The following is a 115,343-nucleotide window of genomic DNA, read 5'->3' as shown; positions in this document are numbered from 1 at the left end:
AGGCTTTCCGACTCATTGTGAGCCGCAAACCCAGTGAAAAAGAAGTGTCGATATTGGCCGCTTATTACGACAAAGAGCTTAAAAAAATCACCAAGCCGAGCGCTGAAAAGTTGCTGGCCGTGGGTGAATACCCCATTCCTGCCCAAGTAGATAAGACACAATTGGCCGCGTTGATGCGAATTGTCAATACGATTTACAACTTGGAAGAAGCGATTACGAAATCCTAAGTTTTGTTACCCAAACATCAATGGAAAAAGAATTTTTAGAACACGGTCTGACCTTTAACCGACGTCGTTTCCTGTCCACGATGAGTTTGGGATTGGGAAGCGTGGCGTTGGGGTCGTTGATGATACCCAATTTACTGAATGGCGGCGAGGTAGACGAGGCTGGTTTTGTGCCGGGTATTCCTCATTTTGCCCCCAAGGCCAAACGCGTCATTTATTTGTTCCAAAACGGCGCTCCGTCGCAATTTGAAACGTTTGATTACAAACCCAAACTCTGCGAAATGGTGGGTCAGGAGCTGCCGCCTTCGGTGCGCGGTATGCAGCGACTCACGGGCATGACGGCCAATCAGGCGTCGTTTCCGTTGGCGGCTTCGTTTGTGGATTTTAAACAATACGGCCAATCGGGCGCTTGGGTGAGCGATTTGATGCCTTATACGTCCAAAATCGTGGATGATTTGTGTATCGTAAAATCCATGTACACCGAGGCCATCAACCACGACCCCGCCCTCACTTTTTTCCAAACAGGCTCCCAACAAGGCAATCGCCCCAGCATGGGCGCGTGGCTGAGTTACGGGTTAGGAAATGAAAACAAAAACCTGCCAGATTTTACGGTTTTGCTGTCGCGCGGCATCGGCAACGGTCAGGGAGTTTATTCTAAACTTTGGTCCAACGGCTTTTTGGATTCCATTCATCAGGGCGTACAGTTTAGCAAAGGTGAAGACCCCGTACTGTACCTGCGCGACCCCGAAGGCATGGACCGCGCTGCCCGTCGCGAGATGTTGGACAATTTGTCCGAACTGAATCAGCTTTCGTACAGTGAATTTGGTGACCCCGAAATTGCCGCCAAAGTGAAGCAATACGAAATGGCTTATCGAATGCAAACGGCCGTGCCGGAGGTAATGGATTTGTCGAAAGAACCCGACGATATTGTAAAATTATACGGCCCCGATTGCTTGGTGCCAGGTACTTATGCCGCTAACTGCTTGCTGGCGCGTAAACTTTCCGAAAACGGGGTTCGATTTGTGCAATTGTACCACCAAGGCTGGGACCAACACGGCAATCTTCCGTTTGAAATCACCAGTCAGGCCAAAGACGTTGACCAAGCGTCGGCAGCGTTGGTGACGGATTTGAAACAACGCGGTTTGTTGGATGAAACATTGGTCATTTGGGGAGGAGAATTTGGCCGTACGAGTTATAGCCAAGGAAAACTGACGGCCGACAATTACGGTCGCGACCACCATCCGCGCTGCTTTACCATCTGGATGGCGGGCGGTGGTATCAAGCCCGGCATGGTTTACGGTGATACGGATGAGGTGGGTTATAACGTCAGTCGAAACCCTGTCCATGTACATGATTTTCAGGCGACCGTTTTGCATTTGTTGGGCCTAAATCACGAGAAGCTGATTTTTAAACACTTAGGCCGTCGCTATCGGTTGACCGACGTATCAGGAAAAGTAGTGCGTGATATTATTAGTTGAGGGAGCATACCCTCGTGGCGACTTGTAGATTTTAGGATTAGATGAATAAAAAGTTCAAAGACATAGCCGAGCAGGCCTTAATCGTTTCCACGATTTTTATCCTTTTTTTATTGCTGTTTGAAAGCAAATTGGTGGTGCCCGTTTGGCTGCAACCCGTCGGAAGAATGCACCCGCTTTTTCTTCATTTTCCGATTGTGCTCTTGCTTTTGGCGTTGGGAATGGAATTTTTTCGATTCAACCCAGCCAATACCGCCAATACCTTTTACCGTATCTTTTTAACCAATTTTTGGTTGATTGGGGCTTTGTCGGCAGCCGTTACGGTCATCATGGGGATATTTTTGTCCAAAGAAACGGGCTACGAAGGAGAGACCTTGCCATGGCATAAATGGACGGGAATCGCGGTTTTTTTTCTGGCCGCAATCGGTTATTGGTGTCGAACCATGACGTGGTACCAAGCTCCCGTGGCCAAAGGTTTGGCATTGGTCACTACTTTGTGCGTGGTTTTGGCGGGGCATTATGGATCGGTTTTGACCCACGGCGACAATTTTATCACGGGTCCGATACTCAAATCTGCACCTGTTCCGTTGGAGGAGGCCATTGTCTTTAATGACGTAATTCAACCCATTTTTGAACAGAAATGCGTCAGCTGCCATAATCCCGACAAACTCAAAGGAGAGCTGATGCTTACCGATGCCAAGTCCATCTTGAAAGGAGGAAAAACGGGGAAATTGTTTGTGGCGGGCCAACCCGAAATCAGCCTATTATTGCAACGTATCCATTTGCCGTCGGAAGATAAAAAACACATGCCGCCGATAGGTAAGTCGCAACTGAATCCGCAAGAAATTGCGCTGCTTTCGTTGTGGATAAAGGCCAAAGCTGATTTTACAAAAAAAGTGATTGATTTACCCCTCAATGATTCACTAAGACTCATTGCCAGTACGTTTTTGTCACCCGTTGAGCGAGAAGAAGAAACGTTTGATTTTGCGGCTGCTGATGAAGAGACCATTCAAAAGCTGACAACGGAGTTTCGGAGTATTGCCCCTCTCGCGCGAGAATCACCGGCATTGGCGGTCAATTTCTTTAACAAAACAGCCTTCACTACCGAGAAAATCAAAGAGTTAAAAGAAATAAAGGAACAGGTGGTATTTTTGAATCTGGCCAAAATGCCCGTCAAAGATGGGGATATTTCGCAAATCACCGCCTTTGAAAATCTGCAAAAACTAGACCTGAACTTTACGGATATTACGGGCAAGGGCCTGAAAGAGTTAACTTCTTTGAAACAGCTCAAAAACCTGTCGATTTCGGGGACAAAAGTAACGGCGAAGGATTTGCTGGCTGTTGTTCCGAATTTTAAAAGCCTGAATACCATCGTGGTATGGAATACCGGGCTGACGATTGAGGAGATTCGACAGTTGCAAAAAGCCCATCCGCGTATACGTTTCATTGAGGGCTTTAAAGACGATGGCAAAAATCCGATTAAGTTGAACCCGCCGCAGGTCAAAAATAAATCTACCGTTTTTAATGAGCCAGTATTGGTGCAGTTGGCCCACCCCGTCAAGGGTGTTCAGATTCGCTTTACGACGGATGGAACGGAACCCGATAGCATAAAATCTGCCCTTTTTACGAACCAAACTGTTATTAAGGCAAGTACAAATATTCGCGCGAAGGCCTACAAAGAAGGCTGGTTTGGGAGCGACGAAGTGGCGTTTGACTTTTTCAAAAGAACCTACGTGCCTGATAGCGTACGTTTGCTGTTGCCGCTTAACCGCGTCCACCAAGCAGAGGGTGCTAAGTCCTTTTTTGACGAAAAATTAGGCACATTTAACGCCAATAGCCCCGCGTGGGCCAACAATTGGGCGGGGGTAAGAAACAATGATTTGGCGTTGATGGCGGAATTTAAAAAGCCCATCCTGCTATCGTCGGTAGAATTGCGCATCATGGAAGAAACCGAAACGGGGATTTTTCCGCCAGAAGCCATTGAAGTATGGGGTGGAAATTCGCCCGACCAACTGAAGAAAATCGCGGTAATCAAGCCATCCATTCCGACCAAGCATCGGACGCACTTGTTGCAAGCGGTGGGAGGGAAGTTCAAACCGCAAACTGTTTCTTACCTGAAAATTGTGGCTAAACCATTGTCGAAAATGCCCGAATGGCACGGAGGCAAGGGAAAACCTGCGTTACTGTTGGTCGATGAAATGTTTTTTAACTAAAACCTATTTGTGAGGCGTCACCTTGTATGAGGTGAAAAATACTGTCAGTTTGGGCACATCAAAGGGGCGCGTAGTTGCGCCCTTTACTTTTTAGGTTGGGCGGGTTTAAGATGTTCAAAATCTTCTTTTTGTGTAAAATACTCCAGACCCAAAACCAAAATAACTGTACTGCCAAAGGTAACTTTTTGCATAATGGGCAAAAAGGCATAACTACCTGAACCATAAAGGTATAGTGTATAATAAAAAATAAGCAGACAGATAATGCACAAGAATTTGAACAAGTGTAGCTTTGACTTTAAAATAAAAACGGTAATGTAAAATAGGCTTAACAGAAACAGGGTGCTGGCGAGCGTAACCATACTGTCATGCAGCGGGGTTACGATTAAAAAAGTAAAAAACATGCCTCCCGCTCCCACATATTGTATGATGTTGGCGGCACTTCTTACGGGTATTTTCTTTGAAAATTTAATGAAGAAGATGGCAAAACTCACCGAAAGGAAAATCATTCCGGCATTAGCCCAGATTTGCGCAGGATTGTCGGCACCATTGATGGCTTTTGGGGCAAACAAATTGCTAATAAAGTTTTTTGACCAGTCAAAACCCACTGAATTTTTATCAAACAGCGAGCCTCCTGGATAAACCCTCGTGGCAATGAAAAGCAGCGATACTGAAATAAATATCCCTAGTAAAACGGAATGTCTTTTTAGTGTTTCTATGCTTTTTACATACATATTTAAGAGTCGTTTTGGGAGGGGGAATAACGAATCGGGCTTTTTGCAGGGGCATTATGAATCAGTCCGCTGGGTTTCTACGCGTTATTGTCAACCCTGCTTTCTAAGTATGCAATGTCGTTTCTTAACAAAGCGCTTAAGCAGTCAATCGCATCGTTTTTGGTTGTTGCTTGAATGACTGTTGAGTAATTGTCGGAAATCTGGTCGTTGAGCCCTAAAAATGATTTTACTTTTTGGGGGCTTTTATACGTAACTTTAAATTTATAATTATCGGGCTCACCAATGACCGAAATAGTAAGTCCGTTTCCACTTTTCTTGTTCTCAATGCCAAATGTTGGGTGGAAATATATTTCGTCGAGCTTGGCATTGCTGCTTTTTTGCAAATAATCATTCCAATCAATCTTTTCAAAAGTATCCATGATTGTGTCTTGTGCCATATCGCCAAGCTCAATGATGTCGGCTTCTACGGGATCGCAAAAAAATGCTTTAAATTCCATCATTTTCTGTTTGGGTTAGTGAGTAGCCGATAAAGTAAATTATATGCTAGGTTGTTTAGGTGCGTATCTTAAAAAATGTGTCTTTTGAAATCAGTAACGTTGAAGCATTGGCGTTGTGGCGGATATAGAATTCCGTCAGACGAGTATAGTACAAAAGCTAAATAGCACCACAACTGTTGAGCCTATATTCGTCAGCCGCCATAACGCCAATGCAATGTTACCTGCTGGCTTGGTCGTCAGTTTTGGTCGGCGGTGTCATTTAGTCCTTGATTTCAGTCGGATTGAAGTCGAAAGTTTTAAATATTTCATCTAAGTTAAGTTCACAATTTTTGGGCAAATTGATTGTAGCAATATTTCCGAAGTCTGTCTGCCAAAATCCACCTTGCTTCATTATTTTGTCTCCCAAAAGCCTGTATTCTGATTCTTTAAATTGTGATGTCAAGAAAAATCGTCTCGTAACAAATTCAGAGTCTTTCGTGATTTTTACAATTTCGTGTATGCCTTCCTTGTTAAGTCTGGTTTCAAATTCAGTCCCGAATGTCAGTCTGCAATTAAATATTTCATTTTCAACAGTTCTAAATATGTTGTCAGAAAGTTGCTCCACATACATTGATGTAGTCATTTTTTCTCTCTTGTCGTAAATTTTTATTTCAATCGGGTCTTGTTGCATAATGTCGGTATAAGCTTGCAGGTAACTCGCTAATTGACGCATGTTTTACGCAAAGTAAATGCTTCCGTTGCAAAAAGCAAGTATTAAAGGCTTTGTTTATTAATATCCTATTAGTCAGTAGATTATGAGTTGTTTGATAACCTTGTCGATGTCCTCACTCAAAAAACTGCGCATGAAAATTCATCATAAATACCTCGTCGGTGGCGCGGGTCATGGCGGTGTAGAGCCACCGCACAAACTCCCGATTTACCTGCTCTTCGGGCAGATACCCTTGGTTTACAAACACTGATTTCCACTGCCCACCCTGCGATTTGTGGCAGGTGAGGGCGTAGGCAAATTTGACCTGCAAGGCGTTCAAGTACACATCTTGTCGGATGGCTTCGGTGCGGGCTTTTTTGGATTTTAGGTAGATATAATCCTGCAAAACGGCCTCGTATAAACGCTTGTTTTCGTCCTGACTCAGCGACGGGGCGGGGGAGTGGAGCGTGTCCAGAAAAATCTTGGCTTCAAACGGCGGCTGCTCTTCATAATCCAACAATTGAAGCTCAACGGTGGCAAACCGAAAGCCGTGCATTTCTTCCTCTTTACGGATGCGCTTTACTTCCACAAAATCGCCGTTAGCCAAAAAGCCAGCAGGCGACTCTTCGTCGAGCACGGTATAATTGTTCCGGACAATCATCAGCAAATCGCCCGCTTCAATTTCTTCTTCGGAGCCGTTGATTTGGCGGCGCACAAACTCATTGAGCTGAACGGCCTCGCGGTTGGAGCGCGTAATGATGGTCACGTTTTCGCGGCCGTGCTTGTCGTAGGCGTAGCGGAGGCCGTCTTCGAGGCGGTCGCCGGGCATTTTATAAAAATCGCGCAGGCCGCGCGTGCGGAGTTGGATAGAAAGTTTTTCGAGCGGCAGGGCATCGCGAAGGCGGGTGGCATTTTGCAAAATCCCCGAGTTTTGCCCTTGACGCGTCACTTCCGTCAGTTCTTGCTCGTACACGCTCATGTAATAGGTGCTTTCGAGGAGCGCCTTGTCGAGCGCGGGGCTGAGGTCTTTGTTGATGGGCGGCAGCTGGGCCACGTCACCCACGATGAGGAGTTTGTTGCCGATGCCCTCAAAAACGTACTCAATCAAGTCGTACAACAACCCGCGCGAGCCAAATTCGGCCTCGTCCGAAATCATCGAGGCTTCGTCCACGATAAAAAGCGTGTCGCGGTGTTTGTTGGCCTGACGCTCAAAGTGCAGCGAGCCGGTGTAGGCATCGGCCACCTGACGGTATATTTTTTTGTGAATCGTAAATGATTTTTTCTTGGAATAGTTGCTCATCACCTTGGCGGCGCGGCCCGTAGGGGCCAAAAGCACGGTTTTGAAGCCAAACTTACTGACCACTTTGATGACGGTGCTGATGAGGGTGGTTTTTCCCGTTCCGGCGTAGCCTTTCAACAAAAAACAGTCGCGCAGGTTATCATCTTCCAGAAATTCGGCTATTTTTATAAAAAAATGCTGTTGACCTGCGGTAGGCTCATGCGGAAAGCTCTTCAGTAGTAAATCCGAGACGGTTGGGGGCGGTGTTTCTTTCATGTATCCAAAACTACGGCAGGAACGCAAATTTCACAACCCTCCTAAATTATTCCTTGTCGAAAGTTTTCATTTTTTTGGATTAAATTGTATTTTCATCACCTTTTTCACCTAACTCTTCAAAATTAAAGCAATTAAACATGAAAATTAAGAACGTATTACGCGATAAGTCCCGCAATGCTATCTATTCGGTTACGCCGGAAACTACCGTGCTGGATGCGCTGAAACAAATGGCCGAAAAAAACATCGGGGCGGTGTTGGTTTTGGAAGAGGGACGTTTGGCGGGGATTTTCTCGGAGCGTGACTATGCCCGCAAAGGGATTCTGCAAGGGCGTGCGTCCAATCAAACGTTGATCAAAGAAGTAATGACCTCCAAGCTCATTACCGTAACTTCAGAGCAAAAACTAGAAGAAGCCATGGTCATCATGTCGGAAAAACACATCCGTCACTTGCCCGTGGTCGACGAGGGCGAACTCATCGGTATCATCTCCATCAACGACGTGGTAACCAGTATTATTAAAGACCAAAAAGTACGCATTGAATCGCTGGAGAGCTACATTTCGGGCAATCCTTACGCATAATCACTATCTTTGTAGTCTTGAAAAAGTTCAAGGTTGGTCGTCAATAGGCAGTAGCTTGATTTTCAGGGTACTGTCAATTCTTGCCGATTAACTTATAACGTTAACCAATATCTGTCCATTGGAAAAGGCAAGACAAGAAGTGGCCCGGTTGTATGGCAATCGATTGCGGCTGAGAGTATGCGGAATTTGCATTGAAAACAATAAAATTTTGATGCTGAGCCATCGCGGCATTGGCAATACCGACGTTTTTTGGTGTCCTCCTGGCGGGGGAATTCAGTTTGGTGAATCAACGCATGAGGCCCTCAAACGTGAGTTTGAAGAAGAGACAGGTCTGTTTATTGAAATTGGAAACCTGCTGTTTGTCAACGAGTTTATGCAGCCACCCCTCCACGCCCTAGAATTATTTTTTGAGGTCAAACGAAAAGGCGGTGACCTGCACCTGGGCACCGACCCTGAAATGACCACCGATAATCAGATTATTCAGGAAATGCGTTGGATGAGTATCGAAGAAATCAAAGCTTATCCCGCGCACGAAGTGCATACGCTATTTAGGCACTGCGAAAGCCTGTCGGATATTTATCAATTGCGGGGGTATCTGAACGATGAATCTGCGCAATTGGCCGATGTCGAAAACAATTGATACATTTAGCAAAGTATTCGTGATTTAGCTGGTTAATTATCAAAACGATTAACTTTTACAATTAACACTGGATTATAGAAAGAGGGATGGTTGATACACAAAACGTGATAGCTCCTTTGTTGGAGATAAAAGACGAACGCTTCGACCCCACCAAATGCGCGGAGTATGAATTGCTGATGGAGTTGGGGGCCGAACGATTGCGCTTTTTGGTGCTTGACAGCAAAAAAAAGCGCGTGTTGTATCTGGAAGACTATTTGATAGGCGGGCTGCCGAGCGAAAAAAAATGGGCGAATTGGTTGGCAAAACTGTCAGCACTGCACCCGTTTTGGGGTAGTAATCTTTGGAAAAGCGTGACGGTTTCCTTCAATACGCCGTATTTTACCTTGGTGCCAGAAGTTTATTTTCGCAAAGAATACGTCAATAGCTACCTGAGTTTGGTGCAGGGAGATTTATTTGAAACCGATCAGATTTTGCACCGCGAAGTAAAGCGCATCGAAGCCCGAAACGTGTTTACGGTCAATAAAGAACTTTGGGAGTGGGTGTTGAATACGTATACTTTGCAATTGCCCGCTTTTATTCACCAAACCAATGCCCTGATTGAAGGTGCATTGGCACTTTCGGTGCTGGATAAAGAAGTGGTTTTGATGAACCTGCACTTTGAAGATGACTTCGTGACGTTGGTGATTGTCAAGAACGATTCGCTCCTGATGTGCAACAAATTTGCCTACAAAGCCGCTGCCGATATGGCGTATTTTATCATGTTTGTACTGGATTCACTCCAACTCAAACCCGTTGAGGTGAAGTGCCGTTTTTATGGTGAAACAACCCCTTATTCCGAAGATTATCAATTGCTTCAGAAATTTTTACCGAATCTTTCGTTTGGCAAAACCCCCGAAACTTTGGTTTTGGGCGAGGCCTTTGAAGATGTGCCCGAGCACCGGTATTATAGTCTATATACGATTCCCTTCGCTTCCTGAAACCGCTAACGCATTTTACGCATGAAACGCATTGCTCTTTTTCCCGGCTCGTTTGATCCTTTTACCAAAGGCCATGAAGACATCGTCCTGAGAGGTTTGCATCTTTTTGACGAAATCATCGTCGGAATTGGGCACAATACGGCCAAAAAGCGTTATTTTCCGGTGGAGGTAATGCAACGAATGATTGAGGAGACTTTTGAGAAATACCCGCAGATACAGACCGTCACCTACGACGACCTCACGGCCAACATGGCGCGTCAGTTGGGCGCGCGGTTTTTGTTGAGAGGATTGCGAAATACGACCGATTTTGAGTACGAAAACAGTATCTCTCAGGTAAACCGCCACGTGTACAGCGACGTAGAAACGGTGTTTTTGATTACTTCGCCGCATTTGGCTCCCATCAGTTCAACGATTATTCGCGAGCTGCACAAGTACGGCCACAATGTGGATGAGTTTCTACCTTATAAACTTTCAGAGCTTACCATTTCGGCGTAATTTTCTTTTCGCCTTTGGCGGCTTCTGGGTCGTAGCTCACAAAAACATTGATCCATAGCAACCTACCCCAACGAAAAAAGACGGGTTGGGAAATAATAAGGACGGGTATAAGAATGGCCAATACGTAAAAAATATTGATTCCTAGAAGCACCACGCAACTCACAAATACCACGGCAATCAACGCCGTGTAGAGTGCGTAGCTACCGTACATGCCACCGAAATAGAAGCCGGGCTCTCGCTCAAACGACTCGCCGCATACTTCGCATTGGGGATGCATTTTATCGAATTTCTTTAAATTGAAAGGATTGTTGTGGACAAAAAATGACCCTTGATGACACCGTGGACATTTATTGTTGAGAATACTGTAAACTTTGGTTCCTTTAAGCATGACTTCTTGAAATTTTGCTAAAGGTACAACAATCGTTCAATTGCTTTGGTGCAAAAATGCTAAAGCAGATGTTGATTAAGCAATCCTTTTTCCACCAACTTAGCGAAGGTAACGCTGCGAAGGGCCTCATGTGCCTGATTCCACTCGCGGAGATTATGTGCATTACTGCCCACAAACGAAACTAAACCTTCAAAAACCAAACGCTCGGCCAACATACGGGTGCCCTGATGACTGCTCGCCCAAGAGCCCAGGTTTACCTGAAACAAAACGCCTTGCCGGTGCAAATCCATCACGAGATTGAAATTTTGTTGTAGATAATGATACCGCTCAGGATGTGCCAGTACAACGACGAGGTTTCGTTGGCGGGCCAATCGGATGGCTTCGCCCAAAAATGAGGGCATTCCTACAATATTTGTTTCTAAGAGTAGATAGGTATCTGCGATAGTGAGTAAGGGTTGATTGTTTTCAAGCAATGAGATAAGGGATATATCGAGGTAGTATTCGGCGGCGGCTTCCAGCTCAACGGAGATGCATTTACGCTGAAGTTCCGAACGAATGCGGGCAATACAAGACTCGATTGTTGCGGCGGTATTGCGATAATAGTCCCCCATGATATGTGGGGTAGCAATTATTTTACGAACTCCTGCGGCCGCCATTTCTTGGAGGAGCAAAATGCTCTCTTCAATGCTCTCAGGCCCGTTGTCCAATCCCGGTAAAATATGCGCGTGAACGTCTACCGTAAAGGGAGAGGAGGGGGCAAATCCTGCAACAGTTCGTTTTCGTTTTAAGAATGAAAAAGGCATGAGATTTTTCAATTCGTGACAAGGGTAAACAAGCTTTTAATTGACCTAATGGTCACGAATTGTGCCAAAGTAGAAGGGGGAAAAAAATAAATCCTAATACCTTGATAATTGGTTCATTATGGCATATAATATCTGAATGGGATATAAAATAAGTGAACTTGTTGGGTTGAAATAGTCTTATTGGTACATAAATTGCTATGGATGAATCTGCTCAAAAAGGGCTTTAAACGAAGGTAAAAGCACATCTTTTTCGGATACGATTGGGTCAGAAACCTGCCAATCAATGTTGAGGTCTGCATCATTCCAGAGGATGCCCCCCTCCGAAGTTTTATGATAAAGATTGGTGCATTTATAACTAAAAATGGAGTCTTCCAGCGCGGCAAACCCGTGGGCAAAACCTTCGGGAATGTAGAACATATTATTTCGTTCTCCATCCAGTTCGACGGCTTCGTACTGCCCGAAAGTCGGAGAATCGGGGCGAATGTCAACGGCGATATCCAGTACCCGTCCTACAATCACGCGGACCAATTTTCCCTGCGCGTGAGGGGCACGTTGAAAATGTAGCCCGCGAACAACTCCCTTTTTAGAAAACGATTGATTATCCTGAACAAAATGGGTGGGTAGGCCATTGGCTTCGAAGAGTTGACGATTGTAATTCTCGAAAAAAGACCCTCTTTCATCTTTATAAACCGTTGGTAAAATTTCCAACAGTCCGTCGATGGATTTTTTGATAACTTGCATGGGTGAGTATATAAATGAATATCCAGTACAAAATTAGCTAATTTGCTCGAATGTCGAAAAAAAGAATCTATTGGGCTTGTCAAGTAGGCAGTTGGACAGCACTCATGTTTTATGAACTTTGGGTTTATAGCCTCGAAGACGAATTTACGTGGGAGATGTTCTACTTTGCAATTGCCAATATTTTGGTCTGTATTTTACTCACCCATTTTTATCGTTTGGTGGTTCGAGAACGTAACTGGGTTGCGCAACCATTGTATAGATTGGTTCCCCGAGTGATATTTTCTGGGCTACTTTTGGGCTTGATTATGACACTCATGAACTTCCCGATTGATATTCATACCTTGAAGGAAGTGGTTAGAAGTCAGCCTTTTATATTTTTTACGGCCTGGCTTTCGTGGAGTAAGAGTATGTTTATGTGGGTGTTGAGCTACACCATTTATCATTACGTAGAAAGCATGAGAGATACCGAAATTGAGAAAATTCTGCTCAAAACATCGGTAAAAGAAACAGAGGCCAAAATCCTGCGTTCGCAATTAAATCCCCATTTTGTATTCAATGCGCTCAATTCTATTCGGGCATTGGTGTCGGAAGACCCTTCTAAAGCGCAGCAAAGTGTTACTCAATTATCCAATATTTTACGTAATTCGCTACTGGCCGACCGCCGAAAAACGGTTGAATTACGCGAAGAATTAAAAACCGTCGAAGATTATTTAGCCCTTGAAAAGGTCCGTTATGAAGACCGGTTAATGGCGGATTTTCACATTGACCCCAAAACCCTCTATCTACAAGTGCCGCCAATGATGCTCCAGACGCTGGTCGAAAACGCCATCAAACACGGAGTTCAGAAAGCGGTCAGTGGCGGATTTGTGCAGGTGACCTCATTTTTGGAGGGCAATTATGTGCATATTCACATTCGCAATACGGGAACATTGGTTAAAAAAGACAACGATTTGGAAAAACACAAAGAGGCCAGCGGGTTTGGTTTGGCCAATACCGAGCGTCGTCTGCAATTAATTTACGGGGACGAGTCAGCAAGGTTCAGAATATTTCAGGAGTCAGAAGATGTCGTTAGGGCGGAAGTTATTTTGCCCACTCAGACTGAAGGCGTCTTTCGGAACAGTCCGGCAGCGGCCAATAAAAAAAACACAATTCAGAGTTAATAATTCATAATTATTGGGACGAATCACCAATCACTAACCACCAATCACTAACTTAATGAAAGCCCTTATTATTGACGATGAAAGGCTCGCCCGCAATGAGCTACGCCGGTTGCTCGAAAATTTCCCCAAAATTGAAGTCGTTGGTGAAGCAGCCAATGCCGATGAGGCCATCAAAATGGTGAATGAACTCCGTCCTGACCTATTGTTTTTGGATATTCAAATGCCGGGCAAAAACGGTTTTGAACTCTTGGAAGCACTGGAAGATGATACCATTCCAGAAGTTATTTTTACCACTGCTTACGACGAATACGCCCTCAAAGCTTTCGAATACAATGCGCTCGATTATATCCTCAAACCCATTGACCTTCCCAGACTGAGTGAAGCTGTTCACCGGGTGTTTGAAGAATTGGACCGTAAACACGACCATGATACAATTTCTGAGCGTAAAATGTTGGGTGAAAATGATCAGGTTTTTATCAAAGACGGTGAAAAATGCTGGTTTGTCAAACTCGGGAAAGTTCGTCTTTTTGAATCCATGGGCAATTATGTTCGACTGCATTTTGACGATCAAAAGCCGTTGGTTCTCAAGTCATTGAACGCACTTGAAGAACGTTTAGACCCGATTTCTTTTTTCAGGGCCAACCGTAAGCACATCATCAACTTGCAGTGGATTGACAAAATCGAACCTTGGTTTTCGGGAGGATTATTGGTGACATTGCGTGGAAGCGGCGAAAAGATCGAAATATCACGTCGTCAAGCCATTAGATTTAAAGATATGCTGAGCCTTTGATGAAGTAGGCAGTACTCAGTAGGCAGTGAATAAATACTTTTTTCTCGTGTAAACTGCCGACTGAATACTGTCAACTCTTATTTCAATTTTATATCCATCGACTTGCCGCTTTTGCGACTGGCTTCAGCCATAAAACCCATGACATGACTTTCAATGGAGGCGTCGATGGTTGAGGTCAGTAAGGCACGATTATTCTGCGCCACGGCTTGCACAAAGTTTTGCATTAGCCCGTGGTCGCCGCCACCGTGGCCCGAATTGTTGAATTCTTTCTGGGCACTGGCTTTCCAAATGGTGACTTCTTTGGTACGAAAATCCGTTACTTTGATTAAATCATTATCGCCCTCGATTTCCCCCATGCTAAACATCACCCGGGTTTTGCGTGATTCCCAAGCCGTAAAGGCTTCCAGTCCGAAAGTAGCTAAAATGCCGTTGCCAAACTGAAAAATACTGGTGTAATGGTCAGGTTGGTCGTTGTTCATGCGGTACACACAGCGGCCGTAGTTGGAGGTTTTGAGCCGTTCCAAAATGGCGGGGCCTTGCAGGGCTGGGTCTTCGGGAACGTCGAGTACATGAATGCGTTTTTTCTGTTCGTAATAGACTTTAATGGCCGAAAATGGACATTCCCGCTCCACTTTGCAGCCTTCCACACAGCGCTCGGTGCTACCAGCGGGGGCGTTTTCGAGTTTAAACCATTTAAGATTTCCGTAGGCCGACACGGTTTTGGCGGGCGTGTTGGCAATCCAACGCATGATGTCTAAATCATGACTTGATTTTGCCAAGATGATGGGGTTCGTCTTTTCGGATTCGTGCCAATTGCCCCGCACGTATGAGTGCGCCATGTGAACGTGCTCGATGCCTTCCAAGTGGTTGATACTGATCATTTCGCCCAAAGTGCCCGAAGCGCAAAGTTCTTTCAGCTTACGAAAATACGCCGTATAGCGCAGTACGTGACAAACCGCAATGATGCTTTTTGATTTCTTTGTGGCCGCCAAAATATCCAGACACTCCTGCATGGAGGGTGAAATGGGCTTTTCGAGCAATATATTATACCCCATTTCCAGCGCTTTTATGGCTGGGCCATAGTGGAGGGTGTCGGGTGTAGAAATGATGACGGCATCGGCAAATTTGGGGACATTAAACACATCTTCCCACGTTTTGAAGCGATGCCCAGATTCAATGCCGTGCGTTTTGGCAAAGCGCTCATTCCGAAATTCGTTCGGCTCGGCCACGCCCACCATTTTTACGTCGCTGGGGTAGGCCACGGCGTAGCGTCCATACACATTACCGCGATTTCCTGCCCCCAACACAATGGCCGTAATGGGCTGAGCAAGTGGAATATAATCAGGGTTTTCGGGGAAAGTGATTTCCCTAATCTCGTTGGCTTGGGCGGTCGGGGTCAGGGCGGCGGCCCCGGCGGTCAGACCAAGGGTTTTGAGTACGTCGCGGCGGTTAAGGGTTGGCATTCTATTAATAGCGTAATACGAATGTAATATTGATTTGAATTATCGTAAAAGAGGTGGTTTTTTATTTCCAATACCAAGATAACGGTTAATTGATAACTCTCTTTCGAGTAGGTGAAAAATAAAAGTGAATCTAGGCAGAGACAAGTAAATTTAAGGTTTATCGGCATTGAAAACACTCATTTACTATATTCCAATATATCGGCGGGTTGGTAGTCCAGTACTTCGTAACTGTGTTTGAAAATAATTTCACTCCCTCAACCACAAAATATAATCCGTTGCGGGCAGTGGGCTGAGTACGGGTTTCAGGGCGTCGATAATTTGCCCTCGGTGGTAGGCTGCGTGGTGACTCAAATGCGTCAGAATCTCACCGAGGGGCGTTTCGAAGTATTCTCCTTTAGTGTTTTGATATTTAATGATTTTGCCAAATTCAGCTTCATCGAGGTCTCTGACGTAGCTGTCCCATTTTTGATAACTGTGGTCGGAGGTTTCTTTGAGCCACGAAACGGGCAATAAATCCCAAATCCCCACCACCAAATGGTCGTTGGTAATCCGAGTAAACCACACCATTTGGGCGTTAAGGATATGACTCGTGAGCAGAACCGCTCTTTCGGGAGGTTTGTCAAGTTTTTCGAGCGCTTCGATAATGCGTGAATTGGCCCAATATTCGTATTGGAGCAGGCGGATATGGTAGGCTTTCATGGTACAAGACGTTAAGTCACGACAAGTTGGTGAAAACCTTTCAAACTGTCAAGGACTTCGCGTTTGGTTGTGCCATTTAAACCAGAAGAATTTATAACTGTCGGTCGGCTAGTATTAACCGACCGACAGTTTACTACCATTTTATCAATGCGGATGCCCACGTAAAACCGCTACCGAAAGCGGCGAGGCAAATAAGGTCACCGTCTTTTACGCGGCCTTCTTCCCAGGCTTCGGTGAGTGCAATGGGAATAGAGGCGGCCGTGGTGTTGCCGTATTTATGAATGTTGCTGATAACTTGGTCTTCCCGCAGTTTCATTTGGTCGCGCACGTATTCGCTGATGCGAATATTGGCCTGATGCGGCACCAACAGTGAAATATCTTCGGGTTGGTAGCCGTTGGCATCCAATGCTTCTCTGATAGCTTCAGCAAAGCGAACCACGGCATGTTTGAACACCGCATTGCCGTTCATCACTACTTCAAAACCACCTTCGTCAATCATCTCTTTGGTGGCTGAGCGCGTAGGCCGGCTACTGCCGGGGTCTTTTACGTAAAGGTCTTCGGCAAAACGGCCGTCGGCATGGAGGTGCGTAGAAAGAATGCGATGCGTGGGGTCTTCGGTGGCTTGTAATACCGCCGCTCCCGCACCGTCGCCAAAAATAACCGCTACGTTACGGCCTTTGGTGCTTTTGTCGGTCCAAGTGGATTGGATTTCGGCACCTACCACCAAGATGGTTTTGTACATGCCCGTTTTGATAAACTGGTCGGCAATGGAAAGGGCATAAACGAAGCCCGAACATTGCTCCCGAATGTCAATGACGGGAATTCCGATTAAATCCAATTCTCGCTGCATCAAAAATGCCGAACCCGGAAAGAAATAGTCGGGCGTAATGGTGGCGTAGACAATCATCTCTACGTCAGTGGGTTGCAAGCCTGCCCGTTCGAGGGCCTGCCGCGACGCGGCGGTGGCCATGCTCGAATTGGTTTCTTTGCCGTAGGTAAAATACCGCCGCTCACGGATTCCGGTGCGTTCCTGAATCCATTGGTCGGAAGTCTCCATCAATTGGGTCAAATCATCGTTGGTTACTACCTTTTCAGGGACGTAATAACCTAAACCTGTAATTTTGGAATAAGGCATTTTTGTGGAAAGTTAAAGGTTCTTCAGTTAAGAGTTAAAAAACGAGAGGAGTACTTAACCCCTTAACAGACAGCCCCTTCTAGCCTTCTTTCAACGTGTATGTATAATCTTCCATAATCATATTGGCCAATAATTTGCTGCAGGCAGTTTCGACGCGTTGTTGCGCATCCGCTTCTGAGTCGGCATCGAGGGCCATGGTGATGTGTTTGCCAATGCGTACGTCTGACACGTCGTCAATGCCCAAATTGTGAAGACCCAATTTGACGGCTTTGCCTTGAGGGTCCAAAATCTCTTTTTGTGGCATGACGTTGATTTCAGCGATGAATTTCATGAGGGAATTTGTGATTTAAAATGGATTGAGAGGCCGCTTTATTGAGGCAAATCGGCAGGATTTTAGTCAATAAGCAAAGTCCTCGTTAGTGAAATCTAAAAATTCGTTGAAACACTGACAGTAGGATATACAGCGCTACTATCAGCGGAATGGCTGCAAATTTCAGCAAAAACAGTAAAATCACCGCCAAAAGGATAAAAATATATTTGATTTGATTGTCTTTCCAGCCAAATGTCTTGAATTTGAACGCCAAAAGCGGCAGCTCACAGATTAATAAATACGACATTAAGAGGGTATAACCTACCAAAACGGATTGATTGATAATCCACGATTCGTATTCGGGGTGATTGCGCAGAATAAATGGCAACGACGCTACCAAAATAGCATTGGCGGGCGTTGGCACCCCAATAAATGAATCCGATTGGCGGGTATCAATGTTGAATTTTGCCAATCGTAAACCCGAAAATACCGCCAAAATAAATGCACTAAACGAAAGCATCATGGCTCCGATGTCAATGGAGGTGGTGGTACGTTCCAATAACTGAAAGATAATCATGGAAGGCAACACGCCAAACGTAACCATATCAGCCAATGAATCAAGTTCTTTGCCGATGGGGGAGGATTGATTCAGCAACCGTGCGACAAAACCATCCAAAAAGTCAAGTACGCCCGCAAACAGAATCAAATACCCCGAAAGCAATAAATCTCCGCGAAAACTAAACACAATCCCCACACACCCACAGAGAAGGTTGCCGCAGGTCATTAGGTTTGGAATGGTAAAAAGACGCATAGTGATGGTATGGATAGCCGTGATGAAATAGGAATTTGTAAAATAGATAGGCCCGAAAAATCAGTTAAGAAAGGGATTTGTACGGCGCTCGCGACCGATGGTGGTAGGCTCCATGTGCCCCGCAAATACCTGATAATCATCTTCCAAGGTCATAAATTTTGTTTTTATGCTTCGCAAGAGAGCCGCAGGGTCGCAGAGTGGAAAATCAGTACGCCCAACGCTTCCTTTAAATAAGACATCGCCCCCAATGATGAAACGTTGGTCGTGGTTGACAAACGCCAAATGCCCGGGTGCGTGGCCGGGCACAAACAGAATTTCAAGGATTGAATGACCGAATTTTACCACATCTCCTTCGTCCAAAAAAGCATCGGCTTCGACGGGTTCGTAGCCTCGGATTCCCCATAAATGGCAACGACTTTCGACAGACGCCAGAATTGGAAGTTCATTTTTGTGCATGTACATTTTTACGCCATATTTGCGCTTTACATACGCACTGCCAAATACATGGTCTAAATGCGCATGTGTTTGGAGGAGCATCGTTATTTTTAGGCCTTTTTGTTCGATAAAATGCCCTAACGTTTCTTTTTCTGATTGCGTCAGGCAGCCCGGGTCAATAATGACGCCCTCGTTGGTTTCGTCATAAAGAACGTAGGTATTCTCTTCAAAAGGGGAGAAAACAAAAGATTGTATTTGAATCATACTTACTTCATCATATTCGACCGTAAAATTACTAAACTATTCTGTAAACACTACCGACAATGACCGATAAGCAACCCCAAAGCCCTTTTATTGATCAACGCAAAGGATATTATTTTTTAGAAGGCCCCAAAAGCCGACGTTCTGAGTTTGTGTTTTTGTTGGAGGTAGTGTGGGAGTTTTTTAAGGGAATTCGGGCACTGCATTTTGTGGGGCCGTGTGTAACGGTGTTTGGCTCGGCACGATTCAAAGAAGGAAGTATTTATTATGAGCAAGCCCGCGTATTGGGGAGGCGGATTTCGCAGGAATTGGGACTGACCATCATGACGGGTGGTGGCCCGGGCATCATGGAGGCGGCCAACCGAGGGGCATTTGAAAGCGGTGGGCGCTCGGTTGGCTGCAATATACAGCTTCCTTTTGAACAAAAAGAAAACCCGTATATGGAAAAATGGGTAAAAATAAAGTACTTTTTTATTCGTAAAGTGCTCTTAGTCAAGTACTCTTATGCTTTTGTAATTATGCCGGGCGGGGTAGGCACGATGGACGAACTGTTTGAAACACTCACGCTCATTCAAACGGGGGTAATTCATAACTTTCCGATGGTTGTCATTGGCAAAGAATACTATACTCCGATGATTTCGATGTTACAAAAGATGGCTGACCAAGGTACTATCTCGCCCAAAGATTTAGATTTGCTCAAAGTGACCGACGATATGGACGAGGCCATTGAGCACATTCGGGTGTATCTTACTGCCAATTTTCAAATCCAGAAGCGTCGTCGGCCTATCTGGTGGCTTTTAGAAAAGAGATAATGACTATCTCTTTTCTACCAAATATTCTCGATGTCTTTTTTGACATAGGTATGATTACGCTCAACATATACGCTGTTGCCAGTTGGGCGTTTGATACCCATTGGATTCTTGGTAGAAAGGCGATACAACATGGCGATGGGCCACAAAAACACGTAAAACACAATCGACAGGATGACGCGAGAGTTAAACCAACCCAGACCTTCGGCTATTTTGAACCAAATTTTGACGATAAAATCGCCGACAACTGGAACAAAAATACTCAACGCGCCCACGATTCCAGCGGCATATAACAAATAAAGGGCGGCAGATTTGAAAATAAACGAAAAGATAACCAGCCCGGTAACGATTACTAACTGGGCTTTACTTTTTTCAGCTTCAGACATTTTTTGAGGGGTGAGGGGTGAGGAGTCAGAAGCGGGAATTACAGTTCTTAAACTGCTCAATTCTCGTTTCTGACTCCTTAATACTTAAAATAATGTATAAATAAACGGTGCTACGGCTGAGCCTCCGCCAATGACAATGATGACGCCGATAAGCAATAAAAGAATAATCATTGGAGCTAACCACCACTTCTTCCGCTCACTCAGGAAAGCAAATAAGTCTTTTAAGAAATCCATCTTCGGTAAGTTTGTAGTTATTTATATACGTATTCGGTCTAAAAAACAACCAAAACGAATGGTTTATAACAGTTATAGAATGTAATTAAGCACAAATTTACACATTTTCGCATTAAGACAAAGTGAACATTTGTGGGATTTATTTTATGGAAACCTTCATCTGTTCATACAGCTTGTCGGCAATAACGGCATTTACTTTGGCGCTGGCATGACCGTCATTCTTCCCCACAATCCGCTCTTTGGGTGGAATCGGCCCCAAGTGCTCACTAAGGCGAACGACCGGAATTTGCTGATTGGTGAAGAAATCTTCGATGGGTTTGGTGTAGCCATTGCTCTTCTCTACATTTTGTAAAAACGGAACCATCACCACGTACATCGGCGCTTTGTGCGCACGGGCGTAGTCCACGATTTTCTGTAAATCACGCAAGTGAGGATTCAGAATGGTGGTGTCGGTGTATGATTTCTGAACAAAGTCCGTAATCGACGCGGGCGGCATGTGCGGGAATTGCCAATAAATGTAATTGGGCAGATAAAAGCGCATCACCAACGACCCTACGCCCGGGAGCTTGATGTCGTCGTAAGGCTTGAACTCGGCCAACGTCAGTTTGGCGTCGCGGGCGGCTCTTTCGATGTCGTTCGGAAAATATTCCAACACCAACACATCGGGCTTGACGGGAAATTTCTGTAAACGCTGAAATTCATCGCGTGTATCAGAACCCGACACCCCTAAATTGTACACTGCGTACTTATCAGCGCCCAGTTTTTGCTCCAATTGATCCGAAAAACGCTCTTCCGTTTTGTCTAAACCGTGTCCTGCCGCGAAGGAATCGCCCAAAACCAACACTTTTTTCTTTTTCTCGGCGCTCGTTTTCGGAAAATCGCGGTAGCCTTCGGCCGTAATCGGTTTCCAGTACTTGGCAAACCAAATCTGCGAAGCCTTGCTCAAATCGCCTTCGTGGCTTTGGGAAACAAACATAAACGCGATTTCTAATAAACCCGCCAACCACACCACCATGATCCCAAGCGTAGCGATATTTGCCACAATTTTATTGCCTTTAGGATTTTTGATAATTCCGTAATAAAACATCCGCAACAGTTCTATTAGCACAAAAAATAGCACCATTGCCTTGGCCAATCGGATGTAAAAATTATCCATAAGGCCCGCGTAAGGGTAGTCAAACTTGATGTTTATTTTGTCTGGAAAAAACAAAAGAAACGCCGGAATACTCAAAACAGCAAGGCGGATGAGTGAGGTGATTAGTTTTGAAATCATATAAAAAATGTAGGAATAAGTCCCTGAATCATTGGTATTTGTTGGTAAATGGACCGAAATTTAATCCAGCACAAACTCCTCTTTCCAGTTATCGGTATCCTGCCATTCGGGTTGTTGACGTTTGTCAAACAGATAATTTCCTACGACCAAATAATCCATTTCGGTGCGCATAAAGCAGCGATACGCATCATTGGGGGTACTTACGATGGGTTCGCCGCGTACGTTGAAGCTGGTATTGACAATCACACCGTAACCGGTCAATTTTTCAAAATCCTGAATCAATTGATAATAACGCGGGTTGGTCTGCTTATGGACCGTCTGAATACGGGCCGAAAAGTCGATGTGCGTAATGGACGGTAAGTCTGAACGCAAATAATAGAGCTTGTCGCGCAAATCAAACGAGTCAAACTCGGCGGGCAGTTTTTTGCGGCGGGTCTCTTTGACCGGATGAACCAACAGCATATAGGGTGATATTCCGTCAAAATCAAAGTATTCGCCCACTTTTTCGGCCAATACCGAAGGCGCAAACGGACGGAAAGACTCTCGATATTTGATTTTGACGTTGAGTTTTTTCTGCATTTCTGCGTTGCGGGGGTCGCCCAAAATACTGCGCGCTCCCAGGGCCCGGGGCCCGAATTCCATCCGCCCCTGTACCCAGCCTACCACGTTGCCGTCGGCCAAAATTTGGGATACTTCCTTGGTCAACTCGTCGAAGTTGTCAAATTTTTTGAACGCAGCTTTGTATTTTTTGGAGACCAACTCCACGTCCAAATCCGAGAATGTTGGCCCTAAATAAGAGCCGCTCATCGCATCCTGCGTGTAGTTGATGGTGCGTTTTTGGTCGAAATAAATGTAGTAGGCAGTCAAGGCCGCGCCCAGCGCTCCGCCTGCATCACCAGCGGCGGGTTGGATAAATACCTCCTTGAATACGCCTGATTTTTGGAGTTTTCCGTTGGAAACGCAATTGAGCGCCACCCCACCAGCCAAACATAAATAGTCGGCTCCCGTGAGACGCTTGGCTTCCTGCGCCATTTTTACCACTACTTCTTCAGTAACGCGCTGAATGGCCAATCCGAGGTTACAGTGATGGGCTTCGAGCGGGTCTTCTGGCTTGCGGGTTTTCATCCCGAAGAGGCGTTCCCAGTCGGCTTCGCGCACCATTTTGAGGCCCGTGGCGTAATCAAAATAGTTTTGGTCCAACCAGATGGAGCCGTCTTCTTTAATGACCACAAGGTCTTTTTTGATGGTTTCTACGTACTTGTCAACCTCGGGCGAGGAAGGATTACCGTAGGGAGCAAGGCCCATCAATTTATATTCTCCCGAATTGACTTTAAAGCCTAGAAAATAAGTAAATGCCGAATATAAAAGCCCCAATGAGTGAGGAAAACGAAGTTCTTTCAGAATAGAAATTTTGTTGCCTTCGCCCGAGCAAATCGAAGCGGTAGCCCATTCACCCACGCCATCGATGGTCAGAATCGCTGCTTTTTCGTAAGGAGAAGGATAGAATGCACTGGCGGCGTGCGATAAGTGGTGTTCTGGAAAAAGAAGTTTAACGGGGTTCTTTTTGTCGTACCCAATTTTCTCTAATTCTTCATTGATGAGTCGTTTGAGAAACATTTTCTCTTTAATCCACACTGGAATGGCGGTGATAAACGACTTGATACCCTTGGGAGCAAAGGTGTAATAGGTTTCCAGCAAACGTTCGAACTTGAGTAAAGGCTTGTCATAAAAAACAATGGCATCCAGTTCATTAAGGGTAGTTCCGCCGTATTCTAAACAATAGTTGATGGCATTGGAAGGGAAGTTTGGATCGTGTTTTTTACGGGTAAAACGCTCTTCCTGGGCGGCGGCGACAATTTCGCCATTGTCAATCAGAGCGGCAGCTGAATCGTGGTAAAATGCGGAAATTCCAAGTATCTTCATTCTAAGATGGGATAAAATAGGGGGTATTTGTGATGATTTTTGTTGAAAATCTTGACAATGTTACTACAACTTTGCCGGTTTTTGGTTTTTAAACTTCTATATAATGCAGACAAAACTAAGGAGGATTATGAGAAATTTCAAAAATTAACGAATTAGGTTATTAAAAGGTACGCCGCTAGGTTTTACATTTGCACAAACTAAATGACAAAAATTCATTGAAAATCGCGGCAATTGATATTGGCTCCAACGCAGCGCGTCTACAGATTTCATCCGTTCTGCACGATGGTGGTTATACCAGTTTCAAAAAAGTGGAATACGTCCGTTTTCCGCTACGTCTTGGACATGACGTTTTTAATTTCGGCAGCATTACGCCCGAGAGCGAAGCTCGTACGGTCAAACTGATGCAGTGTTACAAACTGTTGCTGGAACTGCACGAAGTGGAGGGTTATATGGCCTGCGCCACTTCGGCCATGCGCGAATGTACCAATGGCCCAGAGATTGTAGAGCGGATTGCGGCAAGCACGGGCATTCAGATTCACATCATTGACGGCACCCGTGAAGCGCAGCTCATCAACAATGTGGTAGTACAGGCATTGGAAGACGGGCAGTACCTTCACATTGACGTTGGTGGTGGAAGTACAGAACTGAACATCTATTTTAATCGGCAAAAAATTGCTACTAAATCGTTTAAAATTGGCTCGGTGCGTTTGCTGGAAGGCAAAGAAAGCAAAGGCGCTTGGGGGAAAATGGAACAATGGATTGAGGATAATGTAGATTCGCTCGAACCCATCGTGGCCGTCGGAACGGGCGGTAATATTTCCAAGCTTTTTAACTTAGTCTCCAAAACCGCCGACAACGCGACTTCTTTGTCGGAACTAAAACGAATGCGTGACTACATCGCCTCCTTTAGTCAGGAAGAACGCGTCAATAAATTACGACTCAATGCCGACCGTGCCGACGTCATCATTCCGGCGGCGGATATTTATACCTCAGTCATGAGATGGGCGGGTGCTGATAAGATACTGGTACCTGACTTAGGATTGAAAGACGGAATTATTCAGTTGGTGTATGAAAAACTGAAAAAGTAGGAGTATTGTACGTTGTTATGCTTAACCCCTTCGAACCTTAAAAGCCGAAGGGGTTTTGTATTTACAGATAAGAAAGCCACTTCAGACTCCGGTGCGTGGCTTTGTAGTTTGCGTACCAACGGCACAATGGATACAAAAATAAAACCACGGCTATCCATACGCCATAAACTGCACCAAGCTCAATGCCAGAGTTGGGCGGTCGCCCAAAGCTAAACGTGCCAATGGGAATATCTTCCCAGCCAAAACCCTGCAAAAACAGCATCCCAAACATGACACTGTGAATCAAATACCAGTGAATCAAGTAATAAAACATCGGAACTTTGCCATAAGTAGCCACAACCTTGGTAAAAGCATTGGCTTGAATATCTCCCAGAGCCAACAATCCAAACATGAGTCCGAGCATAACCAACGTATAAAGCAGGGAAGGTGGGTATTTGGATACGTTTATAAAGGACAGAAAGGTAAAGAGACTTGATTTTTGCGCAGCCCATTGCGTAGGGTTGCCGTAAAAATTGAGGAGTCGAATCATCACAAACAGACTTATTGCCAATAGAGCGGAGCGCCAAAGTATGTTTCTGCGAATTGGCGCGGCTTTTTCAAAAACGCTACCGAAGCCAAACCCCGCCAGCATGATACCAAGCCACGGAATAAAAGGATACAACGTTCCCAATGTGAAGTTCGGAGAAAGCGTAAATACATTGGTGACAAACAAAAATGACCAGCCCACGGCTAGTCCTGGATTTTGAGGAATGGGAATCAAGGTGGTAAGGCCATGCAACACGACAATGCTCCACCCGATAATGCCTAATACCTTCGCGGGTACTTTTAACAAAAAGGATAACGCCACAAAACCCAACCCGATGGCAAAAATAACTTGCAGAATAATGGTTCGGAAATGAATATCGAACCAAAACGCAAAATTGATGACCGTGATTTCCAACAACATCAACCAGAGCCCTCTGGTCAGCAGGAAGCGTTTGGTTTGAGCTGGATTGTGTTGGCTTTTAAAAGTTAAGTACGCCGAGGCTCCCGACAAAAAAACGAAACTGGGTGCGCAAAGATGCGTTACCCAGCGGGTCATAAACAGGGCGGCGGTAGTGGTTTGTAAATTGGTAGGGTCTTGGGTCAATGCGGTAGTGTGCATCAAATCCCTGACGTGATCTAATGCCATGATAATCATAACAATACCCCGGGTAACATCAATCGTGTGAATTCGTTTCATGAATTTATCTTTTGGCTTAGGGGCCTAAAGATAAATAGAAACCCACAGAAATAAAGGCGATTTACTTCCGTGGGAATGGATTTTAGTTGTTCAAATAATCCGCTTCAAGGCAAAATTGGCCGAAACCAGCCGCCCGTTTCGGCGTACCACCACGTGCATTTCTTTGCCTTCGCGGCGTTGAAACATTCGGTAAATATCAGGCAGTCCCATGGTTTCGACCGATTGGCTATTGATCAGAAGCACTTCGTCTCCTTCTTGCAGCCCTGCCTGAAATGCGGGGGAGCCTTCGATGACGTTTTCAACAAAGAATTGCCGAAAGCCTTTTCCTTTGGCCCGTACATCCATGCCGCTCATGTCGTGTTCAAAGCGCTCTTTGAAGCGTTTTTTGTTGGGTTTCAGCACAATGTATCCTGCTTCATAATTAAACGTCACCTTAAAGCGACTTAACAATTCTCCGCCTAGGTTTCCGTCGCGGTAGGGAGACTGGTCGGTGAGTTTCATGCCAAAGGCTGAGCTATCTGGAAAAGTGGTCAATACATCCGTTAGTTCAAACTGCCCGATACGCACCTTGGGAATCCGACCGATGTGGCCGTTGATAACCCCCGCCAAGCCAACGCCTAGCTGCGATTTAACCACTTTTTGGGGCAATTGAATATTATTGACCGAAGTATTGAGCATTAAAGCGTGCCCTGCACCCGTATCCAACACCACCCGAATCGGCAATTCACGATCATTGGATACTACCGTTACGGCGTCCAGATAGGGTTTGGTTTTTTCAATCACAATGGGAAATCGGTCGCCTTGTTTGGCCATATATTTGTATTTGGTAGGCGTGGTGAGCGTGAGTTCCTGTCGCTGAAAATCAATCGTGACCACAAATTTATTGAAGATTTCGTATCCAAAAATGCCGTGAATGGGCGTTCCTACCACCTCCGATAGCCGCAATATTTCGCTGTCCATCACCACGATGTTATGTTTGAAACCCTGCATTTTGCCCATTTTGAGGGTATTTCCCACGGTGACATCAGCCGCAATGGATTTGCCGTCGCCCATACCTTCGATTTTCATTTTGCGTACCGATTTCATGCCCAGTTTTTGCGCCACGGAAGCATCGGTCAAAATCGTTGAACCCACGCCCGTATCAAGCACAAACCGGAGGGTATCCGATTTATTGATGCGCACCGGCACAATGATGAGATTGGAGTGTAATTCAAATGCAATCCGAGTCGATTGGCGACCGTTGGCCAAGTGTAGCCCGTGGATTTGTTCCTGTTCTTTTTGCTCAATGGTTCGGCCACTGAAGCCTACAAAAAGAGTAGCGAGGCAAAATACTAAGTATTTCATTTTCATGGCTTTGTAAGGGTTATTTGAAGCCATGAAGTAAAGGTATTTATCAATGCGGCGCATCACCCCAAAATAGGGGTTTTTGCGCCAATGAATTGTTTATCAGCTGATTTCGGAGAGCTACCCCGTCTGACTGACTGTGTGTCTCAGTTCAAAACCGTCTGACGGGGTAACGGGGTAGTAGCTATCCCCCAAAAATAGTTAGGTTAGATAAGTTTGTCTTTTACCGCTTTTTTGAGGGCTTCGGTCTTATTGGTTACGTGTAGTTTTTGGTAAATATTCCGAATGTGCGTCTTAACAGTCTCAACACTGATAAACAGTTCGTCGGCAATCGAATGATACGTTTTTCCCCTAGAAAGAAGAGTCAAAACGTCCGTTTCTCGGTCAGAGAGGGGAGTGTTGAGGTTGCGTTGAAATGACTTTACCACCAGCGACGCAATCTTTGAGCTCATGGGCGCACCACCGCTCAATACTTCATCAATGGCATTCAGCAGACGGATGTGGTCGGTATCTTTGGTCAGATACCCCGAAGCACCCGCACAAAGCGCTTCAAAGACCAGTTTGCCATCTTCGTGTACGCTGATGACCAGAATCGTGGTATGGGGTCGTTCGCGCAAAATGCGTTTGATGCCTTCAATGCCGTGCATCCCCGGAAGCTCAAGGTCAATCAATACGAGGTCTGGAGCGTCTTTTTTTAAGTTTTTGAGGGCATCAATACAGTTCGTGTACGTGTTCACGACGTGAAAACGTTGCTGACTTCCAATGATGAGTGCCAAGCCATCTTTGACGGCTTCGTTGTCTTCAATGACGGTGATTTTTGTAACGTTAATCATTATACGTTTATAGGTTTACCCCAAAAGCTAACTACTTTTGGGGGAGGCTGTTTTAGTTGGAATGCTCCCTCTTAGCAAAACGATTGTTCCTTTGGGAGGGGTAGGCGCAATCGATAAATAACAATGGATTCGTTCGGCGCGTAAGCGCATGTTATTCAGTCCTTTATGATAGCCTTCGGTGGGGAATACGATTCCCGTACCATCGTCAATCAGGGCAAAAGACATCATTTGATTTTCGATGGTTGCCCGAAAAATGATGTTTTGACACTGAGCATGCTTGACGCAGTTGGTTAAGGCTTCTTTGAAAATCATAATCACCTGAATGCTTCGGCCCGGTGGCAGATGCACGTTTTCGTACTCGTTTGGAAAACGAATATCGGTATGAAAATGAATGGGGGTATCTTGCAATAAATTTTCGCCTAAATCCTTGATATACAGGGATAGTTCGTTGATTTGGTTGCTTTCGGGGTCAATCGACCAGATGAAATCTTTGGTGTCTCGGAAGAGCTTAACAACGTTTTTTTCAATTTCTCCCACAATGCGCTTTTCCTCACTTTCGTGCCCATTGTAGCGAAGTTTGAGCACGTTGGACTGCATTCGAATGGCGGCCAAACGATTGCCTAATTCGTCATGAAAATCCTGCGCTATTTGTACCCTTACGGCGGCCTCGGCTTCCTGTTTTAGCTTTTCATACGCCAATACCCGCCGTGTACGGTATTGAATATAAAGCTTTTGCGATAAAATCCCGAGTGATGCCAAAGCGGTGACAATGAGCAATATAAACCACCAACGTTGATAAAAAGGTGGAATAATCTCAAAAGTATAGGTCGAAATATCTCCCCATTGATTGTCGCCGTAGGAAGCGCGTACTTTGAAGTGATAGCAGCCCGGCGTGAGATGGGAGTACACAACGGCCGTTTGGTCGGTCGGGCCTAGCCAGCCTTCATCCGCTCCTGCCAATTGGTACTGGTACCTAACGTGGTCTGGACGGGTGTGATTGATGGCTATAAAGCTGATTCTCAGTTGATTTTTGGTGTTTGGTAATGATAAACCGTCGTACACTTGGTTCCACTTGCTTTGGCTTTGGGCGTAGTGGGCGAGGTCGGTTGTGTCAAAAGGAATTCTGACATCCGTAAAATGGACTTTTAATGCTTCTGGGCGGGACTTAACGTTGCTCTCGCGGTGCCTAAAGAGCCCTTTGATGGTTCCAATCCAAAATTCCCCGTTGGGGGCCACAAAGGCCGTATTGGCGTTGGTTTCGCGGGCGGTAAAGCCGTCAGTTTCGTTGTAATGTCTAATATTGCTGATTTTCAGGTTTTTATCAATCGTGATTAAATCAATGCCGCGCTCGGTACCGACCCATAATCGGCCTTGCTTGTCAAAAATAGTGTTGTAAATCAGGTTGGAACAAAGCCCATTTTTGACGGTGTAATACTCCTTTTTGCGCGTTTTTGGGTCAAACACCGCAATACCGTCTTCAAAACTTCCCAAGGCCAGCAGACCGTCGTGGCGTTTGGCCATGCTCAGGGCGGGAAAAGAGGCGAGGTCACGGTCGTAAATAAAATCGTAGATAGTACCGTTTTTTAGAATATTCAATCCCCCTGGGCCAGAAGCAATCAGTTCATTGTCATTGAGTTGGAGTGTTCTTCGTACAAATCGACCTTTTAATCCCTGCTTAGAAGTATAGTGGTGGAGTTGGGTTCCATCGTGCAAAATTAACCCATTAGAAGTGCTAATCCACATCTCTTTTCCCTTTCCTGCTTCCATAAAAAGCGCGACTCCGTGCGAAGATAAGTATGTATCAAGCGGGATATATTCTATGGCTGTTTTTGAAATTTTATAAACTCCCGCCCCCGCCAGTCCAACCCAGGTATTGCCTTCATTATCAACGGCTAGGCAATTGACTCGCTTGCCAAGAAGCGGCTTGGGGAGCGGCAGGATTTTGTTGGTTTTGGTATCCCAAATATCCATTCCATGATCAAAATAGCTAATCCATAATTTTCCGTCGGGGGAAAGGGCAAAACAGGAGATGGTATTGCTGCTTAAACCTGACGTAGCATTCAAACCCGTGAAGGCAGGGTTGGTGAATTTATAGACGCCGTCGCCGTCGGTGGTAAACCAGATATTTCCTTCGCGGTCTTCCAACATTCCTTTGACCATGAAGTTTGTAAAACCATTTTGGACGCCAAATTTTAAGAGGTTCCCTTTTTGGTAACGCATCGCTCCCGTGGTCAGCCCCATCCAGATACTGCCGTCGGAGGTTTCGGTCATTTCTTGCGCGAGCTCTTTGCTAATAAACTGTAAATCAATGGTTTTGATGTCATAGTTATGGGCAGAGGTTCGAAAAACTCCCTTTTCGGTTCCCAGCCAAAGGCTGTCTTTGGTGTCAAATAAAATACACCGCAAGACCATGCCGTCGGGCGTATGATACCGAGACTGAAGTCCTTTGGGGGTTACCTCAAAAATTTCTCCGCTGTAGGTCGAAACCATCAACTTTTTATCGCGCGTGCCCGACATATCACTGTAAAAGGAGGGGCGAACTGCGCCGCTTTTCTTCAAAAAAACAAGGCTGTCGTTGACTATTTTTCCCAGTTGACTCGCATTACAAATGGCGTACACATTGCCTTTTTGGTCACCAATAACGGAGGACACTGTGTAGGGTTCGCGGTTGGGGGAGTAAACGGGGCGGGTATTTTTGCCGTCGTAGATGGAAAGACCAAAAGGCGTACCGATGTACATCAGGCCTTTGGCGTCAATTTCGAGTGATAAAATATTATTGGCGGGCAGATTATCCTCTTTTCGGTAGGTGGTAAAATGCAGCCCGTCGAAGCGAGAAAGCCCGCCGCCGCGCGTAGAAAGCCAAATGTACCCAAAGCGGTCCTGCTCGATGTCGGAAACCTGCGATTGGCCCAACCCCGAAAAAATATCATAGTGCCGGAAATAATACACCTGCGCCACTGATACTCGCAGCACCAGTGAGAACAGCAAAAGGGCAACCCATCTGCTGGCGGTTAAAATGTTGATTGACTTCACATTGCTAAATCTGTTTTAGAGAATATTCTATATGGCTGAAATGATGAATATTCACGACAGGAAGTAAGTGTACAAATGTAAAACAAATCTTTATATCTGCTTAAAAATAGGGTAGTTAATATTTCATCAAAATTCATCAATTTCTGGCTATGAAAACTCCTCGGGGGCATCGTACCTTTGGCCTGAAGAATGTAAATTTCAAACGATGAATTCAGTAACGATTATCGGGGGAGGGGTAAGCGGCCTTTTTTCGGCGTATTATCTTCAAAAAGCGGGCCATTCGGTCACCATCATTGAGCAAGGGGCGTTTCTTGACGGGTGCTCTTTTGGCAATGCAGGCATGATTGTCCCGAGTCATATTGTGCCGTTGGCCCAGCCGGGCATGATTGCCAAAGGCTTGCGCTGGATGCTCAAATCCACCAGTCCGTTTTATGTAAAGCCACGGTTGAGTTGGGATTTGATGAAATGGGGGCTGCTGTTTTATAAATATTCCACCGAACAACACGTCCAACGTTCCATTCCTATTTTGCGGGATATAAGTTTGCTTTCCAAAAAACTCTTTCAAGACTTGGCCGCTTCTGGCGACATAGATTTTGGATGGCACGAGCGCGGATTGTTGATGCTCTACAAAAACGCCGATACCGAGCACGAAATGGCCGAAGAAGCGCACTTGGCCAATCAGGCGGGCATCGTGGCTGAGATGCTGAACGGCGCTCAAGTGCAGGCGCTTGAGCCTGAGGTACGGGTAGATGTGCGCGGCGCAGTCTATTACCCAGGTGATGCTCACATAACGCCCAACTTGCTTATTAAGAATTTATTAGCCTTTCTTAAAAAACAGGGAGTGCAGATTTTGGAGAACGAAGAGGTGCTTGGTTTTGAGAAAAAAGGAACAAAAATAACGGCGGTACAAACGGCCAAAGGAAGCCATAAAACCGAAGAACTAATCATTGCAGCGGGTGCTTGGTCGCCTGTTTTGACGGAGAAGTTGGGTATTTCGTTGCCTTTACAGGGCGGGAAAGGCTACAGTTTTATGCTTAAAAATGTGAAAAATAATATCCACGTACCCGCCATCATGCTTGAAGCGCGCGCCACGGCGACTCCTATGGGTGGGGACTTACGCTTTGCAGGTACTTTGGAAGTGGCAGGAACGGATATGACGGTCAATATGAACCGCGTGCGGGGAATTGTGCAGGGAATTACGAATTATTACCCCGAATTGGAAGTACAGTTGCCCGAAGTAGACAAGGTATGGCGTGGCTTGCGGCCTTGTTCGCCCGACGGATTGCCTTACATCGGACGGGTAAAAGGACTGGATAATGTTACACTCGCCACGGGGCATGGAATGATGGGCGTGAGTTTGGGCCCTGCTACGGGAAAATTAGTCGCTGAAATTGTGACGGGCAAGGCAGAATCTATGCAGGTGCAGGCCTTTAATCCTTTGCGTTTTAGCTAGTTAGCAGCTTTTGGTCAGGAGTTGGCTTATCACAACTCCTGACCAAAAAATTAATTTTTGGAAGTTTGGGTATACGGCATTCCTTTTTTCTTCTTTTCGTAGATTGCCCACTGCTCAGGCGTGAGAATCCCTTTGAATTTTTCGTCTTTTTCCGTTTGCCATTTGTCCACCGTTTCCCTGATTTGTTGGATTTCCTGCGGAGAAGGGCGTGAATTGGCGTGGATTTTCATAAACGCCTCCTGATAATCGCTTAATTTCAGGGCATGGTCCAAATTGAGTGTTTCAATAGAGATTGATTGATCTTCGGTAAGTTTTACTTTTTTTGACAACCATTTGGTTTGCTCTTCGGCAATTTGGTCGGGTGTAAGTGGTTTTTTGGGCGTTGAAGGAAGTTGATTCATGCTGCGGGAACCGTATCCACGGCCATAGCCGCCGCCGTATCCTCCACCGTAGCCACCATATTGCGCCATTGTTTGAAAACTTATAAAAAGGGTAGCTACTAGGCAAAATTGTAGGAATCCTATTTTCATCGTGTGTCTTTTTTAGAAAATTGGTCGAAATGTAGTTATTTTCGATGCACTTTCAAAAATACTGTCCCCGTATTCTTTCCGTTTATGACTCCTTTTTATCAACGCCTCCGTGCCCTTAATGCCTGGAAACCGCCCCAAGATTGGCTTCAATTGACCGCCATCGACGCCCATACCGGCGGAGAACCGTTGCGAATTATCACCGATGGATTACCCGAAATCAGGGGGAATACAATTCTGGAACGACGGGCTTATTTAAAAACAAACCTTGACCATTTGCGCAAAGCCTTGATGTGGGAGCCGCGTGGTCATGCGGATATGTACGGGTGTATCGTCACCGAACCAGTAACAGAAGAGGCTGATTTTGGAGTGATTTTTTTGCACAATGAAGGCTACAGTTCCATGTGTGGGCACGGCATTATTGCGGTGACCAAGGTGGCGGTTGAATTAGGATTGATTGAGGCAAAAGAACCCGTTACAACGGTCAGAATTGATGCGCCAGCGGGCTTGATTACGGCCTTTGCCAACGTGCGAAATGGCCAGATAACGTCGGTAAAATTTCAAAATGTACCTTCTTTTGTCTTGTACCGCGACCACTCTTTGATGATTAAAGGATTGGGCGAAGTGCGATTTGATGTGGTCTACGGAGGGGCTTTTTATGCTTATGTAGACGCAGACGCACTGGGCATGGAAATGACGACTGAAGATTATCGTTTGTTGATTGAAAAAGGAATGACCATCAAAAAGGCCGTGATGGATTCACTTTCAATTGTGCATCCTTTTGAGGAAGATTTAAGCTTTTTATACGGGACCATTTTATACGGAAAAGGCCATGCCGAAGGCGTTGACAGCCGAAACGTATGCATTTTTGCCGATGGCGAAGTGGATCGCAGTCCTACCGGAACGGGGGTGAGCGGGCGCGTGGCGTTGCAACACGCGCGTGGGGAGCTGGCCATCAACCAACCGATGGTGATTGAGAGCATCGTAGGGAGTCGCTTTACGGCTTCTGTTCAATCCATCACGACCTTTGGCCCACACGCGGCAGTCATCCCTGAAGTGGAAGGAACCGCTCATATTTGCGGTAAAAACACCTTTTTGATTGACCCAAAAGATGAATTGGGGAAAGGATTCTTTTTACGGTAAATTTAATTCTAACAACCAATGACTGAGTTACAAAAAAACTCAAGAAACCATATCATGGATTTTTTCTACACATTAGCCTCAAATGAAAGGCAAATTGGTTATAAAAGATCTGTGCCTTTTGTTCATATTCCATACGAGTTAATTGCTCAATGGGATGGGTTTTACAAATATCATCAAAATCAAAAATGGTTTAGAGAGATTTGGAATGAAAATGAATTGAAATGGCTCAGAGACTTCGATAACAAGTTCAACGTGTCATTAGATATATTATCAAAAGACATTCCTGACATCCCCGAAATACTTGAAAATATTCATTGGTTACAGATTGTGCAATTAGCCAAAGAGACATTGGATAAATTTACTAACCAATAGAAATTAAAATATATTTTTCTGAAAATGTTTCAACTTCGTTATTTTTCCCGTCAGGCCGTCGAAGAAGGAGTAACCATGACCGAGGCCATCGAATTGATGAAAGAAGCCTTTCGTAGCCTCTCAGCGGGAGAGGCAGTGGTACCTTTGAGGGTAAACCTGCCGCAGCCCGCACAAAACGCCCAAACGCTCTTTATGCCCGTGTATCTGCCATCGGCCGAAGCTTTGGGTCTGAAAGTGGTCACGATTTTTAGGGACAATCCAGCGAAAAATCTGCCTTTGATTCACGGACTGATGCTTGTGATGGATGGCGCCAACGGACAGCCGCTGGCGCTGTTGGATGCCGAATACCTGACCGCCTTACGAACGGCAGCGGCGTCTGGCTTGGCAACAGATTTATTGGCCCGCAAAAACGCGACTGTGTTGGCGGTTTTTGGTACTGGAGCGCAGGCACGTACGCAGGTTGAGGGAGTTGCTGCCGTACGGGCGCTGCAAAAAGTGCTAGTTTTTGGGCGAAATCCTGAAAATACAGAAGTTTTTTGTAAAGAAATGCAGGCTAGAATGGGGCTGAAAATGGAAATAGCACACGCCCCTGAGCAGTTGTTAGAGGCAGATATTATATGCGCTGCCACTACGTCAAACGTGCCTGTTTTTGAACACTTACACCTCAAGAAAGGTGTCCACATCAACGGCGTAGGTTCGTACCGCCCCGATGCCCGCGAAATTCCCGGGCAGACCATGCAGGCGGCGGCCATCGTAGTAGACCAACGAACGGCGGCCGTTGCCGAAGCGGGAGATATTGTCTTGCCTATGAAGGAGGGATTGCTCAGAGATACTTCAAATTTTGTGGAGCTAGGTGAGATTATTTTGGGAGCAAGACCAGGACGCATTTCGGAGGATGAAATCACGGTTTTTAAGTCCGTAGGCAATGCTGTACAGGATTTAGCCGTGGCGAGTTACTTAGTTCGTAAAGCCCAAGAAGGCAATTTAGGCGTTGTTTTGGGCTAATATTCTTATTTTTTGTACAAATCCTTGACAATCCTGCGCGCCTACCCTACATTTGCAGCATCAATTTGTACAATTCTTCGTGAAAACACGCAATTACGCTTTTTTTCGACATCACCACCACCACGCCTGCGGGCGAGCGTAGATACCATTCCATGCGCAGGACTTCAGGATATAAGTCATGTGTTTTCATTAACTTTGTCTCCCTATTTAGTGTTAGAATGACTTTTGCTCAGGCAATCGTACGCGCACAGGTAGTGAACCCCACTCAATCATTTGCTCATCTATTCTTTTCGTTATTCAAAAATGTTACGCATTGCCATTCAAAAATCCGGACGTCTCAGCGACGATTCCATCAAATTATTCAAAGAATGCGGTATTCAGTTCGATAGCAGTTCATCCGGAAAGTTAAAGTCTATTTCTGCCAATTTTCCCGCCGAATTTTTATTCCTACGCGACGATGATATTCCAGGTTACGTCGAAGACGGCGTGGCTGATTTGGGCATTGTTGGTGAAAATGTATATACCGAAACGGGCCGTCAGGTGACCGTAGTGCATAAATTAGGATTCTCGAAGTGCCGTTTGTCGTTGGCTATTCCGCGCGGTACACAATGGAACGGCGTTGAAGACCTTCAAGGTCGGGGCATTGCTACGTCGTATCCGCGTATTTTGGGCAATTACCTGAAAGAAAATGGCGTAGAAGCCGATATTCACGAAATTAGTGGTTCGGTTGAAATTGCGCCAAGCATTGGTCTTGCCGATGCCGTGTGTGACATCGTAAGCTCTGGAAGTACCCTGTTGAGCAACGGCCTTAAAGAAGTAGAGGTTATTTACCGTTCGGAAGCAATTTTGATTGCAGCCCCCAATCTGAGTGAAGAAAAAGCCTTGTTGCTAGACAAAATCATGTTTAGGATTAAGGCGGTACAAGCGGCGCAAAATCACAAATACATTCTGCTCAATTGTCCTGCCGAGGCCGTCGACAAAATCATGCAATACATTCCGGGCATGAAAGCACCGACCGTATTGCCGCTGGTGACCGAAGGCTGGGTGTCACTTCATTCGGTTATCAATGAAAATGATTTTTGGACCAATATCGAAAAAATACGCGAAGCTGGTGCCGAAGGGATCTTAGTCATTCCTATTGAAAAAATGATTCGATAACAGTGTAGTCATTGCTTGGCACGACATTTCTTACAGAACTATGCAAATTATCCCTTATCCCAACCGCAGTGAGTGGCCTGCGCTTTTAGCTCGACCGACGCAAAGCATGGCCAATATCGAAAAAGCCGTAGCGCCGATTCTGGAACAGGTTCAGAAAGAAGGTGATGCCGCCTTGCGCGCTTTGGCCCTCAAATTTGATAAAATTGACCTTACGGAGATTGCCATGCCGCCAGCAACAGTGGCGGCAGCGGAGGCAAGCCTTACCGAAGAACTCAAAGCCGCCATCCGACAGGCGTATGCTAACATTCGGAAATTTCACGAAACGCAGTATCAGCCCGTTCAGAAAATTGAAACCATGTTGGGCGTTACTTGCTGGCGGCGCAGCGTGGGTATTGAGAAAGTGGGTTTGTACATTCCGGGAGGCTCGGCTCCACTTTTTAGTACGGTGCTGATGCTTGGTGTGCCTGCACAACTGGCTGGTTGTAAGGAGATTGTTCTCTGTACTCCTAGCGACCACCCCGCCATTTTGTACGCGGCGCAATTGGTGGGCGTGACTAAAATTTTCAGAATAGGCGGAGCGCAGGCCATTGCGGCGATGGCCTACGGAACGGAATCAGTTCCCAAAGTTTATAAGATTTTTGGGCCGGGAAACCAATACGTAACGGCCGCAAAAATGCTATTGGCCAAAGAAGGCGTGGCCATTGACATGCCCGCTGGCCCGTCCGAAGTGGCGGTGTACGCCGATGGGTCGGCGGTGCCGGCGTTTGTGGCGGCCGATTTATTGTCGCAGGCAGAGCATGGTGCAGACAGTCAAGTGTTGCTGGTATCGACTGATAAGAAATTCTTAGCGTCGGTTAATATTACGCTTTCTACGCAGTTGGAAGCGTTGCCCCGTAAGGAGTTGGCGCGAAAAGCGATTGAAAACAGCAAGGCAATTTTGGTCGAAGATGAGGCCGAAGCCATTGATTTGCTCAATGAATACGCCGCCGAACACTTGATTTTGAGCGTAAGCAACGCCGAGGAAATTTGCGAGAAAATCATCAATGCGGGTTCTATTTTCTTAGGGAATTATACCCCTGAATCCTGCGGTGACTATGCATCGGGCACAAATCATACCCTGCCAACCAACGGCCACGCCCGGGCGTACAGTGGGGTGTCGTTGGATAGTTTCGTGAAAAAAATCACCGTTCAGCACATCACTCCCGAAGGCCTCAAAGCCCTCGGACCGACCGTTGAAGCCATGGCCGAAGCCGAATCGCTCCACGCCCACAAGCGCGCCGTGAGCCTTCGATTGAGCAGTTTGAAATAACGTAGGGGCAGGCCTTGCGTCTGCCCGAAAGCGTCTGCCCAATAGTAAACGAGCACCATAAACACCATCCTCGTCCCGTTTGCATTGCAAATGCAGACGCGCGTAGTAAATTGCATTACACTTGAAAAAAGCGCAAACATGGAAGAAATATTTGTGACCAAACTTCGCATCAATAAGGTTCGCCATCTGGAGAACCTCGAAATTCCATTGTCCGAAACCGAGCGTAAGCACTTGATTTTGACGGGGAAAAATGGGAGCGGCAAGACGAGTGTGTTGGAAGGGGTTAATGTTTTTTTGAATTGGGTATTGTCAAAGCCAAACGATGAAGATGAAATTATTGATAGAAAAGTAAGTGAGTATTTTTTGTTAAAATTAAAGCAAAAAGAGTTATATGATATAATAAACGAAGCAGATTACAACGAGCATAACTTTCAGCGTGATTATACACATATAAATAATATGAAATTGCGTATGAATAGTATTTTGTCTGTTATAAATGATAAAGTGCCGATAAAACTCATTTTAAATACAGGATTTAACTTTAATAGTATAGAGTTTTATGATATTCTTTGGCTAAATGGAGACTTTATTATTAAATATTTTCCTTCAAAAAGAATTTTTAACCCAAAGGAATCAAGAGGGCCACAAAAAATAGAGCAAAAAAAAAATCACCCTATAAACGAAAATTTAGGAGAAAACTTTGTTCGCCAATTAGTAAATTTAAGAATGGATTTATTGGATGCAAAGGATACTGGTAGAGTTTCGGAAGTAGCCAAAGTTAAAACTTGGTTTGAAAGATTTGAAAGTATACTGAAAGATATTTATGATGATGAGACACTTACCCTAGAGTTTGATCGCCCTAACTTTAATTATTTGATTAAGATTAAAGAAAGAGAACCTTTTAGTCTTAATCAACTATCTGATGGCTATGGGGCGATTTTGTCTATAATAACAGAGCTTACTATGAGGATGGATAGTAAGTATGCAGAATATAAATTTGCTTTTGATAAACCTTACGACCTCCAGGGTATTGTCCTTATTGATGAAATTGAAACTCATTTGCACATAGATTTACAAAAGAAAATTCTTCCTTTTTTAACTTCTTTCTTTCCCAAAATTCAATTCATCGTCACTACGCACTCGCCTTTTGTGCTTAGTTCGGTAGATAATGCGGTGATTTATGATTTGGAAAAGCAGCAAGTAGTAGAAGATTTGAGTGATTATTCTTACCAAGAGTTGGTGGAGACTTATTTTGGAACTGATCAATATTCCGATGTCGTCAAGCAAAAACTAAATGAATATGAGCTTCTTATAAAGAAACAAGGGCGTACGGAAGAAGAAGAGGATAAATTATATGAAATCAGAAGATATTTTAGAAAACTACCTTTCTTTCTTTCGCAGGAACTGCAACTCAAAATTCAGGAATTAGAACTCTATAAATTACCAGAGCAAGCAATATGATTAATTTCGTTAAAACCGACGAAGCTCCAGCTTGTTTGGCCATTGAAAAAGCAAAGCCCAAAAGCGAAAACTATCGGTGTAAAGATGTAGTAAAACAGGTGAGTGATGATTTTTTTGATAAATGTTATTTATGTGAAGATAAACATGTAAAAGATATTAATGTAGAACATTTTGAGCCTCATAGGGGAAACCGAGATAAAATGTTTGATTGGAAAAACCTCTTTTTCGCGTGTTCGTACTGTAATAATATTAAGTTGGGAGATGAAGCGCCTTTGCTGAATTGTACTGATGCTTCGCTACGCCTTGTTAATATCATTAAACTGGAAATAGATACTTCAAGACTTCCTGATCGACATTTTTTTATCACTCCTTTAATACATGATCAACCAACATTGAACACTGCGTTACTACTCCATAAAATTTATAATGGAAAAGAGAAGCCGACTCCTTTAAAAGAGCGGGGTGCGCTGAATTTGCGAAAGCGAATAGTTGGCCATTTAAGTGAGTTTAATGATTTAATTGAAGAGTATCGTTTGGGAGTTCTTTCAAAAGAAAGAATGAAAAAAAAGATTATAAATGAATTACGTATTGATTCTGCTTTTACAGCTTTCAAAGTATGGCTTGTTAGAGACGAAGCAGAATTATTTCAAGAATTTGCAGAATACCTACCACAATGAAATTTGACTTAACAAAAATCCTCCGTCCGCACATCCTCAACTTGGTGCCGTACTCGTCGGCGCGGGATGAATATACGGGCAAAGAAGGTATCTTTTTGGATGCCAATGAAAACCCCTATCAGTCGGTAAACGGGCAGCACTGGAACCGCTATCCCGACCCGTACCAGTGGGCTATCAAACAAAAATTGGCACCCATCAAAGGCGTGCGACCTACCCAAATTTTTCTGGGCAATGGCTCCGACGAACCCATTGACCTGTTGGTGCGGGCCACTTGCACGCCCCGTGAGGACAATATGCTGCTCATGCCGCCTACCTATGGCATGTATCAGGTAAGCGCCGACATCAACGACGTGCCCGTTATCAAGGTGCCATTGACGGCTGATTTCCAGATTGATACCCCTAAAGTATTGGTGGCAATAACGCCAAAAACCAAAATTGTGTGGATATGCTCGCCCAATAATCCCAGCGGAAATTTGGTACAGCGCGAAGCAATTTTAGAAATCCTGAACCACTTTCAGGGATTGGTGGTCGTCGATGAAGCCTACATTGATTTTGCGAGTGAGCCGTCGTTTACGCAGGAATTGGATAATTATCCCAATCTGATTGTATTACAGACTTTTTCTAAGGCGTGGGGGTTGGCTTCGCTGCGTTTGGGAATGTGTTTTGCCTCCGAAGAAATTATTAAGGTATTAAACAAAATCAAACCTCCTTATAACCTCAGCGGTGCTACGCAACAGCTGTTACTTGAAGCGCTGGACTACGTCGAAACCAAAAACCAATTGGTCAATGATATTTTGGCGGAGCGGGAGCATTTACGCACGAATTTGGCCGCCTTGCCGTTAGTTAAAAGGATATATCCCACAGATTCCAACTTTTTACTCGTCGAATTTGACGATGCTTCGGCCGTGATGCAGTACTTGATAGACCAAAAAATCATCGTGCGCGACCGTTCAAAAGTGATTCTGTGTGATGGATGCCTACGGATTACGGTCGGTACGGCGGAGGAAAACAAAACGCTGTTAGACACGCTGAAAGCATTTGCCATCATGGCATAACCGATAAGGGTTTTGAGGCTGCCGATTGTCATTATTAAAATTAACACTACAGTAGATGAAAAAGAAGCTTTTATTCACTTTGTTGCTTACCGCCTTTGGTATTTTACCCTCAATGGCGCAGTACAATAATTGGGCGGTTGGATTTCAATTGGTAGAGCCTTCTGGGCTAAATGTTCGAAAATATTTTGGCGATAACAAAGCTTTGGATATATCCGCAGGAACGTATGGCCTGTTTTATGGCCGCGACCGCAAGTACCGCAAAGGCACCTATCAAAATGCGGGATTTTCGGTGCGGGCGGCGTATCTGTGGCACCGGGGGCTGTTTAAAGCCGAAAAACTGCACGTTTATTACGGCTTCGGCGGCCAAATCAACTCACGACGCTATTATTTTGACCCCAGCAATGTACCTGGTGTCAAAGTATTTACCAACAATATCTCTATCGGAGGTGCGGGTTTAGCAGGGGCTGAATATTTTGTGCCAAACAGTCCTTTATCCCTGTTTTTGGAAGGGGGACTTTACATTGAATTGATTCCTGACATTTTTTATCTCCACCCGCAGGCCAGCATCGGCGTTCGTTTTAATTTTTAGCATTGTTATCGTCGGTGGGGGTATAACCTCATCGACGATATTTTTTAAAACACTGCTTTTTTTATCACTTCAGCATTTACTTTTACCGTTTCAGCACGAATGCCCCTTTGCTTGAGGGCTAGGCCAATTACTTTTGAGCGTTCAAAAATTCAAACAGTAATTTAAGCCATGAAACAAAAAAATGTACTTCAGAACCTCCGGGTTCAGGCAATACCTTTTGCCAAAAATGCTACTATCGCCTCTCTATTTGTGCCTTTGATGACGCTCATGTTGATAATGACGGGGTGTAAGAAGGAAGAAATTGTTGATCCAACGTTTACCGTAACGGCAAAAGCGGGTGCGGACCAATCCGTACAGGTAGGGCAACAGGTCAGCTTGGATGCCTCTGAGTCAAGCGACGCGCAGGGTAAGCCACTCACGGTAGAGTGGAAGCTATTGCGGAAGCCCGCAAAAAGCACCGTAACACTCTCAAACGCGGCGTCGTTTAAGCCTACGTTTACGCCTGATGAAGTAGGCGAATACGAGCTTGAATTGACCGTTAGTAGTGCCAATGGCAAAAGTACCGACAAAGTGTTGGTAACCGCCTCGGTGGCCGAGCCTTTGGCCATCACCGCAAACATCACCGTAAAGACCAACCTTACCGACCGCGTAGCCAATCCCGATTTACCAGACTACATCGTAACCAAATCCATTGACGTCAACAACGAACTGACCATCGCTCCGGGCGTAGTCATTGCGTTTGAGCGGGATGTTCGGATGAACATCAACGACAACGGCGGACTTATCATCGCTAAGGGCGAAGCAGGGCGCAAAATCAAATTTGTGGGCGTTCAGAAAACCAAGGGGTATTGGGTGGGGATTTCGCTTTATTCGGGCAGCAACGCCAATCTCATGGAATACGTGGAAATAATGCACGCCGGTAGCCGTACCGTCTTCAGCACCACAAAATCTGCCTTGTTTATGTCGGGAGGCAGCAAGGCACAGATTGCCCTTAAAAATACCGTATTTTCTCAAAACGATGGCTACGGAATCTATGCTTACGACGGTTCAATTTTACGCGAATTTTCGCAAAATGCTTTCTCGAACAACACCGAAGCGGGGATTATGCTTACCGCCGAAAACGTGGCAAAATTGGATGCCGCTTCGACGTTTAAAGGTGGAAATGGCCGCGATGTGGTAGAAGTGACCGCCTCGGGTATCAAAGGAAAAGAAGAAATCACTTGGGCGGGTTTTGCCGACAAAACTCCTTACCGCTTGACGGGTGAATTTACGGTTAGTACTGGTTGGAAATTAAATCCGGGCGTTATTCTGGAAATGAACCGCGACGCCGTCATCAGAATCAATACCGACGGGTATATTTTGGCCAAAGGAACGGCGGCGGCGAAAATAGTTTTCAACGGAGCCAACAACACAGCGGCCTATTGGCGCGGCCTGATTTGTTACTCGGCCGACCCGAAAAATTTGCTTGAACAAGTAGAGTTTAAAAATGCGGGCAGCGTAGCTATTGTGTCAGGCAAGCGGGCAAACGTGGCCATCTACGGCAACCGTGCCACCATGACCATCAAAAATACGACCATCAGCGGCAGCGGCGGTTATGGCGTATTTGTTAGCTACGGCGCTTCGGCCAACGCCGATTTAACGACGGCGAATACTTTTGATAAAAATCAGGAGTCAAATGTGTTGATTGAGAAATAAGTACTGAACTGAATGGTAAATAGTTTTTATTATTTTATACATGCCCTAGACCCACCCCGCCCCGTTGGGGCACCCCTCCCAAGAGGGGATTAGAGCGTAAATCCCCTCTTGGGAGGGGTGTCGCGTAGCGACGGGGTGGGTTTGGAATAGAACAAATTATTTTTGACCACATACTTAATCAGTGAGATTCTGCACAATTTGGGCCGCCCTTCGCAAAAGGCGGCCCAAATTTTTTTTTCATTTGCCCCACAACCGCCTGAATTTTGGGGTTTTCTACGGCTGTTTTATTGTGGTATTATTTCCGTCAATAGTTCATTTTCGGCCTTGTCATAGTAGGTACAAGTCATTTTGTCCATTGTAACTGTCCATTTTTCGATGCCCGATTTTGCGCAGTCTTTGCAAAAAGTAGGATAATCGGTTTGGCCTTGCTGATGCGCTTTTAGGTCAATTTTGAATTGTTCGGCATTGCTTATTTCGGCAATAAACAGGGTATCATACGTCGGGGTAGTTGAAGTTTGGTAGGCATCTTTCCCAAAATAGTCTGTGTGTCCGTCCGACACGTAGGTTTCGTAGGACGTTACACCCAATTGAATCATTTCTTGAATATAGTTGGGAAAATCGGCACCCGATTTTACTTTTGAATGGGCGGCTTTAATTTGGTCTACAGTAAACATTGGTTTTGATTTTTTGGTCGTTAAACGATGATTTGTACAATGCAAAAGTCCTCAAAACGAAGGCGCTGTCATTGTAAAAAATCGTTTTTTATAAGAACCGCTTAAACTGTTCGGGAGTGTCGCCCGTGTATTGTTTGAAGTCCTTGATAAAATGGGCTTGGTCAAAAAAGTTGTTTTCGTAGCAAATGTCAGTGAGCGATTTTGGGCCATTCAAATCATTTAATACCGTATTAAATCGAACAATCGAAGCAAATTTTTTAGGGGAAGTGCCCACTAATTTTCTGAAACGTTTCTCAAAAGGGCTTTGGCTAATAAACAGCTTTTCGTTTAACTCCTTGATTTTAATGGCTCCTTTTGACTGATAAATGAGTTTGACCGCCTCAACGATAAGTCGGTCGTTTTGAATGTCTTTGAGGTGCGAAAGAAAGAATTGTTCAATAATCTGAATACGCTGGACATCCGTCGTGGCAGATGATAGTTTTTCCTCCGCTTCACGGACTTTGTTCTTGTCAAAAATATCGTCGAGTGAAATGCTTTGGTTAAATAGTTCGTGGGCGGGGCTTGCCGTAAAGTGCGTAAAGCCGATTTCGGTAAAGTAAACCAAGAGGGTCCCGATGTTGGCAGAGTTTTTGAAGAGTTTATAGTGGTCAGAAATACCCGTTATGCCCGATGTTTCCAAATTCAATTCCACGTTATTGATGACCGTTGAAAGCTGCCCACGGTACTGAAATCCAATGACAAGACCCGACGCAGGAAAAACCTTGTATTGGCTTTCCTGCGCATTTTCGGCCACCACAAAGTATTTGATGTAGGGGCTAAGTTGCGCTGTCGGAATGAATTTGTCAAATCTCATTATGCATAGCTTGCTTATAAATATTCTATAGAAATCAATTCAAATGGTCTTCCATGTTTAAACTGAACTCCTTCAATCCCAGGGAATGTGATTATATAGCCACTTACTTTGACTTTGATTCCATCTTTTTTAGCTTTATCTGGCATATTACAAGCTCCCCAAAAAGGAGCTGTATCTGTTAGACTAGGATTCCGAATTATATATGCTGTGTCCTCCCAAAAGCTCTGATGAACGGTAGTGACAATATCAACTATTTTTGCTTCTACGGAATAATTGGGAGGCCAGTCACAGCTTAAACTTTTGATTGGAATAACATCTGATTTTTTGCAGCCGCAAAACCCCAGCAATAAATAGCTGAGAACAGAAATGGTGTACTTTTTGATTTTCATACCGATTAACGTTGAGTACAGTTTATTGAAGATAACCTAACTTTTTGTTTTTGACAACCCCAACATACTTTTTAAGCCAAAAACCCCATAGTTCTGCTTAAATAATTGATTATAAAGCTATTACTAACAGCTTCTTAGTAGCTACCGAAGTTTCATTTTCAGCAACCCAATTTCAGTGGCTGGCGGCTGACGCTCGTAGAGAATCCTGTAGGTGGCTTCTGTGATGGGCATTTCAACGCCGTATTTCTTGTTCATTTCAAAAATGCTGTTGACAGCGTAGTAGCCTTCGGCAATCATTTTCATTTCCATTTGGGCCGATTGAACGCTGTACCCGCGCCCAATCATGTTGCCAAAAGTACGGTTGCGGCTAAATTGCGAATAGGCTGTTACGAGCAAATCGCCCAAGTAAGCCGAGGCGCTCAAATCACGCTCGCGCGGGTCTACGGCATTGACAAAACGGCGGATTTCTTGCATGGCGTTGGAAACCAAAACCGCCTGAAAGTTATCTCCGTAGCCCAATCCGTGACTGATGCCGCAGGCTAATGCCACGATGTTTTTCATCACTGCGGCGTACTCAACCCCGTACAAATCCACCAAAGGGTTGGCGGTGACAAACCGACAATTCATCAATTGGGCAAAATGCGAAGCGCAGGCTTCGTCGGTGGAGGCGATGGTGAGGTAAGATTGCTTTTCGAGCGCCACTTCTTCGGCGTGACACGGGCCCGCAATGACGGAAATTTGACTCAGTGGTACCTCAAAACGCTCCTCTACCCAGTCTGTAACCAGACAGTTTTTTTCGGGAATCATGCCTTTAATGGCCGAAACAACCCGTTTGCCCGCAAAATGTTGGGCGGTTAGTCCTTGGAACGGTTCCTGAACAAAAGCGGCAGGAATAGCCAAAATGACGTATTCGGCACCGTTGAGGGCGTCGGTAATTTTAGAAAAAGTCTTTACTTTTCGGGGGCTTAGGCGCACGTCACGGAGATAATCGGGATTGTAATGGTGCTTCCGGATGTGGTCAACGGCGGCACGGTCACGTAGCCACCAACGGAGAGATACGTTGTTTTCGGACAGGATTTTGATAATAGCAGTGGCCCAACTGCCACCACCTATTACGGCGATTGATGTCATTGGTAGGATTGTCGGTTCTAATTTCGTAGCACAAACTTGCAAAAAAAGCCTCAACTTTACCCTTTGCCACCTAAACTTTACCCTTATTTCTCACACCCGCAGCCTTTGCCGCAACCTGATTTTTTTGGGCTTAGTTCTTTTCGTAGGCGGTTGCCAACGTACCCCAACGCTCCTAAAAAAAGCAAACCGATGACAATTGTTTCCATCATTTGGGAAGAAAATTAACGTAAAAATGCGTTTGGGAGAATTTTTTGGTGATTTATGCCTTAAAGTATAAAATCTACCCCTCATCGCTTTACACAAAAACGCCTTTTTCCGTAATTGCGTTCCTGATGACCCTTTCCGCTAAAAATTTTATGAAAAACAGCAGTACCGAACCCACCTCTTTAAGCCGTTTAGTGAGTCTGCCCGTTATTGTGGCTGCGCTTGGCTATTTTGTCGATGTATATGATTTGATTGTATTCAACATCGTACGGGTACCAAGCCTCAAAAGCCTCGGACTTAGTCCTGAAGAAGTGTCGAGCGTAGGTGCTGCTATCTACAACTGGCAGCAGGCGGGATTGCTGATAGGGGGAATTTTATGGGGGATTTTGGCCGATAAACGTGGTCGGCTTTCGGTCTTATTTGGCTCTATTATCATGTATTCGCTGGCCAATATTTTGTGCGGTTTTGTGCAAACGCCTATGCTGTACGGTTTTCTGCGTTTTATGGCTGGGGTAGGGTTAGCGGGAGAATTGGGGGCAGGTTTGACGTTGGTTTCTGAGATTTTGCCCCAAAAGCTACGCGGTTATGGGTCTTCGATTGTGGCGAGTGTGGGACTTTTGGGTGCGGTTGTGGCTTTTCTTACTAACTCATGGTTTGACTGGCGCACCACGTATTTTGCGGGTGGTGGTTTGGGGTTGGCACTGCTGCTGTTGCGGATACGCGTGTATGAATCAGGGATGTTTGAGCAGGCCAAAACCCAAAGTTTGAGGCGTGGCAGTATGGCTGCTTTTTTTTCTGATAGTGCCCGTTTTTGGAAATATATGCGTTGCATTGGGGTCGGGGTGCCTACGTATTTTGTCATCGGAATTTTGGCTACATTTAGCAATGAATTTGCGAAGGCGTTGGGTATTACGGAAGAGATAGTGACCGGACGTTGTGTGATGTACGTTTTTGTCGGTATGGTCGTGGGAGATATGTTCAGTGGGGTGTTGAGTCAGTGGCTCAAATCACGTCGCAGGGCAATTGGCATCATGACCACCATGACGTTGTTGGGGGTGATTTATTACCTCTACGGCGGTATCACCGATGCGACTAGTTTTTATGTCGTGTGTGCATATTTGGGCTTTTCAATTGGTTATATCGCCATGTTTTTAACGGTAACGGCCGAAAGTTTCGGGACCAATTTGCGCGCCACGGCTACTTCGACCGTAGCTAATTTTGTGCGGGCCACTACACTGCTGACGCTCCCCCTATATCAATACCTCAAACCCAGTATGGGGGCTCTTTCGGCAGGAGGATTGGTGGCGCTGCTCTGTTTTGCGATTGCGTATCTTTCCCTTTTTCTCATGGAAGAAACGTTTCATAAAGAGTTGGATTATGTAGAATAACGAGTTGTGTTTTTATAAAAATGACAGGCGCACTTTCTGGGTGCGCCTGTTTGCTTCATGACTGTGTTGTACTTTTTTTACTTCCGACCGAGTGCGTTATTTTGTGACTTCTCCGTGGATGTTTAGCGTCACCAATCCACCCTCCGCGTTGGATTCTACCGTGACCGTTTTGTTAAATGTCCCAATGGCGGCGGCGTTAAAAGTCGCTTTGATTGTACCCGATGCTCCTGGCATAATAGGCTGTTTGGGATAGTCAACCCCCGTACACCCGCATGAGCCGTACGCCTTGTGGATGATTAGGGGAGCGGCACCTTTGTTGGTGAACGCGAATTCGGCTGTAACAGGCTTACCCTGTGTTATTTGTCCGAAATTATGGTCGGTTTCTACCCAACCAAAAGTTGCGGCTACTGCACCTGCAAAAACAAGAGAAGCGGTAACCAATAAGAATAAAAAAAGAAGTGTTACTTTTTTCATAAAAATAAGTCTTTAAGAGGTTAATAAACTTTTTTATCAATTGACGTTTCAAAAGTATGGTGTTTGGTTTAGTGGCTGTGTTAATGAAAACTCAACTTTTGTTAATGGTTTGTTAATCGTTCGATAAGAATCTGTATACCTCCTAAATTCGTATGTATTTTTTGGTTAATATTGCCAACAGGCAGTTTTAATTATTAAAGCGTACGCCTGTATTTATGTCAAGAAAAACGATACGCCTTCTGGTAATTTTATCCACATTGTCCATCATTGGGGTCATTGTGACTCAGATATATTGGGTAAGAAAAGCCCTCGACATGGGGGAGCGCCAGTTCAATCAACAAGTTCATGTGTCTTTGCAGGAAGTGGCTGAGCAGCTTGCGCAGCTCAACGCCGTGATGCTGCACAATAACCCAGTAGAGCAGCTTTCTTCCAATTATTTTTTGGTTAATACCAATTCCATGGTTGATCCGGGCATTTTGGAACATTACCTCAAAACGAGCTTCGTTAGGCATAATATTATTACTGATTTTGAAGTAGGAATTTATGATTGCGCCAGCAATAAAATGTTTTATGGCGTAGCCCTGAGTACCCGTAATGACAACAAGACCCCAACTCAAACGGCTAATTGGCTCAAATCCAATAAATATCCTTATTATTTTGGCGTACGTTTTCCCAATCAAAATAGTGCAGTCATTAACGATCTCAGGGGCTGGATTTGGTCTTCGTTACTGGTGCTGATTGCAGTTAGTTTTTTCGGATATGCCCTGTTTGTGATTTTACGACAAAAACAACTCACCGAAATACAGCGCGATTTTATTAATAATATGACGCACGAGTTGCAAACGCCTATTGCCACCATACGCATCGCGGCCGATGTGCTCAATACACCCGCCATCAAAGACCAGCCCGAACGCCTCAAAAAATACACCGAGATTATCAAAGAGGAGGCCCTTCGCCTCCAAACCCAAGTAGAAACGGTGTTGAATATGGCAAAAGCGGCGAAAAATAAACTGCCGCTTTCCATTGAATGGCTCGACGCCCATCAAATCATCACTTCGGTGTCTCATAAGTACGAGAATGACCTTACTCTGCACCTGAATGCTATGGAGCCTTATATTCACGCAGACCGTATGCATTTTACGAATGCCATCAGCAATTTAATTGACAACGCTTTTAAATATACACCCCAAAACCCCGTTATTTTGTTGGAGACATTCAATGAAAATGGGGCATTGGTGGTGTCGGTAAAAGACAATGGCATAGGAATTGCCCCTGAATACAGAGATAAGGTCTTTAAAAAGTTTTACCGGGTTCCGACTGGAAATGTCCACAATGTAAAAGGGTTTGGCATTGGCCTGAGTTATGTACAGCAGATTGTAAAAGCCCACCAATGGAGAATCCAACTCAAGAGTGAAGTGAATAAGGGAAGCGAGTTCAAGATTTTAATTCCATTAAAAAAATAGGGAATACGCAGAAGCGAGGTGCCGTTGGTTTCAGTCTCCATTGGGGTTTATTTTTAAGTCCGATTGAACAAGACCGAGCCATTTGAATTGTCAGAAAATTGTCAGTACTTTCCGCCATAAATTCTCGACGAGCAGTAATTTGACGTTACTGATACGATTTCACTGATAACAGATTCTCTAAAAATGCCCCGTATTTTATATGTTGAAGATGACCCGAATTTGGGTTTTGTGACCAAAGATAACCTCGAACTTCACCACTATGACATCGTCCACTGTACGGACGGATTGCAGGCGTTAGAAACTTTTCAAAAACAGCAACCTTTTGATTTATGCGTGTTGGATGTGATGTTGCCGCACCTTGATGGATTTACATTGGCACAGAAAATTCGCCAACAGGACACGCAGGTTCCCATTCTTTTTTTGACGGCGCGCTCGTTGCAAGAAGACAAACTCCACGGCCTCCGAATCGGCGCAGACGATTACCTCACCAAGCCCTTTAGCATGGAAGAGTTGGTACTCAAAATAGCCATTTTTTTACGCCGAAGCCAAAAAAATCAAGCTAATGAATCAATAACACAAACGCCAGAGGTAATCAAAGTAGGCAATTATGTGTTTGATTTTGAAAAATTACACCTCCAAATCAACGGTAAAACGCAGGATTTGACCTTTCGTGAAGCCGAAGTTCTACGCTATTTGGCTGAGCGTCGCAATCAGATCATCAAACGCGAAGACTTGCTCAAAGCCATCTGGGGCGACGATGATTATTTTATGGGGCGCAGCCTTGACGTTTTTATGTCGCGCTTGCGTAAATACCTTTGCGACGACCCTAATATCAAGATTGAAGGAATCCACGGCGTAGGCTTCAGGATGCGGTGGTGAAGTTGATTACTTCTTCTTGCGTAGCTCCGAAGCGTTATAATTCATCTTCTTTTTGAAAATTCTCGAAAAATAAAACTCAGATTCAAAGCCAGATTGATACGCAATTTCGGCCAAAGTCAGATTGCTTTCCTGAATGAGTTGCTCCGCTTTGCGCAATTTAAGGGTAAGGTGGTATTGGTTGGGTGAGGTGCCTAGCACTTCTTTGAAGGTTTTTCGAAACCAGATATAGCTTAGATTGAATTTTTGTGCAAGTGCTTCAAAGTCAATGTCTTTATTCCAGTTTTTGTGGATTTCGTCCCGTATTTTATCAATGATTTCTTCTTTTCTCGACATCTTTTGGTTAGACAATAACACCGATGCGTACACGATTCCCAAAAGGTGAATGAGCTGAAAAGAAGATAGTTTTTGGAAGGAGTCGCCACGAGCTTCAATCACCTCAATGAGCTTCGAAAAAGTATCCAAGAATTCAGCGTTAAAACCTACTTTAATGATTGGATTTTGGGGATTAAAACATTCTTGTTCTAATAAATAATGGGCGTATGTGCCCGAAAACCCCACCCAATATTCTTCCCAGCCCGTTTTTTCTTTGGGACGATAGCGGTGCCAAACTCCGGGATACAGCAAAATAATGGTCCCTTCTTCGATGACTTGCGAGGGGAGGCCGTTGGCCTCAAAATAGCCCTCTCCTTTGGAAATATAAATGATTTGGTACTCTTTCAGGCTTCTACCTTTTTCCCACTCAAAATAGTAGTCGTCAGGGTGTTGGATGTCGGGGTAGGGGTGATTGGCGGGGTGAATATTGTGCCCTACATTGAGGATGTTTATTCCCTGATTTTGTTCGTTTGTGCCGGGGTCAAAGGTGAAGTATTTTCTAAATAATTTCATATCAAAAAATATAAAACAATAATCAAAATGGTCATTTGTGGATGGTCGAAAATACTATTTATTTGTGGAATATTACTATAATTGCTTTGTAATACTGCTTTGTTTTTAAAATGGGCCAGTCTGTTGTTGTACAAAGTGATATTTATATTTTGAGTGTACTACCATTTGGTGTGAATTCTAACGTATGATGAAATTGAATACAACCTTAAGAATCGGACTGTTTGGCATTGGTTTAGATACGTATTGGCCGCAGTTTGAAGGATTAAAAGAGCGCTTAGAAGGTTATCTGGGAGTTGTAGAGGCAAAATTGGCTACCGTTCACGCAAACATTGTCAATGTCGGATTGGTGGACTCGCCCGATAAAGCATTTGAAGCAGGAAAACAGTTCAAGACCGAAGATGTCGATATTATCTTTTTGTACGTGACTACCTACGCGTTGTCTTCGACGGTCTTGCCCGTTGTTCAACGCGCCAAAGTCCCTGTTATCATCCTCAACTTATCGCCCGAAGCGGCCATTGATTACACCTCATTCAATGCGATGACCGACCGCACCAAAATGACGGGCGAATGGCTGGCGTACTGTTCGGCTTGCCCCGTACCCGAAATCGCCAATGTCTTCAATCGGGTGGGGATTAGGTTTCACCAAATTACGGGAATGTTGCACCACGACGCTGAAACTTGGCGGGAAGTCGGCGAGTGGGTAGAGGCGGCCAAAGTTGCCAATATCATGGCTTACAATCGGTTGGGTTGCATGGGGCATTATTACAGCGGAATGTTGGATATTTATTCAGACCTCACCCAACATTACGCCCATTTCGGTGGCCATATCGAATTGTTGGAAGTGGAAGAATTGGCGGAACTACGAAAAGAAGTAAGTCAGGATGAAATCGCCGAACGTCTTCAATTATTTTACAAAACCTTTGATATTCAATCGGATTGTCCGCCCGAAGAGCTTGAAAAAGCCGCGATTACGTCGGTCGCGCTGGAGCGCTTGGTGGAGAAACACAAGCTGGGCTCAATGGCGTATTATTATAAAGGAACGGGAAATCCAGAGAATGAAGAAGCGATTGCGTCCATTATTTTGGGAAATTCCCTACTGACCGCCAACGGCGTACCCGTGGCGGGTGAATACGAAATCAAAAACGCCCAAGCCATGAAAATCATGGACAGCTTTGGCGTGGGCGGTTCATTTACAGAATATTACGCCATGGATTTCGCGGACGATGTGGTGCTGATGGGCCACGATGGCCCCGGGCACATTGCCATTGCCGAAGGTAAAACCAAAGTACGCCCCTTGAAAGTCTACCACGGCAAAGTAGGGAAAGGCGTTTCGGTCGAAATGAGCGTAAAAAATGGCCCCGTTACCCTATTGTCGGTGGTAGAAAAAAGAGGCGGTGGGCTAATGCTATTGGTGGCCGAGGCAGAATCGGTTGCGGGGCCGATTTTAGAGATTGGCAACACCAACAGTCGGTATAAGTTTTCCATCGGTGCCCGCAAATTTGTCAACGATTGGAACAGCCACGGCCCTGCGCATCATTGCGCCATTGGGATTGGGCACATCAGTTCAAAAATCGAAAAATTGGGCGCGTTGCTGGGAATGGAGGTACGAAAGGTTTGCTGAAAAAACTATCTTAACAATTCCCCAAACACTTCATCCAATTTCGCGACGGGTATAATCTTAATGTCGTAGCTCTTGAAAATCAGTCCTTTGGTGTTGTATTTGGAAATAAAGATTTTCTTAAAACCCAGTTTTTCTGCTTCGGCAATGCGGCCTTCAATGCGGCTCACGGCCCGAACCTCACCGCCCAAACCCACTTCTCCCGCAAAACAGACCGAAGGCGGCACAAAAGAATCTTCAAAAGACGATGCAATCGAAGTCACCACGGCCAAGTCAATGGCGGGGTCTTCTACGCGCAGGCCACCCGCTACGTTGAGAAACACGTCTTGGGTGCCCAACCGAAAGCCGCCGCGTTTTTCCAACACTGCCAACAGCATCTGAAGGCGTTTGTTGTCAAATCCCGTACTGCTGCGCTGCGGGGTGCCGTAGTTGGCTACACTTACCAGCGACTGTATTTCAATCATCAGCGGTCGGTTGCCTTCCAGCATGGAGCCAATGGTGATGCCGCTCAATTGCTCTTCGCGCTGTGAAATCAATATCTCCGACGGATTGGTCACTTGCCGAAGCCCCGTGCCGAGCATTTCGTAAATGCCTAATTCTGAGGTGCTTCCGAATCGGTTTTTGGTGGTGCGCAAAATCCGGTAGGTGGTGTGGCGGTCGCCTTCAAACTGAAGTACCGTATCCACCATGTGTTCGAGGGTTTTAGGACCCGCCAAGCTGCCGTCTTTGGTGATGTGACCAATCATAAACACGGGTACACCGCTTTCTTTGGCGTATTTCATCAGTTCGGAAGCGCACTGACGCACCTGCGACACGCTACCCGCGCCCGATTCGATGAGCGACGATTGCATGGTTTGGATAGAGTCAATGATGAGAACATCCGGCTCAAATTCTTCGATTTGACGGAAAATATTATCGGTCGATGTTTCCGTCAGAATAAAGCAATTGTGATTTTTGGACGTAAGTCGCTCGGCGCGCATCTTGATTTGCTGCTCACTTTCCTCGCCCGATACGTACAGCACGCGTTGGGTAAGCGTAAGCGCAATTTGCAGCATCAACGTCGATTTTCCGATGCCCGGCTCGCCGCCAATGAGCACCAACGACCCCAACACAATGCCGCCGCCCAAAACGCGGTTCAATTCGCCGTCTATCGTCACGATTCGGGGTTCCTCTTCGTATTTTATTTCGACAATGGCTTTGGGTTTGGAGGCCAAACTCACCGATTTCCATTGCCCGATGGGCCCTTTTTTATCTTCTTTTTCGAGAACTTCTTCTACCAATGTGTTCCATTCGCCGCAGGAAGGGCAGCGCCCCAGCCATTTGGGTGACTGATGACCACAACTTTGACAAAAATAAGCGGTTTTGACTTTAGCCATATAATCGTTGAAAAATAGGTTACGAAACTAACCTATAAAAATGAAACATCAATATCAGGTATAAAGATTTGGAGAGGAATGTAAATAAACGGCCTTTTTTCATTCGGGCTACCTTTTGAAAACCTAGCTCAAAAACGGACAAAAAGGGTTTAACCATAAATCGCTGTTGCCTAAGTTGCGAAGTTTTTCAATCTTTGTCAATTCAATTTTAACGCGTTAAGAATGCTGAAAGCCCGCCAAATTGTTCGTAAATACGGAAATCTTTCCGTTTTGAAAGGCATTGATTTAGAGATTAATAAAGGAGAATTGGTTACAATCGTAGGCGCTTCGGGGGCGGGGAAAAGTACCCTTTTGCACATTTTGGGAACCCTCGACCGTCCTGATGCAGGGCAGGTTTTTATCAACGATACTGACGTTTTTGCCCTCAAAGAGAAAGAATTAGCCGCTTTTCGCAATCACACCATTGGCTTTGTGTTTCAGTTTCACCATTTGCTGCCCGAATTTACGGCCCTAGAAAACGTGTGTATGCCCGCTTTTATTGACGCCAAAAGTGACGAAACAGAAGTGAAAAAAAGAGCTGGTGAGTTATTGGAAATGTTGGGTTTGAAAGACCGCTTGGGCAATTTACCCTCACAATTGTCGGGGGGCGAGCAACAGCGCGTGGCCGTAGCCCGGGCCTTAATCAACAATCCCGCCATTATCTTTGCCGACGAGCCCAGCGGTAACCTAGATTCCCGCAACGCCGAAGACCTGCATCAATTGTTTTTTCGCCTGCGCAATGACCTTGGACAAACCTTCGTCATCGTGACTCACAACGAACACCTCGCCGACATGGCCGACCGCAGATTGGAAATGATTGACGGCGGCCTTGCCCACCCGTAGGGGCAGGCTTCTCGTCTGGTTGGGTTGTTACGTAAATGCGTTTTTGCGTTCGTTGTTTTATGTTGTGAATTTTATTTGCTAATTACCGGTTTTCATTTTTAAGGTTATATCACCAATGTTGTAACTGTAAATAGAGGCAGGCAAAAATGAAAAAGAAAGGTTATCTACTACTTTTACACCCGTTAGGTCAATAGAAGTAACCAGAGCTTTATCAAAGTCATTAGCCTTGCAGAATTGTATTAAACTTTTTAATTCCTTTGGTTTTTCAAAGTAGCGGTTGCTCCATTTTATTTCTACCCCCCAAACAGGCTTATATTTTTTGTCGTCAACTAAAACTAAATCTACCTCGCCTTCATTTCTACCATCTTTCCATCGTGCATAGGTTAAATCTAACTTTTCACGGTGCATCCATTGGGATAGGACGGCTGTTTCTACTAAATTTCCCATTTCGCTGTCGATTTCGGAAATAGGCGAAAACAAAGCTGTACGTAGTGATGGATTGGTTAAATATACCTTAAAACTCGTAACTCTCTTTAACCGTTTGGCATTTACATCAACCTTGTTTAATACTTTTATGAGAAACGCTGCTTCTAAGTATTCTAAGTATTTTTTGAGGGTGTCTTTCTGTATGCCACTTTCTTTACTCATTATTTCATAGGAAAATTCGTTCCCTGTATTGTAGGCAATGTAGGTGAAAAATCGGTTTAACTCTTGTACGTCTTTTATACCATATAAACTTGGTAAATCGCGTAAAAGTACTTTGTCCACAATATCATTTTTGACGTATCTACCCATATCGCTTTGTATTTTTTCGGATAACACTACTTCTGGATAACCGCCAAAATTCAAATAATTTACAAACTCCCTATTGAGTGCTTTTATATCGTGTGTAAGACAATAGGGTATAGGTTTCTCACCGTATATAATGTTGCCATCATGGATGAGGTGGTCCATGTTTTTAAGATGAATGTATTCTTGAAAAGTAAGGGGTGGAAGCATAAAATCGGTAAATCTGCCCGCACCACTTTCGGTGCTGTGCCATTTGAGGGCCGCTGCTGCTGAACCCGACACAATGAATTTGGTTTCTGGGTAAGAATCTACCAGCACTTTGAGATGACGCTCCCAGTCTTTAAGGTATTGTATTTCATCAAAAAACACATAGCAGCCGCTTAAATTACTTTGATTGAGCGATTGCTTACAGAGGGTTAAAATATCTTCTAAACTTAAATGCACATAAATAGGATTGTCGATTCCTACAAAGAATATCTTTTGTGGATTTACATTTTCGGTCATTAACTGCTGTATACTGTGGAACAGCATGACGGTTTTGCCCACGCGTCTTGGCCCCATAAGCACCAAAGCTCTGCGTATATTTTTTTCGTTTACGTATGGATAGAATAATTTAAAATACAGACGTTTTGACATAGAACTGTACAGTTCTGGTATCTGTTTGTTTCTCCACCAAGGATTTTCGTAACGTAACCGTTCTATTATTTTTTCTGTTGGAATAAGACTTGAAATGTTCATTTAATCTGTTTATTTTTACAAATATAGTAAAATTAAATAGATTTGAATCTTCTTAAAGGTTACATTTGTTTCTAAATAGTTATTTTTTGCTATTTTGTCACTTTTGTTTTATCTATGTCAAAAGTGAAGGCAAATTATAAAGATGAGTTCAATTTATAGTGAGGCCTAACGAAATGGGCTTAAAGATGGCGTGGGCTTAGTATTCCGTTAGCCGAAATAAGTAGTGAAGCTGATAGTAGTACGATGCTCAATTACTTCTGTCCGCCACGCTATCTGTAAGCCAATGTTAGCGGTTTGTTTGCCTTCGTGTCGATGGAGTTGAATTGTCCACTGACAAGGTAAAAAATAATACTTGACATTTTTTGTCGAGTAAATTTGTTTTTGTAACTTTGCTGACACTAAAACAAAGCAAATGTTAGAAATTGTTTATTTCAATGAGGATAGATACGTTTGGGCTAAATCGTTACATCTTGCATTAGAACTGTCAGAAAATCAGTATTCGAGGGATATAAAAAGATGGATTTCTACAAAATATCTCTTTCAGAATAATAAAGAATACAAAGAGCCAGTCAAAAACTATGATTATTTTCAAAGTAAAGATTTGGTTGGTAGGACTGGGGTAAAAGAACCACAATCTATTGGCAGTTTAATAAGTGACATTGTTCACTCGACATCAATGTCGAGTGAAAATAAAGGTCCTGGAAATTTCTCAGAAAACTATCTAATACGGTTTGAACTTGCAAAAATCATTACGGTAAATTCAAACTGCAAACTAAAAGATAGGCTTGTTCAGTGGTTATTGTCAATAGAAGCCGACTTAGAAAACAACCAGATAATTACAAGAAAGTCGCTTTTAGGATTGATGGAAATGGTAAAAATGTGTACATACATCGACAATCAATTAGAATATTATAAACAGCACAAAAAGAAATTCTTTGAAGGGAAAGAAAGTGAGGATTCATGGAAAGAATTTGATAATTATAGAAATAGTATCTTAAAGTTATTTTCGGAAAGTCAGTTAGATGCTAAGTACATTGAATTAAAGAAGGAAACTCCCAAATCGTCATATACAAAGATAGAAAAGTATGCTATTGTTGATGGTTTAGAAAGTATCAGAGCATCTTTGTTTGATTTCTTAACTCAAAGATTTGACCCTTATGGTCATAAAAACATACTAAAAGCCCGTGATTTAGCCGATTTTGTGAAACAAGTTTTTGAGTCAGCTGGCGTTACAGAGTTTAATTTTAAGCCAAAGAATTACAATCCAAGAGGGCAACTCAATTTATTCCTCCCAATAGAAGAAATTGTTGATATTAAGTTAATATCCCAGGCTATCAAAGAACTTAGTAGGTAGTTTTCACAAATAACCGCTAACATCCATATATACGCATCTAGTTGCATATATACATCAAAAAATAGCTCCTCCTACGCCTCGCTGCTTAGCATTTTCATGGCTTTTTGGATGGCTTCGTTTTTGCGTTTGCGCTGGAGTACGGTGGGCGCGGCCATGCGCTCTTTGCAGTCAAACGAAGGGCAGCGCTCGCAGGTCTCGTTCACTTCGCGTTTGGTGATTTCGCCAGTGCTCAAAAATTTGATTTTGGAGAGCACATTTTCGTCCAACCGAATCCCCATCGAAACGCTCACGTTGAGGTTGGGCGTGGGCGACATCGGCTTGGCAAACGACACCACAAAATACTGGTCCTGCGTGTCCATGTAGTGCGAAACCTGCGTACGGCACAGTATCTGCTCGTACTCTCCGCGCGATTGCAACTCGGCCAACTCCTGCAAAATGGTCAGCGAAATCCAACGACGGCAATAGTGCTCATCGCGCACCGTGTGTGGATTGTGCTTGCGCGCAATGTGCATTTCTTTGGTCAAATCAAAGCGATTTTGTCCCGCAAAATTATTGAACCGAAGAAAAAACAACTGGCTGATTCCGAAGTATTTAGGGAGGATATTGCTCAGCCGATAACAAAACGATTCGGGCGTACTGTGGAAGTAATTAATCATGTTGACCAATGCCTCACCGTCAAAATGCGGCTGCTCAAAAAACGTGGATAGTTTCTTGGCCAGCACTTCCCCTTTGATGATAATGGCACTGGAAAAATAAGAAGCTTTGTAGTTGTTGAGCAGTTGTTCAAACGATTCGGCTTCCACTAAGTGCGTGGTATTCAGTCGGTTTTTGAGCTTCATGAATTGATACCCCAACTCACGCCCGTAAATAAACGCCCGCTGATTGGCGTCTAGTTGGGGACTGATGAGCAACCGTAACTTATCCCCGCGCGAAACCAACATTGAGCGAATTCCGATAAGTTCGGGATATTTTTTTTCGTCGATAAACTGAATTTCGTATGGATAATTTTTAACCAACAAGTCGGCCAAGTATTTGTCGTCCAGAATCAACTCTTCAGGAACGGCATGAAACTTCAAAAACTGCTCGGCTTCCTGCTCCAAATCCTCGAAATAGTTGTCGTACATTTCTTGGTAGGTCCGCAGCGCCGAAAAGTAAAATTGCTCCACCGACATATTGTAGTTGCGCGCGATTTCGATGAGCGTCCCGATAAACGCGCTCAATTTGGTGGGCGCGTCGGAAAGCATTTCCAATAAATCGGCGGGGTCGATTCCGAAAAGGTCAAGCGGGAGCTCAGTGAGAATATTGGATTGCAATAATTCTGAAATGGGCTCCAGTTTTTTGCTCAACTTGATAGAAACCAGCGAGTCGTATTCTACGTCCAATGCCCGCGAAAGGGCCATGATTTTGTCGGACTTGGGATATTTTTTTCCTTTTTCAATTTCGTTGATGTAAGAAATGGATAGTCCAGTGAGTTGTGACAAATCGCTGAGAGAGAGTGATTTGTCAAGACGAAGCTGCTTTAATTTGAGCCCAAAAACGAGGCGAATATTATCTTGGTTAAGAGACACGTTAGGGATTTTTATTACTGTGTAAATTTAGTACTTTTTCCGAAAAACATAGTACTTTAAATGAGGTTTCCGTAACCGCCACCGCCGGGAGTTTCAATCCTCAGTGAATCACCCGCTTGTGCTTCTACGCTGCAAACTCCTGATAATGTTTCGGTTGTTCCATTTTTTTGGGTCAGGATTTGCCGCCCCGTTTGCCCGTTTTGTCCACCCCCCAAACCATACGGCGGCACTTGGCGATGCTGGGTAATGAGCGTGACACGCAGCGGCTCTAAAAAGGTAATTTCGCGGACAACGCCCTCTCCTCCCTGCCATTTTCCGCTGCCACCCGAGCCTTCTCGAATTGCGAACTGATTGAGCCGCACGGGATAACGCCGTTCTAGTTCTTCAGCGTCCGTGATGCGCGTATTGGTCATGTGCTGATGCACGGCTGAGCGCCCGTTGGCGCTGGCACTTGCGCCCGTACCGCCGCAAATGGTCTCGTAATAGCCGAATTGTCCGTTGCCAAACAGGAAATTGTTCATCGTTCCCTGACTGCAAGCCGCTAATTCAAAGGCTTTTAGCAGCGTATCTACCAACCGCTGACTGACTTCCGTATTGCCTCCTACCACGGCGGGGCATTGTGTGGGGTCGTCGCTGAAATGAGGGTGCAAAAAGCTGTTTTCGGGTAAAATGACTTCGACGCCTTGCATCAATCCTTCATTTAAAGGAATGTTTTTGTTGACCAACAGTCGTAAAACGTATAAAATGGCGCTGTAAATAATGGAAATGTTCGCGTTGAGATTGTGGGGGTGACAGGGTGAGGTACCCGTGAAATCAAACTGGGCTCCCCCTGCCAAGCGCGGCGTAATATTGACCTGAATCCGATGCCCGTCATCCAATGATTCGGTAGCGGCAAATGATTTATTTTGATAGGGAATCAGGGCATTTTGTAAGGCGTCAAAAGCACTGTTTTTCAGCAATTTCATATAAAAATGCACCTTTTCTAACCCGTGTTGCGCCACAAGACTTTGAAGGGCCGTTTCGCCAGAGCGTAGCGAAGCAAGGGCGGCGTTGATGTCGGCAATGTTTTCGGTCAGGGCGCGGGTAGGATAGGAAGATTGGGTAAAAAGACGCTCAATGTTTTCCCATTGCATTTCGCCGTTTTTGACCAAATACGTCGGCAAAATCACTACTCCTTCTTCGTCGAGCGTGGTGGCATCGGGGGGCATAGAGCCGGGCGTTCGACCGCCGATTTCGGCGTGGTGGGCGCGGTTGATGACGTAACCAATGAGGCGTTGGTCGGGCGTAAATACACCCGCGAGAATCGTCACGTCGGGCAAGTGCGAACCGCCGTATTTGGGGTGGTTGGTGATGATTACGTCGCCTGAGCCGATGGTGATTTTTTCGCGAACCAACCGCGCGCACACGCCCAAACTGCCCAAATGCACGGGAATATGGGGCGCATTGATGAGCAATTCGGCATTGGCGTCCAACAAAGCGCAGGAGAAATCAAGTCGCTCTTTGACGTTGACCGAAAAAGCGGTACGCTGCAATTGGGCCCCCATTTCTTCGGCAATCGCCATAAAACGATTGGTGAAAAGTTCTAGTTCAATGGCTTGGTTGACATCGGTTTGGGTGACGTTCTTTAGGTTTTGTGCTGTACTTTTAACAACTACATCTCGCGTTGACGTCACCACTGCTTGCCACCCTTCGGGGATGAAAGAGGTCGACGTTGGATTGAGCAATACGGCAGGGCCATTGAAAAAATCGTTTGCCGAAAGCTGTTCCCAATCATACACTGGATAGTGTACGTGTTTGATTGGATTGGATTCATTATCAGCGTGATATGAGATAGTTGATTGGTTTTTCTTGCCTTTTTCTCCCGCCATTATTTTTATGCTTTCCACTTCGATTGGAAGCGTGGTGGGACAATATCCAAACAACTGTTGGTACTTTTCGCGGAATTGGTGCGGGAGGTTTTCGTGGGTTTGATAGCTGATTTCCAACGCATTTTCTTGCCCTTTAAAACGTAAATAAAGCAACACAGCACTTACCTCAACGGCACGTATGCCTTCATTTTGAAGAATTTCTTCGGCTTTTTGAGAAAGTTGAGCAATGCGCTCGTCGAGCTGTGGGGTTAGTTCGTCCAACGGTTTGAGAACTTGCTGACTGACAATCCGTTCTACCCGCGCCTGCCCCATGCCGTAGGCACTCAACAAGCCTCCATCGTAGGGTAAAATAACCGTTGAAATGTTCAGGATTTCGGCCAGTTGACAACCGTGCAAACCGCCCGCGCCGCCAAAAGTGAGCAGCGGATAGTCTTTGGGGTCAAAGCCCTTAGCGACCGAAATGCGCCGAATGGCTTCGGCCATTTTTTCGTTGGCAATTTGCTCAAACCCACGCAATAATTCGTCTTCCGAAAGTTGTTGGTTGATTTGGGTAAAAATGCGTTGCTGAATCGCCTTTAATGCCTCGCGTGATTTGTCTATTCGGACGGGAATCCCAAAACGGGAAGTGTCCAATTTTCCTAATAATAAATTAACGTCGGTGATGGTCAACGGGCCGCCAGCTCCGTAGCAGGCGGGGCCAGGATTTGCGCCCGCACTCTCGGGGCCCACGCGGAGTTTTTGCCCATCAAAAGAGCAAATGGACCCTCCTCCTGCGGCAACGGTTTCGATGGCGAGCGTGGGGTTGTGGAGCTCGATGCCTTCAATTTTGGTGACAAATTCTAGGTCTAATTTTCCGTCAAAACGGGCGGTGTCGGTGCTTGTTCCGCCCATGTCGAAGGTCAGACAGCGCTCAAAACCAAGTTGTTGGGCAATGGCGGCGGCCCCCACCATGCCCCCCGCTGGGCCACTGAGTAAGCTGTCTTTGGCCCGAAAAGTAGCCGCGCTCACCAAGCCTCCCGCGCTCGTCATGACGCGAACGGTTTGCTGTCCTAGCGCGTATTTTATATTGGTGAGGTATTCGGATAAAATGGGTTGTAAATAGGCATTTACCAGCGCCGTTTGGGTCCGTTTTAGGTAATTAATGCCCGCGTATAATTCCGAAGAACTGCTGATGGAAGGATATTTTTGGGCGCTGAGAACGGCCCCAAGTTGCTGCTCATGAACAGGGTTCAGGTAGCTGTGTAGAAAAGAAATGGCCACTGAATGATGAGCGGAGCGGGGCAAAGCAACGTTAGAATCATCAAAAGGAGCGATTATTTCTCCTTTGGCGTCCAAACGTTCGGGTATCTCAATCACTTCGTCATAGAGTAACGTCGGTTCAGGAATGGCTAATTGGAATAAATTGGGGCGTTGTTGGGTGCCGATTCGTACAGCATCTCTAAAGCCTTTGGTCACATAAAGCGTCACTTTTGCGCCTTTGCGTTCGAGCAGTGCATTGGTGCCTTTGGTGGTGCCAAGCCGCATTGACAGTGAAGGAAAAGGGTGATTTAAAGGGGTTTCGGTGACTATTCTTGTGGCAAGAACGGGGGCTTCTTCGTGGGTAGTAACTTCAAAATCGACTGGAAAAATGGTGCCTGTCAGGTCAATATCCTCTTCCAATTCAAGCACATCGCTGCTAAAATTAACGACTTTGATAAACGCATTTCCCCCCACAATTCGGAAATCATAACCTGTCAATAAGGTACTTTCAAACGCCCATTGGGTAGCGGCCTTGTACGTTTTAGGTCCTGTTTTTTCGAGAATTTGTCCCCTCAAAAAGCTGCTGCTCAGTACTTTTGTGCGTTTTAAAACGCCCGATTCGTGCAGGGCCAAACAGTCAGTAAAGGTGCCTCCCGTATCAATCCAAATTTGCCACATAAAAGGTGAAGGTTGAAAGCTAAAAGTGAAGGGTTAAAGGCTGAAAATGAGACGTTTATTTCCTCATCTTCGTAGCTTTTAACCCTTAGATTAATCTTTATGTTGAGGTTATTTTCGTCGTGCTGCCACCCTGCTTTGGGTCAACCACAAAAATAACAGCGTTATGCTGAAAAGATAAATAACGTTCCGAGAGTCAATCAATCCGCGTCCTAAATCAGCGTATTGTTCGTCGAGCGAAATCCACGATAGGGGATACGCCAATGAACCCCAAAAGTCCAATTTGGCCACGGCGCCAATGCCGTTATAGAGCAAAAACGAAATGAAAACGCCCAGTACAAAAGCCACAATTTGGTTGTCGCTCAGCGAAGAAGTCCACAAACCTACTGCCACAAATACGGCACTCAAAAGAGCAAGACCGATGTAAGAACCGAAAATTTGGGCTGAATCTACGTTTCCTACGGGGTTGCCGAGTTGATAAATGCTGTAATAATACAGGAGTGTCGGGAGCAATGTCACAAGGGCAAGCGCCCAACTCGCCCAGAATTTACCCAAGATTAACCCCCAAGTACTGAGGGGTTTGGTCAACAGCAATTCGATGGTTCCGTTTCGTACTTCTTCGGCCAAAGCCCGCATGGTGATGGCGGGAATCAGAAACAACAATACAAAAGGGGTGAGGTTGAAAAAGGTTCCCAAATCAGCATAGCCATAATTGAGAATGTTGGTGTCGGGAAAAACCCACATCAACAAACCGACGGCGGTCAGAAAAACAGCCATGACAATATAGGCCGTCAATGAACTGAAAAAGGAGTTGATTTCTTTACGAAAAATAGCGAGCATAAGCGTACGAGACACCAGAAGTTTGACGAAAAAATAGAAAACGATGGACTATTCCAATTCAAATGGCTTGTCTTTTTTCATAATGGCGGATACAATCAGGGAAATAATAAAACCGATTAAAATAGCGCCAAAAATACTGATTGCAAAGGTAATACCCGGGCTGGAAAACTTTTCGCTCATGGCCAATGCTTGTTCCACCTGCGCATCGTCCATGCCCCGGTTTTCCAAATCTTCACGGACTTTGTCCATGATTTGTTGACGTAACGTGTTGTCAATGAATTCGTTGTAAATGTAAGAATACACCGAAGAAATAAAACCCCCAACGGCCGACATCAGCGTGCCGATGCCAAGGCCTTGGCCGTAGGTCATAAAACCGCCGTTCAGCGTTCGGAATTCTTTCATTCCCAGCACCATCGCTGCAATTGTAATGATGGCCCCGAGCCAGGCCAAAGAACTGTTGGCGGCTTGGCCAGAAACATAGAGAATGGTGATAAAGACGATACTGGCAACCCCCGAAATAATGCCAAATTTGAGTGCGGTGCGAGCGGTAGTTGTTTGTTGTTCCATAATGTTGTTGGTTAAGAAGTTGGATGATGGGCAAAAGTAAACAGCGCAGGAGAACGAAAGAAAATTAATGGATAGATGGTTGCAATTTAAGCTAAGTGGCGCTTAAAAATGACCGAATTATTGAAAATTGAACCATTTGTGGGCCAAAATTTAGGTAAAAATAAACCTTCAATTAAATTTTTCGCTTCAGTTCAAAACTTTGCCCTAGATATAACCGTCTTACTTGCGGGTCGGCGGCGAGCTCTTCGGGAGTACCTTGTTTCAGGATTTTTCCTTCAAACAATAAATACGCTCGGTCGGTGATAGATAGCGTTTCGGATACGTTGTGGTCGGTAATTAAAATGCCGATGTTTCTGAATTTCAATTTGGCCACAATGGTTTGAATATCCTCTACCGCGATGGGGTCAACCCCCGCAAAAGGCTCATCCAACAGAATGAATTTGGGGTCAACGGCCAAACAACGGGCAATTTCGGTGCGTCGACGTTCGCCACCTGATAGCACCATTCCCTTGTTTTTACGTACGTGATGCAGGTTAAATTCATCCAATAGCTCTTCACATTTGGCTTTTTGGTCAGCCTTGGAGATGCTGGTCATTTCCAGAACGGCAATGATGTTTTCTTCAACGGTCAGGGTTCTGAAGATGGACGCTTCCTGTGCCAAATACCCGATTCCGAGCCGCGCCCGTTTGTACATCGGAAGGTCGGTAATGTCTTTATCGTCGATGTAAACGTGGCCGCTGTTGGGTTTTACCAAGCCCGTTGCCATGTAAAATGAGGTGGTTTTGCCGGCACCGTTGGGGCCCAATAACCCCACAATTTCTCCTTGTCCCACTTGGTAGCTCACGTTGTCGTTGACTAGGCGCGAGCCGTATTTTTTTATTAAATTTTCGGTTCTTAGAATCACAATTTTCCTGATTTATGGCTATAAATCGTCTTTGTCTATGTTACACGCTTTAAGAATTTTGTAAAATAACCCTTTGCCTAAATCTCGGTTTCCGTGAATAGGTATCGGAACTGATTTTTTTAGTAGGTCATTTTTGTAAATATGATGACTTCCCTTGATACGGTCGAGATACCATCCGTTTTCTTCCAAGACTTTAATGATTTCTTTGGCATTGTATCCCATACTTAAACTGCTATGGAATGATAATCAGCTGAATTTCGATCAATGGTGATAATCGTCTCAAACTGTGTTTGTTGTTGTTGGAGCATTTCATTATCGTCTGGAATAGGGTAGCCGTTTTCCAATCGGGATTCAATGACTCCCTCAATTGCCTCTTTTGCCATTTTCAGTGCTTCTGAAAGCGTCTCCCCGTAGGTAATACACGGACTTAACGTTGGGATTTCAGCCACGTAAAAACCTTCGTCTGGGTCTCTGGTAATGATGATTTTATACAATCTTGGTTTTTCCATTTTGTTGGATGCTTAGCAAAAATTTACTCAAATCGGATGTCTTTCAGATACAACTGTAACGTCGTTTTATCCCGAAACGTATTTTCTTCAATGGTGTAGGCGATGGAAAAAGGCTTCCCAGTGATGAGTTTGGGATACATATCGGCCATGCCAAACCCAATGGCGGTAAATTTCACGGCTCCCTGTGGAGAAGGTTGAAAGACTTCTATTTTGAGGTGTTTCTCCTTCATAATGGTTGGTGTGCCGCTCAAGCGTACGTCGTGGCTCGCAAACACGGGCGTCATGTTTTCGGGACCGAAAGGGGCCATTTGTTTGAGAATATTGTAAAATTTGGCGTTGATGGCGTTCAATTCCAAATCCATGTCGATATCAACGAGCGGGGTAAGTTGTTCGGGAGAAATGCGGTTTTTAACAATCTCATCAAACCGCATCCGGAAGGCGGGTACGTTGTCGACCGCTAAGGAAAGGCCCGCCGCAAAAGTATGCCCGCCAAATTGTTCCAAGAGGTCGGAACAGGCCTCTATGGCTTCGTAGACGTCAAACCCTGGCACCGAGCGCGCCGAGCCCGCCGCTTTGCCGTGCGAGTTGGTCAGGATGATGGTAGGGCGGTGAAAATGCTCAATACATCGGCTCGCCACAATGCCCACCACGCCCTTGTGCCAGTCTTCTTTGTACAAAACGGTGCTGTTGGCGCCTACCATCCATGCGTCCTCGCGAATCATGTTGAGTGCTTCGTCGGTGATGCTCGTATCAAACGTGCGGCGGTCGCTGTTGTGTTTATTGATTTCCTGCGCAAAAGCCTCGGCCTCGTCTTTGTCGTTGCAAAGCAATAGCCTAACGGCTTCTTTGGCGTGGGCAATTCGGCCAGCGGCATTGATGCGGGGCGCAAGACCAAAGACCACGTTGGTAATGTCGAGGTCGTTTTTGAAACCCGCAATCTCAATCAGCGCATTGAGGCCAATGCGTTTGCGCTCATTGAGTTTTTTGATTCCATAAGCGGCCAAAACGCGATTTTCTCCCGTGATGTGCACGATGTCTGCGGCAATACTTACCACCAACAAATCGAGCTGGTCCATGAGTTCATCTTCGTCGGCAAATCCCTGCTGACAAAGTGCCTGCAAAAGCTTGAAACCTACGCCGCAACCCGTCAATTCTTTGTAAGGATACGCGCAATCTTCCTGTTTGGGGTCCAAAATGGCCACGGCAGGCGGAAGGTTCGCGTCAGGACGGTGGTGGTCGCAGATGATAAAATCAATGCCGCGACTTTTTGCATCGGCTACTTTATCAGCTGATTTGATGCCGCAGTCGAGCGTAACAATGAGTGAGAAACCATTGGCTTCGGCATAGTCAATTCCCTGCGACGAAACGCCGTAGCCTTCGATGTACCGATCAGGAATATAGTATTCAATGGAAGGATAATATTTTTTGAGAAATCCATAAAACACCGCCACTGACGTAGCACCATCGACGTCATAATCGCCGTAAATGATGATTTTTTCCTGATTTTCAAACGCTCGGAGCAACCTTGACACGGCCTTATCCATGTCTTTCATCAAAAACGGATCGTGGAGGTGTTCGATGGAGGGGCGGAAAAAAGCTTTGGCGGCCTCAAACGTGGTAATGTCTCTTTGGACCAGCAAACGCCCCAAAAATGGATTTACGTTGATAGAAGCAGCGAGGGTATCCGCTTGGGTTTGTTGATTTGGCGTTAGGGTTTGTCGGTATGTCCAGCGTTTGGTATTCATAGTTTGCAAATTAACGAAAATCATTGAAAGCTTTTAAATTTAATGGCTTAACGGTTACATCTATTATGCTATGCTTTTAGTAGGAATGTGCTGTTTTTGAGCTGTTTATGATTGAGTTTTGATAGACAATACAAAATGTCGCGATGAGTGTTTTTTGTTTTTTTAACAACGGCTTGCCCAAACAACAAAGGATTTTTACATTTGCTTTGCTATGAATCCTGAACTCAAAAAATCCCTCGCTCGTTTGGCCTACCTTCGTAGTGCCTGTTCCTTTGTTCCCTAATTTTCTGACTTATAGCGCCCGACTGACAGGAGTGCTCATTCGTATTTCATGGATTCCCTACGGGCAACAAACTCATTTTCGTTGTTTTCAACGTCATTATTCCCTTTCATCCAAAAATCAACAAATTATGCAAAATGTATTAATCATTGGTTTGGGGAAGGTAGGCTCATTGGTGGCTACCTTGCTCAACAAACAATTCAGCGTAAAAGGTTTGGATAAACGTCGACCTACAAAATCTCTTCCCTTTGAAATCATCGAAGGGGACGTAACCGACGAAGTTTTTATCGAAACTACGCTGGCTGATTTCGATGCGGTGGTGTCGTGTATGCCTTATAATCTCAACTTGCCCATTGCCAATGCTGCTTATAAACTAGGGATTCATTATTTTGATTTGACCGAGGATGTGCCCACCACGGCTGCTATTCGCCAAATGGCCGAAACACACCGGGGTGTGATGGCCCCTCAGTGCGGATTAGCGCCAGGCCTCATCGGAATTGTGGGGGCCGATTTAGCCAAACGATTCGATAAACTTCGTGACATTGAGCTCCGTGTGGGGGCGTTGCCCTGTTATCCCAACGGGCTTTTGGGGTATTCTTTCACGTGGTCGCCGGCGGGGGTCATCAATGAATACATCAACGATGCCGAAGTAATTCACAACGGCGAACGTAAAATGGTGTCGTCGTTGGATGGTATCGAAGTAATCAACATCGAAGGTCAAGAATTTGAGGCATTTAGTACGTCGGGGGGGCTGGGCACTATGTGTGAAACTTATCTCGGAAAAGTTGATACCCTAAATTACAAGACCATTCGCTACCCTGGACACGCCAAGCTGATGCGGTTTTTGTTGTATGAATTGATTTTGAAAAACAATCGTCAGCAAATCGAAGAAATATTGACTTCGGCCAAACCTCCTGTGAAAGAGGATGTTGTGTATGTGTATGCCGTGGTAGAGGGCTGGCAAACTGACGGGCTGGCCCGTGAAGAATTTTACCGAGCCTACCACCCACGTCTTATTGACGGGCAACATTGGAGGGCTATTTCTTGGACTACTGCTGCTTCCATTGCGGCGGTGGTAGAAATGGTAGCGGCGGGAACATTGCCCCAGAAAGGGTTTATCAAACAAGAAGAAATTCCCTTTGAGGCGTTTTTGGCAACCGAAAACGGGGCTTTTTTTAGGAATAATAATTAAAACCGTAGGGGCAGGCCTTGCGTCTGCCCCTACGATAATTTGAAAATATTTTTCATCATCATCCATTTTTCGCCTTCTTTGGCCATGGGGAGGGCTTGCTGGTAGTGCCACATCAGGTTTTCCCATTCTTGCACTTTGGGATTGGCGGCATCGGCGGCGGCTTTTTCGTCAAATGAAAAATCGTCGGTGGTTTCCATAATCATAAAAAGTCGGTTGCCGATACGGTAAATCTCCATTTGGGTAATGCCCGCACTTGTGATGCTTTCCGCGATTTCAGGGCGGATTTTTTCGTGGTATTTTTCGTATTCGGCAATGAGTGTGGGGTCGTCTTTGAGGTCGAGGGCGAGACAGTAACGCGGCATATCAATCAGTGGAATGAATAGTTTTAGGCTAAAAAGGAGGAATGAAGGTTATTTTTACCCTTTCTCTGAAAGTTAACCTAGTTTTCGCTTGTCAATCACGCTTCTTAACCGCGTTGCACTTTCGTAATCTTCTTTTGCTAAGACTTTAGCCAGTAGGTCTTCCAACTCTTCGAGGGTGTATTCGGCGTAGGATTTTTTTTCTCTTCCTTTTTCATCCAACAAATAACCAGCTTCGTCGAGCACTTGCTCACTGACGAACAACGGGCAGTTAAAACGAACGGCCAACGCAATGGCGTCGGAAGGGCGAGAGTCAATTTGGAGTGATTTTTCAGGACCTGTTATAGATATTGTTGCTTGGAAAACATCTTCTTTAATTTGATGGATAAATACCTCTTTCAACTGGGCATTTAGTTGAACAATCACCGATTGAAACAGGTCGTGTGTGAGAGGGCGGGAGGGTTGGAGGCGTTCAAGATGGAGGGCAATGGCTTGGGCCTCGTTCGGCCCAACAATGATAGGGATGCGCCGTTTGGAGAGCGGCTCTTCCAGAATGAGTACATATTGGCCACGTTGAGATTCGCTCTCGGCCATAGCAATGACAAATACTTCAAATTTATTCATAAGATACATTCAAATTGGCTTTGATGAAGTTACAAAGCGTTCCAATATCATCGAAAGGTGAAATGACCCATTGGTCAATGGAAAGGCGATACAGGTTACGGTCTTCTACTTCCAACAAGAAACCTCCCGCCAACTCGAAGTATTTCCCGTTTCTTTTCAGTACGGGAATCTCCATTTGTTGAAGGGCATATTGAACAAAATCAGTTTCGTTGTATTCCATATATCCAAGTTTGGATTGATTAAAATGATACCGTATTTTCAAAAAATATCTTGCTGCCCAATCCAATGCACAACAACGACGAAACGATGGTCAGTGTACGGTATAATATTTTGTTTTGCATAAGTTTAGCCGAAAATGGGAGACTAAAAATGCCTGCTGCTAGCATCATACCCGCAATTGAGCCGACCCCAAAGAGCAAGATATATAAGATTCCGGCATAACTGCCTTTTACTTGGGTGAGTACCGAAATCAATACCCCGCCACTCCCCGCCAATCCATGTACCAATCCGACGCCGTAAGCCAAGCCTGAAGGGGGGGCGTGTAGGTGTCCATGGGTGCGTTCTTTTTTTGAACGAATAAGCCGCGTTGTCCCCAAAACAATGAGCATGAATCCCACTGCCGCCTCAAAGTATCGGAAGTCATTTTCAGCTAACACAAATTTGCCCAGCATATACACCGTTGCCACCAATAAGATAGTAGAAGTATGCCCCAGTCCCCAAAAAGCACCGTCTTTCAAAGCCAAAAAGGTGTTGTTACGTCGGGTGACAATGCTACTTACTGCCACTAAGTGGTCGGCTTCAAAGCAGTGTGAAAAACCGACAACGGCAGCAAAAAGAAAGGGCGCCAGTTCCATAGATTCAAGGATTGAGGGTATAGAATATGATTCGATGATTGCCAGTGTCAGCCAATACTAAGGTGTTTTCAGAAATACAAAGCGAAAAAGGCCAGTACAGTTGTTGGTCAGTGCCGTAGCGGGATTGAGTATTTTCGCTACCCGTTTGGAAATTAAGGTGTCCTAGAAGGTTATCGGCAGACGCGCTATTTTGGATTGGTATTTTTTCAAACCATAAGAGCCTGCTATTGCCTGTATCAGCGATAAAAATTCCGTTTTTGTAAAAAAAAGAATCGTACGTCCAGCTCATAGTGTGTTGTTGGGGAAATAGGCTGAACTGATTCATACCGTTGGTGTCAAAGTCAGATTGTCCGATGATTATATTTGCGGGTTGGGAGAGTGCGTCCTGCCAATGGTTCCAGATCAGGTTTCGATAATATTGGGTATCTGCTATCGACAACTGCCCGTTTTGTCCCACTCGCACCGAATATGGCCAGATGGGCTCATGATTTTCATAATCACGCTCCTCAAAGCTGGGTTTTCCAATAACCCCGTCGGCAGCGGTAAAATTTTGGGTTGGTATGTGTTCGTAAAATAACACACGTCGGTTGCCAGTATCGCAAATCCAAAGACGTTGTCCGTCAGAAAACACGCCGTACGGCCAGTTGAGAGATTGGGCATTTGGAGAGGCCCCAATACCCTTGACGTTGGGTTGATTACTTTCAAAATCAGTTTGCCCAATCACCGCATCGGCAGATTGGCCATGTTGGGTCGGAAAAGTATTCCAAATCAATACGCGGTGATTCCAAGCGTCGGCAACAATCAATTGTTTACCGTCTGACCAAATTCCCGAAGGATATTGTAAGGTGCACGCATTGACATTCATTCCCGAATTACGGCCTGTATGGGTTGTTTGGAGCTGTCCTAAAACCACATCAGGGGCGCAAAATTCAGAGGTTGGGAGGGAGTTCCAGATAAATACCCGATTTTGACCAGTATCTGAAATTATCAATTTATTCCCGACAATCCATACGCCGCGTGGGGCTAATAGTGGATTCCCTTCATCGCCCCTGAAAATCCACGATTTCTTTACCAACTCAGGGCGTCCGTCGGCTGAAGAGGCGTAGGTGGGAGGCAAAGCCGATGAGAAAGGGCCTGTGAAGCCCTCTTTTTCCCCGTTTTTGGTATCGGTTATGGATATATTCCAATTCATTTTCTCAACATATTCTAGGTAATTGTTCTCCTACCAACATATTTACGACACGCCTCCCGCCGATTTGGCTTTGCAAAATCACTTGTTTTGGATGTTCGGTGGTTACTTCGCCGATGACGGCGGCGTGCTGGCCGTGTTCTAGCTTCTGTAATTTTTTGACGAAATCATCAGCAATTTCGGCCGAGACGAAAGCGATGAATACTCCTTCATTGGCTACGTAGAGGGGGTCCAAGCCCAACAATTCACAAGCGCCGTATACTTCTTCCAATACAGGAATGGATTTTTGGGAAATGTTAATTCCCAGCCTAGTATCGCGCACAATTTCGTTCAAAACCGAGGCTACCCCGCCCCGAGTTGGGTCTTTTAGTAAGTGGATTTCAGCGCCATATTCATCCAAAAGAGCTTTGATGGTATGGTTTAAATGTGCCGTGTCGCTCACTATTTCGGTTTCGAATTCCAATCCTTCCCGCACCGACATGATGGCTATCCCATGCGTGGCAATGTGTCCACTAACAATGATTTTATCACCCGTTTGTACGCGTTTGGTGGAGATTTGGGCTTTTTCGTGTACTTGTCCAATGCCCGAAGTATTAATAAAAATTCTGTCGCCCTTGCCCCGTTCCACCACCTTCGTATCGCCAGTGACAATCTGTACGCCAGCATGTTCTGCGGTAAATTTGATAGAAACCAGTATCTCCCAAAATTCTTTCATCGTAAGCCCTTCTTCCAAAATGAAGCTGAGCGATAAATACTTTGGGACGGCTCCGCACATGGCAAGGTCGTTGACTGTACCATTGACGGCCAGTTCTCCAATATTGCCGCCTGGAAAAAATACGGGAGAAATTACAAAGCTGTCGGTTGAAAAGGCCAGACGGCCCGACAGTTCAAATATGGCTCCGTCGTGATGCTCATCAAGCAGTGGGTTTTTTAGTAATTCAAATACCCCTGTTTCGAGCAGTTTATTCGTTAAAATTCCGCCGCTTCCGTGCCCGAGCGTAATGATGTCAAAATCGAGCTGAGGCATGGGGCAGGAAAGGAGCATATTCATGGTTGTCAGTTACTTAAAAGATAAATTTTTGAGAAAATACATTTGCATTAAGCGGATATTTCTTCCCCCGCAAAATGATAATAGGCTGCACAGGCCCCTTCTGTAGAAACCATTGGCGCACCCAAAGGGGTCATGGGGGTGCATCCTTTGCCGAATTGGCTGCATTCGTAGGGTTTTTTGATACCTTTCAGAACCAAGCCTGCAATGCAATCAGCACATTCGGGTGCTTTTGGAATATTTACAGCAAACTTTTTGTTGGCATCAAATTCCGATAACTCCGCTTTTACTTCCCAACCGCTCATCGGAATTGTGCCAATGCCTCGCCATTCGCGGTCGGTCACTTCAAATACCTGATCAATGACCTTCCGAGCTTCGGGGTTTCCTTCGGGTTTGACTACTCTGCTGTATTGGTTTTCGAGATTAGCTTCGCCTCTTTCGAGTTGTTTGACGGTCATCAAAATTCCCTGTAATAAATCAACTGGCTCAAAACCAGTTACCACCATCGGGATATTGTATTTTTGAACAATGGGTTCATATTGACCTAACCCCATGATAGTACAGACGTGCCCCGCAGCCAAAAATGCTTGGATTTCAGCCTCTTCGTCATTGATTACGGCTTCCATGGCGGGTGGCACCAGCACGTGTGAGGCCAAAATGGAATAGTTTTTTAGGCCAAGACGTTTGGCATGAACGACCGAGAGTGCGTTGGCGGGGGCGGTGGTTTCAAATCCTACCGCAAAAAATACTACTTGTCGGTCGGGGTTTTCCTGCGCAATTTTAACCGCTTCCAATGGCGAATACAAAATGCGAACGTCGGCCCCGTTGGCTTTGGATTCGAGCAGACTGCGTTTGGAGCCTGGAACCCGAATCATGTCCCCGTAAGAACATAAAATCACCCCCTTTTCTTCGGCGAGGTAGACCGCTTTATCGATGAGATTCAAGGGTGTTACGCACACGGGGCAGCCAGGGCCATGTACCATTCGGATTTCTTTGGGCAAAATATGGAGAATGCCGTTTTTTACCAAGCTATGCGTTTGCCCACCACAAACCTCCATAATGGTCCACGGTTTTGTGACAATTTTATGAAGTTCGTTGACATATTGTTCAACAACTTCTGGGGCGCGGAATTCAGTTAGGAATTTCATAAATTAGAATTGGGCATGTCAAGTTGACTGGAGGCAACTAAGTCGTCGAGCTCACCGATTTCTGCCAAGTATTGAAACGTCTTCTGCGCTTCTTCTTCATCCACAATACTGATGGCAACCCCAACGTGAACCAACACGTAGTCGCCTTCTTTGGCTTGAGGAACCATTTCAAGACTAGCTTCTTTGGTAATTCCACCAAAAATGATTTTTGCCATTCTGACTAGTCCATCGTATTGGTATTCAATGGATTTGATTTTTCCTGGTATTGCTAAACACATGTGAATAGTGGCGCGCCACGGTTAAAGGATTATATATAATTTTCGAAAACGACCTCTCGGTGTTCAACTCGTTTTCTGTTTTCGACAAGCATTAATTGCCCGAAAGCGATACATTCATCGTTGGGAGGGAGTTCTTGATGAAAAAACAGTTCGTGCGTTTTGCCCATATTTTCTATCATCAGGTCGACCAAAACGGCATTCTGAAAAACGCCGCCGCTAAAGGCTATTTTTTTTGTGTTCAGTTCGTTGGCCATTATTTCCACTGCTTTTATGAGAGAAAAATGAAACTTGGCAGCAATCCAATCCTTGGGTTTATCTTTTAAAATATCCTGAACGACTCCTTTGATGAGTTCGTGGGTAGGAATGGTTTTTGGGAATGGTCGGTTTTGAAAATAATGTTCTGCAAAAGAATAGCCATGGCTATTGAAATAATAACCCGCCAATTCTTCTAAGCGTAACGCTGCTTCGCCTTCGTAGTGGTTTTTATCAAGGAGGCCCAAGAGAGAGGCAACACCGTCAAAAATACGTCCGACAGAGCTTGTTTTGAGGGTGTTTTTTTGCAATAAACGGGTGTACAAATCCCATTCTTTTTCGTTGAATTTTTGGCTGACTAATCCCCAATACTCAGGAAATTCTTTTAGAAGGGAAAAAGCCGACAAACGTGGCTCGCGGGGCATTTTATCCCCTAAAAAGGCGTCAAAGTATTCAAAATGGTTTACACGAGCCATGCTTTTAGATAGGAAAGAAAGCCCTTCTGTTTGATATAGAGGGGGATTGAATAGGAGGTATTCGCCTCCCCAAATTTGCCCGTCAGTTCCATATCCCGTTCCATCCCAAATGACTCCCAAAACGGTTTCTGTGGTTTCTAATAGTTCATTCTCGGCCAATACCGCCGCAAAATGGGCCGCATGATGTTGCGTTTTTATGACTGGAATTGATTCGGATTTCCCCAATTCTTGGGCCAGTTGCGTAGAGAAATAACCTTTGTGTGCATCGGTCAAAAGCTGCGTAGGTTTAGCCTGAAATAATTGCAAAAAATGATTGAGTGTATGTTTGAAATTCTCTTGCGTTTCAAAATCCTCCAAATCTCCGAGGTATTGGCTGAGGTACAGGTTATCGATGGTTTTTAGACCAAAAGTGCTTTTGAGTGAAGCCCCGAATGCCAGCGTTGTCTCGTTTTTTGAGGTAGGAGTGATTTCAGTGTTTTTATGAGATAAAGGGCCGTTTGGCGCTAGCCCCCGACTACGGCGAATGACTATTTTTTGACCGTATTTTTCCGAAAAACGAATCACTGAATCATCTTGTGGAACAACAATTTCGTGGTTGTCAGTCAAAATAAAATCAGCTACCTGACCAAGTTCTGACTGGGCTTGGTCGTCTTTAAAAATAATGGGACTACCGCTAAAATTTCCGCTTGTTGCCACCAAAGGTTTCCCAAAATCTTTGGCAATCAATTCAAGCAACGGCGAATAAGGGAGCATTACGCCCAAATGATTCAAATTAGGATTTACCGCTTCTCCAAATTTCCAAAAGGTGGAAAAACGCTCTGATTTCTTGCTCCGTACCAACACAATAGGGGCCACTACACTTTGCAACGCTTCGGCTTCCTGCGTAGAAATGTACGCATCCTCTCGTAAACGCTCAAGCGTTGGGTACAGCACCGCCAAAGGCTTGCTTGGACGGTGTTTGCGTTTGCGGAGTGTCAAAACGGTGGCTTCATTGGTGGCATCGCAAAGCAATAAATAACCGCCGATTCCTTTGACTGCTATGATTTTTCCCTGTTTTAATTCCCACGAAATCCTAGCTAGAATCCATTGACTGTCATTTAATTGACCCATTGTATGAACCACTTTGCCGTCTGATTTGAAGAGCCGTAATTGAACTCCGCATTCAGGACAGGAATTGGTTTGGGAATAAAATCGACGGTCAGCAGGATGATTGTATTCTCTCTCACACGCAGGGCACATTTTAAATGCTTGCATGGTGGTTGTGGGGCGGTCGTAAGGTAAAATTCGCTGAATGGAGTACCGCGGGCCGCATTGCGTACAGGTGATAAACGGATACCGATACCGACGATTGATGGTGTTATGTAATTCCTGCCGACAGTTAGCGCAGAGGGAAAAGTCGGGTGTAAGCATCAGCCTACTTCCCGAATGAGCAGTAGGGCTTTCGACAATGTTGAAACTTTCAAAGTATTGATAAGCAATCTTTTCTATGGAATATTTTGTGATTTTTGCCAAAGTTGGCGGCGAATCAATAAGCCTTTTCAGAAACTTCAGTGCGTTCTCTTCGTTGGTAGTTAACAAAACGCAAACGCCGTCGGTATCATTGCTGACCTGTCCTTTAAGCTGTTGTTGTATGGCTATTTGATACACAAAAGGTCGGAAACCAATGCCCTGCACTAAGCCGCTAAACCTTAGGCTGAATGTATTTTGTGAATGGGCAAATGAACCGTTTTCCATACCTTCTTTCTGGTTAACTCTCAGCCAGAATCCCTTTTTTGGTTTTTACTTTTTCGATAAGCCAATCGCACCACTGGTCCATGCCGTCGCCTTTGAGGCTCGAAAGGCTCATGACTTCAATGTCGGGATTAACTTCGCGGGCGTCTTTCGTGACGGCTTCTACCGAAAACGGGACGTAAGGCAACAAGTCTGATTTGGAAACGACCAACAACTCGCTCGTCAAAAACATACGTGGGTATTTTTTGGGTTTATCATCCCCTTCGGTCGATGCTAACACCGTAACGCGGAAATCTTCCCCCAAATCAAACGCAGCAGGACACACCAGATTCCCAACGTTTTCGATAAAAAGTAAATCAACCCCCGTCAAATCAATGTGGTCGAGGGCTTGATAAATCATCTGGGCTTCGATGTGGCACATGCCACCCGTCACGATTTGTAAGGCATTGATGCCCACATCGCGCATTCTAATGGCGTCACGCTCGGTTTCGGGGTCGCCAACCAAAACGGCCATATTGAGCTTATCGTGAAGGCGTTTTCCTGTTTCCTGCATTAAGGTCGTTTTTCCGCTGCCAGGTGAGGAGCAAACGTTGATGACCAAAATGTCGGGCAGTCGCTCGCGAATGGCTTTGGCTACAAAGTCGTTTACTTTCAGGAGGTTAAGTGTAGTGTTTTCGCACTGTACGGAGCCTACAGGTGCTTGGTTTGATTTAGGTTTATGCATGTTGTTCTTCAAATTCTACTTTGCTGATTAATAATTCTTCCCCCTGTATTACGTTTCGGCTGGGTTTGCCGCAATCGGCGCACACAAATCGGTATTGATGTACTTCAGATGTTTTATCGCAAGCATGACAATGAATCAGTATGGGTAATACTTCCACATGTAGGGTGGTTTTTTGGTATTTTGGCTCATTTTCTAGCACTGCTTCAAAGGCATTTTGCATCAAAATCGGTTGAACGTTAGACAATAGACCCGCTTTTAAATAAATTCCCCTGACTCGATTTATGTCCTGTGGAAACTCATCTTCGAGGGTTCTGAATATATTTCGTACCAAAGAAATCTCGTGCATTATATTAGGGTTCTGTGTTCAAAGATAAAGCCTTATCCAAGAAAGAACAAGGTAAAAAACGGCAATTAGAAAATATTTTCTAATTGCCGTTTTTTGATAGGAAAGTGCTTGGGTGATAAGTGTAAAGTGTTGATATGTAGACTATTGGTGTATTGTGGTTTTAAGTTTTTGAATTTTGGATAAGTGTCGTTGTGCGTCGGAAAGCAGGGATGCGTCGGAAGTTAAGGTTAGTAATTCTGCGGCTTTGATTTGCATTTCATTAAATAGCGTCTGTTCCTGCACTTCAGTACTGTGTTGAACGTACCAGCAAGCTTCCAGAAAATTCAGAATAGAGAGGGCACGCTCGTGGGGATATTCATCAGCGTTGCGTATTTCGAGGGCTTCTCTATAAAATTCAAGCGCTTTGGCGTAGTTGTCACTTTGGGCTGCGGCGGGAAATTTAGTCAGTACGTTGGCATAACTATTGCAGATGCGAGCGTATTCGTAGGGGTTGGTTTCGCGGGTAAAATAGCCTAGAGCTTCCTTGAATGAGCTCACTGAAACGGCCGCCCAAATCCCTTTTTTCTTGGCTTCATCGGGTATTTCTGAATAAATGACACCTAGGTGATGATGAATTTCTGCAAAAATATCAGGTGCGTTGTCCCTTGTAAAAATTCGAAGAGCCGCCTGATACGCATCCATCGCTGGTTTGAGAAACTGTGGACTGCCATTTTGGGCCCATGTGTAGAGCAGCATTCCTTTTCGGTAATTGGCATTGGCGAGCAGTTCGGGAATTTCTTCTTGGCGCAGTAAGTCAATGGCTCGATTAATGTACCCCAACGACTCCGCGAAGCTGTCGGTAATGTTGGCAATGTGGGAAGCATCAATCAACAGGAGTGCCGACTGCACATGATTTTGGCGTTTTTCGTAGTAGTTTAATACGTCCCAAAGTGCCGTTTTGATTTTTTGAAGCAGCTTTTCGTCGTACGGAACGGCTAGTTGTTTCAGCCAAACCGCGTATTGCACATTCATAAGCTCATATTTGGCGTCGTCAGAAATGGCAAAGTTTATGCATTGCTCCAGTAATTGTTCCGCAAAAAAAAGCTCTTCGGCATCTAGCAATAAAGATGCAAGATGCTTACCCGTAAATGCCCGCCATTCGTCGTCGGGGGCCAATTCAAAGGCTTTGTGGTAATATTGTTTGATGGTTTCGTAATGGACAAAATGGGTTAAATCCCCATAATGTGCGGTAATTGCCGCATTATGCCAATGCCGATAGGTCTCAAAATCAGTGATTCCCTCAGAAGGTAAATCACTCAAAAGGCTGACTTGAACACCATGTTGGAGGCAGTTGAGGGTGTCAATGTCAATCAATAACACAGGGTTCAGTTCTGCGTGTTTGTATGCCTGTTCGTAATTCCCTAATTTGGTATATATGAGAGTTAGTAAATGAGCGGGTGTAAGCAAAAGCGGATAAGGTAATATAAAGGGTGGTGCTTCGTTGGCCCAGTCGATGGGAAGATATATTTCTTCGTCTTTGACAACCATAAACTGCTCCGCCAAATCAGTCCCGATTTGAGGTAATTCTTTCACAAAAACTATTTCATTCAACCTGAATTCTTGGTCAATAATAGTTTGAATGTAGGAAATATGACTAGTTGGGGCAAATATTGAAAGCATTTGGGTTTGATTTGAGGGTTCCACGGGCATCTCTTTGAATACCTCTCTGAAAAATTTTGGCGCATAATTCCGCCTTTGCCTTTGTATCATAGGACTCTAGACGGCGACACAACAGTTGTAGCGGATTGTTCATAAAAACATAAACCATTTGGACGTACCATCGTCCCCGTTGTACATCAATTCGATATTTGACTTCGGCATGATGAAGCCAGCGGTCGTCAATCAAGACCTTGAAGTCCTTAAAGTTACCGCGTTGGTTGTTGGTATATGTGTATTTAAAATGGGGAAGATACATTTATAGTTGCACGGCTATGATTCCAGTATTTTTAACGTCAAAAGATAGCTCCCGGTCGTGGTCATCAAGGTCATTATCAATCAGAATTTCTCGAACAAAAAGTGATTTGTCTCCCGCCAGATTTTTATCTTTCAGGGTTTGCCAATGGGTTTTGTGTAATTTCTCAAAATAGCTTTTGGATTTGCCCGCAATCAACAACGAATTTCGTTCGGGATAATACACCAAATTGACCTGCAATTCTCCCTCTAACACCGACTGAATGAGGTCGACGGGTATAATAATATGTCCGTTTTTTAGCAAAAGTATCATCGTAGATTAGTCGCGAGAGTAGCAGGGAAATGTTTTTTTTGCAACACCTTAATTATTAGCTAATAAAATTTCCGCTTCTTCTAAGTCTTTTTTTATGTACGCAATAACCTGATCGCCCGCTGTTTTTACAGGGCTGCTGAGCTCTACTTCGAATCGAAGGTCATCTACTGCAATCAAATATACCTGAATATCAGTGGGGTAGGTTTCTCGCAGGATTTTCTTAGCGTATGAGAGCGCTTGGTCCCATTTCATACTGTGCAAAAACACCATTGGGTCATCCTGAATATGCGCGTCTATTTCGCTGGCGGGCAGTTTATACAAAGAGCCTACAGGTTGGCCAGTGTTGATAACGGCATCAACGATGATGATGCGCTCGTGGCCCTGTAGACTGAACAGCACTTCAAAAGCCGACGTGCCCATGTCAAACAGACTGATGGATTCATTTTCGCCTATGTAACTTTTGAGTTGTTCAATCACGTAGCACCCGACGCCATCGTCGCTGCGACACGGGTTACCAAACCCCATAATGGCCGTTTTTTTCATAGAATGTAAAGTGAAAAAATACGACAGAAAGAAAAAGTACTTGTATTCTTATCTTTTCAGTTTCTGCCGTATTCTATTTTATAACTTAAATTTCGCCAATTCTTTACCGCTTTTAGCATCGTGGGCGTGAACGGTACAAACGAGACAGGAGTCAAACGAGCGTGCTACCAAACCTACTTCGACAGGATCGTGTGGGTCTTCAATTTCGGTTCCTTCGAGTGCCGCTTCAATTGGGCCGGGATTGCCTTTGTCGTCATTAGGCCCTACGTTCCAGGTGGTCGGGGCCATCACTTGGTAGTTTTTAATGACGCCATCTTCGATTTCGATCCAGTGGGCCAATGCACCACGGGCAGCTTCGGTAGCTCCCCAACCTTTACCATCTTTTTCAACAGGCTTGATATAAAAATCGCCATTCAAGTCTACCTGACGGAGCCATTCATCAATCATCATGTATAATCGAGGAGCTTCATGCAGGCGAGCCAACGTGCGGGTAAAAACGCTCGGCCCCATTTGTTTCATAATATCCATAAACAATGGATCACGGAACTGATGCTCTTTATTGGATGGGTTTGCATTCATGATTACACGGGAGAGCGGGCCAGCTTCAGCCGCAAAATCCATGTAACGTGGTGCTTTTGACCAGCTGTATTTATCGTTAAAATTGGTTTGCTCCAAGTTCTGGGAAGGCATTGGGGTTGGTAGGGGTTCGTTCCAAGGGTGGGCTGCTGGTACATCGGCATACCAAGCATGTTTGACGTGCTCCTGAATTTGGAGGTGATCCAAATCGTAGTATTTTTTACCATCCCAAAAACCACCTGGACTGATGACCGCGTTGTTACGGGTTTCGATTTTGGGTTTGTTCCACAGGTCTTTGTGAATGTAGGTGCCGAAGGCAATGAATTTGCCTACTCCCTGACCAAATTTATGAAGGCCGAATTCAATCCCCGCTCGGATAAAAAGCCCAAGGTCTGAATTGCGCTGTGATTCGTTTTCTTCGACCCAGGCCAACATGTCATCCCACGACTTGATTTGCATATAGCGCTCAATCGAACAACCCAAAAAGATGCTTTCGAGCCAATCTTTGCGAAATTGATTCATAATGGCGTGCGCACGGGTGATGTCTTTAAGGGTTGGAGCGCACATGACACCGCCGGGGACCATGTAGCTGGAGTGGGGCCATTGCCCGCCGAAAAGGGCGTATACCTGTACAGGCAAAGCACTGGCCGTAATTCCTTTCTGAAACGATGTGCCGACGTAGGCCGCCCAACGCTTCACAACTTCTGCATACAAAGGCTTATTGGCGAATTTTTTGTTGGCCATATCGGTTGCGAAAATCGCGTAAAACCAACGAGGAATACTTTGGATTGTTTCAGTCGCCTGACCTAATGCCCTCAGTAAAAGAGCATTGGGGGTGAGTGTGGTTTCCCATGCCGTATCCAGAGCCGAGGAGGCGCAGTAAAGGTGAGAACCCCCACAGATGCCACAAATGCGCGGTGTAACAATCAGACCTGATTGGGGGTCTTTGCCCGCCATGATTTGTTCGAAACCGCGAAACATGGCCGCTTGGGTATGGGCGCGGGTCACCACGCCGTCTTCCATGTATACTTTTACATCTAAGTCGCCTTCTACGCGACCCACTGGAGATATATTGAGTTCTTTAGTGATTGCCATTGTTTTATCTAAATTGATTGAAGGGGAGAAGATGGTTTCATTTCGAACCTTGGTTGTGCGATTTTTCTACGCCAAGACTTACTTCCATAGCGTGCATGGTTTTCTCAAATCCTGCGCGCATATAGTAACCTAGTTTTGAGTTTCCTGCTGGCACATCTTGCGGTAAAAAACCCAAGTATTTCAGTGTTTTGAACACACTTCCTTTGGCTAAATCGTGGTGAGGGAAGCCGGGTTCAGTGCAGCCCAAACAGGGGTGATTTGCGCGGGTTTTGCTGGATTGTCGGTTCCAAAGAATGCGATTACAGCTTGCCCGGGTCATCGGTCCGCGGCAACCTACTTCGTAGAATAGGCATCCGTTGCCCCGTTTTCCAAAACCACCGTCTACTTTATTCGCAAAATTGACTACGTTGGTACAGCCTGTTTGAACAAAATCCGTAAAGAAGGTTTTGGGGCGATGGTACTCGTCCAACAATACATCGCCGATACGACCCGTGGCGATAGCTACCAAAATTTGCGTAATCCAGTCGGGATGAGCTGGACAGCCAGGAATATTGATGACAGGCAGTCCGCCTTTAGATGTATAATTGGCTCCTAAAAAGCCTCCTTTGTCTTTTTTTAAGAACTGCATCCCCGTTGATTCACTTGGGTTGGGAGCCACTGCTGGAATACCTCCCCAGGTTGCGCAGTCGCCTATGGCTACAACAAAACCGACTACCTCAGATAGCTCTTTGACCCAATCTTTCATTGGTCGGTCGCAGAAGTAGTTCATCGTACCGGTTTTATTGGGGCCTTCGATGATACTGCCTTCATACACCAAAATGTCACACTGTACTTTCCCCGCTTTGATTTCATTGAGTAAGTCCACAACTTGGTGGCCGATTTCCAGGCCAATGGAGGGGTGCCAGAGAATATTGACTCCAAAATCGGTGACTAAATCTACCACCGTGGGTTCTTCGGCATTGAGAAAAGACATGGTGTTGCCACTGCATGCTCCTCCCTGCAGCCATAGTACGTTTGCCATAGGATTAGGAAGCTAAAGGGTTTTTATTTAGGAAAATAGTATTTAACGGAGAGCAAATATAATAATGTATATCATTTTAGAAAATATTTTCTAAATATTATTAGAAAATATTTTCTAATTTAGAACAAGTACAAACTTCTCCGTTGGAACTGGTGCGCAGCAAATTAGTCATTGACGCAAATTTTGCCAATGACATTACTCAGCAATAAGGCTTAATTTTGGGAAAGGACGGGGAGGGAGAACTCAAAGGTATCGAGTCCTTTTTGGGTAAGGTAAGGCTTAAGATGGTTCCAAACTGCCGAGCGAAACCGGGTCTCGGTGACCGGCTTGTTGCGCATTGTTTGTTGGGGAATCCAGAACACAATCGTCATCCAGATAGATTCGGAAATTAAGTTGTAAGTACCCTGCACGGTTTCCGAAACCAATTCGCCGCGGTTTATGTGAAAGTCAATTCGGGTGCGGATCTGAAGAATCATTTTATTCATGAACAATTGCCATTCTGCCTTTATTTCAGGCAGGGCATGTTCCATCGAAAACAAGTCGGTAATGTAGAATTGGTAGGTTTTAAAGAACTCGAAATAGAGAAGAATTTGTCGGTCAAAATCAGCGAACGAGGGGCTTTGCAGGTACTGACTCAAAATATGACCAAAATCTTCAAAAAGTATATCATAGACAGACGAAACAATGGCTTCTTTATTGCGATAATGGTACGCAAGATTGCCGACACTTATACCGATTTCGTCCGCAATTTGTTGTAAGCGGACATTTGCAACGCCGTGTTCATTAAAAAGCTTAATCGACGCCCATAAAATCTTCTCTTTCGTATTTTGCATCTTTTGCCTAATGATTCGTGCTCCAATTGATTAAGGTCCTTTAGTTTTTACACACAAATATACTACTAATCCTAATTTCCTGTGTTCCTCTCTGGTCTTTGGCCGCTAAACGGCGCATCAGTGAAGAAAATAAAGTGGCTTTACGAGGACAAGAGTATGACGTTATTTGTCGACGGATAAAACGCATCGGATTGACGGTGTAGGCAAAAACCAAATTTACCTGCCATTCTCCTTTGTGGCGGGTAAGTTCTTCCACTACTGCCGTATCAGCCAACCATAGGTCATTGTGAAAAAAATCAAAGTCCTTCAGTAAGCCGCGTTTATCGGTTTGGTGCAGTTCATTCAGCCGCCCTAAAAGATGATGATACATATTTTCATCCATCTGAAAACGTTGTGCCATTGTTGGGATGTTAGATTTTTCAAATATACTTAATCCTTCGAAGTATTGTATAACCAAAATGGGAGGATTGGGATATTTATTGGATGATTTTCTCTTTACTTATTGCCCCAATGTTGGTCTTTTATAGCCAATTATAGTTTTTTAAATCATTCATTTGCCGATATTCGGAGTGGCCGATTTCGGTAAAGTAAGGAATCAGCAAGGACCAAGCGGCCGCGGCATAGGTTGTTTCAGTTAGGGTTTCCAAACCACGAATGCGATTTTGATAGAGCCATAATTCTATGGTCATCCAGTAATGAACCGCTAAATTCGAATAGGTGTCTGGTGTCGATGCAGGTATAAATGCACCTCGTGCGACGTTAAATTCAAGCATTGTTTGAATTTGGGATACAAACCACTCTGTGTATCGGCGATAATTGTATTTGATAATTGGAAATGAGCGTAATACTTCAAAAGTATCGGAATAAAAAAAGGCGTATTTTTTCTGGAGTTGAAAGGTGTTTAAGATGTGGGCATTGATATTGACAAACAAAGGCACAATCTTAAGTTCGGCTAAAAGCAGTTTTTGGTCATTTTCTAGTTGTACATAAATTGCTTCTAAAATGGCATCTTTGTTTTTGTAATGGTATGCAATATTTCCTACACTTAGCTCGACTTCATCGGCGATGTGCTGAAGTCTGATGTTGACAAAACCAAATCTATTAAAAAGTTCGATTGATTTCTCCAGAATGCGGGTCTTGGTATCGACCATGATAGATATAAAATAAAGCAGGAAGACAAAGATTGCCTTCCTGCTACAAAAAAAGAATATTGATGGGGTTATTATTTTCCAAAAAGGCCGCCCAACAAGCCGCCCAATCCACCGCCTGCGTTGTTGTTGCCAGCGCCGCCGCCGCCCAATAAACCGCCGCCGATGCGCATCACATCATTCATGTCCAATTTGCCATCGGCCAAAGCATACCCGATTTGATTAAAATCAAATCCTCCCTGCTGTTGCGCCTGCTGCGTTTGTTGTCCGCCTAGCAGTGAACCCATAATGCCGCCAAAATCCATGCTGTCGTCGTTGGGATTGCTGGTTTTGGAAATCATTGAAGTAAGTACCCCTGGTAAAACCTGAGCAATAACCTTGGCCGCCGCGTTGTTTGAGAGTCCAAATTTTTCCATTAGACTTCCAATGGCATTTTGGGCAATTCCCGAAACAATCGGATTGTTCATTAAATTATTGCCTGTGCCGCTGTTGCCTGAGAGAAGGCCCATCAAACCACTGATGTTGCCCGATTGTGCTTGGCTTTGTAAACCGCCCGTTACCGCACCCAATATCGCTTGCATGGCATCTGTATTGTGTTCGTTAGGGATTGCAGGGTTTTTAACAATGGCATCTTGTGATTGATCTTGGATAAGACCCATTAATTGCTCTAGCATTGTCTTGAAAAGTTTTTAAGTTTGACTCAAATTTAGAGATAATTTTAAAATGGAAAACAATCAACAGGATAATCTTCACAACCCCGTTTCAATTGAATCCGGCATTAAGACGGAATTCACTTCTGAAGTCACCAATTTGGTGAAAAATTTATTCTATCCCAGTGAGTCTGATGAGCCTATTGAATGGTTTAAATTTAACGCAAATGTAAAAAATGAATTGACTGTCAGTGACTTGGAGTTTTTTTTAGGCTACCCTCCCTCCGTGAAAGCCGAAGAGATTCCGACAGACAATTTTTGGGAACCCCTCCTTGCGGTAGAGGAATGGTACGGCGACGAGGAGCGTGCTCAGGTGGAAAATTTTAAATCTGTAAAGCAATTACTGGAAACAAACCTGAATCATCTGAAAGCATTTCGCGTTGGCCAAATCGAAATTGATTTGTATTTGGTGGGGCAACTCAATGAAAAAGAATGGGGAGGACTAAAAACCTTGCTCGTTGAAACCTAAATTTTTTGAAATGACTAAACTATTTCAGGATGCTACCTTGACCGAAATTGAGGAGGCAATGCAGCGGGCGTACACCGCGTTTTTGATATATCGCCGCACAACGGCCAAACAAAAAGCGAGCTTTATCCGCGCCGTTGCCGACGAAATTGAAGCCTTGGGCGAAACGCTGATTGAACTTGCCGTGCGCGAAACCCACCTCCCAGCCGGGCGACTGACGGGTGAACGCGGGCGCACCTGCTTCCAACTTCGCAACATTGCCGACGTGGTGGCCGAAGGTTCATGGGTTGAAGCTACGATTGACACGGCGCTTCCTGAGCGTTTGCCATTGCCCAAGCCTGATATTCGGAATATGCTGGTTCCTATTGGGCCCGTGGTGGTATTTGGGGCAAGCAACTTTCCGTTTGCCTATTCTACGGCGGGTGTTGATCCCGCCGCCGCATGGGGAGCTGGGTGCCCGGTGGTGGTAAAAGCCCACCCCGCTCATCCCGAAACCTCGGAAATGGTGGCGGGAGCTGTCAAAAAAGCCATTGTCAAAACAGGAATGCCTGACGGGCTTTTTGAGCACATTTATGGTGCCAATTTTGAAATTGGGAAAGCGTTGGTTTTGCATCCCAAAACGGCGGCGGTGGGCTTTACTGGTTCTTTTGCGGGTGGTAAAGCCTTGTTTGACTTGGCCGCGCAACGACCCGTGCCCATTCCCGTTTTTGCTGAGATGGGGAGTACCAATCCCGTCTTTTTATTGCCCGATGTCCTTGAAAAAGAAGCCGAAAAGTACGCCAAAATGTACGCCAGCTCCATCACGGGGGGGATGGGGCAATTTTGCACCAAGCCGGGGCTTCTCATTGGAATAGAAAGTCAGGGGTTAGATACATTTATCAGCGTATTGGCGGCAGAGATTCGTTCCATTCTGCCCGCACCGATGCTGCATTCGGGTATTGCCAAAGCATTCAGAACAAAGAGAGCGGACGTGTTGGGGCAGAAGACGGTTGTTGTGGAGGCCGAAACTTCGCAGAAATACGGTGAACAGGAAGGAATTCCAAGCATTGCGTCCGTGACGGCGGCGCAGTTTGTGGCCAATCCTACACTTCATCAGGAGGTGTTTGGGCCTTTTTCGCTTGTCATCAAATGCAAAGACGCCGCTGAAATGCAGGAAGTAATTGGTCATTTGGAAGGGCAGTTGACGTGTACAGTTATCGGTACCGAAAAGGATTTAGCGCAGGCCGCTGATTTATTGTTTTCCGTCAGTCTCATCTGCGGGCGACTTATTCTAAACGGTGTTCCTACAGGGGTGGAAGTGGGGGCGGCCATGCAGCACGGAGGGCCTTTTCCAGCGAGTACCGATGGACGTTTTGGCTCCGTTGGCCCGCACGCCATGAAGCGATTTGTACGGCCGTTGGCCTTCCAAAACTTCCCGATGCCATTATTGCCCGATGAACTCAAAGACGGAAACCCCTTGGGGATTTGGCGCATGGTCAACGGCAATTGGGAGAAATAATTTATTGTTTTTCAAAGATATATTCTCCCGTTCCGTAGGGATTTAAAACGAGCCTTTTGGAAGTAAGAGAGACCAATTCAATCAATCGTCCGTTGCTGGAAGACATGCATAAGGCCCTAATTCTGATGTTTTTATCTTCGATTTCGTAGCTACCACCGCCACACCCCAAAAAAGCATACTCAATGGGTTTGGTGTTTTGAAAATATTCGTTGAACTGTTTATCGTTGGTGAAAGTAACAAAGACACCTTTGTCGTTCGGAATCGTTATTTGGGTGCAGTTGGTACTGCCGGTGGGTTTGCAATAGGAAATTAATTTCCACGTTCCGACGAGTTCATTGTCGGGATTTTTGTTGCAGGAAAAGCAGCCCACAAGTAAGAGAAATAGAAATTTTTTTTTCATAGTAACTCGGTTAAAAGCGTTTTTTTAACGTTCTGTATAAGACGCAATTGCCCCTTTTAGGGTTGTAATGATTGTAAAAATAGGAACAGGATTGAAATAATTTTTGTCATTACTACATACCATTACTTATTTTAAAGAAGTTAGTCTAATGCTAGGCTACGAAAAAAGAAGCTTTAAGCATGTTTATTCAACCAATTGTTTATCACATCATGAAAACATCTTTCATTTACGTATTTGTATTTACGCTGTTTGTTTCGGTCAACGCCCAAGCGCAGGAAGAAACGAAGAAAAAAGGCCTGGGCGGATTACTGGAAAAAGCAGGTCAGGTGATTAATTCGCCGTCGGTGGGCGATTTGAGCAACGATGAAATTGTACAAGGGTTAAAAGAAGCCTTGAAAGTCGGTATTTCCAACGGCTCGGCGCAAGCCTCGGCCGTAGACGGGTACTTTAAAAATAGCCTCATTAAAATTGTGTTTCCGCCCGATATTCAGCGCGTAGAAGCGCGATTGCGACAGCTAGGCCTTGGCAAAGAAGTAGACCGTTTTGTGTTGTCGCTCAACCGGGCCGCCGAAGATGCCGCCAAAAAATCCAAACCTGTATTCGTGAAAGCCATTACGTCGATGACCATTCAGGATGCCGTGGGTATTTTACGGGGAGATTCTACCGCTGCCACTCAATACCTGCGTCGTACGACGAATGAGGAATTGTATAAGCAGTTTTTTCCCGTGGTAGACAGCACGTTACAACTCAACAAGGCCACCAAATACTACGCTGACCTAATCAATACCTACAATAAGCTTCCTTTGGTTCAAAAAGTAAATCCAGACTTGAAACAATACGCTACTCAAAAAGCGATTGATGGATTGTTTGTGTTAGTGGCCCAGGAAGAGCGTAAGATACGTAAAGACCCCGTGGCGCGGGTGAATGATTTGTTGCAAAAAGTCTTTGGACAAAAATAATTTTAAGCCGCTTTGATGTGGTCTCGGTTTGAGAAATCAGTGGTCTCGGTTTCTCAAAACCGAGACTTTTTTTGTAGAGTCCAGAGAGCCTTCAAAAATGTCAGTGTACCGATACCAATTCGAGGCTCCGCATGACGACTTCGCCCATGCTACGACATTTTAAAAAACTCGTATTTTGGTAGTGTTGAGCTAGTTCACGCTTCAATTGCTCTAAGTGTTGGGTCGAGGAAATCGTATCGGCCATCATCACATTCATCAAATCCTGAATTCGCGTTCGTTCTACCCGGATTCGCCCCGAAATCAACGAGCGTTCTTCCTTTTGATATTGCTCCACACTCTCCGAGGTTAGGTATTTCATGCCTACCTCAATGATGGCGTTGTTTTGCTTGAAATATTGGGGCAGATACACAGCCTTTTTTCCTTCGTAGGATTGCTGGTCAAAATCAATCGAACGAATGCGGTAATAAATCTCCTCAAAGTCGGGGGTAATATCGACCACGAAATTGCTGGAGTGCATATCGCCGAGCAGACGCACAAAGCAGCGCTCATTAAATTTTACGAATTCTTTGCAAAACCGAACGGTGTTGAGATTGGGTTCATACAGGTAATTTTTAATAAACATATCCCCCGGAATTCCAGCAATGTGCTCTTCAATCAACGTCTCGTCGCTGGTTAGGTAGCTGATGCGGTTGGGGGATAGAATGTGCTCTAATTCAAGCCCATAAATGCGCGATGAATCGGCGTTTTTAACGTAAAAATAGTCAAAGTTATCATTGACTTTATTCACAATCCGAATCCGAAAAGGCTTAGAGTTACCGTAAGAGCATACATCCACTCGGTCAACATACAGGTGCTTCATGACCGACAAGTCGCCGTCGGCTTTGAGGTCGGCGTATATGGTTTTGAGGGCGTAGTAAATTTCGTCAATTTCACTATGAGCGTAGAAGACCGTCTCCCAGAGGGTGTCATTCCCGCGTTTGTCATACAACGGAATGGCATTGTCGTATCGCAATAAGTAACGATAATCAATCGGCAAAGCCACTTCGCGGTTATAACTCTCCAAATACTTGCGCAAATCCGCATTGATTCGGAAAGGAATTTTTTTGTTGGAGATGAAGGCCATAATCAGTACTGTCCTATTTTTTATCACGTTCGCGACAGCGTAAACGGTCGTTGTGCGTCCAATTTAAGGAAAATAAACAGCAAAATGGTGAAAGCCCACATCGAAGACCCGCCGTAGCTGAAGAAGGGCAGGGGAATCCCGATGACCACCATCAAACCGATGGTCATACCGATGTTGACCAAAAAGTGAAAAAACAGAATTCCCGCTACACAGTATCCATACGCCCGGGCAAAGCGCGTTCGTTGGCGTTCGGCGAGAAAAATCAAGCGACACATTAGCCCCAGAATGAGCAATACTACGGCGGCACTTCCAACAAAACCGTGCTCTTCGCCGATGGTACAGAAAATAAAATCGGTGTGCTGCTCGGGCACAAAGTTGAACTTGGTTTGGGTGCCGTCCAGAAACCCTTTTCCCCACAAACGACCAGAACCAATGGCTATTTTTGACTGGATTACGTTCCATCCTTTGCCCATCGGGTCGGCTTTGGGGTCAATCAATACCTCGATGCGCTTGCGATGGTGAGGTTGAAGTACATTTTTTATGAGAAAATCGACACTGGCCGAAAATAGCATCATTGCCCCGAAAATCACGGACAAGTTGATGATTGTTTTCTGATTTCGGTCGTATCGAGGAAGAACAAAACGAAAAATAATGACCGCTAATACCACCAATCCCAACGAAATATACAAAGGAGAAAAGAACAGCGACAGTATGAATAACGTAATGGCAATCAGTAAGATGGAAGGGTAAATGCCGGGGATTCCTTCCCGGTACAAGACCACCATAAAAGAGGCAAACACCAAGGCACAGCCCGTTTCTTTGGAAAGAATGATAAGCAGCATGGGCAAAAGTATGATGCCGGCGGTTAGGAGTAAATCCCTAAATTTGGTGAGGTTTACACTGGGCTGCGTGATAAACTTACTGATCATCAATGCGGTGCCTAATTTAGCAAATTCGGCGGGTTGGAGTGAAAAAGAGCCTATTTTAATCCAAGATTTGGAGCCGTTTATATCACTCCCAATGACCAGTACCGCCAGCAGCAGAAAGATACAAAACCCATAAATAATGGGGGCAAAGGCTTCCCAAAATTTATGGTCAATCACCAGAATAGCAATGATAAGAAACCCCGCTGAACCGATAAACATCAACTGTCGACCGGCATTGTTGGAAAGGTCAAACAATTTGGTTTGCTCTTCTGGGTTGTACACCGCAGCGTAGACGTTGAAAAGGCCCATCGTGACGCACGCGGCATAAATCAATACGGTCAGCCAATCTATATTTTGGGTAATGTGTTCGTTACGAGCCATTTTTTTTGGGTAATACTTTTCTAGTTCTTAATTGTGCTTTAGAATTTCCGTTGCCGAATAGGTAAGCGGATGTCCAAAGCGTTTCGATTAAGAATTAAGGAGCTTCCGTTAATTTATTGAATGCCGCCTTTTCGCGGTTCACGATGGTTGCTTCGGGCTTAGTGGGCGCGGGCTTTTGCTCTTTAGGCTTCGGAAGTTGAGACTTGGGAATAATCACGTTTTGCAGAAAGTTTTTATTCTTCCATTCTTGTTCGTAGGCTTTCCGGTCTACGTGCCGTTTGATGTATTTTTCAATCACCAACGAAGCCACGGGCGCGGCGGCAAATCCTCCAAAGCCGGCATTTTCTACAAAGACCGCAATGGCGATTTTTGGGTTGTCTTTAGGCGCAAAAGCGATAAAAATAGAGTGGTCTTTTCCTTTTTTATTTTGAGAAGTTCCCGTTTTTCCGCACATAACGATGTCGGGAATAATTGCGCCTCGTGAAACGGTTCCCCTTACAACGGCCATTTCCATTCCATCCACCACCGGCTCAAAATACCGTCGATCAACGCCCGTTTCGTGTCGCTGCTTAAACTCAGGAAGGGGATTGTCGTTTTTACCGATTCCCTTTACCAAGTGAGGGGAAATGTACCAGCCGCGATTGGCGATGGTGGCGGCCAAATTGGCCAGTTTGAGCGGGGTTATCAGCAAATCTCCTTCACCTATACTCATCGAATATATTTGGCCAAAACGCCAACTTTTTTTGCCAAGCCTTTTGTCATAATATTCAACATCGGGTAAAATTCCTTTGGCTTCACTTGGTAAGTCAATTCCTAATTTTTGGCCAAATCCAAATTTTTGGGTGTAATCATGCCATTTCTGCAATCCAATGGCAGATGCCTTGAAAGGATTTTTTTCAGCGTTTGCATAAAGCATTCTTCTGAATACATGGTAGAAATAAGGATTACACGACCACTGAATGGCACTGCTGACTCCCGTCAATCCTCCGTGACCGTGGCATTTCATAGGGGCGCCTGCGTGGGAAAATATACTGCCCGGCGAAATGGCCCCTTCTTGCATGGCCACCAACGCCTGTACCGTTTTGAAGGTAGAACCTGGGCGGTAGCTGCCCATCACGGCGCGGTTGAGCAGCGGACGGTAGGGGTTGAGGGCCAGCTTCGCGTAGTTTTTAGAAAAGTCGCGCGTGGCAAACAGCGCGGGATCGTAGCTAGGAGCGGAAGTAATGGCCAACACCTCCCCGCTGGAAGGCTCAATCGCCACCACGGCCCCCGCTTTCCCCTGCATCAGGCTATCCACGTATTGCTGGATTTCGAGGTCGATACTGGTGTATAAATTCTGCCCAGCATGCGCGATGGTGTCCAATTCGCCCCCTTTCCACGGCCCTTTGGCTACTCCGTTGACGTCTTGCATCACGTATCTAACTCCTCGCTGTCCGCGCAGGTATTCTTCATAGAATTTTTCTAAGCCACTTTGGCCCATCAAATCTCCTTGCCGATAATACGGATACTCCTGAGCGTCCAATTGCTTTTGGGAGACTTCACTTACGTAGCCCAACGCATGGGCGAGGGTAGGAGCGGAGTAAGTTCGGACGGAGCTTTTGACGTACTCAAAGCCTGGATAATCAACCAATACATCCTGAATATGGGCAAAATCCTCTTTGGATAATTGCCGTAGAAAAAGCGAAGGTTTTTTGCGAGAATACACCTTAGCTGCTTTCATCAGGCTGTCAAAATCAGCCCGGGTAATGCTGAGTGCGTTGCACAGTGCAAGGGTGTCTGCGACTTTGAGTTTGTTAGGGGTGACGTATAGGTCGTAAACTAACGTGTTATAAACAATTAGGTTGCCATAACGGTCATAGACCTGACCCCGCATCGGTACATCGGGAATAGCCCGGATGGAGTTACTGGCGGTTTCGTACGTATTATCAAGTACTTGAAGGTACAGCAGGCGTATCAGATAAATAATTCCTACCAACACAAACAATCCATACACGAAAAACTTTCGATTCTCTGACATTTACTTTAGCTGATGATTAATGGTAATGCGTACTTCTTTTAAGCCTGCCTTCAACGATACTAAGTTGATGAATAACTAATACAAAGTTCGCGGGTTTTAATCAATTTTCAAGCATAAAGTAACGTAATTCAATAAAAAAAGGAGGAACCCGTCCCCCTTCTTTCAGAAGTATATTTTTGGAAACAGTTTTACCATCCTGCTCCTTTGGTTTTGGTCTTAATTCGGCATAAGTACATGTCGGCGGTGATGTATAGTGTTGAGCCATCGTCGCCCCAGCCGCAATTGGCCGTTGCTTCTCCAGTGTCAATTCTTCCCAGTAGTTTTCCCGACGGAGAGAGAATTAAAACCCCGCCCGGCCCAGTGCTCCACACATTGCCGTTGGCATCTACTTTGAGACCGTCGGGTAAGCCGGGCAATCCTTGTTTGACCATCGGTGTGGCGTCATAAAATACTTTGCTGGTGCCGACAGAACCGTCGGATAGCATTTGAAATGCCATAATAACTGATTTGTAGGGGTCTGATTGCGCTACATACAAGATTTTTTCATCGGGCGAAAACGCCAGTCCGTTCGGACGCGTCATGTCTTTGGTTAGCAGCGTTACTTTGCCGTCGGTGTCCGCCCGATATACGCCAAACCAATCAATTTCTCGCGTGGGATCTTCGTGCTTTTTAGGTAAACCATACGGAGGGTCGGTAAAATAATAGGCACCACTCGAATGTTGCACCACGTCGTTTGGGCTATTGAAGCGTTTGCCCTGATAATTGTCGGCAATGGTACGTTTACCGCCCCCCGTGAGCGGCATGACCGAAATCCGCCGGTCGCCGTGTTCGGCCAATACCAAATGACCTTGTCGGTTGAGCGTGAGTCCGTTGCTGCCGGGTTCGTCACCGTAGGTGCCAGCCCCCGTAAAACCCGAAGGTTTTAGAAATGGGGTCAATCCTTCTTTGGCACTCCATTTAAAGACCGTATTTTGTGGTACATCCGAAAACAATAGATAACCGCCATCCTTAATCCATACTGGACCTTCGGCCCACACAAATCCAGAAGCCAAGACCTCTATTTTAGCATCGGATGCAATCAGGGCATCCAATTGCGGGTCTATCCGCACGACTTTGCCAAGGGCAGGAAAGGAAGATTGGGCAAACAAAGCAGATTGGCCAACAAGCCACGTACAGATTAGGAGCGCCGAGAATTTCATAGTTGGAGGTTTAGCAGTTAAGTCAACTATTGCTCAAAGTTCATTTTTGGCTTTGTATAATGTTCCAGCTTCCTGAATCTTTTTGGACAAAAATGATAAACCCGTCAATGCGAGAGGCGTTGACGGGTTTATCGTTAAAAAAGACTTCCTAAAATTACGCTACTAGAGGGTTGCTTTCAGCAAGACCGCTTTTACTTTGGTATAATACAAAGTGGTAATTCCCTCAAATCCTGAATCTGTACCCACCAGAAGCCACAATTCGCCCTTGTCATTGGTTTTGGCCGAAAAAGCTTTTGATTGGTTGGTCCGTTTGATGATTTGGTACTTGTAAGTTTCTCCTTCAATACCGACGGTTCCCAACACAATGGCGTTTTTGCCGCCGCTGCTTTGATTGCCTTTGTCCCAGTTCAGGGTCCAGTGCTGGGCATTGGTGCTGTCTTTTACTTTTTGGGGTTCAATTCCCGAAGCCCCCGCTTTCAAGTAGACCGCACCACCTGGTGAACCTCCTACGCCCACGCCGTTTTCGGGGTATTTTGACGCTAGTTCCACTTCAAAAGTGATGTCGTACGTTTGGTTGGGAGCCAAGCCAGTCAGCTTTCGTTTCAGGTACATAAACGCATCGTCGCTGCGGTTGTGGCTGGTGAGCATAAATCCTTTTTTGAGGGAGTCGGTAGGCAAAGCTGTAATCTTTGAGCTGAACTCCATGATGGAGTCTTGTGGAGTGCTGAAGTCGGTGAGGCCCGCTTCCCAGTTCTCGTTGCCTTTGTTAAAATCGCTGGTGTGAATAAAATTGGGCCCTACGTTGTCGTCGGTTGTGTCGCAGCTTACCATTCCCAGCGTCAGTACGGCCCCAATTCCCCAAATCGCTTTTCTACCCGTTGATTTTGAGTGATTTACCACTTGTTGCCACATTCCGATGGCCAACCCTTTTACTTGCATTGATTTCATTGCTGTTTACTTTTTTTAAGATGAATAATGGTGAATTCAAGGACGCGAATTCATCAAAGTGACGCGGAGGGTTGAGAGAAGGTTGGAAAATAGGTTGTGAAAAAATGGTTTTGAGGGTTGTATATTTTCGTGTTAAGCAGCAGTGCAACGGCTTAGTTGACTGAATTACAGTGTAGATAAGAAACTGAAATTTGACTTAAAAAAAAACAGAAAAATTGAACTAAAATAACGGGACAAAGTGCAGCCCAGTCCTGAGAACAATCATAAAATACGTGTTGAAAATAAGGCTACCTTTGCGGTCAAAATGATAAACATTAAGACAAAAACATGGAAGTCAAAGACAGTAACGGGAATTTATTGAATGAAGGTGATTCGGTTTCAGTAATCAAAGATTTAAAAGTAAAAGGCTCTTCGAGTGTCATTAAAAGGGGGACAATAGTTCGTAAAATCCGCCTGACCGACAGCGAATCTGAAATCGAAGGGAAAGTCGAGAAAACGGTAATGGTCTTAAAAACAGAATTTTTGAAAAAGGTATAACTCAACATTTACTCAGCGCATATTGCACTTTGGGCGGAGTTCTGGCCCCATGCTTATCTTTATTTAGAATTTTTTTAAGATATTTGTACCCCGATTAGAACAGAAAGTACGCATTTGTTGTTGAATTATTGAATTAACTGCACACATACGCGATGAGCAAAGAGGTAGATATCCTGGAAGAAATTACCAACTCCGAATATAAGTATGGCTTCGTAACCGACATAGAAGCTGATGAAGCCGCGCCCGGCCTGACGGAAGATACCGTTCGGTGGATTTCGGCCAAGAAACAAGAGCCAGAATGGATGACGGAGTATCGTTTAAAAGCATTTAAGATTTGGCAAAGCATGACGGAGCCAACGTGGCCCAATGTTCATTATACGCCCGTTGATTATCAAGCGATTAAGTATTATTCTGCCCCCAAGCAGAAAAAGGAGATAGGCTCGTTGGATGAAATTGACCCTGAATTGAGACGTACTTTTGAACGTCTGGGAATTTCGCTGAACGAGCAAAAACGTTTGTCGGGTGTGGCGGTGGATGCCGTTATCGACTCGATTTCCGTAGCCACTACGTTTAAGGTGGAACTCAAAAAACAGGGCATCATTTTCTGTTCCATGAGCGAAGCCATTCAGGATCATCCTGAGTTGGTTCGTAAGTACCTTGGTTCGGTTGTTCCGGCCAAAGACAACTACTTTTCGGCGCTTAATGCCGCTGTTTTTTCGGATGGCTCCTTTTGTTATATCCCCAAAGGCGTTCGTTGCCCGATGGAACTTTCGACCTATTTCCGAATCAACGCTTCTGGAACTGGACAATTTGAAAGGACGCTTATCGTGGCTGATGAAGGCTCATACGTAAGCTATCTGGAAGGATGTACTGCCCCCATGCGCGACGAGCACCAGCTGCACGCCGCCGTGGTCGAAATCATTGCCCACGAGCGCGCCGAAGTAAAATACAGCACCGTACAAAACTGGTATCCTGGCGATAAAGAAGGCCGTGGCGGAATTTATAACTTCGTTACGAAGCGTGGTATTTGCGAAGGTGCCCACTCGAAAATCTCGTGGACACAGGTAGAGACTGGCTCGGCCATTACTTGGAAATACCCTTCTGTTATCTTGAAAGGTGACAACTCCATCGGCGAGTTTTATTCGGTGGCGTTGACCAACAATATGCAGCAGGCCGATACGGGAACCAAAATGATTCACATCGGTAAAAACACCAAAAGCCGAATCGTATCGAAAGGTATCTCGGCGGGTAAAAGCCAAAACTCTTACCGTGGATTGGTTCAGGTATTTAAGCGTGCCGAAAACGCCCGTAACTTCTCGCAGTGCGATTCGTTGTTGCTCGGCGATACGTGCGGAGCGCACACTTTCCCCTACATCGAGGTAAACAATACCACCTCAACCGTAGAGCACGAAGCCACTACCTCAAAAATCGGCGAAGATCAATTATTTTACTGTAACCAACGCGGTATTCCGACTGAGCAGGCCGTGGCACTGATTGTAAATGGGTACGCCAAAGAGGTTTTGAATCAGCTTCCGATGGAATTTGCGGTAGAAGCCCAAAAGTTGCTCGAAATTAGTCTCGAAGGTTCAGTAGGTTAAGAGTAGCAATTTGAAGAAGTTGCTTTTTTAAGTAGAGCTACGCTAAAAACATTCAGATAAAGAATAGGTTTATGATGGTGATAGGACATAGTTCTTATCACCATTTATTTTTGGTAAAAACATGAAAAAGAAAACGACCTTAAACCCCGAACTGACCCCAGAAACCCTAACGGGCCTAAAAACCAGTGAACCCAAAGAGGTGGCCGTTGGAATGCCCGCCGTTGTGAGTTCTATGAAACACGTTTTTGGCGCAATGGACGTAGGGAGAGGGGTAAAAGCGTTGCTGAATCTAAACCAAAAAGACGGATTTGACTGTCCGAGCTGTGCGTGGCCAGACCCTGACGACGAGCGCTCGTCGTTTGCGGAATACTGCGAAAATGGTGCCAAAGCAGTGGCTGAAGAAGCGACGACTAAACGGCTTTTGCCCGATTTTTTTGCCCAACATTCTATTGTTGAATTGGGCACGTGGAGCGATTATGAACTAAGCCAGCAGGGGCGTATTGCGCAACCCATGCACAAACGCAAAGGAGTCGACCACTATGAGCCGATTGCTTGGGAAGATGCGTTTGCACTGATTGCCAAACACCTTAATGAACTTCAATCTCCAAACGAAGCCATATTTTATACATCGGGCCGCACGAGCAACGAAGCGGCGTTTTTGTACCAACTTTTTGTGCGTGAATACGGAACCAACAACTTGCCCGATTGCTCCAACATGTGCCATGAGTCGAGCGGAGTGGCCTTGATTGAAACCGTTGGGATTGGCAAAGGTTCGGTGAAACTGGAAGATTTGTATCTGGCTGATTTGATTATCATTGCGGGCCAGAATCCAGGCACGAATCATCCTCGGATGCTGAGCGCGCTGGAAAAAGCCAAGCGCAACGGCGCCAAAATTTTGTCGGTTAATCCGTTGTACGAAACGGGATTGGTGGCGTTCAGTAACCCTCAAACAGCGGGGGGATTGTTGGGGACCAAAACCGACCTCTCCGATGTGTTTTTACAGGTACGCATCAATGGAGATGTGCCGCTTTTCAAAGCCCTGTTGAAATTGATGCACGCAGAAGAACAAAAAAATGGGGGGGTATTTGATTGGAAATTTATTGAAGAAAAAACGACTGGAGTTCAGGACTTGCTCATTGATTTAGAAAAACATACGCTCCAACAATTGGCCGAAGATTGTGGCTTGACCGTGAGTCAGTTGCGAGAAGCTGCGGAGTTGATTATTAACTCAAAAAAAATTGTTGCCTGCTGGGCCATGGGCCTGACACAGCATAAAAACGCAGTTGATAATATTCGGGAGGTGGTGAATCTGCTATTGCTCAAAGGCTCGATTGGTAAACCTGGGGCGGGCACCTGCCCGGTGCGTGGGCACAGCAACGTGCAGGGAGACCGAACCATGGGAATTTGGGAAATGCCGCCCAAGTCATTTCTGGACAGTTTGGAGAAACAGTTTGGGTTTCAGCCACCCCGCCACCACGGATACAATACCGTGGAGGCCATCAAAGCCATGTACGAACGCAAAGCCTCGGTTTTCTTTGCCATGGGTGGTAATTTCCTTTCGGCTACTCCAGATACCGTCTACACTGCGCAAGCACTGAGAAATTGTAGCCTAACGGCGCACGTTTCGACCAAATTGAATCGAAGCCACTTAGTAACTGGCGAAGAAGCCTTGATTTTGCCTTGTTTGGGCCGTACCGACCTGGACATTCAGCACGGAGAAGCGCAGTTTGTGAGTGTTGAAAATTCAATGGGTGTGGTACACCAATCCAAGGGAAAGTTAAAGCCGATTTCCGAATTTTTGTTGAGTGAGCCTGATATAGTGCGTCGGCTGGCAAACGCCGTTTTGGAATACAAATCTGTGATTGATTGGGATAAATATGTAGCCCATTACGACAACATCAGAGCAATTATAGAGCAGACTATTCCGGGGTTCGAAAATTATAATGAACGGGTACGCAAGCCGGGCGGATTTTATTTACCAAACGGTGCCCGCGAGGGGGATTTTAAAACAAACACAGGAAAAGCCGCATTTTCGGTCAATCAGTACTTACCTCTAAAATTGGCGGAAGAGGAATATTTGATGATGACCATCAGAAGCCATGACCAATTTAATACCACGATTTATGGCCTTGATGACCGTTATCGCGGTATTTATAATGAGCGTAGAGTGGTGTTGATGAATGAACAGGATATAAGTAAAAGAGGGTGGAAAGGGGGCGAAAAAGTGGATTTATTTAACTATTTTGGGGGTATAGAGCGAACTGCACCCCAATTTATCATTGTTCCGTACTCAATTCCTGAAAGATGTGTTGCTACTTATTTTCCCGAAACGAATACACTGGTTCCCATTGACAGTTTCGCAGAAAGGAGTATGACACCTACCTCCAAAACGGTTATAATTCAAATTAAGCCTGTGATTTAGTTATTTTGACAAGGCATTTTTTTTTGAAAAATACTGCGTTGTCAAAAACTGTGCCGGGTGTTTTTTTTAGCTATTTTTACTTTTATTCCAATCGTTCCCAAACTTATCCTTGAAGGTTTTTAAAAATACTTAATAGCGCAGATTATCAGTAAGTTAGAGTTGACGTTCCTTTGGGGATAGTAATTTTGAGGCATTTAATTAATGTTTTGCATGGTTTTTGTCCCTAAATGAGTCATTGCCCCATTACACTAAAAATATTTACAATGATTAAACGTTTAGCGCTCTTACTGTGTGCATTGGTGTGGGTTGTTACCTTGGGAGCCTATGCCGGACCTCGCCCAACTCCACCTTCTTCCCCTAATTATTCTCAACCTAACCCACTCGTTGCTGATGATGCCAATCAAAGGTATTTATGTATAGCCCTCCTTAACACAACCGAAGGAAGTCAGTTTGGTTTGGATGTGATTCGTGAAGCGGCTAAACTGGGTACAAATGCATCAATGGTTACGGTTCGCTGGGATGTAGTGTACAAGACACCAACAAGCGTGGCCAATTGGTCCCAATACGATAACCAAATCCAATTAAGTAAAGAATTAGGACTTAAAGTATTTATCCGCATTCATTTGGCACGATGCTGTAATCGACATGTGGGGTATTGGTCGGATAGTGAAACCGCTAAAGATCAGAAGGGTAATCCTTTTCCTGAGATGTTTAGCATGGCTCATGAGCCTTCCGTACAAAAAGCCTTAAGTTTTGTCAAAGAAGTTTCTGAGCGCTATGCATATCTCCAGAGAGAAGGAAACATTATTTGCGTGGCGGCTACTACCACTCCTACGCAGGAAGCCGGCTATCATTATGAAGGCAACACAAATGCGGGGGGCTTTGGCGGGACTTCCTATTTGTCGATGTTTGACTACGCTCCTAGCATGATTACGGGATACCGTGAATGGCTTACACAGAAGTACAAAGATATAAAGACCATCAACGCTACCTGGCGTTCAGATTACATTAGTATCAATGATATTCAGCCAGTTACGACCGATTATCCTCATACTGAAAATACGCGATGGAGTGATTGGTACGTGTACCGACATACAGTTTTGAAAAATTTTCTGGATGGAGTGAGCAGAACTGTCAAAAGTGTTGACAATTCCTATAAAGTAGTCAACGATTTTGGTTCAGTTCATGATGGGTTAAGTATGCGCAGAGGTACTTTAGCGTTTAAGGACTTGGCCCGCTCGACCGACGGAACCAAGATAAATGATTCTCAGTATTATTCCCACTATTTTAGTGCCGACGTATTAAGAAGCAATATGGGCGAAGGAAAATGGATTATGAATGAGGCATTTCATGAGCCAAATCTTTCGACGTACGGTTTGCAAGTGATGCTTAATCAACACTTTGAGCGGGGTTGTAAATTGGTAAATATTGTTGCCGCCAACCTTGACGACGTTAATTTTTACGCACAAGGAATAAAATCTTTTGTTGCTAATTGGTTGAATAAACCCCTGACCAAAATTGTTCCAGCTCAACAGATGGTCGTAAAACTTTCTGAACTGGTCAGAACAGGTGGGTATTTTCATCCTGGATATAATAGTCGTTGGGATGAGAAAAAAGCAAGCGGTCCCGTAGATGTAAAATTGATTGAAGACCTTTTGGGAGAACCTGAAAACAATCAGCCGCCCGTCGTTAAGAATCCGTTACAGAATTATAACCTTGTATCAGGTTTTGATGCATCCTATGTTATTCCCCAGGATGCATTTCAAGACCCAGATGGGACTATTGAGTTTTATGAAGTAAGCAGTTTGCCTACGGGCTTGTACTTGGATAAGTTTACAATTAAAGGAAATACGACGGTTTTGGGTACGTTTGAGGTGAAAGTCAAAGCAACGGATATGTACGATGCCTCCACGACCACAACGTTCAAATTAACGGTGATGCCGCAAAAAACTACCCGTCTTGACCTTTACAAAGCAGGAGATTTTCAAACGCGGAGCTTGATTCGTACGCTCAAAAATAATGATACGCTTAATGTGAGTGAGTACAATTTTCCAATCAATTTTTTTGCCATACCCGATGCTTCTGCAAGAGCAGTAGTGATGAAACTGTCGGGGGCAATCAACAAAACGCAAACCGAAACGACAGCACCTTATGGATTGTACGGTGATAATGATGGCACAACGTTAAAAGTTGGGAATTATGAAATGGTACTGGAAGCGTATAATTCTACCATCATAGCAGGAGCGACGGGGATTGGGAAAGTAAGCTTTAATCTGGTCGTAATTGACAAACGCATCAATAAGGCTCCTGTCGTTGTTACGCCGCTAGGAGAGCAACTCGCAACGGTTGGCAAAGAATTTATTTACACCATTCCAACGGCTGCCTTTGAGGATAAAGATGGAAAAATAGACCGTATTGAAATCAAAGGTTTGCCAAGCGGTTTAAAAGCCGATGGGTGGAAAATAAGTGGTACGCCTACGCTGGCTGCCAACTCGACCATCACGGTTGAAGTGTTCGATAATGAAAACGCTTCTGTTAAGACACAGTTTGTGTTGAAAATTACCGTTATCAATCAAAAACCTACTGTAACTAAGACCATCCCTGATCAGGCAGCGGTACTGCAACAATCGTATGAATACACCCTTCCGACCGATCTATTTAAGGATGCAGATGGAACGATTGTGAGTATCACTGCCAAAAATACCCCGAACGGTGTGACCCTCAATGCAGGAAAACTCACTGGAAAACCAACCACCGCTGGTGTGTATCAGATAGTGATACGTGGCACTGACAACGGAGCGAGTTGGGTAGAAACGAGTTTTAGACTGACAGTGAAAGAGACTTCTGCAAATTTGCCGCCTGTTGTTGCCGAGGCCATTGCCAAACAATCAACGATGATTGGACAGAATTTTAGCTTTACGATACCAACCAAGGCTTTTAAAGATCCGGAAGGTGGTGCAATAACCGTTGAGGCACTTAATTTACCAGCGGGTTTGAGTAATAACAAAGGTGTTATTTTCGGAACTCCAATGGTAGGTGGAGAGTATAAAGTAACCGCACGCGGATATGACCCTCAGGGAGCGTTTGTTGATACCCCATTCTTGCTCACAATCCGATTGGCTAACGGTAATATCCCACCGACGGTTGTTGCCGCTATTGAAGACCAAACCATTACCCTTGGAGAACCTTATACATTTACCGTTCCGGTGAGTACGTTCTACGAACCCGATGGATTTTTGTCGGGGATTGTGGTGCGGGGATTGCCAGCGGGGCTTACTTATGTGGGCGGTAAAATAAGCGGAACCCCTACCGTAGCGGGCTCATTTACCATTATGGTGCGGGCCATCGACAGTCAGGGGGCGGCAGTTGAAGCTTATTTTAACTTAAAAGTAATTGATACTTCACCGCCTTCAGTGGTATTTAGCTTATATAAAGCAGGTGGTTCATCTTCACGGAGATTTGTCCAAACACTGCGTGATCAAGACAAAATGGCCCTAAGTCAAATTCCGTCTTTTATCAATATTTTTGCGGAAGCCAATGTTCCCATAGACAGGATACAATTTACAATGACAGGTCCGATAGATGTTACTTTTACTGATGTGACATCTCCATATGCAGTGTTTGATGACAATGGGGGTTTTGGCTCAATTGGTGGAATTTATACCTTGTCGGCCAAAGCGCTCAAAAGCGGTCAGGTGGTGGCCGAATCAAAAATTCAGTTTGAAATAACCAATGGCGGCGGCGGTGGTAGTTTTGGAGGAGAAGAGGTTTTGTGGGCACCTTACCCCAATCCTTTCAGAGATTCATTCAAAATGACAGTCCCTCTTGACTATGAGCCAGCTACGACATCGTTTTCGTTGCTTAACCTTTCGGGACAAAGAATTCCGCTCAATGATGTACTTTGGGAAGGCCAGCGGGCTACCATTGGCATCAATTCTGGTGGGTTAGATAGAGGATTGTATCTGCTTCAAGTGCATCATCCAGAATACCCCAACAGAATACTGAAAGTGTTGAAAGGGGAATAATTGAAGCGTAACTACCGTATAAAAAAACAGTTCATAGTCTGACTATGAACTGTTTTTTTATACCTGAAATAATAAAAGACTAAACAACAATGCTCTTGCCCGGTACAGCTACAGGATAGAAGCCATCAGAACCCGGAAGCAACTTAGGAAGGGCATCCCAAGCTAGTTTTTCGGGGAATAGGCTGATGTTTGAATTGAGTGCATCTTCCCATTTAACCAATTTGCCCGAATACGTCGCCATACGACCCATGATGGAAGTCAGGGTACTTTTAGCGCCGTTTTCGGCATCGGCAAATTTATATTCACCTTTGGCAATGGCCGCAAACAGTTCGTCGTGCTCTACTTGGTAAGGGTTACGATCTCCTTTGCCTTCGTGTCCGTAAATTACCTTGTTGCCTTTGTAAGATTTAAGGACGGTATTGTTGCCGTTAAAGCTATCGATACGACCTTTGGTTCCTAAAAACTGCTCGTCTACTTTGCTGTACGTTCCTTCATAGTGACGGCACTGGCTGTTGATAAGCGTTCCGTCGGCGTAGGTAAAGTCAACAATGTGGTGGTCAAAAATTTCGCCAAACTCTTTGCCCGCACGAATCTGACGTCCGCCCGTTCCCTGAGCAGATACTGGATAACCCTGCTTTGCCCAGTTGGCTACGTCGATGTTGTGAACGTGCTGCTCAGTAATATGGTCACCGCACAACCAGTTGAAATAGTACCAGTTACGCATTTGATATTCCATTTCGGTTTGGCCAGCTTTGCGGGGGTGGTTCCATACACCGCCTGACACCCAATACACGCTACCACCCACGATGTCGCCAATTTTGCCGTCATGAATACGGTCCATGGCTTCGCGGTAATTACGTTGATAATGGCGTTGCAGACCCACTACAACGTTGAGTTTGTTACGTTTGGCTTCTTCGGCGGCGGCAAGTACTCTCCGGATTCCGGGGCCATCAGTCGCCACGGGTTTTTCCATAAAAATGTGCTTGTTTTGTCTTACTGCTTCTTCAAAGTGCATTGGACGAAAACCCGGAGGCGTTGCCAAAATCACTACATCGGCCAGAGCGATGGCTTGCTTATAAGCGTCAAAACCTACGAATCTGCGATCTTGAGGAACATCAACTTTTGATTTTACATCAATTTCAGCACCTGCGGCGTCTTTGTATTTACGTTTGGTGAGGGCGTTGTAGGCACCATCCAATCGGTCAGCGAAGGCATCGGCCATCGCTACCAATTTTACGTTTTGAGTTGTACTCAAGGCTTGCGCGGCTGCTCCCGACCCACGACCACCGCAGCCAATAAGCGCGATTTTGATGGTGTCGTCGGCAGAGTTATGGTAGCCATACGATGAAAAAGGCAAACTGCTCAATAACGCTCCCCCCGTAAAAAGGCTGGAGGTCTTAAGAAACTCTCTTCTATTAGTTTCCATTAGAATGTAGGTTTTAGATTATGGATTTTGAACTGTGGATTACTATTAATTGATAAATTCAGGAATGTATAATTGAAAACGGACGATTGATTAATAATCTTCAATCAACGGAGGATTATAGTATGCCGCAATCTCTTCTTTGGAAGGCGTTTTTACGGGTCTTACAATTCGGAACCCTACGAAAGAGGCGCTCGTCATCCACCACTCACTTTTGGGGCTTTGCGGGTCAATGATTTTCCAGTCGGGAGAGGAGGGGATTCGGTTGGCGCTCCGGCATACGGTCGCGTCGTCGTCCCATGAACCTCCGCGTACCGAGGTGGGATACAGCTCCGTTACTTTGGGGAATGCTTCGTTTACTTCTCCTTTGGATTTTTTGGTGTAATAATCCTTAAAATATTGGTCTAGTGTCCATTCCATGACGTTTCCGTGCATGTCATGAAGGCCCCAAGGGTTTGGTTTTTTGGTGCCGATTTTTTTGTAACCATTATTGCTGTTGCCTTTAAACCAGCCGTATTCGTCCAACAATTTCGGGTCGTCGCCAAATGAATAGGCAGTATTGGTACCCGCTCGGCAGGCATATTCCCACTCAGCTTCGGTAGGCAAGCGGTAAAACACACCCGTTTTTTCATACAGCCACTTACAAAAATAGATAGCGGCGTATTGGGTCATGTTGATAGCGGGGTACTCAGAGCGCCCCATTCCAAACGACATATCCACGTAAGCCGCGCTGGGGCGGGTACTTCCGTCGGTTTTGCTAAGGCTGTTTTCGGGATCTGGATGGCGCTTGGCCATTTCAATTTCAATGTTTTTGGTGGTAAACAAATCGTACAAATCCCACTGGATTTCGTACTTACCCATCCAAAAAGGCTCAATCTTTACGGTGTGTTGCGGGCCTTCGTCTTCTTTGTGTCCTTTTTCTTTGGCAGGACTACCCATGGTAAATTCGCCGCCTTTGATGGCGACCAGATCGTACGTAACGTTGCTTCCAGAGATTTTCTGGGTGTAATTTTCAAGCTTTTCCTGGGCTAACAGAGGAACACTAAATAACGTAAACCAACTTAAGTGCTTTAGAAACATTCTTATACGCTTTTGTGATTAAAGAATAATAAATCACAAATTTACCTCATTTAAGGAATAGAATTCAAATTATAAATGAAATTGCGTACAGATTATTCTTTATACAATGGGTTTGCCGTGGGTATTTTTAATGACAAATCGTAAAAGGGGCTTACCCAACCCAAAAAAAGACAAAGCAATCTCCGATAGCCACGCGTCACCAAAAAGCCTTTGAACGTTTCGTCCCACCCATAGTCGCGCCGCAAATTCCCGTTTCCATGCCTTTTTATATTGTTTTTCTAGTTCCTGACGGCTGATGTTAGCGTTTAGAAATTGCGCCGTCAACTCTGCCGCGATTTTGCCGCTGTGGATGGCCATGGCCATGCCATTTCCGCAGAGTGGTGTGATGAGTCCAGCGGCATCTCCTACCATCAAAATGTGGTTTTCGACTACCTGTTTTGGCTCAAACGAAAATTCATTGATGACTTCGGGGCGTTCGAAGATAAATTCAGATTCGGTGAACAGGCGCTTCAAATGAGGGTTTTTCCATAAAACTTCGCGCTCCATGTCAGCGATAGAGCCGTGTTTACGAATATTGTTGCGTGTGGTGAGGTAGCAAAGGCAATAGCGGTCGTCTTCAATCGCCGAAATGCCGCAATAGCCGTCTTGAAAATTGTGCAGTGCAATCAAATCTTGGGGGAATTCGGTGTGGATGTGGTATTTTACCCCCACATAGGGTGATTTTTTATGGGTAAAGTTACGATCAAGTGCCTTGTCCATGCGGGAATTTTTGCCAAAACTGCCGAGCACGATTCGGGCCGATAAATGAAGGTGATTGACGGTTGTGGCTTTAAATTCGTCGTCAGCATATTCTACATTTTCGACGGTTTCTCCCAAGACAAATTCTACCCCATTTTTCTTTGCTAATTCAAACAATGCAAAATCAAGAGCGTAGCGACTGATACCGAAACCTCCCAAATCCAACTCAGTTTCCAACGCACGGCCAGATGGAGAAGTAAATTGAAAGCGCTGAATTTCTTTTACGCCCAATTCGTCGAGTTTTAAGCCTAATTTTTCCAAATAAGGGCGGACTTCGTTGGATACGTATTCGCCGCAAACTCGGTGAAAAGGGTACGTTTTTCGTTCGACCACGACCACCATAAAACCTCGTTGGGCTAACTCAATGCTACTCACCAGCCCCGCCAATCCACCGCCAATAATGAGTACATCGGTCATAATTCAATCAATTTAGTCATTCAAGCAGAACAAAGTAGGTAATTGTGAGTTTGAAAATGTGAAAATGCCCAAATTTTTCGTTTTACTATCGGCTACCTTTCTTAAACATAGGTTTATGCTATTTTATTGCTTCAAATAAATCCCCACACTAAACAGACGAACAAAGATGAAATTGAACCGCACAGTAACGCTATTCGCAATGGTTTTTGGGCTGCTTGCTTTAGGATTTTCGTGCAATGAAAAAAGCCCTGAAACCATCAAGAATGACGATGATTTGGAGGTGGTGCCTACCCTAACAAATGCATTTCCTGCCCTTACGTTCAGTAGCCCCGTTGAACTCGTACACGCTGGCGACGGGAGCAATCGGTTGTTTGTGGTAGAACAACGAGGGGTGGTAAAAGTTTTTAAAAATGAAGCCAGTGCCGCACAAACGGAAATATTTCTGGACATCAGCGGGCGTGTATCTTCGGGTGGCGAAACGGGATTGTTGGGCTTGGCTTTTCATCCCGATTTCAAGAACAACGGACAATTGTTTGTGAATTATACCCGACGGGAAAATGGTCAGCTGCAATCGGTGATTGCTCGTTTTCAATCCAATAAAACAACCGCCGATGCCAACAGTGAAGAAATTTTGTTGACCTATAATCAGCCCTATTCCAACCACAACGGTGGGTCGGTGTTGTTTGGAAGGGATGGATTTCTGTACATCGCCACGGGCGACGGCGGTTCGGGTGGCGACCCCCAAAATTATGCCCAGAATTTGGGCTCGTTGCTCGGAAAGATGTTGCGAATTGACGTTAACACGAAAGAAAATGGCTTAAATTACGCCATCCCCGCCGATAATCCTTTCAAAAATACGGCCAATGCTCGCCCTGAAATTTATGCCTACGGATTGCGCAACCCTTGGAAAGTGACCGCCGACCGTGAAAAGGGACGTTTTTGGATTGCTGATGTAGGCCAGAATGCCCGAGAAGAAATTGATATTTTGGAGCGGGGTGGAAATTATGGGTGGCGTATTGCCGAAGGCAAAGAATGTTATAGCCCTGCCGCTAACTGTAACCGTGCGGGATTGGTAGAGCCTGTCTTTGATTACGGAACCTCTGAAGGGAGGTCCATCACGGGTGGGTATGTGTATCGCGGGGCTAAATTAGCAGATTTAAAAGGCCAATACATCTACGGCGATTTTGTAAGCGGCAAGATTTGGGCTTTGGAATATAACGAAACTTCGCGGCAGGCATCCAACAAATTAATTACCCAATTGACAGGCTCATTGTCTTCTTTTGGGGAGGATGAAGCGGGAGAATTGTATTTGCTTAACTATCAAACAGGAAAGATTCAGCAACTGACAAACCGTTGATTTTGGTTGCCAATACTTTCAGTATCTTAGCCGCAAGATTCATTGCGAAAGGACATGGAAAGTAACCTAACAACACCTTACCAACCCAAAAATCACGTCAGAATTGTGACCGCCGCTAGTCTTTTTGACGGTCACGACGCCGCCATCAACATCATGCGCCGCATCATGCAGGCGTCGGGGGTGGAAGTGATTCATCTTGGACACAATCGTTCGGTGCAGGAAATCGTGGATTGTGCCATTCAGGAAGACGTGCAGGGAATCGCGATTACCAGCTATCAGGGCGGCCACGTCGAGTATTTTAAATACATGCACGACTTGCTCCAAGCGCAAAATGCGGGGCACATAAAAATATTCGGTGGCGGCGGCGGGACCATCCTTCCCACTGAAATTGCGGAGCTTCATGCCTACGGAATTGCGCGGCTGTATTCTCCCGACGATGGGCGAGACATGGGATTACAGGGAATGATTAATGACTTGATTAGGCAGTGTGATTTTGCGTTGGACCATGAATTGGATTATCCTGAGGACGCTGAAAATGAGTGGACTCCGGCCCAGTCTCAAACCAATGTACAGACCATTGCTCGACGTATCTCCATTGCCGAAAATGCCCCCAGCGTTTATGCAAAGTTGAACGTTGGGCGTGCCGCCGACCGCTTGTTTCAACCCCTTGTTGTGGGTATTACGGGTACAGGCGGGGCGGGAAAATCTTCGTTGGTGGATGAATTGGTGCGGCGGTTTTTGATGGATTTTGACCATAAAACCTTGGCAATCATTTCGGTAGACCCTTCCAAACGAAAAACGGGCGGCGCGCTTTTGGGCGACCGCATCCGAATGAATGCGCTGCATCCTGAACTTGCGCAGGGCAGGGTGTATATGCGTTCCTTGGCCACGCGGCAGTCCAATTTGGCCTTAAGTAAATACGTCCAAGACGCCATTGATGTGTGTAAAGAGGCGGATTTTGACCTGATTGTTGTCGAAACCTCAGGCATTGGTCAATCAGATACGGAGATTACGGAGCATTCTGATGTGTCGCTTTACGTCATGACGGCGGAATACGGCGCGGCAACCCAGCTCGAAAAAATTGATATGCTCGATTTTGCCGACGTGATTGCCATCAATAAATTCGACAAACGCGGTTCGTTGGATGCCCTTCGCGATGTACGAAAACAATACCGCCGCAATCATAACCTCTGGGATACGCCTGACGACGCCCTGCCGATTTTTGGCACAATGGCGAGCCAGTTCAACGATGCGGGCATGAATGCTTTGTATGGGAAGTTGATGGAATTGTTGGCCCAAAAGGAAAAGGCTGAAAATGGTGAAGACAGCACATCTGGCTGGATAAATGGTAAATTGTTTGCTCACTGGAAGGAGCAGGTTCAGAACCACAAAACATCCGCTGCCAAAGGCATTATTCCACCCGATCGAGTACGGTACTTGGCCGAAATTGTAGAAAACGCCCGTGCTTATGACCAATTTGTGAATGAACAGACAACCATTGCCCGACAATTATACCAACTCGACGGCACGATAAAAACGCTGGCACAGGGGAACAATGCAGGTATGATTGAGGCGCTAAAAGCGGTTTATGCCGAGCTTGAAGCCCGTTTGCAGTACGATTGTAACCAATTACTCAAAAAATGGCCCGATACAATCCAAAAATACCGCGCTGAGAAATACCAGTTTCAAGTCAGAGACAGAATTATTGAGCAAGATTTATGGACGGAAACCTTATCGCACCTTAAAATACCGAAAATAGCCCTCCCGAAATACAATGATTGGGGCGATATTTTGCGGTGGCAACTGACCGAAAATGTTCCAGGTGAATTTCCTTATACGGCTGGTGTTTTTCCGCTCAAGCGAGAAGGCGAAGACCCCACCCGTATGTTTGCGGGTGAGGGCGGCCCCGAGCGCACCAACCGTCGCTTTCATTATTTGTCCAAAGCCATGCCCGCCAAGCGGCTGTCGACGGCGTTTGATTCGGTGACGCTCTATGGCGAAGACCCCGACTTGCGGCCTGATATTTACGGCAAAGTCGGTAATTCGGGCGTAAGCGTTTGTACCCTCGACGATGCCAAAAAACTGTACAGCGGTTTTGACCTTTGCGACCCTTCTACGTCGGTTTCGATGACCATCAATGGTCCTGCTCCGATTGTGTTGGGTTTCTTTCTCAATGCCGCCATCGACCAGCAATGTGAAAAGTACATTTTATCAACGTGGAGTCGGGAGGAGCGTGAAGTAAAAATTTCAAAAATTAAAACTGAAATCGGGTATCAGGGAGAAATTCCTGAGGGCCACAACGGCCTTGGGTTAATGCTTTTGGGAATAACAGGCGACCAATTGTTGGAGCCCGAACTGTATCAAAAAATCAAAGCCCAAACGCTCCGTCAGGTGCGGGGAACGGTGCAGGCGGATATTTTGAAAGAAGACCAAGCGCAGAATACGTGCATATTTTCGACCGAATTTGCGCTCAAACTTATGGGCGATATTCAGCAGTATTTTATTGAACATCAGGTGCGTAATTTTTATTCGGTTTCCATTTCGGGCTACCACATTGCCGAGGCTGGGGCCAACCCCATTTCGCAATTAGCGTTTACGTTATCCAACGGCTTTACGTTTGTGGAATACTACCTCAGTCGCGGAATGCACATTGATGATTTTGCGCCCAACTTATCCTTTTTCTTCTCCAACGGCATGGACCCCGAATACACAGTCTTGGGCAGAGTGGCGCGGCGGATTTGGGCGAAAGCCATGAAATTGAAGTACAAAGCCAACGAGCGCAGCCAAAAGCTCAAATACCATATCCAAACTTCTGGCCGAAGCTTGCACGCGCAAGAAATCGCTTTCAATGATATTCGGACCACGTTACAGGCGTTGTTGGCGATTTATGACAACTGCAACTCGTTGCATACCAACGCCTACGACGAAGCCATTACCACCCCCACCGAAGAAAGCGTGCGGCGTGCCGTGGCGATTCAGTTGATTATCAACCGAGAATTTGGATTGACCAAAAACGAAAATCCATTGCAAGGCTCTTTCATTACCGAAGAACTGACCGATTTGGTGGAAGAGGCAGTTTACCAAGAATTTTTGAGTATCAATGAGCGGGGTGGGGTTTTGGGCGCTATGGAGCGGATGTATCAGCGGAGCAAAATTCAGGAGGAGTCTATGTATTATGAAATGCAAAAGCATACGGGTGCCTTGCCCATCATCGGGGTGAATACTTATTTGGATGAAAAAGGCTCGCCCACGGTGCTTCCCGCCGAAGTGATTCGCTCAACCGACGATGAAAAACAATACGCGGTTTTGGCAAGAAAATCTTTTCAGGAACAAAATAGTGAAAAGGCAACGGTTGCTTTGGGTCAATTGCAGGAAAGGGCGCTTCGAGGAGAAAATTTGTTTGAAAGCCTCATGGAAGCCACGAAAGTATGCACGCTCGGACAGATTTCGGGTGCGCTCTATAAAGTTGGCGGTCAGTATCGACGAAATATGTAACGGGCTTATTTTACTGGTAAACTTACGCCTGAGCCAACACAGAGGCGTCGTTAGATAAATAGAATTTCGTACCTTTGTGACCATCTCAAAAGATTGGCGAGAGAAGGAGAATCATGCAAGCGTATATTGTTAGCGGCCAATCGTAACCAGTAAATTGAATATGGAATCCAAAAGACAACAAAAAGTCGCTCGGCAAATACAGAAAGATCTGAGCGATATTTTTCAAAAAGAAGGTCGGACCTGGTTCGACAACGCGTTTATCACTGTCACCATCGTTAGAATGTCACCAGATTTGAGCGTGGCACGCGTTTATTTGAGCTTTTTAGCCGTAAAAAATAAAGGACTTATTTTAGAGCAAATACAAGAACGCAGCAAGCAGATACGTCAGCTATTGGGGCAGCGGGTACGCCATCAGTTGCGTATTGTTCCCGAAGTCCATTTTTATTTGGACGATACGGCCGAATACGCGGCCAAAATGGATAACCTTTTTGCGGGGCTGACCATTCCACCGCCACCCAAAGAAGATGCTGATTAGTATTAAAACAAGTTTTGTGTAATTTTCTATTGATTTGGCGGGAATAGGCGCATTTGTTACGCTTATTCCCGCCAATTTTGACTCCTAAACCATGACTTTAGAAGAAATACGCCACGAAATAGATTCGTTGGACGACCAACTGCTTACCCTCTTGAACCGTCGTATGGAATGGGTTCATAAAGTTGGCGAATTGAAACGGGCCACCAAAACGGTTATCTACCGTCCCGAACGCGAAAAAGCGATATTAGACCGGGTAAAAAAGCACAACAGAGGCCCGCTTACCTCAGACGCGATTGAGGCCATCTACTTAGAAATATTTGCGGCCGCCCGAAACATCGAACTTCCAGAGCGTATCGCTTATTTGGGCCCTGAGGGCAGT

Annotated in this window: 110 protein-coding genes (2 of these 110 cut by a window edge); 40 read left to right on the top strand and 70 right to left on the bottom strand. The window is 45.1% G+C overall.

Annotated features, from left to right (window positions below):
• The 3 genes in view from DVG78_RS09265 to DVG78_RS09255 are tightly spaced (at most 41 nt apart) and all read left to right on the top strand, a layout consistent with a single transcriptional unit that may run on beyond the window.
• Positions 1-227, top strand: the 3' end of a protein-coding gene (locus DVG78_RS09265; protein WP_114460803.1) for a PSD1 and planctomycete cytochrome C domain-containing protein. 2,107 nt of this gene lie to the left of the window's left edge; only the last 227 of its 2,334 coding nucleotides appear in the window; its start codon lies beyond the left edge, outside the window; its stop codon occupies positions 225-227.
• Between the two features lie 20 nt (positions 228-247).
• Complete coding sequence (locus DVG78_RS09260) at positions 248-1,702, top strand: DUF1501 domain-containing protein (RefSeq protein WP_114069702.1); 1,455 nt, start codon at positions 248-250, stop codon at positions 1,700-1,702.
• Between the two features lie 41 nt (positions 1,703-1,743).
• Positions 1,744-3,912 (top strand): c-type cytochrome domain-containing protein, encoded by a 2,169-nt coding sequence (locus tag DVG78_RS09255; RefSeq protein WP_114460802.1) that lies wholly within the window; start codon positions 1,744-1,746, stop codon positions 3,910-3,912.
• A gap of 83 nt (positions 3,913-3,995) precedes the next feature.
• On the opposite strand, the gene DVG78_RS09250 is transcribed toward DVG78_RS09255, so the two are convergent.
• From DVG78_RS09250 to DVG78_RS09235, 4 genes are all read right to left on the bottom strand, one after another.
• Entirely contained in the window at positions 3,996-4,643 is a 648-nt protein-coding gene (locus DVG78_RS09250) for a hypothetical protein (protein ID WP_114460801.1), read from the bottom strand.
• Positions 4,644-4,720: 77 nt separating this feature from the next.
• Complete coding sequence (locus tag DVG78_RS09245) at positions 4,721-5,143, bottom strand: hypothetical protein (protein ID WP_147277033.1); 423 nt, start codon at positions 5,141-5,143, stop codon at positions 4,721-4,723.
• A gap of 256 nt (positions 5,144-5,399) precedes the next feature.
• Entirely contained in the window at positions 5,400-5,852 is a 453-nt protein-coding gene (locus tag DVG78_RS09240; protein ID WP_199563220.1) for a hypothetical protein, read from the bottom strand.
• A 112-nt stretch (positions 5,853-5,964) separates the two neighbouring features.
• Positions 5,965-7,383 (bottom strand): ATP-dependent DNA helicase, encoded by a 1,419-nt coding sequence (locus DVG78_RS09235; protein ID WP_114066254.1) that lies wholly within the window; start codon positions 7,381-7,383, stop codon positions 5,965-5,967.
• Between the two features lie 137 nt (positions 7,384-7,520).
• Between DVG78_RS09235 and DVG78_RS09230 the strand changes: the two genes are divergently transcribed.
• The 4 genes from DVG78_RS09230 to coaD all read left to right on the top strand — a co-directional run bounded on the left by DVG78_RS09230 (position 7,521) and on the right by coaD (position 10,073).
• The gene (locus DVG78_RS09230; RefSeq protein ID WP_114460799.1) at positions 7,521-7,961 is read left to right on the top strand and encodes a CBS domain-containing protein; all 441 of its coding nucleotides are present in this window, start codon (positions 7,521-7,523) and stop codon (positions 7,959-7,961) included.
• Positions 7,962-8,079: 118 nt separating this feature from the next.
• The gene (locus tag DVG78_RS09225; RefSeq protein ID WP_114460798.1) at positions 8,080-8,601 is read left to right on the top strand and encodes an NUDIX domain-containing protein; all 522 of its coding nucleotides are present in this window, start codon (positions 8,080-8,082) and stop codon (positions 8,599-8,601) included.
• 86 nt (positions 8,602-8,687) lie between these two features.
• Positions 8,688-9,578, top strand: a complete 891-nt coding sequence (locus tag DVG78_RS09220) for a DUF3822 family protein (RefSeq protein WP_114460797.1) — start codon at positions 8,688-8,690, stop codon at positions 9,576-9,578.
• Positions 9,579-9,599: 21 nt separating this feature from the next.
• Positions 9,600-10,073 carry a pantetheine-phosphate adenylyltransferase gene (coaD, locus tag DVG78_RS09215; RefSeq protein ID WP_114066250.1) on the top strand — a complete coding sequence of 158 codons (474 nt, stop codon included), beginning with the start codon at positions 9,600-9,602 and terminating at the stop codon, positions 10,071-10,073.
• Here coaD and DVG78_RS09210 read toward each other — a convergent pair.
• The 3 genes from DVG78_RS09210 to rfbC form a co-directional block, all read right to left on the bottom strand.
• The gene (locus DVG78_RS09210) at positions 10,057-10,461 is read right to left on the bottom strand and encodes a DUF983 domain-containing protein (RefSeq protein WP_114460796.1); all 405 of its coding nucleotides are present in this window, start codon (positions 10,459-10,461) and stop codon (positions 10,057-10,059) included. The genes coaD and DVG78_RS09210 overlap by 17 nt on opposite strands.
• Positions 10,462-10,520: 59 nt before the next feature.
• Positions 10,521-11,264, bottom strand: a complete 744-nt coding sequence (locus tag DVG78_RS09205) for a tyrosine-protein phosphatase (RefSeq protein WP_114460795.1) — start codon at positions 11,262-11,264, stop codon at positions 10,521-10,523.
• 195 nt (positions 11,265-11,459) lie between these two features.
• Complete coding sequence (gene rfbC / locus DVG78_RS09200; RefSeq protein WP_114460794.1) at positions 11,460-12,005, bottom strand: dTDP-4-dehydrorhamnose 3,5-epimerase; 546 nt, start codon at positions 12,003-12,005, stop codon at positions 11,460-11,462.
• A 50-nt stretch (positions 12,006-12,055) separates the two neighbouring features.
• Here rfbC and DVG78_RS09195 point away from each other — a divergent pair, with 50 nt between their 5' ends.
• Both DVG78_RS09195 and DVG78_RS09190 read left to right on the top strand, forming a co-directional pair.
• Positions 12,056-13,165 carry a sensor histidine kinase gene (locus DVG78_RS09195; RefSeq protein ID WP_114460793.1) on the top strand — a complete coding sequence of 370 codons (1,110 nt, stop codon included), beginning with the start codon at positions 12,056-12,058 and terminating at the stop codon, positions 13,163-13,165.
• A 55-nt stretch (positions 13,166-13,220) separates the two neighbouring features.
• Positions 13,221-13,955 carry a LytR/AlgR family response regulator transcription factor gene (locus DVG78_RS09190; RefSeq protein ID WP_114460792.1) on the top strand — a complete coding sequence of 245 codons (735 nt, stop codon included), beginning with the start codon at positions 13,221-13,223 and terminating at the stop codon, positions 13,953-13,955.
• A gap of 77 nt (positions 13,956-14,032) precedes the next feature.
• Here the strand turns inward: DVG78_RS09190 and DVG78_RS09185 are convergent, their stop codons facing one another.
• The 6 genes from DVG78_RS09185 to DVG78_RS09160 all read right to left on the bottom strand — a co-directional run bounded on the left by DVG78_RS09185 (position 14,033) and on the right by DVG78_RS09160 (position 19,072).
• Positions 14,033-15,418, bottom strand: a complete 1,386-nt coding sequence (locus DVG78_RS09185; protein WP_114460791.1) for a Gfo/Idh/MocA family oxidoreductase — start codon at positions 15,416-15,418, stop codon at positions 14,033-14,035.
• A 246-nt stretch (positions 15,419-15,664) separates the two neighbouring features.
• Positions 15,665-16,117, bottom strand: coding sequence for a DinB family protein (locus tag DVG78_RS09180; RefSeq protein ID WP_114460790.1), 453 nt, complete (start codon positions 16,115-16,117; stop codon positions 15,665-15,667).
• 133 nt (positions 16,118-16,250) lie between these two features.
• Complete coding sequence (locus tag DVG78_RS09175; protein ID WP_114460789.1) at positions 16,251-17,252, bottom strand: 3-oxoacyl-ACP synthase III family protein; 1,002 nt, start codon at positions 17,250-17,252, stop codon at positions 16,251-16,253.
• Between the two features lie 79 nt (positions 17,253-17,331).
• Positions 17,332-17,583, bottom strand: a complete 252-nt coding sequence (gene purS / locus DVG78_RS09170) for a phosphoribosylformylglycinamidine synthase subunit PurS (protein WP_114066241.1) — start codon at positions 17,581-17,583, stop codon at positions 17,332-17,334.
• Positions 17,584-17,668: 85 nt separating this feature from the next.
• Positions 17,669-18,373 (bottom strand): CDP-diacylglycerol--serine O-phosphatidyltransferase, encoded by a 705-nt coding sequence (gene pssA, locus DVG78_RS09165; RefSeq protein ID WP_114460788.1) that lies wholly within the window; start codon positions 18,371-18,373, stop codon positions 17,669-17,671.
• A 60-nt stretch (positions 18,374-18,433) separates the two neighbouring features.
• Complete coding sequence (locus DVG78_RS09160) at positions 18,434-19,072, bottom strand: MBL fold metallo-hydrolase (protein ID WP_114460787.1); 639 nt, start codon at positions 19,070-19,072, stop codon at positions 18,434-18,436.
• Between the two features lie 59 nt (positions 19,073-19,131).
• Here DVG78_RS09160 and DVG78_RS09155 point away from each other — a divergent pair, with 59 nt between their 5' ends.
• A complete protein-coding gene (locus DVG78_RS09155) occupies positions 19,132-19,881 on the top strand; it encodes an LOG family protein (protein WP_114460786.1) in 750 nt (249 codons plus the stop codon).
• Between the two features lie 14 nt (positions 19,882-19,895).
• Here DVG78_RS09155 and DVG78_RS09150 read toward each other — a convergent pair whose 3' ends face one another.
• The 4 genes from DVG78_RS09150 to DVG78_RS09140 form a co-directional block, all read right to left on the bottom strand.
• Positions 19,896-20,264 (bottom strand): SxtJ family membrane protein, encoded by a 369-nt coding sequence (locus DVG78_RS09150; RefSeq protein ID WP_114460785.1) that lies wholly within the window; start codon positions 20,262-20,264, stop codon positions 19,896-19,898.
• An 84-nt stretch (positions 20,265-20,348) separates the two neighbouring features.
• Positions 20,349-20,498, bottom strand: coding sequence for a DUF5989 family protein (locus DVG78_RS30205; protein ID WP_166558107.1), 150 nt, complete (start codon positions 20,496-20,498; stop codon positions 20,349-20,351).
• Between the two features lie 139 nt (positions 20,499-20,637).
• Entirely contained in the window at positions 20,638-21,771 is a 1,134-nt protein-coding gene (locus DVG78_RS09145) for an SGNH/GDSL hydrolase family protein (RefSeq protein ID WP_114460784.1), read from the bottom strand.
• 60 nt (positions 21,772-21,831) lie between these two features.
• Positions 21,832-23,694, bottom strand: a complete 1,863-nt coding sequence (locus DVG78_RS09140; RefSeq protein ID WP_114460783.1) for a carbamoyltransferase family protein — start codon at positions 23,692-23,694, stop codon at positions 21,832-21,834.
• Positions 23,695-23,909: 215 nt separating this feature from the next.
• Between DVG78_RS09140 and DVG78_RS09135 the strand changes: the two genes are divergently transcribed.
• Positions 23,910-24,782 carry a Ppx/GppA phosphatase family protein gene (locus tag DVG78_RS09135; protein WP_114460838.1) on the top strand — a complete coding sequence of 291 codons (873 nt, stop codon included), beginning with the start codon at positions 23,910-23,912 and terminating at the stop codon, positions 24,780-24,782.
• A 61-nt stretch (positions 24,783-24,843) separates the two neighbouring features.
• Here the strand turns inward: DVG78_RS09135 and DVG78_RS09130 are convergent, their stop codons facing one another.
• From DVG78_RS09130 to DVG78_RS09115, 4 genes are all read right to left on the bottom strand, one after another.
• Positions 24,844-26,004, bottom strand: a complete 1,161-nt coding sequence (locus DVG78_RS09130; protein ID WP_114460782.1) for an acetyltransferase domain-containing protein — start codon at positions 26,002-26,004, stop codon at positions 24,844-24,846.
• A gap of 90 nt (positions 26,005-26,094) precedes the next feature.
• A complete protein-coding gene (locus tag DVG78_RS09125; RefSeq protein WP_229598175.1) occupies positions 26,095-27,381 on the bottom strand; it encodes an aspartyl protease family protein in 1,287 nt (428 codons plus the stop codon).
• A 173-nt stretch (positions 27,382-27,554) separates the two neighbouring features.
• A complete protein-coding gene (locus tag DVG78_RS09120) occupies positions 27,555-28,181 on the bottom strand; it encodes a response regulator transcription factor (protein ID WP_114460781.1) in 627 nt (208 codons plus the stop codon).
• A gap of 27 nt (positions 28,182-28,208) precedes the next feature.
• Positions 28,209-31,214: a sensor histidine kinase gene (locus DVG78_RS09115; protein ID WP_114460780.1), complete on the bottom strand. Its 3,006-nt coding sequence runs from the start codon at positions 31,212-31,214 to the stop codon at positions 28,209-28,211.
• A gap of 205 nt (positions 31,215-31,419) precedes the next feature.
• On the opposite strand from DVG78_RS09115, the gene DVG78_RS09110 reads away from it, so the two are divergent.
• Positions 31,420-32,667 (top strand): NAD(P)/FAD-dependent oxidoreductase, encoded by a 1,248-nt coding sequence (locus DVG78_RS09110; RefSeq protein WP_114460779.1) that lies wholly within the window; start codon positions 31,420-31,422, stop codon positions 32,665-32,667.
• A 50-nt stretch (positions 32,668-32,717) separates the two neighbouring features.
• On the opposite strand, the gene DVG78_RS09105 is transcribed toward DVG78_RS09110, so the two are convergent.
• Entirely contained in the window at positions 32,718-33,197 is a 480-nt protein-coding gene (locus DVG78_RS09105; protein ID WP_147277032.1) for a DUF4890 domain-containing protein, read from the bottom strand.
• A gap of 84 nt (positions 33,198-33,281) precedes the next feature.
• Here DVG78_RS09105 and DVG78_RS09100 point away from each other — a divergent pair, with 84 nt between their 5' ends.
• Genes DVG78_RS09100 through DVG78_RS09090 form a run of 3 tightly spaced genes read left to right on the top strand, consistent with a single transcriptional unit; the run spans position 33,282 to position 35,714 of the window.
• Entirely contained in the window at positions 33,282-34,337 is a 1,056-nt protein-coding gene (locus tag DVG78_RS09100; RefSeq protein ID WP_114460777.1) for a proline racemase family protein, read from the top strand.
• A gap of 18 nt (positions 34,338-34,355) precedes the next feature.
• Positions 34,356-34,709 (top strand): hypothetical protein, encoded by a 354-nt coding sequence (locus DVG78_RS09095; RefSeq protein WP_114460776.1) that lies wholly within the window; start codon positions 34,356-34,358, stop codon positions 34,707-34,709.
• 24 nt (positions 34,710-34,733) lie between these two features.
• A complete protein-coding gene (locus DVG78_RS09090; protein ID WP_114460775.1) occupies positions 34,734-35,714 on the top strand; it encodes an ornithine cyclodeaminase family protein in 981 nt (326 codons plus the stop codon).
• 46 nt (positions 35,715-35,760) lie between these two features.
• Here the strand turns inward: DVG78_RS09090 and DVG78_RS30040 are convergent, their stop codons facing one another.
• Positions 35,761-35,904: a hypothetical protein gene (locus tag DVG78_RS30040; protein WP_158549994.1), complete on the bottom strand. Its 144-nt coding sequence runs from the start codon at positions 35,902-35,904 to the stop codon at positions 35,761-35,763.
• Between the two features lie 113 nt (positions 35,905-36,017).
• Here DVG78_RS30040 and hisG point away from each other — a divergent pair, with 113 nt between their 5' ends.
• The 7 genes from hisG to DVG78_RS09055 all read left to right on the top strand — a co-directional run bounded on the left by hisG (position 36,018) and on the right by DVG78_RS09055 (position 43,658).
• On the top strand, positions 36,018-36,872 hold the full coding sequence (gene hisG / locus DVG78_RS09085) for an ATP phosphoribosyltransferase (RefSeq protein WP_114460774.1): 855 nt from the start codon (positions 36,018-36,020) through the stop codon (positions 36,870-36,872).
• Positions 36,873-36,912: 40 nt separating this feature from the next.
• Positions 36,913-38,181 (top strand): histidinol dehydrogenase, encoded by a 1,269-nt coding sequence (gene hisD / locus DVG78_RS09080; protein WP_114460773.1) that lies wholly within the window; start codon positions 36,913-36,915, stop codon positions 38,179-38,181.
• Positions 38,182-38,319: 138 nt separating this feature from the next.
• On the top strand, positions 38,320-39,642 hold the full coding sequence (locus DVG78_RS09075) for an AAA family ATPase (protein ID WP_147277031.1): 1,323 nt from the start codon (positions 38,320-38,322) through the stop codon (positions 39,640-39,642).
• Positions 39,639-40,319: an HNH endonuclease family protein gene (locus tag DVG78_RS09070; protein WP_114460771.1), complete on the top strand. Its 681-nt coding sequence runs from the start codon at positions 39,639-39,641 to the stop codon at positions 40,317-40,319. Before DVG78_RS09075 ends, DVG78_RS09070 begins: the two co-directional genes overlap by 4 nt.
• Entirely contained in the window at positions 40,316-41,374 is a 1,059-nt protein-coding gene (gene hisC, locus DVG78_RS09065) for a histidinol-phosphate transaminase (protein ID WP_114460770.1), read from the top strand. Before DVG78_RS09070 ends, hisC begins: the two co-directional genes overlap by 4 nt.
• 55 nt (positions 41,375-41,429) lie before the next feature.
• Complete coding sequence (locus tag DVG78_RS09060; protein WP_114460769.1) at positions 41,430-41,963, top strand: hypothetical protein; 534 nt, start codon at positions 41,430-41,432, stop codon at positions 41,961-41,963.
• Between the two features lie 168 nt (positions 41,964-42,131).
• The gene (locus DVG78_RS09055) at positions 42,132-43,658 is read left to right on the top strand and encodes a right-handed parallel beta-helix repeat-containing protein (protein ID WP_229598174.1); all 1,527 of its coding nucleotides are present in this window, start codon (positions 42,132-42,134) and stop codon (positions 43,656-43,658) included.
• Between the two features lie 284 nt (positions 43,659-43,942).
• Here DVG78_RS09055 and DVG78_RS09050 read toward each other — a convergent pair whose 3' ends face one another.
• From DVG78_RS09050 to DVG78_RS09030, 5 genes are all read right to left on the bottom strand, one after another.
• A complete protein-coding gene (locus DVG78_RS09050; RefSeq protein WP_114460768.1) occupies positions 43,943-44,332 on the bottom strand; it encodes a DUF1398 domain-containing protein in 390 nt (129 codons plus the stop codon).
• Positions 44,333-44,420: 88 nt separating this feature from the next.
• Complete coding sequence (locus DVG78_RS09045; RefSeq protein WP_114460767.1) at positions 44,421-45,185, bottom strand: helix-turn-helix transcriptional regulator; 765 nt, start codon at positions 45,183-45,185, stop codon at positions 44,421-44,423.
• Positions 45,186-45,199: 14 nt separating this feature from the next.
• Positions 45,200-45,574, bottom strand: coding sequence for a hypothetical protein (locus DVG78_RS09040; protein ID WP_114460766.1), 375 nt, complete (start codon positions 45,572-45,574; stop codon positions 45,200-45,202).
• Between the two features lie 141 nt (positions 45,575-45,715).
• A complete protein-coding gene (locus DVG78_RS09035) occupies positions 45,716-46,705 on the bottom strand; it encodes an NAD(P)H-dependent glycerol-3-phosphate dehydrogenase (RefSeq protein ID WP_114460765.1) in 990 nt (329 codons plus the stop codon).
• A gap of 83 nt (positions 46,706-46,788) precedes the next feature.
• Positions 46,789-46,914, bottom strand: a complete 126-nt coding sequence (locus DVG78_RS09030; protein ID WP_229598173.1) for a FeoB-associated Cys-rich membrane protein — start codon at positions 46,912-46,914, stop codon at positions 46,789-46,791.
• A gap of 147 nt (positions 46,915-47,061) precedes the next feature.
• Between DVG78_RS09030 and DVG78_RS09025 the strand changes: the two genes are divergently transcribed.
• Positions 47,062-48,297, top strand: coding sequence for an MFS transporter (locus DVG78_RS09025; protein WP_114460836.1), 1,236 nt, complete (start codon positions 47,062-47,064; stop codon positions 48,295-48,297).
• 96 nt (positions 48,298-48,393) lie between these two features.
• Here the strand turns inward: DVG78_RS09025 and DVG78_RS09020 are convergent, their stop codons facing one another.
• A complete protein-coding gene (locus tag DVG78_RS09020; RefSeq protein ID WP_114460764.1) occupies positions 48,394-48,771 on the bottom strand; it encodes a DUF1573 domain-containing protein in 378 nt (125 codons plus the stop codon).
• Positions 48,772-48,986: 215 nt separating this feature from the next.
• On the opposite strand from DVG78_RS09020, the gene DVG78_RS09015 reads away from it, so the two are divergent.
• On the top strand, positions 48,987-50,234 hold the full coding sequence (locus DVG78_RS09015; RefSeq protein ID WP_114460763.1) for a sensor histidine kinase: 1,248 nt from the start codon (positions 48,987-48,989) through the stop codon (positions 50,232-50,234).
• A gap of 183 nt (positions 50,235-50,417) precedes the next feature.
• A complete protein-coding gene (locus DVG78_RS09010; protein ID WP_114460762.1) occupies positions 50,418-51,113 on the top strand; it encodes a response regulator transcription factor in 696 nt (231 codons plus the stop codon).
• Positions 51,114-51,119: 6 nt separating this feature from the next.
• On the opposite strand, the gene DVG78_RS09005 is transcribed toward DVG78_RS09010, so the two are convergent.
• On the bottom strand, positions 51,120-51,998 hold the full coding sequence (locus DVG78_RS09005; protein WP_114460761.1) for an AraC family transcriptional regulator: 879 nt from the start codon (positions 51,996-51,998) through the stop codon (positions 51,120-51,122).
• A gap of 184 nt (positions 51,999-52,182) precedes the next feature.
• Here DVG78_RS09005 and DVG78_RS09000 point away from each other — a divergent pair, with 184 nt between their 5' ends.
• A complete protein-coding gene (locus tag DVG78_RS09000; RefSeq protein WP_229598172.1) occupies positions 52,183-53,619 on the top strand; it encodes an arabinose isomerase in 1,437 nt (478 codons plus the stop codon).
• A gap of 5 nt (positions 53,620-53,624) precedes the next feature.
• Here DVG78_RS09000 and radA read toward each other — a convergent pair whose 3' ends face one another.
• Positions 53,625-54,992, bottom strand: a complete 1,368-nt coding sequence (gene radA / locus DVG78_RS08995) for a DNA repair protein RadA (protein WP_114066213.1) — start codon at positions 54,990-54,992, stop codon at positions 53,625-53,627.
• Between the two features lie 222 nt (positions 54,993-55,214).
• On the opposite strand from radA, the gene DVG78_RS08990 reads away from it, so the two are divergent.
• Positions 55,215-55,874, top strand: coding sequence for an ABC transporter ATP-binding protein (locus tag DVG78_RS08990; protein WP_114460760.1), 660 nt, complete (start codon positions 55,215-55,217; stop codon positions 55,872-55,874).
• Positions 55,875-55,952: 78 nt separating this feature from the next.
• Here DVG78_RS08990 and DVG78_RS08985 read toward each other — a convergent pair whose 3' ends face one another.
• Positions 55,953-57,401 carry an ATP-binding protein gene (locus DVG78_RS08985; protein WP_114460759.1) on the bottom strand — a complete coding sequence of 483 codons (1,449 nt, stop codon included), beginning with the start codon at positions 57,399-57,401 and terminating at the stop codon, positions 55,953-55,955.
• 412 nt (positions 57,402-57,813) lie between these two features.
• Here DVG78_RS08985 and DVG78_RS08980 point away from each other — a divergent pair, with 412 nt between their 5' ends.
• Entirely contained in the window at positions 57,814-58,755 is a 942-nt protein-coding gene (locus DVG78_RS08980; protein ID WP_114460758.1) for a hypothetical protein, read from the top strand.
• 71 nt (positions 58,756-58,826) lie between these two features.
• On the opposite strand, the gene DVG78_RS08975 is transcribed toward DVG78_RS08980, so the two are convergent.
• The 8 genes from DVG78_RS08975 to recJ all read right to left on the bottom strand — a co-directional run bounded on the left by DVG78_RS08975 (position 58,827) and on the right by recJ (position 68,670).
• Positions 58,827-60,323, bottom strand: a complete 1,497-nt coding sequence (locus DVG78_RS08975; protein ID WP_114066209.1) for a helix-turn-helix domain-containing protein — start codon at positions 60,321-60,323, stop codon at positions 58,827-58,829.
• Between the two features lie 56 nt (positions 60,324-60,379).
• Positions 60,380-64,108, bottom strand: a complete 3,729-nt coding sequence (locus DVG78_RS08970; protein WP_114460757.1) for a hydantoinase B/oxoprolinase family protein — start codon at positions 64,106-64,108, stop codon at positions 60,380-60,382.
• Between the two features lie 108 nt (positions 64,109-64,216).
• Positions 64,217-64,945, bottom strand: coding sequence for a gliding motility-associated ABC transporter permease subunit GldF (gene gldF / locus DVG78_RS08965; protein WP_114460756.1), 729 nt, complete (start codon positions 64,943-64,945; stop codon positions 64,217-64,219).
• A 48-nt stretch (positions 64,946-64,993) separates the two neighbouring features.
• Positions 64,994-65,512: a DUF4199 domain-containing protein gene (locus tag DVG78_RS08960; protein ID WP_114460755.1), complete on the bottom strand. Its 519-nt coding sequence runs from the start codon at positions 65,510-65,512 to the stop codon at positions 64,994-64,996.
• Between the two features lie 172 nt (positions 65,513-65,684).
• Positions 65,685-66,416 carry an LPS export ABC transporter ATP-binding protein gene (gene lptB, locus DVG78_RS08955; RefSeq protein WP_114460754.1) on the bottom strand — a complete coding sequence of 244 codons (732 nt, stop codon included), beginning with the start codon at positions 66,414-66,416 and terminating at the stop codon, positions 65,685-65,687.
• An 18-nt stretch (positions 66,417-66,434) separates the two neighbouring features.
• Positions 66,435-66,638, bottom strand: a complete 204-nt coding sequence (locus DVG78_RS08950; protein ID WP_114460753.1) for a type II toxin-antitoxin system HicA family toxin — start codon at positions 66,636-66,638, stop codon at positions 66,435-66,437.
• A 2-nt stretch (positions 66,639-66,640) separates the two neighbouring features.
• Positions 66,641-66,925 carry a type II toxin-antitoxin system HicB family antitoxin gene (locus DVG78_RS08945; RefSeq protein ID WP_114460752.1) on the bottom strand — a complete coding sequence of 95 codons (285 nt, stop codon included), beginning with the start codon at positions 66,923-66,925 and terminating at the stop codon, positions 66,641-66,643.
• Between the two features lie 23 nt (positions 66,926-66,948).
• Positions 66,949-68,670 carry a single-stranded-DNA-specific exonuclease RecJ gene (gene recJ, locus DVG78_RS08940; RefSeq protein WP_114460751.1) on the bottom strand — a complete coding sequence of 574 codons (1,722 nt, stop codon included), beginning with the start codon at positions 68,668-68,670 and terminating at the stop codon, positions 66,949-66,951.
• Between the two features lie 410 nt (positions 68,671-69,080).
• On the opposite strand from recJ, the gene DVG78_RS08935 reads away from it, so the two are divergent.
• Positions 69,081-70,142: a saccharopine dehydrogenase C-terminal domain-containing protein gene (locus DVG78_RS08935; RefSeq protein WP_114460834.1), complete on the top strand. Its 1,062-nt coding sequence runs from the start codon at positions 69,081-69,083 to the stop codon at positions 70,140-70,142.
• A 29-nt stretch (positions 70,143-70,171) separates the two neighbouring features.
• On the opposite strand, the gene DVG78_RS08930 is transcribed toward DVG78_RS08935, so the two are convergent.
• From DVG78_RS08930 to DVG78_RS08835, 21 genes are all read right to left on the bottom strand, one after another.
• Entirely contained in the window at positions 70,172-70,504 is a 333-nt protein-coding gene (locus DVG78_RS08930) for an L-rhamnose mutarotase (protein ID WP_114460750.1), read from the bottom strand.
• A 72-nt stretch (positions 70,505-70,576) separates the two neighbouring features.
• The gene (locus tag DVG78_RS08925) at positions 70,577-71,125 is read right to left on the bottom strand and encodes a bifunctional nuclease family protein (RefSeq protein WP_114460749.1); all 549 of its coding nucleotides are present in this window, start codon (positions 71,123-71,125) and stop codon (positions 70,577-70,579) included.
• Positions 71,118-71,345 (bottom strand): hypothetical protein, encoded by a 228-nt coding sequence (locus DVG78_RS08920; RefSeq protein WP_114460748.1) that lies wholly within the window; start codon positions 71,343-71,345, stop codon positions 71,118-71,120. The genes DVG78_RS08925 and DVG78_RS08920 overlap by 8 nt, the downstream gene beginning before the upstream one ends.
• 19 nt (positions 71,346-71,364) lie before the next feature.
• A complete protein-coding gene (locus tag DVG78_RS08915; RefSeq protein WP_114460747.1) occupies positions 71,365-71,979 on the bottom strand; it encodes an urease accessory protein in 615 nt (204 codons plus the stop codon).
• Positions 71,980-71,983: 4 nt separating this feature from the next.
• Positions 71,984-73,171 (bottom strand): NHL repeat-containing protein, encoded by a 1,188-nt coding sequence (locus DVG78_RS08910; RefSeq protein WP_229598171.1) that lies wholly within the window; start codon positions 73,169-73,171, stop codon positions 71,984-71,986.
• A gap of 4 nt (positions 73,172-73,175) precedes the next feature.
• Complete coding sequence (gene hypE, locus DVG78_RS08905; protein WP_229598170.1) at positions 73,176-74,219, bottom strand: hydrogenase expression/formation protein HypE; 1,044 nt, start codon at positions 74,217-74,219, stop codon at positions 73,176-73,178.
• A gap of 47 nt (positions 74,220-74,266) precedes the next feature.
• Positions 74,267-75,364, bottom strand: coding sequence for a hydrogenase formation protein HypD (gene hypD, locus DVG78_RS08900; RefSeq protein ID WP_114460746.1), 1,098 nt, complete (start codon positions 75,362-75,364; stop codon positions 74,267-74,269).
• The gene (locus tag DVG78_RS08895) at positions 75,361-75,642 is read right to left on the bottom strand and encodes a HypC/HybG/HupF family hydrogenase formation chaperone (RefSeq protein WP_114460745.1); all 282 of its coding nucleotides are present in this window, start codon (positions 75,640-75,642) and stop codon (positions 75,361-75,363) included. Before DVG78_RS08895 ends, hypD begins: the two co-directional genes overlap by 4 nt.
• Positions 75,643-75,671: 29 nt before the next feature.
• Positions 75,672-78,104, bottom strand: a complete 2,433-nt coding sequence (gene hypF, locus DVG78_RS08890) for a carbamoyltransferase HypF (protein ID WP_114460744.1) — start codon at positions 78,102-78,104, stop codon at positions 75,672-75,674.
• 13 nt (positions 78,105-78,117) lie between these two features.
• Positions 78,118-78,825, bottom strand: coding sequence for a hydrogenase nickel incorporation protein HypB (gene hypB / locus DVG78_RS08885; RefSeq protein ID WP_114460743.1), 708 nt, complete (start codon positions 78,823-78,825; stop codon positions 78,118-78,120).
• On the bottom strand, positions 78,818-79,171 hold the full coding sequence (locus DVG78_RS08880) for a hydrogenase maturation nickel metallochaperone HypA/HybF (protein ID WP_114460742.1): 354 nt from the start codon (positions 79,169-79,171) through the stop codon (positions 78,818-78,820). Before DVG78_RS08880 ends, hypB begins: the two co-directional genes overlap by 8 nt.
• Positions 79,172-79,312: 141 nt before the next feature.
• Complete coding sequence (locus tag DVG78_RS08875; protein ID WP_114460831.1) at positions 79,313-80,830, bottom strand: tetratricopeptide repeat protein; 1,518 nt, start codon at positions 80,828-80,830, stop codon at positions 79,313-79,315.
• Positions 80,805-81,125 (bottom strand): hypothetical protein, encoded by a 321-nt coding sequence (locus tag DVG78_RS29890; protein ID WP_147277030.1) that lies wholly within the window; start codon positions 81,123-81,125, stop codon positions 80,805-80,807. Before DVG78_RS29890 ends, DVG78_RS08875 begins: the two co-directional genes overlap by 26 nt.
• Positions 81,126-81,434, bottom strand: coding sequence for a hypothetical protein (locus DVG78_RS08870; RefSeq protein ID WP_114460741.1), 309 nt, complete (start codon positions 81,432-81,434; stop codon positions 81,126-81,128).
• 48 nt (positions 81,435-81,482) lie between these two features.
• Positions 81,483-81,977 carry a hydrogenase maturation protease gene (locus DVG78_RS08865; protein WP_114460740.1) on the bottom strand — a complete coding sequence of 165 codons (495 nt, stop codon included), beginning with the start codon at positions 81,975-81,977 and terminating at the stop codon, positions 81,483-81,485.
• Between the two features lie 78 nt (positions 81,978-82,055).
• Positions 82,056-83,648, bottom strand: coding sequence for a nickel-dependent hydrogenase large subunit (locus DVG78_RS08860; protein WP_114460739.1), 1,593 nt, complete (start codon positions 83,646-83,648; stop codon positions 82,056-82,058).
• A 37-nt stretch (positions 83,649-83,685) separates the two neighbouring features.
• On the bottom strand, positions 83,686-84,669 hold the full coding sequence (locus tag DVG78_RS08855; protein WP_114460738.1) for an NADH-quinone oxidoreductase subunit B family protein: 984 nt from the start codon (positions 84,667-84,669) through the stop codon (positions 83,686-83,688).
• Between the two features lie 212 nt (positions 84,670-84,881).
• Entirely contained in the window at positions 84,882-85,502 is a 621-nt protein-coding gene (locus tag DVG78_RS08850) for a TetR/AcrR family transcriptional regulator (RefSeq protein WP_114460737.1), read from the bottom strand.
• A 40-nt stretch (positions 85,503-85,542) separates the two neighbouring features.
• The gene (locus DVG78_RS08845) at positions 85,543-85,902 is read right to left on the bottom strand and encodes a hypothetical protein (RefSeq protein ID WP_114460736.1); all 360 of its coding nucleotides are present in this window, start codon (positions 85,900-85,902) and stop codon (positions 85,543-85,545) included.
• Positions 85,903-86,023: 121 nt separating this feature from the next.
• On the bottom strand, positions 86,024-86,653 hold the full coding sequence (locus DVG78_RS08840) for a TetR/AcrR family transcriptional regulator (RefSeq protein ID WP_114460735.1): 630 nt from the start codon (positions 86,651-86,653) through the stop codon (positions 86,024-86,026).
• A 71-nt stretch (positions 86,654-86,724) separates the two neighbouring features.
• Entirely contained in the window at positions 86,725-87,324 is a 600-nt protein-coding gene (locus DVG78_RS08835; RefSeq protein WP_114460734.1) for a hypothetical protein, read from the bottom strand.
• A 49-nt stretch (positions 87,325-87,373) separates the two neighbouring features.
• Between DVG78_RS08835 and DVG78_RS08830 the strand changes: the two genes are divergently transcribed.
• Positions 87,374-87,829 carry a nuclease A inhibitor family protein gene (locus DVG78_RS08830; RefSeq protein ID WP_114460733.1) on the top strand — a complete coding sequence of 152 codons (456 nt, stop codon included), beginning with the start codon at positions 87,374-87,376 and terminating at the stop codon, positions 87,827-87,829.
• A 10-nt stretch (positions 87,830-87,839) separates the two neighbouring features.
• Entirely contained in the window at positions 87,840-89,324 is a 1,485-nt protein-coding gene (locus DVG78_RS08825) for an aldehyde dehydrogenase (NADP(+)) (protein ID WP_114460732.1), read from the top strand.
• Between the two features lies 1 nt (position 89,325).
• Here DVG78_RS08825 and DVG78_RS08820 read toward each other — a convergent pair whose 3' ends face one another.
• Positions 89,326-89,724: a lipocalin-like domain-containing protein gene (locus DVG78_RS08820; protein WP_114460731.1), complete on the bottom strand. Its 399-nt coding sequence runs from the start codon at positions 89,722-89,724 to the stop codon at positions 89,326-89,328.
• A 209-nt stretch (positions 89,725-89,933) separates the two neighbouring features.
• On the opposite strand from DVG78_RS08820, the gene DVG78_RS08815 reads away from it, so the two are divergent.
• Entirely contained in the window at positions 89,934-90,683 is a 750-nt protein-coding gene (locus tag DVG78_RS08815; protein ID WP_114460830.1) for a DUF4197 domain-containing protein, read from the top strand.
• A 100-nt stretch (positions 90,684-90,783) separates the two neighbouring features.
• Here DVG78_RS08815 and DVG78_RS08810 read toward each other — a convergent pair whose 3' ends face one another.
• The 5 genes from DVG78_RS08810 to DVG78_RS08790 form a co-directional block, all read right to left on the bottom strand.
• On the bottom strand, positions 90,784-91,806 hold the full coding sequence (locus DVG78_RS08810) for a hypothetical protein (protein ID WP_114460829.1): 1,023 nt from the start codon (positions 91,804-91,806) through the stop codon (positions 90,784-90,786).
• A 23-nt stretch (positions 91,807-91,829) separates the two neighbouring features.
• Positions 91,830-93,113 (bottom strand): rod shape-determining protein RodA, encoded by a 1,284-nt coding sequence (rodA, locus tag DVG78_RS08805; RefSeq protein ID WP_114460730.1) that lies wholly within the window; start codon positions 93,111-93,113, stop codon positions 91,830-91,832.
• A gap of 94 nt (positions 93,114-93,207) precedes the next feature.
• Positions 93,208-95,130: a penicillin-binding protein 2 gene (gene mrdA / locus DVG78_RS08800; RefSeq protein WP_114460729.1), complete on the bottom strand. Its 1,923-nt coding sequence runs from the start codon at positions 95,128-95,130 to the stop codon at positions 93,208-93,210.
• A 188-nt stretch (positions 95,131-95,318) separates the two neighbouring features.
• The gene (locus DVG78_RS08795; protein ID WP_114460728.1) at positions 95,319-96,329 is read right to left on the bottom strand and encodes an SMP-30/gluconolactonase/LRE family protein; all 1,011 of its coding nucleotides are present in this window, start codon (positions 96,327-96,329) and stop codon (positions 95,319-95,321) included.
• A 162-nt stretch (positions 96,330-96,491) separates the two neighbouring features.
• Positions 96,492-97,277 (bottom strand): hypothetical protein, encoded by a 786-nt coding sequence (locus tag DVG78_RS08790; RefSeq protein WP_114460727.1) that lies wholly within the window; start codon positions 97,275-97,277, stop codon positions 96,492-96,494.
• Positions 97,278-97,604: 327 nt separating this feature from the next.
• Between DVG78_RS08790 and DVG78_RS08785 the strand changes: the two genes are divergently transcribed.
• The 4 genes from DVG78_RS08785 (at position 97,605) to DVG78_RS08770 (ending at position 105,859) form a co-directional block, all read left to right on the top strand.
• Positions 97,605-97,814, top strand: a complete 210-nt coding sequence (locus tag DVG78_RS08785) for an alkylphosphonate utilization protein (RefSeq protein WP_114065138.1) — start codon at positions 97,605-97,607, stop codon at positions 97,812-97,814.
• 152 nt (positions 97,815-97,966) lie between these two features.
• The gene (gene sufB / locus DVG78_RS08780; protein ID WP_114065139.1) at positions 97,967-99,412 is read left to right on the top strand and encodes a Fe-S cluster assembly protein SufB; all 1,446 of its coding nucleotides are present in this window, start codon (positions 97,967-97,969) and stop codon (positions 99,410-99,412) included.
• A gap of 121 nt (positions 99,413-99,533) precedes the next feature.
• Positions 99,534-101,834 (top strand): FdhF/YdeP family oxidoreductase, encoded by a 2,301-nt coding sequence (locus DVG78_RS08775; RefSeq protein ID WP_114460726.1) that lies wholly within the window; start codon positions 99,534-99,536, stop codon positions 101,832-101,834.
• Positions 101,835-102,097: 263 nt separating this feature from the next.
• Positions 102,098-105,859, top strand: a complete 3,762-nt coding sequence (locus tag DVG78_RS08770) for a putative Ig domain-containing protein (RefSeq protein ID WP_114460725.1) — start codon at positions 102,098-102,100, stop codon at positions 105,857-105,859.
• Positions 105,860-105,938: 79 nt separating this feature from the next.
• Here DVG78_RS08770 and DVG78_RS08765 read toward each other — a convergent pair whose 3' ends face one another.
• The 3 genes from DVG78_RS08765 to DVG78_RS08755 all read right to left on the bottom strand — a co-directional run bounded on the left by DVG78_RS08765 (position 105,939) and on the right by DVG78_RS08755 (position 109,577).
• On the bottom strand, positions 105,939-107,285 hold the full coding sequence (locus tag DVG78_RS08765) for a Gfo/Idh/MocA family protein (RefSeq protein WP_114460724.1): 1,347 nt from the start codon (positions 107,283-107,285) through the stop codon (positions 105,939-105,941).
• A 90-nt stretch (positions 107,286-107,375) separates the two neighbouring features.
• Positions 107,376-108,362, bottom strand: coding sequence for a formylglycine-generating enzyme family protein (locus DVG78_RS08760; RefSeq protein ID WP_114460723.1), 987 nt, complete (start codon positions 108,360-108,362; stop codon positions 107,376-107,378).
• 99 nt (positions 108,363-108,461) lie between these two features.
• Entirely contained in the window at positions 108,462-109,577 is a 1,116-nt protein-coding gene (locus DVG78_RS08755; protein WP_114460722.1) for an NAD(P)/FAD-dependent oxidoreductase, read from the bottom strand.
• Positions 109,578-109,743: 166 nt separating this feature from the next.
• Between DVG78_RS08755 and DVG78_RS08750 the strand changes: the two genes are divergently transcribed.
• The 4 genes from DVG78_RS08750 to pheA all read left to right on the top strand — a co-directional run.
• Positions 109,744-110,934 (top strand): PQQ-dependent sugar dehydrogenase, encoded by a 1,191-nt coding sequence (locus DVG78_RS08750; RefSeq protein ID WP_114460721.1) that lies wholly within the window; start codon positions 109,744-109,746, stop codon positions 110,932-110,934.
• Between the two features lie 54 nt (positions 110,935-110,988).
• Positions 110,989-114,429, top strand: coding sequence for a methylmalonyl-CoA mutase family protein (locus DVG78_RS08745; protein WP_114460720.1), 3,441 nt, complete (start codon positions 110,989-110,991; stop codon positions 114,427-114,429).
• Positions 114,430-114,589: 160 nt separating this feature from the next.
• Positions 114,590-114,964 carry a 30S ribosome-binding factor RbfA gene (gene rbfA, locus DVG78_RS08740; RefSeq protein ID WP_114460719.1) on the top strand — a complete coding sequence of 125 codons (375 nt, stop codon included), beginning with the start codon at positions 114,590-114,592 and terminating at the stop codon, positions 114,962-114,964.
• 91 nt (positions 114,965-115,055) lie between these two features.
• On the top strand, positions 115,056-115,343 hold the beginning of the coding sequence (gene pheA, locus DVG78_RS08735; RefSeq protein ID WP_114460718.1) for a prephenate dehydratase. 786 nt of this gene lie beyond the right edge of the window; only the first 288 of its 1,074 coding nucleotides appear in the window; the start codon lies at positions 115,056-115,058; its stop codon lies off the right edge, out of view.

Origin of the sequence: Runella aurantiaca (genome assembly GCF_003339505.1) — a bacterium.
Taxonomy (GTDB): Bacteria; Bacteroidota; Bacteroidia; order Cytophagales; family Spirosomataceae; genus Runella; species Runella aurantiaca.
This window is presented reverse-complemented; position numbering and strand designations above follow the sequence as displayed.

Coding starts and splice junctions, on each gene's coding strand:
- DVG78_RS09260 (WP_114069702.1), top strand. CDS start 248: ATGGAAAAAGAATTTTTAGAACACGGTCTGACCTTTAACCGACGTCGT.
- DVG78_RS09255 (WP_114460802.1), top strand. CDS start 1,744: ATGAATAAAAAGTTCAAAGACATAGCCGAGCAGGCCTTAATCGTTTCC.
- DVG78_RS09250 (WP_114460801.1), bottom strand. CDS start 4,643: ATGTATGTAAAAAGCATAGAAACACTAAAAAGACATTCCGTTTTACTA.
- DVG78_RS09245 (WP_147277033.1), bottom strand. CDS start 5,143: ATGATGGAATTTAAAGCATTTTTTTGCGATCCCGTAGAAGCCGACATC.
- DVG78_RS09240 (WP_199563220.1), bottom strand. CDS start 5,852: ATGCGTCAATTAGCGAGTTACCTGCAAGCTTATACCGACATTATGCAA.
- DVG78_RS09235 (WP_114066254.1), bottom strand. CDS start 7,383: ATGAAAGAAACACCGCCCCCAACCGTCTCGGATTTACTACTGAAGAGC.
- DVG78_RS09230 (WP_114460799.1), top strand. CDS start 7,521: ATGAAAATTAAGAACGTATTACGCGATAAGTCCCGCAATGCTATCTAT.
- DVG78_RS09220 (WP_114460797.1), top strand. CDS start 8,688: ATGGTTGATACACAAAACGTGATAGCTCCTTTGTTGGAGATAAAAGAC.
- coaD (WP_114066250.1), top strand. CDS start 9,600: ATGAAACGCATTGCTCTTTTTCCCGGCTCGTTTGATCCTTTTACCAAA.
- DVG78_RS09210 (WP_114460796.1), bottom strand. CDS start 10,461: ATGCTTAAAGGAACCAAAGTTTACAGTATTCTCAACAATAAATGTCCA.
- DVG78_RS09205 (WP_114460795.1), bottom strand. CDS start 11,264: ATGCCTTTTTCATTCTTAAAACGAAAACGAACTGTTGCAGGATTTGCC.
- rfbC (WP_114460794.1), bottom strand. CDS start 12,005: ATGCAAGTTATCAAAAAATCCATCGACGGACTGTTGGAAATTTTACCA.
- DVG78_RS09195 (WP_114460793.1), top strand. CDS start 12,056: ATGTCGAAAAAAAGAATCTATTGGGCTTGTCAAGTAGGCAGTTGGACA.
- DVG78_RS09190 (WP_114460792.1), top strand. CDS start 13,221: ATGAAAGCCCTTATTATTGACGATGAAAGGCTCGCCCGCAATGAGCTA.
- DVG78_RS09185 (WP_114460791.1), bottom strand. CDS start 15,418: ATGCCAACCCTTAACCGCCGCGACGTACTCAAAACCCTTGGTCTGACC.
- DVG78_RS09180 (WP_114460790.1), bottom strand. CDS start 16,117: ATGAAAGCCTACCATATCCGCCTGCTCCAATACGAATATTGGGCCAAT.
- DVG78_RS09175 (WP_114460789.1), bottom strand. CDS start 17,252: ATGCCTTATTCCAAAATTACAGGTTTAGGTTATTACGTCCCTGAAAAG.
- purS (WP_114066241.1), bottom strand. CDS start 17,583: ATGAAATTCATCGCTGAAATCAACGTCATGCCACAAAAAGAGATTTTG.
- pssA (WP_114460788.1), bottom strand. CDS start 18,373: ATGCGTCTTTTTACCATTCCAAACCTAATGACCTGCGGCAACCTTCTC.
- DVG78_RS09160 (WP_114460787.1), bottom strand. CDS start 19,072: ATGATTCAAATACAATCTTTTGTTTTCTCCCCTTTTGAAGAGAATACC.
- DVG78_RS09155 (WP_114460786.1), top strand. CDS start 19,132: ATGACCGATAAGCAACCCCAAAGCCCTTTTATTGATCAACGCAAAGGA.
- DVG78_RS09150 (WP_114460785.1), bottom strand. CDS start 20,264: ATGTCTGAAGCTGAAAAAAGTAAAGCCCAGTTAGTAATCGTTACCGGG.
- DVG78_RS30205 (WP_166558107.1), bottom strand. CDS start 20,498: ATGGATTTCTTAAAAGACTTATTTGCTTTCCTGAGTGAGCGGAAGAAG.
- DVG78_RS09145 (WP_114460784.1), bottom strand. CDS start 21,771: ATGATTTCAAAACTAATCACCTCACTCATCCGCCTTGCTGTTTTGAGT.
- DVG78_RS09140 (WP_114460783.1), bottom strand. CDS start 23,694: ATGAAGATACTTGGAATTTCCGCATTTTACCACGATTCAGCTGCCGCT.
- DVG78_RS09130 (WP_114460782.1), bottom strand. CDS start 26,004: ATGAAACGAATTCACACGATTGATGTTACCCGGGGTATTGTTATGATT.
- DVG78_RS09125 (WP_229598175.1), bottom strand. CDS start 27,381: ATGGCTTCAAATAACCCTTACAAAGCCATGAAAATGAAATACTTAGTA.
- DVG78_RS09120 (WP_114460781.1), bottom strand. CDS start 28,181: ATGATTAACGTTACAAAAATCACCGTCATTGAAGACAACGAAGCCGTC.
- DVG78_RS09110 (WP_114460779.1), top strand. CDS start 31,420: ATGAATTCAGTAACGATTATCGGGGGAGGGGTAAGCGGCCTTTTTTCG.
- DVG78_RS09105 (WP_147277032.1), bottom strand. CDS start 33,197: ATGAAAATAGGATTCCTACAATTTTGCCTAGTAGCTACCCTTTTTATA.
- DVG78_RS09100 (WP_114460777.1), top strand. CDS start 33,282: ATGACTCCTTTTTATCAACGCCTCCGTGCCCTTAATGCCTGGAAACCG.
- DVG78_RS09095 (WP_114460776.1), top strand. CDS start 34,356: ATGACTGAGTTACAAAAAAACTCAAGAAACCATATCATGGATTTTTTC.
- DVG78_RS09090 (WP_114460775.1), top strand. CDS start 34,734: ATGTTTCAACTTCGTTATTTTTCCCGTCAGGCCGTCGAAGAAGGAGTA.
- DVG78_RS30040 (WP_158549994.1), bottom strand. CDS start 35,904: ATGAAAACACATGACTTATATCCTGAAGTCCTGCGCATGGAATGGTAT.
- hisG (WP_114460774.1), top strand. CDS start 36,018: ATGTTACGCATTGCCATTCAAAAATCCGGACGTCTCAGCGACGATTCC.
- hisD (WP_114460773.1), top strand. CDS start 36,913: ATGCAAATTATCCCTTATCCCAACCGCAGTGAGTGGCCTGCGCTTTTA.
- DVG78_RS09075 (WP_147277031.1), top strand. CDS start 38,320: ATGGAAGAAATATTTGTGACCAAACTTCGCATCAATAAGGTTCGCCAT.
- DVG78_RS09070 (WP_114460771.1), top strand. CDS start 39,639: ATGATTAATTTCGTTAAAACCGACGAAGCTCCAGCTTGTTTGGCCATT.
- hisC (WP_114460770.1), top strand. CDS start 40,316: ATGAAATTTGACTTAACAAAAATCCTCCGTCCGCACATCCTCAACTTG.
- DVG78_RS09060 (WP_114460769.1), top strand. CDS start 41,430: ATGAAAAAGAAGCTTTTATTCACTTTGTTGCTTACCGCCTTTGGTATT.
- DVG78_RS09055 (WP_229598174.1), top strand. CDS start 42,132: ATGAAACAAAAAAATGTACTTCAGAACCTCCGGGTTCAGGCAATACCT.
- DVG78_RS09050 (WP_114460768.1), bottom strand. CDS start 44,332: ATGTTTACTGTAGACCAAATTAAAGCCGCCCATTCAAAAGTAAAATCG.
- DVG78_RS09045 (WP_114460767.1), bottom strand. CDS start 45,185: ATGAGATTTGACAAATTCATTCCGACAGCGCAACTTAGCCCCTACATC.
- DVG78_RS09040 (WP_114460766.1), bottom strand. CDS start 45,574: ATGAAAATCAAAAAGTACACCATTTCTGTTCTCAGCTATTTATTGCTG.
- DVG78_RS09035 (WP_114460765.1), bottom strand. CDS start 46,705: ATGACATCAATCGCCGTAATAGGTGGTGGCAGTTGGGCCACTGCTATT.
- DVG78_RS09030 (WP_229598173.1), bottom strand. CDS start 46,914: ATGATGGAAACAATTGTCATCGGTTTGCTTTTTTTAGGAGCGTTGGGG.
- DVG78_RS09025 (WP_114460836.1), top strand. CDS start 47,062: ATGAAAAACAGCAGTACCGAACCCACCTCTTTAAGCCGTTTAGTGAGT.
- DVG78_RS09020 (WP_114460764.1), bottom strand. CDS start 48,771: ATGAAAAAAGTAACACTTCTTTTTTTATTCTTATTGGTTACCGCTTCT.
- DVG78_RS09015 (WP_114460763.1), top strand. CDS start 48,987: ATGTCAAGAAAAACGATACGCCTTCTGGTAATTTTATCCACATTGTCC.
- DVG78_RS09010 (WP_114460762.1), top strand. CDS start 50,418: ATGCCCCGTATTTTATATGTTGAAGATGACCCGAATTTGGGTTTTGTG.
- DVG78_RS09005 (WP_114460761.1), bottom strand. CDS start 51,998: ATGAAATTATTTAGAAAATACTTCACCTTTGACCCCGGCACAAACGAA.
- DVG78_RS09000 (WP_229598172.1), top strand. CDS start 52,183: ATGATGAAATTGAATACAACCTTAAGAATCGGACTGTTTGGCATTGGT.
- radA (WP_114066213.1), bottom strand. CDS start 54,992: ATGGCTAAAGTCAAAACCGCTTATTTTTGTCAAAGTTGTGGTCATCAG.
- DVG78_RS08990 (WP_114460760.1), top strand. CDS start 55,215: ATGCTGAAAGCCCGCCAAATTGTTCGTAAATACGGAAATCTTTCCGTT.
- DVG78_RS08985 (WP_114460759.1), bottom strand. CDS start 57,401: ATGAACATTTCAAGTCTTATTCCAACAGAAAAAATAATAGAACGGTTA.
- DVG78_RS08980 (WP_114460758.1), top strand. CDS start 57,814: ATGTTAGAAATTGTTTATTTCAATGAGGATAGATACGTTTGGGCTAAA.
- DVG78_RS08970 (WP_114460757.1), bottom strand. CDS start 64,108: ATGTGGCAAATTTGGATTGATACGGGAGGCACCTTTACTGACTGTTTG.
- gldF (WP_114460756.1), bottom strand. CDS start 64,945: ATGCTCGCTATTTTTCGTAAAGAAATCAACTCCTTTTTCAGTTCATTG.
- DVG78_RS08960 (WP_114460755.1), bottom strand. CDS start 65,512: ATGGAACAACAAACAACTACCGCTCGCACCGCACTCAAATTTGGCATT.
- DVG78_RS08950 (WP_114460753.1), bottom strand. CDS start 66,638: ATGGGATACAATGCCAAAGAAATCATTAAAGTCTTGGAAGAAAACGGA.
- DVG78_RS08945 (WP_114460752.1), bottom strand. CDS start 66,925: ATGGAAAAACCAAGATTGTATAAAATCATCATTACCAGAGACCCAGAC.
- recJ (WP_114460751.1), bottom strand. CDS start 68,670: ATGAATACCAAACGCTGGACATACCGACAAACCCTAACGCCAAATCAA.
- DVG78_RS08935 (WP_114460834.1), top strand. CDS start 69,081: ATGCAAAATGTATTAATCATTGGTTTGGGGAAGGTAGGCTCATTGGTG.
- DVG78_RS08930 (WP_114460750.1), bottom strand. CDS start 70,504: ATGCCGCGTTACTGTCTCGCCCTCGACCTCAAAGACGACCCCACACTC.
- DVG78_RS08925 (WP_114460749.1), bottom strand. CDS start 71,125: ATGAATAAATTTGAAGTATTTGTCATTGCTATGGCCGAGAGCGAATCT.
- DVG78_RS08920 (WP_114460748.1), bottom strand. CDS start 71,345: ATGGAATACAACGAAACTGATTTTGTTCAATATGCCCTTCAACAAATG.
- DVG78_RS08915 (WP_114460747.1), bottom strand. CDS start 71,979: ATGGAACTGGCGCCCTTTCTTTTTGCTGCCGTTGTCGGTTTTTCACAC.
- DVG78_RS08910 (WP_229598171.1), bottom strand. CDS start 73,171: ATGAATTGGAATATATCCATAACCGATACCAAAAACGGGGAAAAAGAG.
- hypE (WP_229598170.1), bottom strand. CDS start 74,219: ATGAATATGCTCCTTTCCTGCCCCATGCCTCAGCTCGATTTTGACATC.
- hypD (WP_114460746.1), bottom strand. CDS start 75,364: ATGAAATTCCTAACTGAATTCCGCGCCCCAGAAGTTGTTGAACAATAT.
- DVG78_RS08895 (WP_114460745.1), bottom strand. CDS start 75,642: ATGTGTTTAGCAATACCAGGAAAAATCAAATCCATTGAATACCAATAC.
- hypF (WP_114460744.1), bottom strand. CDS start 78,104: ATGGAAAACGGTTCATTTGCCCATTCACAAAATACATTCAGCCTAAGG.
- hypB (WP_114460743.1), bottom strand. CDS start 78,825: ATGCATAAACCTAAATCAAACCAAGCACCTGTAGGCTCCGTACAGTGC.
- DVG78_RS08880 (WP_114460742.1), bottom strand. CDS start 79,171: ATGCACGAGATTTCTTTGGTACGAAATATATTCAGAACCCTCGAAGAT.
- DVG78_RS08875 (WP_114460831.1), bottom strand. CDS start 80,830: ATGCTTTCAATATTTGCCCCAACTAGTCATATTTCCTACATTCAAACT.
- DVG78_RS29890 (WP_147277030.1), bottom strand. CDS start 81,125: ATGTATCTTCCCCATTTTAAATACACATATACCAACAACCAACGCGGT.
- DVG78_RS08870 (WP_114460741.1), bottom strand. CDS start 81,434: ATGATACTTTTGCTAAAAAACGGACATATTATTATACCCGTCGACCTC.
- DVG78_RS08865 (WP_114460740.1), bottom strand. CDS start 81,977: ATGAAAAAAACGGCCATTATGGGGTTTGGTAACCCGTGTCGCAGCGAC.
- DVG78_RS08860 (WP_114460739.1), bottom strand. CDS start 83,648: ATGGCAATCACTAAAGAACTCAATATATCTCCAGTGGGTCGCGTAGAA.
- DVG78_RS08855 (WP_114460738.1), bottom strand. CDS start 84,669: ATGGCAAACGTACTATGGCTGCAGGGAGGAGCATGCAGTGGCAACACC.
- DVG78_RS08850 (WP_114460737.1), bottom strand. CDS start 85,502: ATGCAAAATACGAAAGAGAAGATTTTATGGGCGTCGATTAAGCTTTTT.
- DVG78_RS08845 (WP_114460736.1), bottom strand. CDS start 85,902: ATGGCACAACGTTTTCAGATGGATGAAAATATGTATCATCATCTTTTA.
- DVG78_RS08840 (WP_114460735.1), bottom strand. CDS start 86,653: ATGGTCGATACCAAGACCCGCATTCTGGAGAAATCAATCGAACTTTTT.
- DVG78_RS08835 (WP_114460734.1), bottom strand. CDS start 87,324: ATGCTAGAGCAATTAATGGGTCTTATCCAAGATCAATCACAAGATGCC.
- DVG78_RS08830 (WP_114460733.1), top strand. CDS start 87,374: ATGGAAAACAATCAACAGGATAATCTTCACAACCCCGTTTCAATTGAA.
- DVG78_RS08825 (WP_114460732.1), top strand. CDS start 87,840: ATGACTAAACTATTTCAGGATGCTACCTTGACCGAAATTGAGGAGGCA.
- DVG78_RS08820 (WP_114460731.1), bottom strand. CDS start 89,724: ATGAAAAAAAAATTTCTATTTCTCTTACTTGTGGGCTGCTTTTCCTGC.
- DVG78_RS08815 (WP_114460830.1), top strand. CDS start 89,934: ATGAAAACATCTTTCATTTACGTATTTGTATTTACGCTGTTTGTTTCG.
- DVG78_RS08810 (WP_114460829.1), bottom strand. CDS start 91,806: ATGGCCTTCATCTCCAACAAAAAAATTCCTTTCCGAATCAATGCGGAT.
- rodA (WP_114460730.1), bottom strand. CDS start 93,113: ATGGCTCGTAACGAACACATTACCCAAAATATAGATTGGCTGACCGTA.
- mrdA (WP_114460729.1), bottom strand. CDS start 95,130: ATGTCAGAGAATCGAAAGTTTTTCGTGTATGGATTGTTTGTGTTGGTA.
- DVG78_RS08795 (WP_114460728.1), bottom strand. CDS start 96,329: ATGAAATTCTCGGCGCTCCTAATCTGTACGTGGCTTGTTGGCCAATCT.
- DVG78_RS08790 (WP_114460727.1), bottom strand. CDS start 97,277: ATGAAATCAATGCAAGTAAAAGGGTTGGCCATCGGAATGTGGCAACAA.
- DVG78_RS08785 (WP_114065138.1), top strand. CDS start 97,605: ATGGAAGTCAAAGACAGTAACGGGAATTTATTGAATGAAGGTGATTCG.
- sufB (WP_114065139.1), top strand. CDS start 97,967: ATGAGCAAAGAGGTAGATATCCTGGAAGAAATTACCAACTCCGAATAT.
- DVG78_RS08775 (WP_114460726.1), top strand. CDS start 99,534: ATGAAAAAGAAAACGACCTTAAACCCCGAACTGACCCCAGAAACCCTA.
- DVG78_RS08770 (WP_114460725.1), top strand. CDS start 102,098: ATGATTAAACGTTTAGCGCTCTTACTGTGTGCATTGGTGTGGGTTGTT.
- DVG78_RS08765 (WP_114460724.1), bottom strand. CDS start 107,285: ATGGAAACTAATAGAAGAGAGTTTCTTAAGACCTCCAGCCTTTTTACG.
- DVG78_RS08760 (WP_114460723.1), bottom strand. CDS start 108,362: ATGTTTCTAAAGCACTTAAGTTGGTTTACGTTATTTAGTGTTCCTCTG.
- DVG78_RS08755 (WP_114460722.1), bottom strand. CDS start 109,577: ATGACCGATGTACTCATTATTGGCGGTGGATTGGCGGGGCTGGTGAGT.
- DVG78_RS08750 (WP_114460721.1), top strand. CDS start 109,744: ATGAAATTGAACCGCACAGTAACGCTATTCGCAATGGTTTTTGGGCTG.
- DVG78_RS08745 (WP_114460720.1), top strand. CDS start 110,989: ATGGAAAGTAACCTAACAACACCTTACCAACCCAAAAATCACGTCAGA.
- rbfA (WP_114460719.1), top strand. CDS start 114,590: ATGGAATCCAAAAGACAACAAAAAGTCGCTCGGCAAATACAGAAAGAT.